This is a genomic window from Pseudomonas alliivorans, from assembly GCF_017826695.1.
In the GTDB taxonomy this organism is placed as follows: Bacteria; Pseudomonadota; Gammaproteobacteria; order Pseudomonadales; family Pseudomonadaceae; genus Aquipseudomonas; species Aquipseudomonas alliivorans.
Genome location: NZ_JAFFZW010000015.1, coordinates 1 through 82,491 on the forward strand (window position 1 = coordinate 1; position 82,491 = coordinate 82,491).

70 protein-coding genes and 2 pseudogenes are annotated in these 82,491 nt (G+C 58.8%); 42 read left to right on the forward strand and 30 right to left on the reverse strand.

Features of this window, described 5'->3' with window-relative positions:
* From JTJ32_RS25085 to JTJ32_RS25115, 7 genes are all read left to right on the forward strand, one after another.
* On the forward strand, nucleotides 1-1,640 hold a 1,640-nt coding region (locus tag JTJ32_RS25085; RefSeq protein ID WP_236059456.1), incomplete at its 5' end, for an Ig-like domain-containing protein.
* A 91-nt stretch (nucleotides 1,641-1,731) separates the two neighbouring features.
* Nucleotides 1,732-3,231: a TolC family protein gene (locus JTJ32_RS25090; protein WP_210043685.1), complete on the forward strand. Its 1,500-nt coding sequence runs from the start codon at nucleotides 1,732-1,734 to the stop codon at nucleotides 3,229-3,231.
* Nucleotides 3,232-3,648: 417 nt separating this feature from the next.
* On the forward strand, nucleotides 3,649-4,032 hold the full coding sequence (gcvH, locus tag JTJ32_RS25095; RefSeq protein WP_099226837.1) for a glycine cleavage system protein GcvH: 384 nt from the start codon (nucleotides 3,649-3,651) through the stop codon (nucleotides 4,030-4,032).
* A gap of 10 nt (nucleotides 4,033-4,042) precedes the next feature.
* Nucleotides 4,043-6,907 (forward strand): aminomethyl-transferring glycine dehydrogenase, encoded by a 2,865-nt coding sequence (gene gcvP / locus JTJ32_RS25100; protein ID WP_210043652.1) that lies wholly within the window; start codon nucleotides 4,043-4,045, stop codon nucleotides 6,905-6,907.
* A 75-nt stretch (nucleotides 6,908-6,982) separates the two neighbouring features.
* The gene (gene gcvT / locus JTJ32_RS25105; protein WP_099226999.1) at nucleotides 6,983-8,107 is read left to right on the forward strand and encodes a glycine cleavage system aminomethyltransferase GcvT; all 1,125 of its coding nucleotides are present in this window, start codon (nucleotides 6,983-6,985) and stop codon (nucleotides 8,105-8,107) included.
* Between the two features lie 394 nt (nucleotides 8,108-8,501).
* Nucleotides 8,502-8,714 carry a cold-shock protein gene (locus JTJ32_RS25110; RefSeq protein ID WP_003227496.1) on the forward strand — a complete coding sequence of 71 codons (213 nt, stop codon included), beginning with the start codon at nucleotides 8,502-8,504 and terminating at the stop codon, nucleotides 8,712-8,714.
* 84 nt (nucleotides 8,715-8,798) lie between these two features.
* Nucleotides 8,799-9,284 carry an RDD family protein gene (locus tag JTJ32_RS25115; protein WP_184318662.1) on the forward strand — a complete coding sequence of 162 codons (486 nt, stop codon included), beginning with the start codon at nucleotides 8,799-8,801 and terminating at the stop codon, nucleotides 9,282-9,284.
* A 57-nt stretch (nucleotides 9,285-9,341) separates the two neighbouring features.
* Here the strand turns inward: JTJ32_RS25115 and lptG are convergent, their stop codons facing one another.
* Nucleotides 9,342-10,403, reverse strand: a complete 1,062-nt coding sequence (lptG, locus tag JTJ32_RS25120) for an LPS export ABC transporter permease LptG (protein WP_099226840.1) — start codon at nucleotides 10,401-10,403, stop codon at nucleotides 9,342-9,344.
* Nucleotides 10,396-11,517: an LPS export ABC transporter permease LptF gene (gene lptF / locus JTJ32_RS25125; protein ID WP_099226841.1), complete on the reverse strand. Its 1,122-nt coding sequence runs from the start codon at nucleotides 11,515-11,517 to the stop codon at nucleotides 10,396-10,398. The genes lptG and lptF overlap by 8 nt, the downstream gene beginning before the upstream one ends.
* Nucleotides 11,518-11,835: 318 nt before the next feature.
* Here lptF and JTJ32_RS25130 point away from each other — a divergent pair, with 318 nt between their 5' ends.
* Genes JTJ32_RS25130 through JTJ32_RS25140 form a run of 3 tightly spaced genes read left to right on the forward strand, consistent with a single transcriptional unit; the run spans nucleotide 11,836 to nucleotide 14,266 of the window.
* Complete coding sequence (locus JTJ32_RS25130) at nucleotides 11,836-13,326, forward strand: leucyl aminopeptidase (protein ID WP_210043653.1); 1,491 nt, start codon at nucleotides 11,836-11,838, stop codon at nucleotides 13,324-13,326.
* Nucleotides 13,327-13,383: 57 nt separating this feature from the next.
* Nucleotides 13,384-13,812, forward strand: a complete 429-nt coding sequence (locus tag JTJ32_RS25135; RefSeq protein WP_099226843.1) for a DNA polymerase III subunit chi — start codon at nucleotides 13,384-13,386, stop codon at nucleotides 13,810-13,812.
* Between the two features lie 7 nt (nucleotides 13,813-13,819).
* Nucleotides 13,820-14,266, forward strand: coding sequence for a DNA polymerase III subunit chi (locus JTJ32_RS25140; protein WP_184318653.1), 447 nt, complete (start codon nucleotides 13,820-13,822; stop codon nucleotides 14,264-14,266).
* Between the two features lie 31 nt (nucleotides 14,267-14,297).
* Here JTJ32_RS25140 and JTJ32_RS25145 read toward each other — a convergent pair whose 3' ends face one another.
* Nucleotides 14,298-15,377, reverse strand: coding sequence for an RHS repeat-associated core domain-containing protein (locus tag JTJ32_RS25145; RefSeq protein ID WP_210043654.1), 1,080 nt, complete (start codon nucleotides 15,375-15,377; stop codon nucleotides 14,298-14,300).
* Nucleotides 15,378-15,558: 181 nt separating this feature from the next.
* On the opposite strand from JTJ32_RS25145, the gene JTJ32_RS25150 reads away from it, so the two are divergent.
* A complete protein-coding gene (locus tag JTJ32_RS25150; protein ID WP_210043655.1) occupies nucleotides 15,559-18,405 on the forward strand; it encodes a valine--tRNA ligase in 2,847 nt (948 codons plus the stop codon).
* 107 nt (nucleotides 18,406-18,512) lie between these two features.
* On the forward strand, nucleotides 18,513-19,523 hold the full coding sequence (rlmF, locus tag JTJ32_RS25155) for a 23S rRNA (adenine(1618)-N(6))-methyltransferase RlmF (protein ID WP_210043686.1): 1,011 nt from the start codon (nucleotides 18,513-18,515) through the stop codon (nucleotides 19,521-19,523).
* A 219-nt stretch (nucleotides 19,524-19,742) separates the two neighbouring features.
* On the opposite strand, the gene JTJ32_RS25160 is transcribed toward rlmF, so the two are convergent.
* Nucleotides 19,743-20,024 carry an HU family DNA-binding protein gene (locus tag JTJ32_RS25160; RefSeq protein WP_099226846.1) on the reverse strand — a complete coding sequence of 94 codons (282 nt, stop codon included), beginning with the start codon at nucleotides 20,022-20,024 and terminating at the stop codon, nucleotides 19,743-19,745.
* Between the two features lie 394 nt (nucleotides 20,025-20,418).
* Here JTJ32_RS25160 and yejK point away from each other — a divergent pair, with 394 nt between their 5' ends.
* Together yejK and JTJ32_RS25170 are read left to right on the forward strand one after the other, a co-directional pair.
* Nucleotides 20,419-21,420: a nucleoid-associated protein YejK gene (gene yejK, locus JTJ32_RS25165; RefSeq protein WP_210043656.1), complete on the forward strand. Its 1,002-nt coding sequence runs from the start codon at nucleotides 20,419-20,421 to the stop codon at nucleotides 21,418-21,420.
* A 5-nt stretch (nucleotides 21,421-21,425) separates the two neighbouring features.
* Nucleotides 21,426-21,776 (forward strand): glutaredoxin family protein, encoded by a 351-nt coding sequence (locus JTJ32_RS25170; RefSeq protein WP_184318644.1) that lies wholly within the window; start codon nucleotides 21,426-21,428, stop codon nucleotides 21,774-21,776.
* Between the two features lie 93 nt (nucleotides 21,777-21,869).
* On the opposite strand, the gene JTJ32_RS25175 is transcribed toward JTJ32_RS25170, so the two are convergent.
* The 8 genes from JTJ32_RS25175 to JTJ32_RS25210 all read right to left on the reverse strand — a co-directional run bounded on the left by JTJ32_RS25175 (nucleotide 21,870) and on the right by JTJ32_RS25210 (nucleotide 29,351).
* The gene (locus JTJ32_RS25175) at nucleotides 21,870-22,802 is read right to left on the reverse strand and encodes a glutathione S-transferase family protein (RefSeq protein ID WP_210043657.1); all 933 of its coding nucleotides are present in this window, start codon (nucleotides 22,800-22,802) and stop codon (nucleotides 21,870-21,872) included.
* 64 nt (nucleotides 22,803-22,866) lie between these two features.
* The gene (locus JTJ32_RS25180) at nucleotides 22,867-23,220 is read right to left on the reverse strand and encodes a GIY-YIG nuclease family protein (RefSeq protein ID WP_099226850.1); all 354 of its coding nucleotides are present in this window, start codon (nucleotides 23,218-23,220) and stop codon (nucleotides 22,867-22,869) included.
* Entirely contained in the window at nucleotides 23,213-23,704 is a 492-nt protein-coding gene (locus tag JTJ32_RS25185) for a nuclear transport factor 2 family protein (RefSeq protein ID WP_184318638.1), read from the reverse strand. Before JTJ32_RS25185 ends, JTJ32_RS25180 begins: the two co-directional genes overlap by 8 nt.
* Before the next feature lie 84 nt (nucleotides 23,705-23,788).
* Nucleotides 23,789-25,021 (reverse strand): CynX/NimT family MFS transporter, encoded by a 1,233-nt coding sequence (locus tag JTJ32_RS25190; RefSeq protein ID WP_210043658.1) that lies wholly within the window; start codon nucleotides 25,019-25,021, stop codon nucleotides 23,789-23,791.
* Nucleotides 25,022-25,187: 166 nt separating this feature from the next.
* Complete coding sequence (locus JTJ32_RS25195) at nucleotides 25,188-25,952, reverse strand: amino acid ABC transporter ATP-binding protein (protein ID WP_004886196.1); 765 nt, start codon at nucleotides 25,950-25,952, stop codon at nucleotides 25,188-25,190.
* 10 nt (nucleotides 25,953-25,962) lie between these two features.
* Complete coding sequence (locus JTJ32_RS25200) at nucleotides 25,963-27,060, reverse strand: amino acid ABC transporter permease (RefSeq protein ID WP_099226853.1); 1,098 nt, start codon at nucleotides 27,058-27,060, stop codon at nucleotides 25,963-25,965.
* 10 nt (nucleotides 27,061-27,070) lie between these two features.
* Nucleotides 27,071-28,252, reverse strand: coding sequence for an amino acid ABC transporter permease (locus tag JTJ32_RS25205; RefSeq protein ID WP_099226854.1), 1,182 nt, complete (start codon nucleotides 28,250-28,252; stop codon nucleotides 27,071-27,073).
* A gap of 70 nt (nucleotides 28,253-28,322) precedes the next feature.
* Nucleotides 28,323-29,351 carry an amino acid ABC transporter substrate-binding protein gene (locus tag JTJ32_RS25210; protein ID WP_004886204.1) on the reverse strand — a complete coding sequence of 343 codons (1,029 nt, stop codon included), beginning with the start codon at nucleotides 29,349-29,351 and terminating at the stop codon, nucleotides 28,323-28,325.
* Nucleotides 29,352-29,834: 483 nt separating this feature from the next.
* On the opposite strand from JTJ32_RS25210, the gene JTJ32_RS25215 reads away from it, so the two are divergent.
* Both JTJ32_RS25215 and rhlB read left to right on the forward strand, forming a co-directional pair.
* Nucleotides 29,835-30,494 carry an alpha/beta hydrolase gene (locus tag JTJ32_RS25215; RefSeq protein ID WP_184318629.1) on the forward strand — a complete coding sequence of 220 codons (660 nt, stop codon included), beginning with the start codon at nucleotides 29,835-29,837 and terminating at the stop codon, nucleotides 30,492-30,494.
* Between the two features lie 117 nt (nucleotides 30,495-30,611).
* Complete coding sequence (gene rhlB, locus JTJ32_RS25220) at nucleotides 30,612-32,078, forward strand: ATP-dependent RNA helicase RhlB (RefSeq protein WP_210043660.1); 1,467 nt, start codon at nucleotides 30,612-30,614, stop codon at nucleotides 32,076-32,078.
* Between the two features lie 102 nt (nucleotides 32,079-32,180).
* On the opposite strand, the gene moaE is transcribed toward rhlB, so the two are convergent.
* The 5 genes from moaE to JTJ32_RS25245 form a co-directional block, all read right to left on the reverse strand.
* Nucleotides 32,181-32,630, reverse strand: a complete 450-nt coding sequence (gene moaE / locus JTJ32_RS25225) for a molybdopterin synthase catalytic subunit MoaE (protein WP_099226857.1) — start codon at nucleotides 32,628-32,630, stop codon at nucleotides 32,181-32,183.
* Between the two features lie 2 nt (nucleotides 32,631-32,632).
* Nucleotides 32,633-32,878, reverse strand: coding sequence for a molybdopterin converting factor subunit 1 (gene moaD / locus JTJ32_RS25230; RefSeq protein WP_210043661.1), 246 nt, complete (start codon nucleotides 32,876-32,878; stop codon nucleotides 32,633-32,635).
* Entirely contained in the window at nucleotides 32,875-33,360 is a 486-nt protein-coding gene (gene moaC / locus JTJ32_RS25235) for a cyclic pyranopterin monophosphate synthase MoaC (RefSeq protein ID WP_099226859.1), read from the reverse strand. The genes moaD and moaC overlap by 4 nt, the downstream gene beginning before the upstream one ends.
* A 220-nt stretch (nucleotides 33,361-33,580) precedes the next feature.
* Nucleotides 33,581-34,975 (reverse strand): PhoH family protein, encoded by a 1,395-nt coding sequence (locus JTJ32_RS25240; protein ID WP_099226860.1) that lies wholly within the window; start codon nucleotides 34,973-34,975, stop codon nucleotides 33,581-33,583.
* Between the two features lie 295 nt (nucleotides 34,976-35,270).
* On the reverse strand, nucleotides 35,271-36,449 hold the full coding sequence (locus tag JTJ32_RS25245) for a polysaccharide deacetylase family protein (protein WP_210043662.1): 1,179 nt from the start codon (nucleotides 36,447-36,449) through the stop codon (nucleotides 35,271-35,273).
* 213 nt (nucleotides 36,450-36,662) lie between these two features.
* Between JTJ32_RS25245 and yaaA the strand changes: the two genes are divergently transcribed.
* The 16 genes from yaaA (at nucleotide 36,663) to JTJ32_RS25325 (ending at nucleotide 57,688) form a co-directional block, all read left to right on the forward strand.
* A complete protein-coding gene (gene yaaA, locus JTJ32_RS25250; RefSeq protein ID WP_099226861.1) occupies nucleotides 36,663-37,442 on the forward strand; it encodes a peroxide stress protein YaaA in 780 nt (259 codons plus the stop codon).
* 815 nt (nucleotides 37,443-38,257) lie between these two features.
* A complete protein-coding gene (locus JTJ32_RS25255) occupies nucleotides 38,258-39,574 on the forward strand; it encodes a nucleotide sugar dehydrogenase (RefSeq protein WP_099226862.1) in 1,317 nt (438 codons plus the stop codon).
* A gap of 98 nt (nucleotides 39,575-39,672) precedes the next feature.
* Nucleotides 39,673-41,154, forward strand: a complete 1,482-nt coding sequence (gene alg8, locus JTJ32_RS25260) for a mannuronan synthase (protein ID WP_221432540.1) — start codon at nucleotides 39,673-39,675, stop codon at nucleotides 41,152-41,154.
* 40 nt (nucleotides 41,155-41,194) lie between these two features.
* On the forward strand, nucleotides 41,195-42,367 hold the full coding sequence (locus JTJ32_RS25265; protein WP_099226864.1) for an alginate biosynthesis protein Alg44: 1,173 nt from the start codon (nucleotides 41,195-41,197) through the stop codon (nucleotides 42,365-42,367).
* A gap of 2 nt (nucleotides 42,368-42,369) precedes the next feature.
* On the forward strand, nucleotides 42,370-43,782 hold the full coding sequence (algK, locus tag JTJ32_RS25270) for an alginate biosynthesis TPR repeat lipoprotein AlgK (RefSeq protein ID WP_210043663.1): 1,413 nt from the start codon (nucleotides 42,370-42,372) through the stop codon (nucleotides 43,780-43,782).
* A complete protein-coding gene (locus tag JTJ32_RS25275; RefSeq protein WP_099226866.1) occupies nucleotides 43,779-45,260 on the forward strand; it encodes an alginate export family protein in 1,482 nt (493 codons plus the stop codon). Before algK ends, JTJ32_RS25275 begins: the two co-directional genes overlap by 4 nt.
* Before the next feature lie 26 nt (nucleotides 45,261-45,286).
* Nucleotides 45,287-46,897 carry a mannuronan 5-epimerase AlgG gene (algG, locus tag JTJ32_RS25280; RefSeq protein WP_099226867.1) on the forward strand — a complete coding sequence of 537 codons (1,611 nt, stop codon included), beginning with the start codon at nucleotides 45,287-45,289 and terminating at the stop codon, nucleotides 46,895-46,897.
* Between the two features lie 14 nt (nucleotides 46,898-46,911).
* Entirely contained in the window at nucleotides 46,912-48,351 is a 1,440-nt protein-coding gene (locus JTJ32_RS25285) for an alginate O-acetyltransferase AlgX-related protein (RefSeq protein ID WP_099226868.1), read from the forward strand.
* An 8-nt stretch (nucleotides 48,352-48,359) separates the two neighbouring features.
* Complete coding sequence (locus JTJ32_RS25290; RefSeq protein ID WP_004886251.1) at nucleotides 48,360-49,493, forward strand: mannuronate-specific alginate lyase; 1,134 nt, start codon at nucleotides 48,360-48,362, stop codon at nucleotides 49,491-49,493.
* Nucleotides 49,494-49,623: 130 nt separating this feature from the next.
* Nucleotides 49,624-51,180: an MBOAT family O-acyltransferase gene (locus JTJ32_RS25295; RefSeq protein ID WP_099226870.1), complete on the forward strand. Its 1,557-nt coding sequence runs from the start codon at nucleotides 49,624-49,626 to the stop codon at nucleotides 51,178-51,180.
* A 10-nt stretch (nucleotides 51,181-51,190) separates the two neighbouring features.
* Nucleotides 51,191-52,366 carry an alginate O-acetyltransferase gene (locus JTJ32_RS25300; RefSeq protein ID WP_210043664.1) on the forward strand — a complete coding sequence of 392 codons (1,176 nt, stop codon included), beginning with the start codon at nucleotides 51,191-51,193 and terminating at the stop codon, nucleotides 52,364-52,366.
* Between the two features lie 12 nt (nucleotides 52,367-52,378).
* Nucleotides 52,379-53,047 (forward strand): alginate O-acetyltransferase AlgF, encoded by a 669-nt coding sequence (locus JTJ32_RS25305; RefSeq protein WP_004886260.1) that lies wholly within the window; start codon nucleotides 52,379-52,381, stop codon nucleotides 53,045-53,047.
* A gap of 116 nt (nucleotides 53,048-53,163) precedes the next feature.
* Complete coding sequence (locus tag JTJ32_RS25310; RefSeq protein ID WP_004886262.1) at nucleotides 53,164-54,615, forward strand: mannose-1-phosphate guanylyltransferase/mannose-6-phosphate isomerase; 1,452 nt, start codon at nucleotides 53,164-53,166, stop codon at nucleotides 54,613-54,615.
* A 266-nt stretch (nucleotides 54,616-54,881) separates the two neighbouring features.
* Complete coding sequence (locus JTJ32_RS25315; RefSeq protein WP_210043665.1) at nucleotides 54,882-56,186, forward strand: PI-PLC domain-containing protein; 1,305 nt, start codon at nucleotides 54,882-54,884, stop codon at nucleotides 56,184-56,186.
* Nucleotides 56,187-56,387: 201 nt separating this feature from the next.
* Nucleotides 56,388-56,852: a multidrug transporter gene (locus JTJ32_RS25320; RefSeq protein ID WP_099226872.1), complete on the forward strand. Its 465-nt coding sequence runs from the start codon at nucleotides 56,388-56,390 to the stop codon at nucleotides 56,850-56,852.
* Nucleotides 56,853-56,869: 17 nt separating this feature from the next.
* Nucleotides 56,870-57,688, forward strand: coding sequence for an SDR family oxidoreductase (locus JTJ32_RS25325; protein WP_210043666.1), 819 nt, complete (start codon nucleotides 56,870-56,872; stop codon nucleotides 57,686-57,688).
* 17 nt (nucleotides 57,689-57,705) lie between these two features.
* Here the strand turns inward: JTJ32_RS25325 and JTJ32_RS25330 are convergent, their stop codons facing one another.
* Genes JTJ32_RS25330 through JTJ32_RS25345 form a run of 4 tightly spaced genes read right to left on the reverse strand, consistent with a single transcriptional unit; the run spans nucleotide 57,706 to nucleotide 62,451 of the window.
* The gene (locus JTJ32_RS25330; RefSeq protein ID WP_210043668.1) at nucleotides 57,706-58,560 is read right to left on the reverse strand and encodes an efflux RND transporter periplasmic adaptor subunit; all 855 of its coding nucleotides are present in this window, start codon (nucleotides 58,558-58,560) and stop codon (nucleotides 57,706-57,708) included.
* A gap of 22 nt (nucleotides 58,561-58,582) precedes the next feature.
* On the reverse strand, nucleotides 58,583-58,783 hold the full coding sequence (locus JTJ32_RS25335; protein WP_099226875.1) for a DUF1656 domain-containing protein: 201 nt from the start codon (nucleotides 58,781-58,783) through the stop codon (nucleotides 58,583-58,585).
* On the reverse strand, nucleotides 58,773-60,959 hold the full coding sequence (locus JTJ32_RS25340; protein WP_210043670.1) for an FUSC family protein: 2,187 nt from the start codon (nucleotides 60,957-60,959) through the stop codon (nucleotides 58,773-58,775). The genes JTJ32_RS25335 and JTJ32_RS25340 overlap by 11 nt, the downstream gene beginning before the upstream one ends.
* Nucleotide 60,960: 1 nt before the next feature.
* Nucleotides 60,961-62,451: an efflux transporter outer membrane subunit gene (locus JTJ32_RS25345; RefSeq protein ID WP_210043672.1), complete on the reverse strand. Its 1,491-nt coding sequence runs from the start codon at nucleotides 62,449-62,451 to the stop codon at nucleotides 60,961-60,963.
* A gap of 198 nt (nucleotides 62,452-62,649) precedes the next feature.
* On the opposite strand from JTJ32_RS25345, the gene JTJ32_RS25350 reads away from it, so the two are divergent.
* Entirely contained in the window at nucleotides 62,650-63,597 is a 948-nt protein-coding gene (locus JTJ32_RS25350; protein ID WP_099226878.1) for a LysR family transcriptional regulator, read from the forward strand.
* An 88-nt stretch (nucleotides 63,598-63,685) separates the two neighbouring features.
* Entirely contained in the window at nucleotides 63,686-64,660 is a 975-nt protein-coding gene (locus JTJ32_RS25355; protein ID WP_210043674.1) for a 2-hydroxyacid dehydrogenase, read from the forward strand.
* Nucleotides 64,661-64,830: 170 nt separating this feature from the next.
* On the opposite strand, the gene JTJ32_RS25360 is transcribed toward JTJ32_RS25355, so the two are convergent.
* Nucleotides 64,831-65,733: a DMT family transporter gene (locus tag JTJ32_RS25360; RefSeq protein WP_099226880.1), complete on the reverse strand. Its 903-nt coding sequence runs from the start codon at nucleotides 65,731-65,733 to the stop codon at nucleotides 64,831-64,833.
* A 135-nt stretch (nucleotides 65,734-65,868) separates the two neighbouring features.
* Here JTJ32_RS25360 and JTJ32_RS25365 point away from each other — a divergent pair, with 135 nt between their 5' ends.
* Nucleotides 65,869-66,747, forward strand: coding sequence for a helix-turn-helix domain-containing protein (locus JTJ32_RS25365; protein WP_210043675.1), 879 nt, complete (start codon nucleotides 65,869-65,871; stop codon nucleotides 66,745-66,747).
* On the opposite strand, the gene JTJ32_RS25370 is transcribed toward JTJ32_RS25365, so the two are convergent.
* The 3 genes from JTJ32_RS25370 to JTJ32_RS25380 are packed head-to-tail and all read right to left on the reverse strand — an operon-like array spanning nucleotide 66,744 to nucleotide 68,985.
* A complete protein-coding gene (locus JTJ32_RS25370; RefSeq protein WP_210043676.1) occupies nucleotides 66,744-67,073 on the reverse strand; it encodes a DUF3325 domain-containing protein in 330 nt (109 codons plus the stop codon). The two genes, JTJ32_RS25365 and JTJ32_RS25370, sit on opposite strands and share 4 nt — an antisense overlap.
* On the reverse strand, nucleotides 67,073-68,623 hold the full coding sequence (locus tag JTJ32_RS25375) for a PepSY-associated TM helix domain-containing protein (protein ID WP_210043687.1): 1,551 nt from the start codon (nucleotides 68,621-68,623) through the stop codon (nucleotides 67,073-67,075). The genes JTJ32_RS25370 and JTJ32_RS25375 overlap by 1 nt, the downstream gene beginning before the upstream one ends.
* 20 nt (nucleotides 68,624-68,643) lie before the next feature.
* A complete protein-coding gene (locus tag JTJ32_RS25380) occupies nucleotides 68,644-68,985 on the reverse strand; it encodes a DUF3649 domain-containing protein (RefSeq protein WP_210043677.1) in 342 nt (113 codons plus the stop codon).
* A gap of 174 nt (nucleotides 68,986-69,159) precedes the next feature.
* On the opposite strand from JTJ32_RS25380, the gene JTJ32_RS25385 reads away from it, so the two are divergent.
* The 5 genes from JTJ32_RS25385 (at nucleotide 69,160) to JTJ32_RS25405 (ending at nucleotide 75,076) form a co-directional block, all read left to right on the forward strand.
* A complete protein-coding gene (locus tag JTJ32_RS25385) occupies nucleotides 69,160-69,663 on the forward strand; it encodes a sigma-70 family RNA polymerase sigma factor (protein ID WP_099226885.1) in 504 nt (167 codons plus the stop codon).
* The gene (locus tag JTJ32_RS25390) at nucleotides 69,660-70,637 is read left to right on the forward strand and encodes a FecR domain-containing protein (protein ID WP_210043678.1); all 978 of its coding nucleotides are present in this window, start codon (nucleotides 69,660-69,662) and stop codon (nucleotides 70,635-70,637) included. Before JTJ32_RS25385 ends, JTJ32_RS25390 begins: the two co-directional genes overlap by 4 nt.
* 179 nt (nucleotides 70,638-70,816) lie before the next feature.
* Nucleotides 70,817-73,165 (forward strand): TonB-dependent Fe(3+) dicitrate receptor FecA, encoded by a 2,349-nt coding sequence (gene fecA, locus JTJ32_RS25395; protein WP_210043679.1) that lies wholly within the window; start codon nucleotides 70,817-70,819, stop codon nucleotides 73,163-73,165.
* 382 nt (nucleotides 73,166-73,547) lie between these two features.
* The gene (locus JTJ32_RS25400) at nucleotides 73,548-73,976 is read left to right on the forward strand and encodes an HPF/RaiA family ribosome-associated protein (RefSeq protein WP_099226888.1); all 429 of its coding nucleotides are present in this window, start codon (nucleotides 73,548-73,550) and stop codon (nucleotides 73,974-73,976) included.
* A 767-nt stretch (nucleotides 73,977-74,743) separates the two neighbouring features.
* On the forward strand, nucleotides 74,744-75,076 hold the full coding sequence (locus tag JTJ32_RS25405) for a DUF3509 domain-containing protein (protein WP_210043680.1): 333 nt from the start codon (nucleotides 74,744-74,746) through the stop codon (nucleotides 75,074-75,076).
* A gap of 124 nt (nucleotides 75,077-75,200) precedes the next feature.
* Here JTJ32_RS25405 and JTJ32_RS25410 read toward each other — a convergent pair whose 3' ends face one another.
* From JTJ32_RS25410 to JTJ32_RS26495, 3 genes and pseudogenes are all read right to left on the reverse strand, one after another.
* Entirely contained in the window at nucleotides 75,201-76,142 is a 942-nt protein-coding gene (locus tag JTJ32_RS25410) for a PoNe immunity protein domain-containing protein (RefSeq protein WP_210043681.1), read from the reverse strand.
* Nucleotides 76,143-76,146: 4 nt separating this feature from the next.
* Nucleotides 76,147-77,721 (reverse strand): annotated as a pseudogene (locus JTJ32_RS26910) (hypothetical protein).
* A 263-nt stretch (nucleotides 77,722-77,984) separates the two neighbouring features.
* Nucleotides 77,985-78,542, reverse strand: a pseudogene (locus tag JTJ32_RS26495) (IS66 family transposase); the annotation flags it as partial.
* Nucleotides 78,543-78,752: 210 nt separating this feature from the next.
* On the opposite strand from JTJ32_RS26495, the gene tnpB reads away from it, so the two are divergent.
* Nucleotides 78,753-79,001 carry an IS66 family insertion sequence element accessory protein TnpB gene (tnpB, locus tag JTJ32_RS25430; RefSeq protein ID WP_236059463.1) on the forward strand — a complete coding sequence of 83 codons (249 nt, stop codon included), beginning with the start codon at nucleotides 78,753-78,755 and terminating at the stop codon, nucleotides 78,999-79,001.
* Nucleotides 79,002-79,302: 301 nt separating this feature from the next.
* Complete coding sequence (locus tag JTJ32_RS25435) at nucleotides 79,303-80,283, forward strand: IS5 family transposase (RefSeq protein ID WP_210043683.1); 981 nt, start codon at nucleotides 79,303-79,305, stop codon at nucleotides 80,281-80,283.
* A gap of 265 nt (nucleotides 80,284-80,548) precedes the next feature.
* Here JTJ32_RS25435 and JTJ32_RS25440 read toward each other — a convergent pair whose 3' ends face one another.
* The gene (locus JTJ32_RS25440) at nucleotides 80,549-81,490 is read right to left on the reverse strand and encodes a PoNe immunity protein domain-containing protein (protein WP_057458282.1); all 942 of its coding nucleotides are present in this window, start codon (nucleotides 81,488-81,490) and stop codon (nucleotides 80,549-80,551) included.
* 2 nt (nucleotides 81,491-81,492) lie between these two features.
* The coding region (locus tag JTJ32_RS25445; protein WP_210043684.1) for a hypothetical protein at nucleotides 81,493-82,491 on the reverse strand (999 nt) is incomplete at its 5' end.

Here is an 82,491-nt window from a genome sequence, read left to right on the forward strand (position 1 = left end):
CAGTGACCAACGGTACCTTGAGCGCGGTCAACAGCAACGATGGCGGCGTCACCTGGACCGCGATCCTGACGCCGACCGCCAGCGTGACCGATGCCACCAACCTGATCACTCTGGACAACACCGGCTTCGCCAATGCGTCCGGCAACATCGGCAGTGGCGTCACGTCCTCGAACAACTACGCCATCGACACGCAGCGTCCGACGGCCACCGTCGTGGTCGCCGACAACGCGCTGTCCATTGGCGAAACCTCGCTGGTGACCATCACGTTCAGTGAGGCGGTCAGCGATTTCACGCTGTCCGACATGTTGACCAACAACGCCACACTCAGCGGCCTCGGCACCACTGACGGCGGCATCACCTGGACCGCAACGCTGACACCGGCGGCCAACATTACCGACACCACCAACCTGGTTCTGGTGAACAACACTCGCGTGGTCGATCTGGCCGGTAACGCGGGCAGCGGCCTGAGCAGCTCCAACAACTACGCGGTCGATACCGTTCGCCCTACAGCGTCCATCACTGTTGCCAACCCAAGCCTGGCCATTGGTCAGACGTCGCTGGTGACCTTTGCCTTCAGCGAGCCGGTCAGCGGTTTCGATCTGTCTGACATCAGCGTCGGCAACGGCACGCTGTCCGGCCTGACCAGTGCCGACAACGGCCTGACCTGGACCGCCACACTGACAGCAAACGCCAACATCACGGCACCGAACAATTTCATTGTTCTGGACAGCGGAACCGTCAACGACCTCGCGGGCAACGCAGGCACGGCGATCGCGCTTTCCAGTAATTACACCGTCGACACTCAGCGTCCTTCGGCGACCATCTCGCTCGCCAACCCGAACCTGTCCACAGGTCAGACATCGCTGGTGACCTTTGCTTTCAGCGAGCCGGTCACCAACTTCACGCTGTCGGACATCAGCGTTGCCAACGGCACCTTGTCGAACCTGGCCAGCAGCAATGGCGGTGCGACCTGGACCGCAACGCTGACGCCGACCGCCAACACCAACGATCCGAGCAATTTCATTGTGCTGGACAGTGGCACGGTGACAGATCTGGCGGGCAACGCAGGCACGGGCGTAGCCGTTTCGTCCAATTACGCAATCACGACGCTCTCCCAGGCAGGTGATCCGCAATTCAGGGTCGATACTCCGGCGCCGCTGAACACACCGCCAAACGTACCGTTGCAACCTGCCGTATTCGGCAATCCGACAGGCGCGCTGGCCGCTCCCTTGAGCTTCGCACCGCTCTTCGAGCAGCGTACGACCGGCGGCGACCTGCCGCCAGTGGGTAACATCTTTATCAACAACCGTGCCCTGGCACCGAGCTTCATTGCCCAGGTGTTCACGCCCGGCAGCGTGGGCGGTTCAGGATCGGGTTTCCTCGGGTTCAGCAGCGGAGAAGGCAACGTCTTCAGCAGCAGTACGTTGTCGACGCTGTTTTCGCGCGACACCTCGACGACCGGTGCATTCGAAGGTGCCAGCAGCCGCAGCCTGAGCGATTCGTCGCAAAACATCAGTGCAGGTTTCGGCGCGTTGACGCTAGGCCAGCAGTTGCAACAGATCACCGATATCGAACAGGAAAAATTGCGTGAACTGGCATGGGCTTTAGGGGAAGTCGGTGTGAGTGAAGCGCAGGCTTGATAACAGGTTGGGTTTTGCGCCGTGTGAAAACGGCGCTTATAAAAAGAATGCGGTAGTCAGGGGCGTCAGGAGCATGAAAAGAAGTCAGAAGTTGTTCAGCATCAGCCTGTTGGCACTGGTCGTAAGTGGCTGTGCTGTCACCAGCAAGCCGATCGACCGCAGCGTCAGCGAGCAACGCGCCAAAAGCGACTTGCAATTGATGTACAAGGATCAGGAGCCCCTCAATGGCGCGTTGACCTTGCATCAGGCCATGGCCAGGGCTGTGAAATACAACCTTGAAGCTCGCCTGAAAATCATGGAAGAAGCCCTCGCCAAACGCCAGCTGGACCTTGCCAGCTTCGACATGCTGCCACGCATGGCGCTGTCCGCCGGTTACGCCGGACGCAGCAACGTCAGCGCTTCCAGCAGCGAAAGCGTACAGACCGGCACCCAGTCCCTGGAGCCGTCGACCTCTCAGGACCGCAGCCGTCGCGTGGCCGACCTGACCATGGTCTGGAACGTACTCGACTTCGGCGTCAGTTATATAAGCGCCAAGCAACAGGGCGACCAGCGTCTGATCGTGCAGGAACGCCGCCGCAAGGTCGTCAACACCATCGTTCAGGATGTGCGCTCGGCTTACTGGCGCGCCGTGGCCGCCGAACGTCTGCTCAAGCAGATCGACAGTCTGATGACCCGTGTCGATACCGCCCAGGCCAACAGCCAGAAGATGAGCGATCAGCGCGTCGGCGATCCGGTGCAGGCACTGTCCTATCAACGCTCGCTGATTCAGGCCACCCGTCAACTCGAGGAACAGCGCAAGGCGTTGTCTCTGGCCAAAACCGAACTGGCCACGCTGATCAACCTGCCGCTGGGCAGCAACCTGACCCTGGCGACACCGGACGATTACGCCATTCCGGAATTGAAAGTCGACATGGCGAGGCTTGAAACAGAAGCCTTGGCCAGCCGCCCGGAACTGCGCGAGCAGGATTACCAGACACGCATCAGTTCGGCGGAAACCCGCAAGGCCATGCTGCGCATGTTGCCGGGGCTGGAGTTCTCGGCGGGCGGCCATTACGACAGCAACTCGTTTCTGGTCAACGACAAATGGGCCGATCTGGGCGTCAAGGTGACGTGGAACCTGTTCAACGTACTCACTGCACCTGCCGCCATCGACGTTGCCAAGGCAGGCGAGGAAGTAGCGACCGCCCGGCGTCAGGCCATGTCCATCGCGGTGTTGGCTCAGTTGTATGTGGCGAACGCCAATTACAATGAAGCCTTGCGTCAATTCAAGACCAGCCAGCAGTTGTCGAGTATCGACGGCCAGATCGCAGGCCAGCTGCGTAACCGCTACCAGGCCAACGGCATTGGTGAACTGGACCTGATTCAGGGTGAGCTCAATACCTTGCAGGCTGACCTGCGCCGCGACCTGGCTTACGCCGACCTGCGTAATGCCTACGGCCAGATCTTCGCCAGCGCCGGTCTGGACCCGCTTCCATCGGAAGTGACCTCCACCCAGGTGCAAGCCATCGCCAAAGCACTGGGGGATCGTGAATCCCAGTGGGAAGCAGGCAATATCTCCGTGGCTACGGCCACTTCCGGTCCGTCGAAGTGATACTGCTCCTGTGTCAGCCGATCCAGCCAGCGCGCCGGATCGGCTGACAAATCGGTTCCTGCATGATTTCTCGTAACCTTTTGAAAATAATAGGTTTGTGCAATATGCGCCCGAGGCAGAACGCTTGTACTGAGCCCTTGAAGCGCACATAAACCACACACACGCGTAACGATTTCATTCCTCTGTCACGATTTCATTCCATTTCAGGCTGACGCAATGCGATCAAGGCTTTGATCGGACAGGATTTTTTCCGAGGCGCGGCGGTTGTAGCGATTTCGCTACACTCGCACGCTGTGGACACAATTCTTAAATATATAACTCATTGATTTATAAAAATAAAAATAAACTGGCAACGAAATTGCTTTGCTTCCTGGATAACGTCGCGCCCAGCGTGAGAATCTGTCCCGAGGAGTTTTTATGAGCGAGTTGCGCTTCACTGTCGATCACGAATGGCTGCGTGCCGAAGCCGATGGCAGTGTCACGGTCGGTATCACGCCTTACGCGCAGGAATCGCTTGGGGATGTGGTATTCGTACAGCTCCCGGAACTGCAGGCCTACACTCAACACGCCGAAGTGTCGGTCGTGGAATCGGTAAAAGCCGCAAGCAGCATCAACATGCCGCTGGACGGCGAAGTCGTCGAAGTCAATTCGGCCCTGGACGCCACGCCGGAACTGGTCAACGAGGACGCCCTGGGCGCCGGCTGGTTCTTTCGCTTCATTCCACAAGATGCCAACGCCATCCACGGCCTGCTGAATCAGGATGCGTACGACCGCCTGATCAAAGCCAACGCCGAAGCCTGAGGAGCGAGCCATGACTGACCGTATTCAACTGAGCACTGCCAACGAATTCATCGCCCGTCACATCGGTCCGCGCGCCGACGACGAGCAGGCCATGCTGCAGACTCTGGGTTTCGATTCCATCGAAGCGCTGAGCGAAAGCGTGATCCCGGAAAGTATCAAGGGCACCAGCGTGCTGAATCTGCCTGCCGGGCAAAGCGAAGCCGACGCATTGGCCTCGATCAAAGCCATCGCCAGCAAAAACCAACTGTTCAAGACGTATATTGGTCAGGGCTACTACAACACCCACACGCCCGCGCCGATCCTGCGCAACCTGTTGGAAAACCCGGCCTGGTACACCGCCTACACGCCGTATCAGCCGGAAATCTCCCAGGGTCGTCTGGAATCGCTGCTCAACTTCCAGACCCTGATCAGCGACCTCACCGGACTGCCGATTGCCAACGCCTCGCTGCTGGACGAAGCCACCGCTGCTGCCGAAGCCATGACCTTCTGCAAACGCCTGAGCAAGAACAAAGGCAGCACACAGTTCTTCGCCTCCAGCCACTGCCATCCGCAGACCCTGGATGTGCTGCGCACCCGTGCCGAGCCGTTGGGCATCACCGTTGTCGTGGCGGATGAAGCGGAACTGGGCGATGTGAGCGATTACTTCGGAGCACTGCTGCAATACCCGGCCAGTAACGGCGACGTGTTTGACTACCGTGAACTGGTCGAGCGCTTCCACGCCGCCCACGCATTGGTCGCTGTTGCCGCTGACCTGCTGGCCCTGACCTTGCTGACGCCTCCGGGCGAGTTCGGCGCGGACGTGGCCATCGGTACTGCCCAACGCTTCGGCGTGCCGCTGGGCTTCGGCGGCCCGCACGCCGCCTACTTTTCGACCCGCGATGCCTTCAAGCGCGACATGCCGGGCCGCCTGGTCGGCGTGTCGGTTGACCGACATGGCAAGCAGGCACTGCGTCTGGCCATGCAAACTCGCGAGCAACATATCCGCCGCGAAAAAGCCACCAGCAACATCTGCACCGCGCAAGTGCTGCTGGCCAATATCGCCAGCATGTACGCCGTTTACCACGGGCCGCGCGGCCTGACGCAGATCGCCAATCGTGTGCATCATCTGACCGCCATTTTTGCCGAAGGTCTGAAGCAGTTGGGCTACACCATCGAGCAGGAATACTTCTTCGACAGCCTGACCGTGAACACCGGCAGCAAAACCGCTGCCCTGCACACCGCAGCCCGTGCCCAGCACATCAACCTGCGCGAAATCACCGACTCGCATCTGGGCCTTTCGTTCGACGAAACCACCTCGCCGGCCGCCGTTGCGACGTTGTGGGCTGTTTTCGCGGCTGACGGCCAGACTCAGCCGGACTTCGTCGAGCTGTCGGCCAATGTCCCGTCGCGCCTTCCGGCAGCGCTGACCCGCCAATCGGCGATCCTCAGCCACCCGGTGTTCAACCGTTATCACTCCGAAACCGAGCTGATGCGCTACCTGCGCAAGCTGGCCGACAAGGACCTGGCGCTGGATCGCACCATGATCCCGCTGGGCTCGTGCACCATGAAACTCAACGCCGCCAGCGAGATGATTCCGATCACCTGGGCCGAGTTCGGCAACCTGCATCCATTCGCACCTGCCGAACAGAGCGCGGGCTATCAGCAACTGACCGACGAGCTGGAAGCCATGCTCTGCGCGGCGACCGGCTACGACGCCATTTCGCTGCAGCCCAATGCCGGTTCTCAGGGCGAATACGCCGGTCTGCTGGCGATTCGCGCTTATCACCAGAGCCGCGGCGATGAACACCGCGATATTTGCCTGATCCCGTCCTCGGCCCATGGCACCAACCCGGCCACCGCCAACATGGCAGGCATGCGCGTGGTGGTAACGGCTTGCGACGCACGCGGCAACGTGGACATCGAAGACCTGCGCGCCAAAGCCCTGCAACACCGCGACCAGTTGGCAGCGTTGATGATCACCTACCCGTCTACCCACGGCGTGTTCGAGGAAGGCATTCGCGAAATCTGCAGCATCGTTCATGACAACGGCGGCCAGGTGTACATCGACGGCGCCAACATGAACGCCATGGTCGGCCTGTGCGCACCGGGCAAGTTCGGCGGCGACGTTTCGCACCTGAACCTGCACAAGACCTTCTGCATCCCGCACGGCGGCGGCGGTCCGGGGGTTGGCCCTATCGGTGTCAAATCCCACCTCGCGCCGTTCATGCCGGGCCACGCCCGTATGGAGCGCAAGGAAGGTGCGGTTTGCGCAGCCCCGTTCGGCAGCGCCAGCATCCTGCCGATCACCTGGATGTACATCCGCATGATGGGTGGTGAAGGCCTCAAGCGCGCCTCGCAACTGGCGATCCTCAACGCCAACTACATCTCCCGTCGTCTGGAAGACCAGTACCCGGTGCTCTACACCGGCAGCAACGGCCTGGTCGCGCACGAGTGCATCCTGGACCTGCGTCCTATCAAGGACAGCAGTGGCATCAGCGTCGATGACGTCGCCAAGCGCCTGATCGACTTCGGCTTTCACGCACCGACCATGTCCTTCCCGGTGGCCGGCACGCTGATGATCGAGCCGACCGAAAGCGAGTCCCGAGAAGAACTGGACCGTTTCTGCGACGCCATGATCAAGATCCGCGAAGAGATCCGCGCGGTGGAGAACGGCACGCTGGACAAGGATGACAACCCGCTGAAAAACGCTCCGCACACCGCAGCTGAAATCGTCGGTCAGTGGACGCATCCGTACAGCCGTGAACAGGCGGTGTACCCGGTTGCCTCGCTGATCGAGAACAAGTACTGGCCACCGGTCGGCCGCGTCGACAACGTGTTTGGCGACCGTAATCTGGTCTGCGCCTGCCCGTCCATCGAGAGTTATCAGGAAGCCTGATCACTCATGCCCGCAACACTGCCCGCACTGACGGGCAGTGTTGTTCCGCACGGCCCGTTCTACAAGGAATCGAACATGTCCACAGAATCCCTGCTGACTACACCGCTGCACGCTTTGCACCGTGAACTGGGCGCAAAGATGGTGCCGTTTGCCGGTTACGACATGCCTGTGCAATACCCTGCAGGCGTCATGAAGGAACACCTGCACACCCGTGCTCAGGCTGGCCTTTTCGATGTCTCGCACATGGGGCAGATTCGCCTGACCGGAGCCGATGCCGCCAAGGCGCTGGAAACTCTGGTCCCGGTGGATATCGTCGACCTGCCGGTCGGCATGCAGCGCTACGCGATGTTCACCAACGAAACCGGCGGCATACTCGACGACCTGATGGTCGCCAACCTGGGCAACGATCAGTTGATGCTGGTGGTCAACGCCGCCTGCAAGAATCAGGACCTCGCTCACCTGTGCACCCATCTGGCCGGCCATTGCAAGATCGAACCCCTGTTCGAGGAACGCGCCCTGCTCGCCCTGCAGGGTCCTGCGGCGGTGACGGTACTGGCCCGGCTGGCACCTGAAGTGGCAACCATGACGTTCATGCAGTTCGCCACGGTCACGCTGATGGATGTGACGTGCTACGTCAGTCGCTCGGGTTACACCGGCGAGGACGGTTATGAAATCTCGGTGCCGTCCGGCAAGGCCGAAGCGCTTGCCCGTCGTCTTCTTGAAGAACCCGAGGTTGCCCCCATTGGCCTCGGCGCACGTGATTCGCTGCGTCTGGAAGCCGGTCTGTGCCTCTATGGTCACGACATGAACACTGATACATCTCCCATTCAGGCCAGTCTGCTGTGGGCCATTTCCAGGGTCCGCCGTGCTGACGGCGCTCGCGCTGGCGGTTTCCCGGGCGCTGAGCAGATTTTCGCCCAGCAGCAGGCCGGAGTGGACAGAAAACGTGTCGGCCTCTTGCCGCAGGAACGCACCCCTGTGCGCGAGGGCACCCAAATTGTCGATGCAGAAGACAATGTGATTGGCACCGTTTGCAGCGGAGGTTTCGGTCCAAGTCTGGGCGGCCCGTTGGCCATGGCCTATCTCGACAGCCCATATACCGCTCTGGACACACCCGTCTGGGCAATGGTGCGCGGCAAGAAGATCCCGATGCTTGTGGCAAAAATGCCTTTTGTTGCACAGCGTTACTTCCGCGGCTGAACGCCAGCGTCAAAAAAACAGCAACTTACAAAGTAGGCGGAGTACTGTTTGCGCCCCTCCTCCGGGGGGTGCGAACGACCGTTCGGATGGCTCGAAAACGCACCGACGAAGTGCAGAAAGATGCGGTAAAACATTCGCTGCACTGATTCAGGGAAACAGTGCTCTGCACGCTTCAACCCCCTGCAAACAGGGTACGAAGCGGGGGCTTGTTTTTGTAACGAGACTTGGCGTAGAGTTTCTGAACTGTGTTTGCATAGGTCGCTGAATCGGGACCTGGGCAGTAGCTCTAGGTTTGCTACATCCCGCTCTACGTTTCTTACTTCCTGCAACCAGCCCCAGTACTCTTTCATGTGAAAGGGACTGTCATCAATTCAAGCGTCAAGGAAATAAGCAAATGTCTACACGTCAGAGCGGTACCGTCAAGTGGTTCAACGACGAAAAGGGTTTTGGTTTTATCACTCCAGAAAGCGGTCCGGATCTGTTCGTACATTTCCGCGCGATTCAGGGTAACGGCTTCAAGAGCCTGAAAGAAGGCCAGAAAGTCACCTTCGTCGCAGTGCAAGGTCAGAAAGGCATGCAGGCTGACGAAGTTCAGGCCGAAGCCTAAGCAAGACCCGAAAGCCTCTGACATCGCTGTCAGAGGCTTTTTTGCAGGTGAATCGCGACAGTCATCGTGATCGAGAGCCGCCCGATGCCCCGACACGTACTCCGGCCACAGGGCGACTTCCCCCCTGCACGCCTGCCCCGCCGTCTGGCTGCCATCAGTTACGACGCCCTGCTCATCCTCGCCCTGCAACTCATCACAGCGTTTCTCTACAAACTGCTGCAAATGGCCTTGATCGGTGAAGCACGTCTGCGCGAACTGTCCGACTCTGGCGCACTGGATGGCGATCCGCTGCTTTCGTCGCTTCTGCTGCTGGTGACCTTCGCCTTCTTCGCCAAGTTCTGGACCCACGCCGGCCAGACCCTCGGCATGCAGGTCTGGGGCCTGCGCGTACAGAACGCTGACGGCACTGCCATTTCCCTCATGCAGGCGCTGCTGCGCTTTTTCAGCGCGATTGCGTCCTGGCTGTGCGTGGGGCTCGGCTTCATCTGGAGCCTGTATGACCCGCAGCGTCTGACCTGGCACGACCACTTCTCCAACACCCGGCTGGTGCGGATCCCCAAACGCACGTAACCCCCCCGTCCACAAAAAAGCCGACATCACGTCGGCTTTTTTCGATGCTGTTGTTCGTCAACCGGCGCGACGCAGCAACCACAGACCGGCGATGGCACAGGCCGTTGCCGGAACCAGCACCGCCAGCAATGGCGGGAAGCCAAATACCAGACTGGAAGGTCCCAACAGATCCTGCACGATGCGGAACGTGAAGCCCACCAGAACGCCGGTGAACACCCGCTGACCGAGCGTTACCGAGCGCAGCGGACCGAAGATGAAAGAAATCGCCATCAGCACCAGTGCTACGGTCACGAACGGCTGCAGCACCTTGGTCCAGAACGCGAGCCAGTAACGGCCATTGCTCAAGCCCTGGTCAGCAAGGTAGTGCGAATAGCTCCACAGACCGGTGATCGACAGCGACTCGGGCGGCATGACCACCGTGCTAAGCAATTGCGGGCTCAGGGAAACGTCCCAACGCTCCACCGGCGAGTTGACGACCTCGGTCTTGCCTTCACGGAAAAACGTGGTGGCGACGTCGCTCAGCTCCCAGTAATCCGTCTTGAAGTTGGCCTGACGGGCGAAGCTCGCGGTCAGCATATGACGCTGATCGTCGAACCGGTAGCGCGTCACACCGTACATCAAGCCGTTGGGCTGGACCGTGTTGATGTGAATGAATTCATCGCCCTGACGGTGCCACAGGCCATGCTTGGCGCTCTGCGAGTCGCCGGTGCCCTGCGCCAGCGAGCGATTGGCCTGAGCCTGATTCTCGGCATAGGGCGCAACGTACTCGCCCACCAGCACACCGGCCACCATCAGAAACAGCATGGGCTTCATGACCGCCCACACGATACGGCCGATGGAAACACCGGCCGCCCGCATGATGGTCAGTTCGCTGCTGCTGGCCAGACTGCCCAGACCGATCAGACAGCCGATCAGTGCCGCCATCGGCAGCATGTCATAGACACGCCGTGGCGCGGTCAGCAACACGAAGCTGCTGGCATCCAGCAGTGTGTAGCTGTCCGAGATATCGCCCATTTCGTCGATGAAGGCGAACAGCGAAGCCAGCCCCAGAATGATCCCCAGCACTGCGAGGATCGCCATGAAGACACTTTTACCGATATACCGATCGAGCTTAACCACGAGCCACCTCCGCAACGCTACGGCGACTCGCCATTTTCAGCCGCAAGGGCTCCCAGTAGAACAGCCCCAGACCGATCAGCAGGAACAGACCGTGCACCCACCACATGCCCAGCGCCAGCGGCAGCTTGCCCTTCTCCAGCGCACCGCGAACCGCGATGAGGATGGTCAGGTACGACATGTACAACAGAATGGCGGGCAGCAACTTCAGATAACGGCCCTGACGCGGGTTGACCCGGGCCAGCGGCACGGCCATCAGCGTCACGATGAAAACCAGAATCGGCAGCGAAATACGCCATTGCAACTCGGCGACATACCGAGGCGTGTCGTTGCCGAAAAGCTCGGTGCTGGGAATCGCTTCACGGTCACTGACATCGTTGCTGATGTCCGGCTTGGGCAACTGTGCGCCATAAGTGTCGTACTTGATGGCACGGTAATCGGCCTGACCCGGATTACCGTCGTAGCGGTAGCCGTTTTCCAGAATCAGGAAGCGACTGCCGTCAGGCCGTACTTCCTGACGCCCCTTCTCGGCCACCAGAACCGTAATGCCACGGTCCTTGCTCTTGTCCGTGGACAAACGCTTTTCAGAGATGAAGACCCCGCTCAGCGTGGAGCGGTCTTCCGTCATTTCCTGGGTGTAGGTGATACGCGTACCGTCACGCAGCGCCTGAAAACGGCCCGGCACCAGCGTGTCGAACTCGGTCATGGCGTCCTGCTTGTTGATCAGCAGCGAGAACTGCGTCGCGCCCTGGGGTGCCAGGCTGAAACTCAGCCAGGCCACCAGAAGCGCCACCAGCGCAGCCGGCGCCATGGTGATGGCCAGCAGGCGCTGCTGACTCATGCCGGTGGCAGCCAGCACGGTCATCTCGCTTTCCAGATACAGGCGACCGTAGGCAAGCAGAATGCCCAGAAACAGCCCCAGGGGCAGAATCAGTTGCAGGAATCCTGGCAGGCGGAAGCCCATGATCATGAACAGCACACCCGGATCCAGCGCGCCCGAGGCGGCCTGAGCCAGGTATTTGATGAAGCGTCCGCTCATGATGATGACCAGCAGCACAGCACTGACTGCGCTCAGGGTAACCAGCACTTCTCGGGACAGATAACGAAAGACAATCAAACCAGACACTCCAGAGTTGTCAGGCTCAGGCAGCCAAACAAGGAAAATTGTGAGCCACGGCAACCGGATATTCACGCCCGCAGAAACGCAGGCCACCCAAAAATATGCGGCATTATCCTGTGATTGTACGTTTCTGTCACTGCGCACTCGGGATAGTTCGTACAGACACAGCCGACAAGCGGCGTAACGGGGTTGTCAGCAGTCATGCGCCGGGGTCAAACTGCGAGACTTGTCGCAGGCATCGTCCTTGAAAAGACCGCAGTCATGCCGCGAATCTCATTCGTATAGCGAATCTCATCGCTCAACCGGGGACCCCACATGGAATTGGTTGTTAAAAGCGTAAGCCCAGAAACCTTGAAGACCGCAACGCTGGTTGTCACCGTGAGTGAGAACGGTGTGCTGGGCAATGCCGCACAGAACATCGATACCCTCAGCGGGGGTGCCATCGCTGCCGTCCTCAAACGCGGCGATCTCGCAGGCAAGGTCGGCCAGAGTCTGCTGCTGCACAACCTGCCGAACCTCAAGGCCGAACGCGTCCTGCTGGTCGGCGTCGGTAAGGAAGCCGAACTGTCCGATCGCCAGCTCAAGAAAATCGTTGGCAGCGTGCTGTCGACACTCAAAGGCCTGGGTGGCACTGACGCGACCCTCGTGCTGGACGATCTGTCGGTAAAGAACCGCGACACCTACGGCAAGGCTCGCCTGCTGGTCGAAGCCCTGGCTGACGGCGAATACGTATTCGACCGCTTCAAGACCCAGAAGGCCGAAGTCCGCGCGCTGAAGAAAATCACCCTGCTGACCGCCAAGGTCAGTGTCGCCGATGTCGAGCGCGCCGCTACCCACGCCCAGGCAATCGCCACCGGCATGGCCCTGACCCGCGATCTGGGCAACCTGCCGCCGAACATCTGCCACCCAACCTACCTGGGCGAAGAAGCCAAGGCGCTGGGCAAGGCACACAAGAATCTTAAAGTGGAGGTCCACGACGAGAAGAAACTTGCCGAACTGGGCATGGGTTCCTTCCTGGCCGTGGCACAGGGCAGCGCCCAGCCGCCACGCCTGATCGTCATGAACTACCAGGGTGCCAAGAAGGGCGACAAGCCCTTCGTGCTGGTCGGTAAAGGCATCACCTTCGACACCGGCGGCATCAGCATCAAGCCGGCTGCCGGCATGGATGAGATGAAGTTCGACATGTGTGGTGCCGCCAGCGTATTCGGCACCCTGCGCGCCGTACTGGAATTGAAGCTGCCGATCAATCTGGTCTGCATCCTGGCCTGCGCCGAGAACATGCCGAGCGGCACCGCAACCCGTCCGGGCGACATTGTGACCACCATGAGCGGTCAGACTGTCGAAATCCTCAACACCGACGCCGAAGGCCGTCTGGTGCTGTGCGATGCCCTGACGTATGCCGAACGCTTCAAGCCTCAGGCCGTGATCGACATCGCAACCCTGACCGGCGCCTGCGTCGTTGCACTGGGCGGCCACACCACCGGCCTGCTGGGCAACAACGACGCGCTGATCAATCAACTGCTCGATGCGGGCAAACTGGCTGACGATCGCGCTTGGCAATTGCCGCTGTTCGACGAGTATCAGGAACAGCTGGACAGCCCGTTCGCCGACATCGCCAACATCGGCGGTCCGAAAGGCGGCACCATTACCGCAGCCTGCTTCCTGTCGCGCTTCACCAAGGCGTATGACTGGGCTCACCTGGACATCGCCGGTACGGCATGGCTGAGCGGTGGCAAGGAAAAAGGCGCCACCGGCCGTCCTGTTCCATTGCTGACCCAATACCTGCTCGACCGCGTCGGGGCTTAAGCCAAGCACTGTGGCGTATCGGTCAGTGATTGATACGCCACACCTTGCGGAACAGACATGACCCAAGTCGATTTTTACATCCTCCCCAGTCCGGATCCGGCAGCCCGTCTGGATTTCGCGTGCAAGCTCACCGAAAAAGCCTGGCGTCTGGGCCATAAGGTCTATCTGCACTGCAGTGATGCGGCGCAGCGCGAGGACCTCGATGCCCGTCTCTGGCGTTTCCGGGGCGAAGTCTTTCTACCCCATGGCGATGCCGAGAGCGACAGCGATGCACCCGTTGTCATGGGGCTGGGCGATGACGCTGGTACACATGAAGATCTACTGATCAACCTGGACCTGCGCATTCCATCCTTCTTCAAACGCTTCGCCCGTGTGGCGGAGGTGGTTGTGGAGGACCCGGCCATACGTCTTGCCGCACGTGAGAGTTTCCGTTCTTACCGCGAACAGGGCTATCCTCCGCAGGATCACCGACTGCAGCGTCTTTGAGGACACAATGGACACTTCAAAAAAAGCTGAATCCGCGCACTTGCTGGACGATCTCGAATCGATCCGCCAATTGCTCGGCGACGACTCCCTGCAGCCACCGCTGCTGACCGACACCGTGCACCGTGAAGGACAGATTCCACTGCTGTTCGACGTGGTCGGGAACAGAAACCCGAATACGCATGACGACGATTTCGACGAAGCGCACATCCCGACGCTGACTGAAGATACGCCCGTGATGGCAGAGCAGTCTGCCGCGCCATTGCTTCAGGCACCTGCGCCTGTCGAGGCGCTACCCAACCCGGATGCCCTGCTGCACCTGGACGCAGAACTGCGCTCCGCTGCACAGTTGATTCTGCAGGACGTGATCGATGACTTCGCCCCGCACATCGAGACCGAGATCAAGCGGCGGCTGGAAGCCAGGCTGGAGCGGCTGTTGGCGCAGCAGCAGAAGTGAGGTAAACCACTTGGCGTGTGTTTAGGCTCTCCTAACGTGAATTAAGGTCGGAGCGGATTTCTCGTGCCAATGCAGTCAATTTAGAACGCTGGTAGACCGTGCCTGACTGGGCTGACAACAATTCGTTGTAGCGGCCGTATACCGCGTCAATGTCTTCCAGCACATCGGGAGCCCCCGCGTTTGCGGCCCGACTGCGTGCGATCCACGAATTGAATTCCTGGGGACTTGCGCTCCTTCCCATGACGTGCTGAATGAACGATTGTCTTTGCGCGTCAAGACGTTGAAATTCCGTCATTATTGTTTCGTCTTGATTGATTACGGCAAGCTCAAAGCGCCTTTTATAGAAGTCGTCGCGCTTAAGCTCGGCGGGCGAAAAGCCCGTCTCCCCCTTCAGATCACTTTGAATTTTCAACAGGACTTGGGGGTCTTCGATATCAATTTTCGGGGCGTTTGAAAGCCCTGATGCGATCCGGTCCATTCTGCGAGACGTCACACTCATATTGGCCAAGTCTTTTCCAGGCAGTTTCTTGAAGATATGTTCCAGTATTTCGTCTGGGAAACGAGATAGAGAAGAGAGCAAAGGGCTATGCCCACTCGGATCCTCCCTATTAACCGGATCCCCCAGACAATAGGCATATGCATTCAAACCGCCCCGCCCAAACGGACTCAGGTTATCGGGCTGGTTGAAACGCATCAGCACCGGGTTGAACGCACGGTAACCATTACCCAGCAAATAATGCCCGGTCACGGTATCCGGGGGTTCCCCGTTAAAACCCAGGAACGTGACGGCCTGCGAGTGGTGACCATAGGGGCTGTAAGCTGGCGACTGCCGCGCCTGCGACCCCACACTGTGCAACACGCTGCGCTGCAGGTCGGTCGCCAGCAAGTCCATCCGGGCGGAAGAACCCTCTGTGTCGTGCTCGGCCAGCAGACGATCCTCACACTGAAACACCCGACGACGCCTCGAACCCTGGACCTCGACACTCAAATGGTTCAGTTGGTAGAAGCGTGATGTCGAATGCTCTGCCCCGTTCTTGACGCCAGCCAGACGATCCAGCGCGTCGTAGCGATACCGACGCAGTAGGGCTCTGGCTCCAGATGTATCGTTCACCGCGGCATCCACCCTGTGATCCGGGTTTGAAAACCGAATTATCCGCCCTCGCCCATTCACCGCACACTGGCAGATCTGCGAGGTAGGCAGTCAACTTGTGGCCCGGCGCTTATGGCTTGTCGCTTGCCCACAGGGCTATACTTGCCGGTTTCCGAATCAATGCCACAGGTTCCCGCCGCGCATGGACAAGACTTACCAGCCGCACGCCATCGAAACTTCCTGGTACCAGACCTGGGAGTCAGAGAATTATTTCGCCCCTCAAGGCGCGGGTGACTCGTACACCATCATGATTCCGCCGCCGAATGTCACCGGCAGTCTGCACATGGGCCACGGTTTCAACAACGCGATCATGGATGCCCTGATCCGTTTCCGTCGCATGCAGGGTCGCAACACGCTGTGGCAGCCAGGCACCGACCACGCGGGCATCGCCACGCAAATGCTGGTAGAGCGCCGCCTTGAAGCGCAGGGTGTGAACCGTCACGAGCTGGGTCGCGAGAAGTTTCTGGACAAAATCTGGGAATGGAAAGCCGAGTCCGGGGGCAACATCAGCCGTCAGATCCGTCGTCTGGGCTCGTCCGTCGACTGGAGCCGCGAGCGCTTCACCATGGACGACGGCCTGTCCGACGCCGTAAAAGAAGCTTTCGTGCGTCTGCACGAAGACGGCCTGATCTATCGTGGCAAGCGTCTGGTCAACTGGGACACCAAGCTGCACACGGCCATTTCCGACCTTGAAGTGGAAAACCACGACGAGAAAGGCAGTCTGTGGAACCTGCGTTATCCACTGGCCGATGACGCGAAAACCGCTGAAGGTCTGGATTACCTGATCGTCGCCACCACGCGCCCGGAAACCATGCTCGGTGACGCTGCGGTCGCGGTCAATCCGCAGGACGAGCGCTACAAGGCGCTGATCGGCAAATTCGTGGAGCTGCCTCTGGTAGGTCGTCGCATCCCGATCATTGCCGACGATTATTGCGACCCGGAATTCGGCACCGGCTGCGTGAAAATCACCCCGGCCCACGATTTCAATGACTACGAAGTCGGCAAGCGCCACAACCTGCCGCTGCTGAACATCTTCGACAAGAACGCCGCTGTGCTGCCTGCCGCTCAGGTGTTCAACCTCGATGGCACGCTGAACGACACCGTCGACGGCACCCTGCCTGCCGAGTATGCAGGCCTGGATCGCTTCGAAGCCCGCAAACGCATCGTAGCCGCCTTCGATGCCGCTGGCCTGTTGGTCAGCGTCGACGATCACGCCCTGAAAGTCCCGAAAGGTGACCGCTCCGGCACCATCATCGAGCCCTGGCTGACCGACCAGTGGTACGTCTCCACCAAGCCACTGGCCGAACCGGCCATCGCTGCCGTTGAAGACGGCCGCATTGCCTTCGTTCCCAAGCAATACGAAAACATGTACTTCTCGTGGATGCGCGACATTCAGGACTGGTGCATCAGCCGACAGCTCTGGTGGGGCCATCGCATTCCGGCCTGGTACGACGAGTCGGGCAAGGTCTATGTCGGTCGCGACGAAGCCGAAGTGCGTGCCAAGCACAATCTGGGGCCGGACGTTGCGCTGCAGCAGGACAACGACGTTCTCGACACCTGGTTCAGCTCGGGCCTGTGGACGTTCTCCACCCTCGGCTGGCCGGAAAAGACCGAAGCGCTGAAAACCTTCCACTCCACCGACGTGCTGGTCACCGGTTTCGACATCATCTTCTTCTGGGTCGCCCGGATGATCATGCTCACCATGCACCTGGTGAAGAACGAAGACGGCACGCCGCAAGTGCCGTTCAAGACGGTGTATGTACACGGTCTGGTGCGCGACGGCCAAGGCCAGAAGATGTCCAAGTCCAAAGGCAACGTACTGGACCCGCTGGACATCGTCGACGGTATCGATCTGGAAACTCTGGTGCAGAAACGCACCAGCGGTCTGATGCAGCCGCAACTGGCCAAAAAGATCGAGAAGCAGACCCGTCAGGAATTCGCCGAAGGCATCGCCAGCTACGGCACCGACGCCTTGCGCTTCACGTTCTGCTCACTGGCATCCACCGGTCGCGACATCAAGTTCGACATGGGTCGCGTCGAAGGCTATCGCAACTTCTGCAACAAGATCTGGAACGCCGCCCGCTACGTGCTCGACAAGGGCGAAGACTGCGGCCAGAACGGCGAAGCCGTCGAATTGTCCCTGGCGGATCGCTGGATCATTTCGCAGTTGCAACGCACCGAAGCCGAAGTGACCCGCCAACTCGACCAGTTCCGCTTCGACCTCGCTGCACAAGCGCTGTACGAGTTCATCTGGAACCAGTACTGCGACTGGTACCTGGAACTGTCCAAGCCAGTGCTGTGGGACGAGACCGCACCGGTCGAGCGTCAGCGTGGCACTCGTCGCACGCTGGTGCGCGTGCTGGAAGTCGCGCTGCGTCTGGCGCATCCGTTCATGCCATTCATCACAGAAGAAATCTGGCAGCGCCTTGCGCCGCTGGCAGGCGTCGAAGGCAAGACCATCATGCTGCAGGCGTGGCCGGTGGCCAATGAGGCACGCATCGATCAGGCTGCCGAAGACGACATCGAATGGCTCAAGGGGTTGATGCTGGCGGTACGTAACATTCGCGGCGAGATGAACATCGGTCCGGGCAAGCCCCTGCAGTTGTTCCTCAAGAACGTCACCGCCGAAGACCAGCGTCGCCTGAGCGAAAACGATTACCTGCTCAGGAAACTGGCCAAGCTGGAGTCCATGACCGTGCTGACCGACGGTGCCGAAGCGCCATTGTCTGCGACCGCTCTGGTCGGCGACATGGAAGTGCTGGTGCCGATGGCCGGACTGATCGACAAGGGCGCAGAGCTTGCGCGTCTGGACAAGGAAATCCAGCGCCTGCAGGGCGAAGTGCAACGCGTGGGCGGCAAGCTGTCCAACGCCGCGTTCGTCGACAAGGCGCCGCCTGAAGTCATCGCCAAGGAACGCGCCAAGCTGACCGAAGCCGAACAGGCTCTGGGCAAGCTGGCCGAGCAACACGCGCGTATCGCCAGTCTGTAAACGCAAGCCACCAGCCTCACAAGGGGCTGGTTGAGCTGAAATCTGCAGGAGCGCGCTTGCGCGCTCCTGCCGGGCTCAGCATTCGCATCCTCAGAGCAACGCCTTCCATGACCACGCCTGACAAACCCAAACCTCCCCGCAAAAAGCCCCAGCGCAACGTCAAGCCTGCGCCACCCCGCGAAAAAGCCACGCTGCACCCGCGCAACCGGCATCAGGGCCACTACGATTTTCCCAAACTGATCAAGTCCAGCCCGGAGCTGGCGAAGTTCGTGATCCTCAACCCCTATGGCAAGGAAAGCATCGATTTCGCCAACCCACAGGCCGTGCGGGTGTTCAACCGTGCACTGCTCAAGGCGTTCTACGGCATCGCCCATTGGGATATCCCGGCGGATTACCTGTGCCCGCCCATTCCGGGTCGTGCCGACTATCTGCATTTTCTGGCCGACCTGCTGGCCGAGGGCAATGGTGGCGAAATCCCGCGGGGCGCGTCCGTGAAGGCACTGGACATCGGGACCGGTGCCAACTGCATCTACCCGCTGCTGGGGCACAGTGACTACGGTTGGCATTTCGTGGGTTCGGACATCGACAGCACAGCGATTGCGGCGGCGACCACCCTCGTCAAAGCCAACAACCTGCACAAGGCCATCAGAGTGCGCCTGCAGGCTGATCGCAAGCACATCCTGTCAGGGTTGCTGGACAGCGCCGAACGCTTCGACGTGAGCCTCTGCAACCCGCCATTCCACGCTTCGCTGGATGAGGCGCAGCGTGGCAGCCAGCGCAAGTGGCGCGCCCTTGGCAAGGCCGATCCGAAACGCAAACTGCCGGTGCTCAACTTTGGCGGGCAATCTCAGGAGCTGTGGTGCGAAGGCGGCGAGATCGGCTTCGTCACCCAGCTGATTCAGGAGAGCACACTGATGCCGACTCAGGTGCTTTGGTTCAGTACTCTGGTGTCCAAAGCCTCCAACCTGCCACCGATTCAAAGCGCTCTCAAAAAAGCCGGGGCGCTGGAGGTCAGAGTGGTGGAAATGGGTCAGGGACAGAAACAGAGCCGCTTTGTGGCCTGGACCTTTCTGGACAAGGCGCAGCAGAGCGCGTGGCGGCAGACGACTGATTCGTGATGAAGAAGACGTTGCCTGCGGTTTGAAGTACGTGTGACGTCAAGAGCGGACGCAGCGCCAGTCTGCCCGGACACTGATCGTGCCCTTCGCTGCGCGTGGGCATGCAGCTCGTGATGCGCCTGCGCAGGAGCGGGAGCGATCAAACATCCACCCCATACGCCAACAAAAAAGCCGTGCCCGGTTATCCGGTGCACGGCTTTTTCAACAGCAAGCGTGGGCTTACTTGTTGATTGCGTCGGTCAGCACTTTGGCTGGTACGAACTTGACGACTTTCTTGGCAGCGATTTCGATGGCTGCGCCAGTCGAAGGGTTACGGCCAGTGCGAGCTGGACGCTCGCTTACTTTCAGCTTGCCGATGCCTGGCAGGGTGATTTCTGCGCCGTTTTCCAATTGGTCGGCAACAATTTGGCCCAATTGCTCAAGAGCATTACGCGCGGTGGTTTTTGGCGCGTCGATAGCTTCAGCGATATCGGCGATCAATTGGTCTTTAGTAAGAGCCATGGTGGTGTTCCTTCCCTATCAAATTCATTTGGATTGCAGAGCGCAACGTCGGCCAGTAGCCAGGCAATAAACCTGGCCACCCGCTAGCAGCCACGATTAATCGCGAAATGTAGATACTGAAACCGGATATTGGTTCGGCCTACGCGTACTCAAACTGCATGCTTGGCGCGCTAAGCTGCACAAGACCGCGCAAAACTAGCACAGAGCCGGGTAAATATCCGCCTCTACCTATCCTTTTGGTCAGCTTTTAACAGTAATTGTGCAGTAATTAACCAGCTACAGGGCCAGTACAGCGAAAACCAACCCCTTCAAGGCCATTGCACGCAAGCCTGCGTTACACTGATGCCCTTGCACCGAGCTGCACGCTCTTCATCTTTTTCCAGCCGAGAAGCCCATGCCGATCCGTCATTGCATCGTCCACCTGATCGACAAGAAACCCGACGGTACGCCCGCTGTTCTCCATGCACGCGACTCCGAACTCGCTGAGTCCCAGGCCATCGAGAACATGCTGGCCGACCTCAACGAGAACTACAACGCCAAGCAGGGCAAGGCCTGGGGACTGTTCCACGCCGAATCCGGGGCGCATCCCTTCAGCGACTGGCTGAAGGAATACCTGGAGGGCGGCAAGGACTTCACCGCGTTTTCCCGCGTGGCCGTCGAGCATCTGCAGAAGCTGATGGAAGAGTCCAACCTGTCGGTTGGCGGTCATGTTCTGTTCGCTCACTATCAGCAAGGCATGACCGACTACATGGCCATCGCCCTGCTGCACCACAGTGAAGGCGTGGCCGTGAATGACGAGCTGGACGTGACCCCGTCGCGTCATCTGGATCTGGGTCAGCTGCACCTCGCGGCGCGGATCAACATCTCGGAGTGGCAGAACAACAAACAGTCCAAGCAGTACATCTCCTTCATCAAGGGCAAGAACGGCAAGAAGGTTTCGGAGTATTTCCGCGATTTCATCGGCTGTCAGGAAGGCGTCGACGGGCCGGGCGAAACCCGCACCCTGCTCAAGGCTTTCAGCGATTTCGTCGAAAGCGAAGACCTGCCCGAGGATTCGGCTCGCGAGAAGACCAAGACCCTTGTCGACTACGCCAGCAGCCAGAGCAAGATGGGCGAGCCGATGGGCCTGGAGGAATTGTCCGAGTTGATCGATGAGGAGCGTCCGCGAGCGTTCTACGACCACATTCGCAACAAGGACTACGGCCTGTCGCCAGAGATCCCGGCGGATAAGCGCACGCTCAACCAGTTCCGCCGTTTCACCGGTCGTGCCGAGGGCCTGTCGATCAGTTTCGAAGCGCATCTGCTGGGCGACAAGATCGAGTACGACGAAACGGCGGGCACGCTGATCATCAAAGGCCTGCCGACCCAGCTGACCGATCAGTTGAAGCGGCGGTAACCGAAATGCTGATGCGCACGCTCAGAAAGGTCGCTCTGATCATGCTGGTGGTGGTGATCTATCAGAACCTGGGCGCGATTGAGAACTTCGTCAATCCGCCGCCTGCCAGCGTTGCGCAAAGCTACCGCCAGGCGAAGGTGGTGATGTACGCGACCGAATGGTGCGGTTACTGCAAACAGACCCGCCGCTTCCTCGACAGCAAAGGTATTCCCTATCGGGAATACGACATCGAGAAATCCGAGGAAGGCCGCAAGGCGTATGAGGCACTGGGTGGACGCGGCATCCCGTTGATCGATGTCAACGGCACCCTCATTCGCGGCTTTGCACCGGATGAGATATTGGCGGCGCTGGAATAGATTCTGATCGTGCCAACGCTCCGCGTCCGCGCTCGAACGTGACGCGGAGCGTCACGCTCCCCACGCGGAGCGATGGCTACGATCAGTTGACGCTTACCGCTTTTCGATCCTGAACCCCAGCCGCGGGAAGTGCACATGCACTACACCCGCTCGATCGTCCTCGCGGCGCAGGATCAGCTCTTCGCTTCCTGCAAACACCAGCTCACCTTCCACGGCATCAACACCGTAATCGGTCGCCGAAATGGCCACCTGATCGCCTGACTTGAAGCCATTGGGGTCAACGAACGCCTCGTCGGGCAGCGCTGCCGGCGTGGCATTTCGGGCTGTCTCGATGGCCTCGGCCGAACTCAGGTCGCTGTGCGCGCCGTGGCCAAAGCCCAGCACACGAGCCAGCCAGGCACTGACCTCGGGATAGTTATCCACAAACGGCGCCGTCACAGGGGTCTGTTTGAGGAACCATAAGGTGTGCGCCACGCTGAAATCGGCAATCGAGGGCTCACCGAACAGGAAGTCGCCATTGCGCGACAGCTGCAACTCCAGGCGTGCCATGAACGCAGGCCACTGATGCTTGGCCTGCTCGGCGCTCAGGCGCACTGCACTGCCTCCGGTGAACAGTGATGAACGATCTGCAACGAACGCCTTGGCAGCCTCGGGCGGGACCTTGGCAAAGCGCACGGCCAGCGACTCGGGCTGAAACACCAGACTGACCGCGTGCATGAACAGCACCGAATCGCCCCAGGCCGCAAGGCCGGCAACGGCGAATTCCTGCCCTTCCGGGTAGAACGTCGGCGAAACCTTTTCCTGTTCCAGACGGCGCGCCATCAAGGCGGTGTCGCAATAGATATCCGCACCGATCTGCAACACCGGCGTCCTGCGATAACCGCCAGTCAGCGCCGTCAGATCAGGTTTGGGCATGATCGAGGGAATGGTCACCGAGCGCCAGGAAAGCCCTTTGAAACCCAGCATCAGACGGGCTTTTTCGGCAAACAACGAGGTGGGGTAATGGTGGAGAATCAACTCGGACATGTTCAGCCTCTGGGCGCGTGGAAAGCAAACAGCTTACCCCGCACCTCCCTGCCAGCCTACCGCCTCAGGTGGATGGCACAACATCACGCTCATGGATCGACACCGGAATCGGCACACCTGTGTAGCTGGCCGCCAGTACTTCTTTGGCCGTTTTGCGCAGCTTCTTGATCAGCCGTTCATGGCGCAACGCCTCGCCCTTGCTGACGTGCCGTTCGACATACACCAGCGCCACGGCCGGGCTTGAACAGAAAAAGCGAGCCCCCTTGCCGCTCTGGTGGGCGGCAAAACGTCGGACCGGGTCATCACTGATGCCGCAGTACAACGATCCATTGGCAGCGCGCACCAGATAGACAAACCATGGCTTGTGGATCACCGGCTCGTTTGCCGAATCAGGGGCGACTGCACATGACTCAGGCACGGCGGCTCTCGGTAAAGGTTTTCAAACCTTTTTGCGCCTGGCCGCGAATCGCGTTCTGCACCATCGGCGTCCAGCCCAGCAGCAGGCCTTTGGCACCCAGTGCCTGACGCGACCAGCGCCACAGGTCGAAATGGTCGTGATGCTCGCAGATCAGGCCGTCGCGAAGCACGAAGCGCGCCTGAATTTCGTTGACCACCGTGCGTCCGGTCTGGCTGAACAGGTAAGTCGCCACCCAGTGAGCGCTACCGGAGCGATCATCGGCACGCACCTGATCGAACACCACCGAGAAGTCCTTGGCCCGTGAGGTCAGCATGCGCCACATGTCACCTGCCTGACGACCGCGCAACTCGCCAAACACCGGATCGCTGAACAGCACATCGTCGGTGTAGCAGGCGCTCATGGCTTCGGCGTCCAACTGCGCGAACGCCTCATAAAAGCGGGTGATCAGAGCGCTGTTGGCCTGACTGTCTTCTTCATAACTCATGCGTGCAGATCCCTTGGCAAAAGATGCGTGCACGATAAGCGGCAAACGCGTCGGGAGCTACCAACATTTAGCAAACAAATAAGGTTATTGGACCTTCTCACTGTTGACCTGCACATACAGCGAGCGACCCGCGCCCATACCCGCGATCATGGCGCCCACGCCCAGCACGGCGAAGATCCAGCCAATCGCATTCCAGTTGCCGGTCACGTCATGCACGACACCGACCGCAAACGGCCCCATCGAAGCGATGGTGTAACCAAAACCTTGCGCCATGCTCGACAGATTGGAGGCCACATGTGAATCGCGCGAGCGCAGCACGATCAGCGCCAGTGCCAGACTGAACGTACCGCCCTGCCCCAGCCCCAGCAGAATCGCCCAACCCCACAGCCCCTCCAGCGGCGCGTAAAGGCAGCCGAACAGTCCGGTGAGGGTCAGGGACATGACCAGCATGATCGCCAGCCGCTGATCCTTGCCCCGTGTCGCCAGCCAGGGCGCACTCAACGCGCTGATGACCTGCACGATGATCGAGCCCGACAGCAGCAGGCCGGCCTGGGTGGGCGTCATGCCGCGACCGATCAGGATCGACGGCAGCCAGCCGAACACGATGTAGGACAGCGAAGATTGCAGGCCCATGTACAGCGTCACTTGCCAGGCCAGCCGATCACGCAGCAAGCCTTTGACCCGGTAGACGTCGCGATGCGTGCCATGTTTTTCGCCGGCCTGGGGCAACCAGAACAGCGCGGCGATCACCGCCGGAATCAGCCAGAACCCCAGACCGATCTGCCAGCTGTCGCCGAAATAATGGCTGAGGGGCACAGTCGAACCTGCCGCAATCGCCGCACCCAGACATAGCGCCATGGTGTAGACGCCCGTCATGGCACCCGCCTGTTTCGGGAAGTCGCGCTTGACGATGCCCGGCAGCAGCACGCCGATGATGCCGATGCTTGCGCCCGCCATCAGGCTGCCCGTGAACAGCCCGAACTCACCGAAAAGACTGCGCACAGCCAGACCTGATGCGAGCATCAGCAGAATCACCAGAACGACCCGCTCGCTGCCGAAACGCCGCGCAAGAATCGGTGCCAGCGGCGCGAACAGGCCCAGGCACAGCACCGGCAAGGTGGTCAGCAGGCCTGCTTCGGCAGCCGACATGCCCAGGCTGTCGGAAACGTTATTGAGCAAGGGCGCGATGCTGGACAACGCGGGGCGCAGGTTAAGAGCCACCAGCACCAGACCCAGCAGCAACAGCCAGGGGCGCTTGAGGATCGAATGAGTCGGGGCAGTGGCAGAGTCGGGGCTGGGTTGAGCCTTGGCAGTCATCAATTTCTCGGCAATCAGGTATGTCGACCCGTTACAGGGGGCAAGTATCCTGTTGGAGAACGATCTGGAATACAAGGTTCAGGCGAGATTGCATACAAACGCAGCCATGCGCCAGAAATGAAAAAACCGGGCACAAGGCCCGGTTTTCCGTGTTGCGACTGTCGACTCAGTGAATGATCTGGCTGAGGAACAGCTTGGTACGGTCGCTTTGCGGGTTGTCGAAGAAGTCGTTCGGCGCAGCCTGTTCGACGATTTCACCCTTGTCCATGAAGATCACCCGGTTCGCCACGGTACGGGCAAAGCCCATTTCGTGGGTCACGCACAGCATGGTCATGCCTTCTTCAGCCAGGCCGACCATGGTGTCGAGTACTTCCTTGACCATTTCCGGATCGAGTGCCGAGGTCGGCTCGTCGAACAGCATGATCTTGGGCTTCATGCACAGCGCACGGGCAATTGCCACGCGCTGCTGCTGACCGCCGGAGAGTTGGCCGGGAAATTTATGCGCCTGCTCTGGAATGCGTACGCGCTCCAGGTAATGCATGGCGATTTCTTCGGCTTTCTTCTTAGGCATCTTGCGAACCCACATCGGAGCCAGCGTGCAGTTCTGCAGGATGGTCAGGTGCGGGAACAGGTTGAAGTGCTGAAACACCATGCCGACTTCACGGCGGATGGTTTCGATCTGCTTCAGGTCCGAGGTCAGCTCGGTGCCATCGACGATGATCCGGCCCTGCTGGTGCTCTTCCAGACGGTTCAGGCAGCGAATGGTGGTCGACTTGCCCGAGCCCGACGGGCCGCACAATACGATACGCTCGCCCTGACGCACATTCAGGTTGATGTCCTTGAGCACGTGGAACTGGCCGTACCACTTGTGGACGCCCTCCATGCGGATCATGCCTTCAGCGCCCAGAGGCTTGGTGATAACTTCACTCATGTCAAAACTCCTAACGCTTGTGGCCTGTGTCCAGCTTACGTTCCAAGTGCATGGAATAGCGGGACATACCGAAACAGAAGATCCAGAACACCAGGGCCGCGAAGACGTAGCCTTCGGTGGCCATACCCAGCCATGACGGGTCGGCGGTGGCTTGCTTGACGCTGTTGAGCAGGTCGAACAGGCCGATGATGATCACAAGGCTCGTGTCCTTGAACAGGGCAATGAAGGTATTCACGATGCCGGGAATGACCATCTTCAATGCCTGCGGCAGGATCACCAGACCCATGCTGCGCCAGTAGCCCAGGCCCATTGCAGCGGCGGCCTCGTACTGACCCTTTGGAATCGCCTGCATGCCACCGCGTACCACTTCGGCGACGTAGGCCGACTGGAACAGGATGACGCCGATCAGCGCCCGCAGCAGCTTGTCGAAGTTCATGCCTTCAGGCATGAACAGCGGCAGCATGACCGACGACATGAACAGCACCGTGATCAGCGGCACGCCGCGCCAGAACTCGATGAACGTCACGCATACCACGCGCACGGCCGGCATGTTGGAGCGACGTCCCAGCGCCAGCAGAATACCCAGCGGCAACGCACCGGCGATACCGACCGTGGCGATGACCAGCGTCAGCATCAGGCCGCCCCACTGGCTGGTCGGCACGGTGCTCAGACCGAACGCGCCACCGTGCAGCAGGTAGAAGGCAACGACCGGGTAGATCACCAGGTATGCGATACCGTAAATGGCCTTGCGCGGGAATTTCGAAATGAACAGCGGTGCAGCCCCCACAATGGCGAGGATGGCGGTCAGATCGACCCTCCAGCGCAATTCGGTGGGGAAGTATCCATACATGAACTGGCCGAAGCGCTGCTGAACGAAAACCCAGCAGGCGCCAGCCTTGGTGCAATCTTCCTTGGTGGTGCCGATCCAGTTCGCATCCAGCAGTGCCCAACTGATCATCGGCGGGACAATCAGGTAGATCAGGTACAGCGACAGCAGCGTGAGAATCGTGTTGATCCAGCTGGAGAACAGGTTCTGCCGCATCCACGCCATCGGGCCGAACACTTTGCCCGGCGGTGGCATATCAGGTTTGAAAGTATGGGTTGTCATGCGCGTTTCCTCACCGCTCGATCAGCGCAATGCGCTTGTTGTACCAGTTCATCAGCAGGGAAATGCTGATACTGATCGCCAGGTACACGCTCATGGTGATGGCAATGACTTCAATCGCCTGTCCGGTCTGGTTGAGCACCGTACCGGCAAACAGGGAAACCATTTCCGGATAACCGATGGCCGCCGCCAGCGAAGAGTTCTTCGCCAGGTTCAGGAACTGACTGGTCAACGGCGGGATGATCACTCGCAGAGCCTGCGGGATGATGACCTTGCGCAGCGTAGGACCCGGACGTAGCCCCAGCGAACGGGCGGCTTCGGTCTGACCATGGCTGACCGACTTGATGCCGGAACGCACGATTTCGGCGATGAACGCCGCAGTGTAGATAGTCAATGCCAGCGTCAGCGAGATCAGCTCGGGGATCAATACCCAGCCACCCGTGAAGTTGAAGCCCTTGAGCTGTGGCAATTCCCAATGCACAGGGCTGCCGAACACCAACATGCTCAGCCCGGGAATGACCAGCAGCAAGGCCAGGGCAGTCCAGAACTTGTGAAACGGCTGACCGGTGGCTTCAAAACGCTTGTTGGCCCAACGCACCATCATCACCACGGCAACGATGGCGATCAGTATGCTGACCAGAAACGCAATCATGCCTTCGGCCGGCATTGCTCGGGGCATGTTCAAGCCACGGCTGCTGACGAAGAACATGTCGAAGTAGCCATGAGCCTGACGTGGCCCGGGAAGCGTCAGGAAGACCGCCGTGTACCAGAACAGGATCTGCAGCAGTGGCGGGATATTGCGAAAGACTTCCACATACACCGTGGCCAGCTTGCTGATCATCCAGTTCGGAGACAGACGGGCAACGCCGATGATGAAGCCCAGCAAGGTCGCCAGGATGATACCGATGACCGATACCAGCAGGGTGTTGAGCAGGCCGATGACAAACACGCGGGCATAGCTGTCCGCCTCGCTGTAATCGATCAGGTGCTGGGCAATGCCGAAGCCGGCACTGCGCTCAAGAAAGCCAAAACCGGAGGTGATACCCCGGTGCTGGAGGTTGGTCTGGGTGTTGTCGAACATGAACCAGCCCAACGAGACCACCGCAATGACAGTGATGATCTGAAACAACCACGCGCGCACTTTCGGATCGCTCAGAGTGAGCTTTTGCTTGGGTGCGACGATTTGCTTTTCCATGAAATGCCCCAGGAAAAATCCAACAGAACAACGCCCGACAGGCTGGGAAGCCTGCCGGGCGCCGGGTCAATCAGCGAATAGGTGGAGCGTACTGGATGCCGCCAGCGTTCCACAGGGCATTCTGGCCACGCTTGATTTTCAGCGGGGTAGACTCGCCCAGGTTGCGTTCGAACATCTCGCCATAGTTACCGACCTGCTTGACGATCTGCACGACCCAGTCCTTCGGCAGCTTGAGGTCTGCACCGTAGGCACCGTCAGCGCCGAGCATACGGGCAACGTCCGGGTTTTTGGTCGACTTGGCTTCTGCTTCGACGTTCTTGGAGGTCACTTTGGCCTCTTCGGCGTTCAGCATGGCGAACAGGGTCCACTTGACGATGGAGAACCACTCTTCGTCGCCTTTACGTACGACAGGGCCCAGCGGCTCCTTGGAGATCACTTCCGGCAGAACGACGTAGTCGTCAGGCTTGGCCAGCTTGCTGCGCTGTGCGTACAGCTGCGACTGGTCGGAGGTCAGCACGTCGCAACGGCCGCCTTCCAGCGACTTGGCGCTTTCGTCGGAGGTGTCGAAGGTGATCGGGGTGTATTTCAGGCCGTTGGAGCGGAAGTAGTCGGAGACGTTCAGCTCGGTGGTGGTGCCTGCCTGGATACAAACGGTCGCGCCGTCCAGTTCCTTGGCACTGTTGACGCCCAGCTTCTTGTTCACCAGGAAGCCGATGCCGTCGTAGTAAGTCACACCGGCGAAGACCAGGCCCATGCCCGAATCGCGTGAGCTGGTCCAGGTGGTGTTACGCGACAGAATGTCGATTTCGCCAGATTGCAGTGCAGTGAAGCGCTCTTTGGCGTTCAACTGGCTGAACTTGACCTTGGTCGCGTCGCCAAACACGGCCGCGGCAACGGCACGGCACACGTCAGCGTCGATACCGGTGATCTTGCCGGTAGCATCCGGAACGGAAAACCCTGGCAGGCCATCGCTGACGCCGCACTGAACAAACCCTTTCTTCTGGATAGCATCGAGTGTGGCACCTGCGTTAGCAGCCCCCGCCACGCCAAGTGCTGCTACAGCTGTGACTACCGCCAGGGTGGATTTCAACATCTTCATTCAAAATCTCCAGTTTGCTCTTTGTTGTGTGGGAGTTTCAGTGGCATCGCACCCTTGTGAGGCATCAATGACCCGTGCTGGCTTTTTTTTGGGTCATGCGTGGCCGGACCTGAATCATGAAGCACCTGCAAGATCGTCTTGTCAGGGCTCGTCATCATTCGAATCGGTCCCTTGGACTGTCGCCCCGTGTTTTTCCCGAACCCGAACGGTACAGGTTGAAACGTGCCGCGAATCCTGACGCATGGACTCCGGTGCTGCTTTTCGACCGTTACCAGTAATAGCTTTATAGTGTTACCGAACGATGAGAGCACTCAGTCTCCATACGTCTTGTAGCAAAGCCCGTACCAGCATGCTGGCGATGCTGAATTAGCGACAGGTCAAGACAAAAACTTGTACCCTTGCGACATCTTCTTTCATATTTAAACAAGCTGCGCACCCTATTAATGCGCCCAAAAAGCGCCAGCGCACAAAAATGGAGCAGTCATGAGCGAACCTCTGATCCTTGAACCGTCCCGTGCCCCGGATGCGTGCGTCATCTGGCTGCACGGCCTCGGTGCCGACCGCTACGATTTTCTGCCAGTGGCCGAAGCCCTGCAGGAGTCTCTGCTGACCACGCGTTTCGTGCTCCCGCAGGCGCCGACGCGCGCGGTGACCGTCAACGGCGGCTATCAGATGCCGAGCTGGTATGACATCAAAGCCATGAGCAGCGAGGCCCGCGCCATCGATCACGACGAGATGGAAGCGTCGGCGCAGCAGGTGCTGAACCTCATCGAGCAACAACGTGACAGTGGTATCGATCCGGCGCGAATCTTTCTGGCAGGCTTTTCCCAAGGCGGCGCGGTGGTATTGCACGCCGGCTACCTGCGCTGGCAGGGCCCGCTCGGCGGCGTGCTCGCGCTTTCCACTTATGCACCGACATTCAATAATCAGATGACGCTTTCCGCAAGCCAGCAGCGCATCCCGGCCCTCTGCCTGCACGGTCAACATGACGAAGTGGTGCACAACGTCATGGGCCGGACCGCCTACGAGCATTTGAAGGCTCAAGGTGTCACCGCTCAATGGCAGGAGTACCCAATGGGACACCAAGTGTTACCGGAGGAAATTCAGGATATCGGCGTGTGGCTGGCTGAAAAACTGCGCTGAAATCGGTATTGCAGCGCGCCGGACCGAGCGGTTCTGTAGCGCAACACGGATGACACTACGCCGAGCACGGTTCTTGCTTTACACTGCTCGGCGTACATTCCTTAACCAATTGACGAGATGACCGTGCTCAAAGCACTCAAAAAGATGTTCGGTAAAAGCGAGGCCGAACCGCTCGCGCCTGCTCCGGCAGCACCTGCCCCCGCACCTGTCATGCCCGTTCAGGAGCAGAATCAGGGCCAGAATCATGACCGCCACGTTCAGGCGGCCGACAAGCCTGTCGAGCCTGCCAGGGCCAGAGCACCGCGCTCCGACAAGCCCCGGAGCGAGCGCCCGCGTCGCGAACGTGTGGAGAAACCTCCTGCCCCAGCCTGGAAACTTGAAGATTTCGTCGTTGAACCGCAGGAAGGCAAGACCCGTTTTCACGACTTCAACCTTGCACCTGAGCTGATGCACGCCATTCAGGACCTGGGCTTCCCTTACTGCACGCCGATCCAGGCGGGCGTTCTAGGCTTCACCCTCAAAGGCAAGGACGCGATCGGCCGTGCGCAGACCGGCACTGGCAAGACCGCAGCCTTCCTGATCTCGATCATCGAGCAACTGACCCAGACCCCGCCACCCGCAGAACGCTATATGGGCGAACCGCGCGCCTTGATCATCGCGCCGACCCGGGAACTGGTGGTGCAGATCGCCAAGGACGCCGCCGACCTGACCAAGTACACCAACCTGAACGTCATGACGTTCGTCGGTGGCATGGACTTCGACAAGCAGCTCAAGCAACTGGAAGCGCGTCACTGCGACATTCTGGTTGCCACGCCGGGTCGCCTGCTGGACTTCAACCAGCGCGGAGAGGTGCATCTGGACATGGTTGAAGTGATGGTGCTGGACGAAGCCGACCGCATGCTGGACATGGGCTTCATTCCGCAGGTGCGTCAGATCATTCGTCAGACACCGCACAAGGGTGAACGCCAGACCCTGTTGTTCTCGGCCACCTTCACTGAAGATGTCATGAACCTGGCCAAGCAATGGACCACGGATCCGTCCATCGTCGAGATCGAATCGCTGAACGTTGCCAGTGACAACGTCGAGCAGCACATCTACGCGGTGGCCGGTGCCGACAAATACAAGCTGTTGTACAACCTGGTCAACGACAACGGCTGGGAACGTGTGATGGTCTTTGCCAACCGCAAGGACGAAGTGCGCCGCATCGAAGAACGACTGGTGCGCGACGGCGTCAACGCGGCGCAACTGTCAGGCGATGTGCCTCAGCACAAGCGGATCAAGACGCTGGAAGGCTTCCGCGAAGGCAAGATTCGCGTGCTGGTCGCCACCGATGTCGCCGGTCGCGGCATTCACATCGACGGCATCAGCCATGTGATCAACTTCACCCTGCCCGAAGTGCCGGACGACTACGTGCACCGCATCGGCCGTACTGGTCGTGCTGGCGCTGACGGCGTATCGATCAGCTTCGCAGGCGAAGACGACTCGTATCAGCTGCCTGCCATCGAAGAAAAGCTGGGCCGCAAGATCAGCTGCGAAACCCCGCCGACCGAACTGCTGCGTGCCGTGGTGCGTCGCACGACTTAAGCGTTTTCTGACCTGAAAGATGATCGTGCCCATGCTCCGCGTGGGCATGCCGCCCGTGACGCTTCGCGTCTCGGTGGCACGTACGGCAGACTCCGAGCCCCGTCACTTCCAGCGATCTGCCGCCGCGTGATCACTGTCACGGCCTTCTACCCAACGCTCGCCTTCAGACGTGTTCTCACGCTTCCAGAACGGCGCGCGGGTCTTGAGATAATCCATGACGAAGTCACAGGCCTCGAACGCGGCCTGACGATGGGCACTGGCAACGCCAACGAACACAATGGGTTCGCCCGGCTCCAGCACTCCGACCCGGTGCAACACGTCCAGCCGCAACAAAGGCCAGCGCTGTTCGGCTTCGACTACAATCTTCGCCAATGCCTTTTCGGTCATGCCTGGATAGTGTTCCAGAAACATGCCGGAAACTTCGCGGCCGTCGTTGAAGTCGCGCACGTAACCGACAAAACTCACCACCGCACCGATGCCGACATTGGCAGCATGCAGTGCATTGACCTCCGTGCCCGGATCGAACGCTGCCGATTGCACACGAATCGCCATGATCAGCCTCCGGTCACGGTAGGAAAGAACGCCACTTCATCGCCATCCTGCAAGGGCTCGTCCAGCGCGCAGAGTTCCTGATTGCGGGCGCACATTACGTTCCGCTCGCCGAGTACCTGCCAGGCCTCGCCGCGTTGCAACAAGTGCTGACGCACTGCGTCCACCGTGGCGAAATCCCCCTCGACCCGCTCGCTGTCCAGCCCTAGTGCTTCGCGATAGCGGGCGAAATACTGAACCTGCAGTTTCATTTCCCCGCCTCCACATCGTCAGCGACGAAGTGCCCGCTCTTGCCGCCGAGCTTCTCCAGCAGGCGAACCGATTCGATGACCATGCCGCGATCCACCGCCTTGCACATGTCATAGATCGTCAGCGCAGCGACACTGGCGGCCGTCAGCGCTTCCATTTCCACGCCGGTCTGCCCGGCCAGCTTGCAGCGCGCCATGATCAACACCGCGTCGTCGCCCTCGGCGCTGAGTTCGACCTTGACGCTGGTCAGCATCAGCGGATGGCAGAGCGGTATCAGATCGCTGGTCTTCTTCGCCGCCTGTATGCCCGCGATACGGGCCACAGCGAAGACATCACCTTTGGGGTGGCCCCCGCTGACAATCATTTGCAGAGTGGTCGGCAGCATGCGCACACGCGCACAGGCCACGGCTTCACGGGACGTCACCGCTTTATCGGTCACATCGACCATGTTGGCACGGCCTTGAGAATCGAGATGGGTCAGCACAGTTCTACTCCTGAACAGGAGCGGGGATTGTAAACCTAAAAGCGCGGCAGGGGGCTGACGGAGCACGGACAGCGCGTGGGGGTGGGCCTGCACTCGCAAGCGCTGCTACAGACGCCCTGCTTCGGGGGCCTGCGCAATCCTCTTCATGAGCAAGCCCGCTGCCGCGGGCTTGCATGTTTCCATCGATAAGGGTGGACCACGCCTGGCGCCGGGCGCGAAGTTACAAATGGCTCTCCGCATATTCGGCCAGTATCGAGCGAGGCACACCCTGCAGGGTGATGTGCACGCCGTTGGGGAAGTCCTTGAAGCGCTCCGTCAGGTAGGTCAGCCCGGAACTGGTGGCTGACAGATAGGGGGTGTCGATCTGCGCCAGGTTGCCCAGGCAGACCACCTTTGAACCGGCACCGGCACGGGTGATGATGGTTTTCATCTGGTGCGGCGTCAGGTTCTGGCACTCGTCGATCAGGATCAGACTCTGTTGAAAACTGCGGCCTCGAATGTAGTTGAGGGATTTGAACTGCAGCGGCACTTTGCTGAGGATGTAATCGACGCTGCCATGGGTGCTTTCGTCATCCATGTGCAAGGCTTCAAGGTTGTCGGTGATTGCGCCGAGCCACGGCTCCATTTTTTCCGCTTCGGTGCCGGGCAGGAAACCGATTTCCTGATCAAGCCCCTGCACGCTACGGGTTGCGATGATGCGGCGATAACGTTTGGTGACCATGGTCTGCTCGATGGCAGCGGCCAGGGCCAGAATGGTTTTACCCGAACCGGCAGCACCGGACAGGTTGACCAGATGGATATCCGGATCCAGCAAGGCAAACAGTGCAAGCCCCTGATAAATGTCCCGCGGCTTGAGGCCCCAGGCTTCCTGGTGCAGCAACGGCTCCTGATGCATGTCCAGAATCAGCAGCTCGTCATTCTTGACGCCCTTGATCCAGCCGACGAAGCCCTGCTCGTCGACAATGAACTCGTTGATGTGGACTGCAGGCAGGGTTTCATTCAATTGCACACGGTGCCAGGTACGCCCCCGCTCCTGCCGGGTGTCGACCTTGTTGACCCGATCCCAGAACGAACCGGTCATGTCGTGGTAGCCACGGGACAACAGCGAGACGTCGTCCACCAGCTGGTCGGTGCTGTAATCCTCGGCCTCGATGCCACAGGCGCGGGCCTTGAGGCGCATGTTGATGTCTTTGGTCACCAGCACAACGCTCAAGTCCTTGTTGCGCGCGTGCAGGTCGATCAATTGATTGATGATGATGTTGTCGTTCAGATGCTCGGGAAGAAGGCTGTTGGGTTCTTCGCGCTTGCTCATCAAAATCGACAGGAAGCCTTTGAAAACGCCGGTGCCGCGATTGATCGGTACACCCTTCTCGACTTCTTCGGGTGATGCTTCGCCCAGTGTCTTGTCAATCAGGCGGATCGCCTGCCGGCATTCGGCGGCTACTGAATGTTTACCTGCCTTGAGTTTGTCCAATTCCTCCAGAACGGTCATGGGGATGGCGACGTGGTGTTCTTCGAAATTCAGCAGTGCGTTTGGATCATGGATCAATACATTGGTATCGAGCACGTAAAGGATTGGCTGGTTAGTGGAGGGGGTGCGTCCGTGGTCATCCATACTCGCTCACCTTTGTAGTAGCCAGGCGACGCAGAACCACAACAGCACTGCGCCACGAAAAGGCCGCCGGTTTTCTTCCCTTCAGGCAGGGTAGAAGTGTTGCTCAAGGTGGGTCTTGGAAGACGCCACCTGTGTTGCAGGTTTCGGCGGTCTGTATTCGTAATACAGCAAAAGGGATGACAGAAAAAAGCTCTTTGACAGTTTTTTGAAGTTTATTTCACAGGATGACGAATAGCGCTTGGCGGACGTTCCCGGCGCGTTTACAGTCGGAAGTCAGCTACAGCCGATTTACCCATTATTCCCCCTCCGACGTGTCTTCGTCAGTCTTTTCCAGCCCTTGTTCCACGGGCGTTTCATACAGATTCCGGCAGTCATCCCAGATCAGTTCGCTTTGTGCGGTGTTGGCCATCAACAGCGGCAGTGCCGACTGCGCCCTGTTGGCCGAGTCATGGAACACCACCGTGCCCCGTCGCCAGAGCAGCATGAGCGTCAATACACGATCGCTCACCTGATCGGCAGTCAGCCGACCGGTTGCATCCTGAGCGTCGATATTCCACAGCGACACCCTCAGGTGTTGCGAGCGGAAGTAATCACCGCTGTCGGCACGACGATGCCCATAAGGCGGACGGAACAGCGGCACGAAGTTATCCGGAAGGATCTGCTGCACCAATGCCGAACTGCGTTGAATCGAATCCTGCCAGTCCAGCCACTGGCTGTGCGACCGGTATTCCCAGCCCTGAATCCCCACGCATTGCTGGCGGTACAACGCCTGCAGGCCGACAACGGATGTACTGTCGAGGCGATCCTGCAGGCTCTTGCCCAACACATGAAAAGTCGCTGTCATCTTCTGCTGGCGCATGAAATCAGCCAGCCAGTCCGTCGCGCCATCGGCTGCGCTGGGACCACTGTCGAAGTTGAGCTTGAAGGTGCGGTCCGGCATCTCGTCGCCGATCATCTCATCGGAGTTATAACGCTCGATCTCGCTGCTGGTCTGGGGAAACAGCGCGGCCAGAAACAGCAGTTCGTTGAGGTAGCGCTGATGGAAGATGGCACTGGGTCTTGCCCAGGCGGCATAAAAGGAATCATCGGCAACCTGATATTCCTCGGCGCGCTGACGCAACTGGTCCATGTCTTCGACCAGCACACAGAAGTTGGCGTCGTCGACGCAGCTTTTCTGAGCGGCCTGATAGTTTTCCAGCAGGCGCGACCACAGACGATGGCGAACCACGTTCAGCGAGGACACATTGACGTAACGCAGGCCGAGGCGCTGCTTGAGCCCTTCCTCGTCCAGCTTTTCGCTCAGATACAGCTGATGGGCGAACGCCAGGATCTCGGCGCGTGACGCGACATCGAACAACGCAGGCGTTTCCAGGCGCTCGGGCCAGACACTGCGATCCATGGTGGCAATGACCGGAGCGGCTGCCTGGGCCTGACCCCACAACAGACACGCGCAAACTGCTAAAACGATACGCAAACCCAATGTCCCCTATGTCGACTGTCGCGTCATGACCAGCGCGCCACTATAGCTGATATACGCCTGCCCCCTTATGTCGAGGCACATACAAAACCGATGCGTGAACCGCCATTGCCCCGTGGGCGGATGCCAAACCTGTCTCTATCGCCACCATAGCTGGAGTCGTACGCCATCACCCCCTAGAATCCCCCGACGATCAAAGGAGACGACTTCATGCTGATGGTGATTTCCCCAGCGAAAACCCTCGATTTCGAAACACCGCCCACCACCGAGCGTTTTACCCAGCCGCAGTATCTGGACCATTCTCAGGAACTGATCAGCCAGCTTCGCGAACTCGCGCCTGCCCGGATCGCCGAACTGATGCACCTGTCCGACAAACTGGCCGGGCTCAACGCCGCGCGCTTCGGCAGCTGGACGCCCGCCTTCACACCCGAGAATGCCAAGCAGGCGCTGCTCGCGTTCAAAGGCGACGTGTACACAGGTCTTCAGGCAGAAACCCTCAGCGAGGATCAGCTCGACTATGCGCAGAAGCACTTGCGCATGCTTTCCGGCCTTTACGGCCTGCTGCGTCCGCTCGACCTGATGCAGCCCTATCGCCTGGAAATGGGCACGCGGCTGGCCAACGCCCGCGGCAAGGACCTCTATGCATTCTGGGGCACGCGCATCAGCGAATGGTTGAATGAAGCACTCGCCGATCAGGGCGACGACCTGCTGCTCAACCTGGCCTCGACCGAATACTTTTCAGCGGTCAAGCGCTCTGCGCTCAAGGCTCGAATCATCGACACCGAGTTCAAGGATTTGAAAAACGGGCAGTACAAGATCATCAGCTTCTACGCCAAGAAAGCCCGCGGCATGATGAGCCGGTTTGTGATTGAAGAAAGAATCGAAAGCCCTGAAGCGCTCAGAGCGTTTGATGCGCAGGGCTATCGTTATGAATCAGAACTTTCTACTCCCTCCAAGTTGGTCTTTCTGCGCGACACTCCAGAAGACTAATGGCGTCAAAGTTGTGCAGCGCTACGCCGCTGTACAACTTGTTACGTCCATCTCACCCGCCGCGCGACGACTTTATGACGCCAGTTAAACGTCAACTAGCGTCCCGCTTGTCCGACAAGAAAATTTTCTCAAAAAATAAACAAAATTTTTAGGTAGTAGCACTTTAGCCTTTCGCAATAATGGCACTATTATATCAAGCAACGTCAACCCCCCGGCCACAAGGGACTTCGCCCTACTGCGCCATCAGTATGCAACTAGCAATGTCACAAAATTGATACGTCAAAATCTCCGAAACAGGACGAGCGGCCCGGAACTAAATGGGAAACCTTACGCTCCTACATCCCGTAACAATTCTCGGCCATCCTGTAGGAGATCACCTACAGCGAAGCGAGGACAAAGGGAAGTTACCCGCAGGCAGTCCTTTTCCCCTGGAAGAGGCTGCAGGTACCGAAATTAAAACTCATATCACTAGTTGAAGTAGGTAGACAGGCGAAGCACCGGAATGGTGTGGCGCGCAGGACTCGACAATGACCGCCAAGGCTCTGGCCAAAGGCTTTCAGCTCCTGATCCGCCGTCGATCGCTATACATGGAGTGGTTTACTGCATCCAAGAGAGCAGGGCCCCGCCCGGAAGGACAGGTCACCTGCCGCTTGTACTTAGTGTCATTTGGGTTCGCCTCGCTTGTTTGGGCACTCACTCTTAAATATGCCTGCGTTAGTTAGATGGCCTTACACGCTGTCACGACTCGCGTGTGACATCTGCTGGCCAAAATTAATATCCAGCCAACTTATGGCGTGAAAATCGAGGAGAGTACGATGCGTATCAGCATCTTTGGTTTGGGTTATGTCGGTGCAGTCTGTGCCGGTTGCCTTTCTGCACGGGGTCATGAAGTTGTTGGTGTGGATATCTCCAGCACCAAGATCGACCTGATCAATAACGGCAAATCGCCCATCGTTGAACCGGGTCTGGAAGACCTGCTGGCGCAAGGTATTCGTACGGGCAAACTGCGTGGCACTACGGACTTCTCCGAAGCTATTCGCGCCACCGATCTGTCGATGATCTGCGTAGGTACACCGAGCAAGAAAAACGGCGATCTGGAACTCGATTTCATCGAATCCGTCTGCCGCGAAATCGGTTACGTGCTGCGTGAAAAGACATCCCGTCACACCATCGTGGTCCGCAGCACCGTACTGCCAGGCACCGTTGCCAATGTTGTCATCCCGATTCTGGAAGACTGCTCCGGCAAGAAAGCGGGCGTGGACTTCGGCGTTGCAGTGAACCCTGAGTTCCTGCGTGAAAGCACCGCGATCAAGGACTACGACCTGCCACCGATGACCGTCATCGGCGAGTTCGACAAGGCATCGGGCGACGTTCTGCAATCGCTGTACGAAGAACTGGACGCACCGATCATCCGCAAGGACATCGCCGTTGCCGAAATGATCAAGTACACCTGCAACGTGTGGCACGCCACCAAAGTCACCTTCGCCAACGAAATCGGCAACATTGCCAAGGCCGTCGGCGTCGATGGCCGTGAAGTGATGGACGTGGTCTGCCAGGACAAGGCACTGAACCTGTCTCAGTACTACATGCGCCCAGGCTTCGCATTCGGCGGTTCCTGCCTGCCGAAGGACGTTCGCGCCCTGACCTACCGTGCCAGCACGCTGGACGTTGAAGCGCCGCTGCTCAACTCCCTGATGCGCAGCAACGTTTCTCAGGTGCAGAACGCTTTCGACATGGTTGCCAGCTACGACAGCCGCAAGGTTGCACTGCTGGGTCTGAGCTTCAAGGCCGGCACCGACGACCTGCGCGAAAGCCCGCTCGTAGAGCTGGCCGAAATGCTGATCGGCAAGGGCTTCGACCTGAGCATCTTCGACAGCAACGTTGAATACGCACGTGTTCACGGCGCGAACAAAGACTACATCGAATCGAAAATCCCGCACGTTTCCTCGCTGCTGAATTCCGACTTCGACCAGGTCATCAACGACTCTGACGTAATCATCCTGGGCAACCGCGACGAGCGCTTCCGCACACTCGCCGACAAGACCCCTGAAGGCAAGCGCGTCATCGACCTGGTGGGCTTCATGTCCAAGGCCACCAGTGAAGATGGCCGTGCCGAAGGTATCTGCTGGTAAATCAGCCGCAAGCCACAAGCGCCAAGCTCCAGGCCACTCGTTCAAGCACTGCTTGGGCCTGGGGCTTGAGGCTTGCAACTGACTTAGGGATACAGATTATGCAGAGGCTAAAACACGGCCTTTTACAGGCCGCCGGTTGGCTGTTTTATCTAAGTTTATTAATGGGTATTGCCACGGCATTGCCCACCAGTATCTTCGACTCGCAGTCGAAGAACTTTATCTTTCTGATTGGCGCCGTGGGTATCTGGCGTTATTCAATGGGTATTACGCACTTTGTGCGCGGGATGATCTTTCTGTACATCGTTTATCCGCACTTGCGCCGCAAGGTTCAAAAGTTGGGTAAGGCAGCAGATCCGTCCCATGTGTTTCTGATGGTCACCAGCTTTCGTATCGACGCGCTGACCACCGCTCAGGTGTACAGCTCGGTCATTCGTGAAGCGATCAATTGCGGTCTGCCGACCACCATCGTCTGCTCGCTGGTGGAAATGTCCGATGAGCTGCTGGTCAAGGCGATGTGGGCCCGTCTCAACCCGCCGGACCGCGTGAAGCTGGACTTCGTGCGCATCCCTGGCACCGGCAAGCGTGACGGTCTGGCCTACGGTTTCCGTGCCATATCCCGCCACCTTCCGGACGAGCGCGCGGTCGTCGCGGTAATCGACGGTGACACCGTTCTGAACGAAGGCGTCGTGGCCAAGACCGTGCCGTGGTTCCAGCTGTTCGAAAACGTCGGCGGCCTGACCACCAACGAGTTCTGTGAAGTGCGCGGCGGTTACATCATGAGCGAGTGGCACAAGCTGCGTTTCGCTCAGCGTCACATCAACATGTGCTCGATGGCCCTGTCCAAGCGCGTGCTGACCATGACCGGCCGCATGTCGGTATTCCGCGCCACAGTGGTCACCGACCCCGAGTTCATCGCCGACGTGGAAAGCGACTCGCTCAACCACTGGCGTCTGGGCACGTTCCGGTTCCTGACCGGCGACGACAAATCCAGCTGGTTCAGCCTGATGCGCCTTGGATACGACACCTTCTACGTGCCGGATGCCGCGATCAACACGGTCGAGCACCCGCCCGAGAAGAGCTTCCTCAAGGCCAGCCGCAAGCTGATGTACCGCTGGTACGGCAACAACCTGCGTCAAAACTCGCGTGCGCTGGGTCTGGGTATTCGTCGCCTTGGCCTGTTCACCAGTGTGGTGCTGTTCGACCAGCGTGTATCGATGTGGACTTCCATCCTCGGTCTGACGGTCGCCATCATCGCCAGCTTCAAGTACGGCGGAGCCTTTCTGCTGATGTACCTGCTGTGGATCGGCATGACCCGCCTGATCCTCACGCTGCTGCTGTCCTTCTCGGGACACAGGATCGGCCCTGCCTACCCCCTGATTCTCTATTACAACCAGATCGTCGGCGCCCTCATGAAGATCTACGTCTTCTTCCGACTGGACCGCCAGTCCTGGACGCGCCAGGACACCAAACTCAGCCGCGACATGGCCAGCTTTCAGGGTTGGTTCAACACGTGGTCTTCCCGAACCATGACTTTCTCGGCTGGCACCATCTTCGTCGCCGTGCTGTTGACGATGGTTTGACCGGGCCAACGGATTAATCGCTTAAGTAGGAAAATTAGCCATGAATACAGCCGTGAATGCGAACGTCGTACATGAATCCGAAGCCCAGCGTCAGCACGCCCGGGTCAAGATCCCTGCCAAACTGCGCCTGCTGAACGATCAGCCGAACGCCCCGCTGGTGCGCATCGAAGACCTGTCGGCCGGCGGCCTGAGCTTCATCGCCCCGCAAGGTCAGCGCTATACCGCAGGAGAGGTCATCAAGGGCCGCCTGCAGTTCCTGATCGACAACCTCGGTCTGGCCATGGACGTGGAAATGCAGGTCCGCTCGGTGGACAACGCCAGCGGCCGTGTCGGTTGCCAGTTCCAGAATCTGGAAGCCCAGGACATTGCCACGCTGCGTCACCTGATCACTTCGCACCTGTCCGGCGACATCGTCAGCCTGGGCGAAGTGCTGGCAACCCTGCAGCGCGACAACTTCACCAAGGCGCGCAAGGTCAAGGGCAGCGACGGCGGCATGAGCGCCATGGGTCGCCTGCGCGCAGTCACCTTCAGCCTCGGCATCTTCATCGTCGGTCTGGCAGCATTCGGCTTCATCTTCAAGACCATTTACGGCCTCTACTTCGTGAGCCACGCCTCGGCCGGTCTGGTCTCGATCCCGAGCATGGACATCACCATGCCGCGCGAAGGCACTGTGCAGAGCCTGGTTCAGCCGAACGGCGAAACCACCAAAGGCGCACCACTGGCGAGCTTCAACACCAGCATGCTGGAAATGCTCAAAGGCAGCCTGACCGGTGAAGACCTGCAGCCAGCAAAAATCGAAGAGCTGTATGGCAAGCAGATGAGCGGCACCCTGACCAGCCCGTGTGACTGTGTCGTGGCTCGCCAGCTGGTTGCCGATGGTCAGTACGCCAGCAAAGGTCAGGTGATCTTCCAACTGGTGCCACGCAATGCGCCAGCCACGGTTGAAGCACGCTTCACCTATCGCCAGTTCAACGACGTCAAGCCGGGCACCCGTGTCAGCTTCCAGGTCGCGGGCGAGGACAAACTGCGCACTGGCGAGATCGTCAGCAGCACCAACCTGAGCGACACCGACCTGTCCACCGACATCCGTGTGCAGATCAAGCCTGACGAAAGCCTGAGCAGCTCGCTTGCCGGCCGTCCTGTCGAAGTGGTCAGTGATCGCGGTCCTTCCGTGAACTGGCTGATCGACAAAGCCGTGGCCGCGGGTCTGTAATCATGAGCAGCCCATTACGACGCCTGTCGACCCCCACGCTATTGAGCCTCGCCGTCGCGCTCGGCCTGAGCGGCTGTGCCGGCCTGCCTGACCAACGTCTTGCCAATGAAGCCCTGAAAAACGGCGACACTGCATTGGCGGAGCAGAACTATCGGCAGCTGGCGGACCTGGGCTACAGCGATGCACAGGTTGGCCTGGCAGATATTCAGGTCAACACCCGCGACCCTGCCCTGCTCAAGCAGGCGGAAGCGACCTACCGTGCGGCCGCCGAGACCTCGCCACGGGCGCAATCGCGTCTGGGCCGTCTGCTGGCCGCCAAGCCGGACGCAACCGATGCCGAACGTCACGAAGCCGAAGCGCTGCTGAAGAAAGCCTTCGCCAATGGTGAATCCGGCACGCTGGTCCCGCTGGCCATGCTCTATCTGCAATACCCGCACACCTTCCCGGACGTGAATGCGCAGCAGAAGATCAGCCAGTGGCGCGCCGCCGGTTATCCGGAAGCGGGTCTGGCCCAGGTGCTGCTGTATCGCACCCAGGGCACCTACGCCGAGCATCTGGATGAAGTGGAAAGCATCTGCAAGCAGGCGCTGGACACGACTGACATCTGCTACGTCGAACTGGCCACCGTTTACCAGACGCGTGGTCAGGCCGAGCCGCAGGCAGCCTTGCTCGAACGCCTGAAAAGCGAATACGCCGCTGGCCGCATCGGCGCTCAGCGCGTGGACAGTGTGGCGCGTGTACTGGGCGACTCGACCATCGGTACGCCGGACGAAAAGACCGCCCAGCAATTGCTGGAAAACATCGCGCCGGGTTACCCAGCCTCTTGGGTGACCCTCGCCAAGCTGCTTTACGACTTCCCCGAACTGGGCGACGTCAACAAGATGATGGAATACCTGGACAACGGCCGCGCGGCTGACCAGCCACGTGCCGAACTGCTGCTGGGTCGCCTGTACTACGAAGGCAAATGGGTCACGCCCGATGCTTTCAAGGCCGAAGCCCACCTGAAAAAAGCCGCAGCGACGGAAATCTCTGCCCACTACTACCTGGGTCAGATCTACCGCCGCGGCTACCTCGGCCAGGTCTATCCGCAGAAAGCCGTGGATGAGTTGCTGACCGCCGCACGTGGTGGCCAGAACAGCGCCGACTTCGCCCTCGCGCAACTGTTCTCACAAGGCAAAGGCACCAAGCCTGATCCGGTCAACGCCTGGGTATTTGCCCAACTGGCTCTGACCAGCGAAACCCCGCAGGCCACTGAACTGGCCCAGCAACTGAGCACCACACTGCCGCCTGAAAAGCTCGCCGGCGCCAAGGATCTATTGGCACGTGAGCAAAAAGTCCGGGGCGCAGCCGCCAACCAGAGCGTGATGGCGATGCAGGCCCTGCAAGAAGAAAAAGACGGTGAGGAAGCACTATGAAGTTGAATCCCCTGATGGCCGCCGGCGTGGGCCTTGGCTTCAGCCTGCTGTGGGCCTGCCCGACACTGGCAGCCCTGACCGAAGAACAGAATTTCGGTCTGGAAGTGAAAGCTACCGGCCAACTGGAAGACGACCGTGATCTGGGCACCCGTTCGGGCGGTGACGTCAGCGGTCTGGGCCTGGACCTGCGTCCATGGGTCTACGGCGAGCGCGGCAACTGGAGCGGTTACGCCATGGGCCAGGTGGTCACTGCCACAGACACCATTCAGACCGACCCGCTGGAACAGTCCACCGGCGCAGGCGACGGCCAGACTCAAGTATCGCGTGGCACCGCCAGCGAGCGCGAAGTCGACAAATCCTACGCGGCACTGCGCGAATTCTGGATCGGCTACAGCGGCTTCACGCCCTACCCCGGCGAGATCCTGAAAGTCGGTCGTCAGCGTCTGCGCAACGACGACGGTCAGTGGCACGACACCAACATCGAAGCCATCAACTGGACCTTCGATACCACGCTGCTGCGTGCCGAACTGGGCGCTGCACAGCGTTTCAGCGAATACCGCACCGACCTGACCGAACTGGCCCCCGACGACGAAGATCGCAAGCACCTGTTCGGTTCGGCCAGCTACCAGTGGACTCCGGGTCACTGGGCAGGCGTGCGTGCGCACTACAGCCACGACAACGGCAAGCTCAAGGACCAGGGTCAGGAACTCGACGACCTGGACAAGACGTCCAATGGCAACCTGACCTGGCTGGGTCTGCAGGCTGACAGCGATGCTTACAACTACCGCAACACCAATCAGCTCAACTACTGGGGCAGCCTGACCTGGCTCAACGGCGACCGTGACGAGATCGGTGTCAACGGCGTGAATGACCAGTACTTTGCGGGCGAAAAGAACAGCCGTGACATGAACGGCTGGGCCACCGACCTGGGCCTGCGCCTGCGTCTGGATCCTCAGTGGCAAGTCGGTGCGGCCTACTCGCGCGCCAGCAAGGATTACGTTCAGAACGGCCTGGAAAGCAACCGTTCGAACTGGACCGGCACCCGCTCGCGTATTCACCGCTTCGGTGAAGCCTTCCAGGGCGAAATGGCCAACGTGGAAACCGGCTCGTTGTTCGCTTCCTGGCAGATGAACGAGCAATACGACGCCTCGCTGATCTACCACAAGTTCCGCCGTGTCGACGGCAACACCGGTATCGGTGGCTCGGGGATCAACGCTGTTCGCGAGAACGGCGACAGCAATACCTTCAGCTCGCTGCCGCTGGAAGACGGTCGCAAGGATCTGGGTCAGGAAATGGACCTGGTCGTGACCAAGTACTTCAAACAGGGCCTGCTGCCAGCCTCGTTGAGCCAGTCCTTCGACGAACCGTCGGCTCTGGTGCGCTTGCGTGCCGGCGTCTTCAAGCCCGGCGACGCGTACCACAACGGCGTGGATGAATACATGCACCGCGCCATTGTCGACGTCATCTGGCGCTTCTGATGCGAACCGCCAAAGGAGTGCCACAGATGAACAGTCAAGCAAGCAACGGACGTAGCCGCACCTGGCCACACGCCCTGCTGGAAAGCGCCGTGCTGAGCAGCGCGCTGCTGATGGCCAGCGGTGCCGCACTGGCCAACGCGCCTGTCACCCCCGAGGCGCCGAAGGCGGTGGTCAAGGAGCTGCAACAGGCCAAGACCTACACCATCACCAGCCCGCCAACCGCGCCGCTGGAGATGGCCAAGCCGGTACTGCCCGACCTCAGCGGCTACACCGCAGAAGCGGCACTGAAAAAGATTGTGCGCAACAAGCCGGGCAAGGTCACCGTTGCCCGGATGATGGAAGAAACCGGCCTGAAGGAATTCATCGGCGGCGACAACAAGATGGCTGAATGGGTCGTCCGTCAGAAGGGTATCCCACAAGCGATCATGATCTCCGACGGTTATGTGAATCTTCAGGACCTGGTCAAGAAGGTGCCCAAGCAGTTTCTGAATGAAGTGTCGCCGGGCGTCTACGTGGCGCGCCTGCCGATTCTGGTCAAGGAAACCGGTATCTTCGAGATCGACAGCAAGACCAGGGAATTGCGTCTGTCCCAGGAGAAAGGTTCGTTCATCGTCAGCGAAGGCAAGATGTTGATCACCCATACTCAGGTCAACGCCTGGAGTGAGACCCGCAACAGCCTGGCGACGTATCGCAAGCCTGACGAGTTTCGCCCGTTCGTGCTGACCTGGGGCGGTTCGCAAACCTGGATCGCCAACACCAAAATGGCAAGCATGGGTTACGACCAGAGCAAGTCCTACGGTGTCAGTATTTCGCAATACACGCCGAACACCGCGAAGATCCTCAAGCGTGCCGAGCCGACCGGCTGGATCATTGATTCCGAGTTCTCGGACATGTGGTACGGCTTCTACTGCTACGAGACGCGTGACTTCGTGGTCAAGGGCAACACCTACCGCGACAACATCGTCTACGGCATTGACCCGCACGACCGTTCCCACGGTCTGATCATTGCCGAGAACGACGTCTACGGGACCAAGAAGAAGCACGGGATCATTATTTCCCGAGAAGTCGACAACAGCTTCATCTTCCGCAACAAGAGCCATGACAACAAGTTGTCCGGCGTGGTCCTGGACCGTAACAGCGTCGGCAACATCGTCGCCTACAACGAGATCTACCAGAACCACACCGACGGCATCACCCTGTACGAAAGCGGCAACAACCTGCTGTGGGGCAACCGTGTGATTGCCAATCGCCGCCACGGTATCCGCGTACGTAACAGTGTGAACATCAAGCTGTACGAAAACATCGCCACCGGTAACGGGCTGATGGGCGTCTACGGCCACATCAAGGACCTCAGCGATACCGACCGCGACATCGAGCTCGATCCGTTCGACGCTCAGGTGTCGCTGATCATGGTCGGCGGCGAACTGGCCAGCAACGGCTCCGGCCCGCTGTCCATCGACTCGCCCTTGAGTGTCGAGCTGTATCGCGTCTCGATGCTGGCCCCGACCAAGGAAGTCGGCATCAGCCTCAACGGCATTCTGGGCGAGCGCCAGAACGAGATCCTCGACCTGCTGGTACGCCAGAAGAAAGCCGTATTGATCGACCCCGTCGAAAGCCAGACCGAGCTGCGGGAATGAGGAAGGGTATTGTTATGCACGCACATTTGATCAAGCTGTTGAGCCTGTCCAGCCTCACCGCCGCGCTGATGGCCGCCGCCGGTGTCGCTCGGGCAGACGACTCGAAAGCGCCGACCTTTACCGCCGAGCCCTGCTGCAGCCTGTGCCCGGCTGCGCACGACGCGAAAAACTACACCACGCGCTATCAGCAAAACTTCACCACGCTGGTACAGGCCCAAGGCGACTGGCTGTTCCGTACCCAGGAAGACCTGCGTACTGAATTCGACACCACGCCTGCCGGCTACCGCCGCATGAAAGAACTGCATGATGCATTCAAGAGCAAGGGCGTCGAGCTGGTGGTGGTCTATCAGCCGACTCGCGGCCTGGTGGATCGCAACAAGCTGTTCCCGGCCGAACGCGACAAGTACGACTACGACAAGGCGCTGAAAAACTATCAGGCCATGCTCGGTCGCTTCAGCAAGATGGGCTACTGGGTGCCCGACCTGTCACCGCTCACCAACGAACAGCAGGCGCACGACTTCTACTTCCGAGGCGACCAGCACTGGACGCCTTACGGCGCACAACGCACGGCGAAGATCGTGGCCGAGACCGTGAAGAAAGTCCCAGGCTACGCGGACATTCCCAAGCGTGAATTCGAAAGCCACATTTCCGGGCGCATGGGCAAGACCGGCACACTGCACAACATGGCCGGCCAGTTGTGCGGCACCAGTTATGCCATCCAGTACATGGACCAGTTCAGCACCGAGCCGAAAGGCGAGGCCGGTGACGGCGATCTGTTCGGCGATTCCGGCAACCCGGAAATCACCCTGGTCGGCACCAGCCACAGCGGCAAGAACTACAACTTCGGTGGCTTCCTGCAGGAATACCTCAGCGCCGACGTGCTGAACGTGGCGTTCCCCGGCGGTGGCCTGGAAGGTTCGATGCTTCAGTATCTGGGCAGCGAAGACTTCCAGAAGCGTCCACCGAAGATTCTCATCTGGGAATTCTCGCCGCTGTATCGCCTGGATCAAGAAACCATCTATCGCCAGATGATGGCGCTGCTGGACAACGGTTGCGAAGGCAAGCCGGCGGTCATGAGCGCCAGCACCACCCTGAAGCCGGGCAACAACGAAGTGCTGGTCAACGGCAAGAACGGCATCAAGGACATTCGCAACAGCAACAACCAGATCGATATCCGTTTCGACGACACCTCCGTGAAAGTCCTTCAGGCCAGGCTCTGGTACATGAACGGTCGTCACGAAGACCTGAAAATCGAAAAACCGGAAACCTCTGACACCGATGGACGTTTCGCCTTTGAATTGCGCGAAGACGAGGACTGGGCTGATCAGCAGTTGCTGGCCCTCGAGATCCAGGGACCGGAAGCAGGAGCAGAACCACAGAAAGTCGAAGCGAAAGTATGCAAACGCAACGTGTTCCCGAGCGCTGCGAAACACACCGCTCAAGCCGGACTATGAGGTGACATATGCAGACTCCGAAACTGATACGCCCTACCCTGCTGTCGATGGCAATCCTGTCATCGATGGCCTGGGCGATGGGTGCATCCGCAGCCGCGACACTGGTTCCACCCAAGGGTTATGACGCGCCGATCGAAAAAATGAAGACCGGTGATCACAACTTCACCTGTGATGCCATTCCCAAGCCATACACCGACAAACTGGTGTTTCGCAGCAAGTACGAAGGCTCCGACAAGGCTCGCGCCACGCTGAACCTGAAGTCCGAAGAAGCCTTTCGCGATGCGACCAAGGACATCACCACCCTTGAACGTGGCGTCAGCAAAGTCGTGATGCAGTACATGCGCGACGGTCGTCCCGAACAGCTCGACTGTGCGCTGAACATGATGACCACCTGGGCCAAGGCCGATGCGCTGGAGTCCCGCGAGTTCAACCACACCGGCAAGTCGATGCGCAAATGGGCGCTGGGCAGCATGTCGTCGGCGTACCTGCGTTTGAAGTTCTCCGAGTCCAAACCGCTGGCCAACCGTCAGCAGGACGCGCAGATCATCGAAGCCTGGTTCAGCAAACTGGCCGATCAGGTGGTCAGCGACTGGAGCAATCTGCCGCTGGAAAAAATCAACAACCACTCGTACTGGGCCGCCTGGTCGGTGATGGCAACGGCTGTCGCCACCAATCGTCAGGACCTGTTCGACTGGGCAGTGAAGGAATTCAAGGTCGCGGCCAATCAGGTGGACAAGGACGGCTTCCTGCCTAACGAAATGAAGCGCCGTCAACGCGCCCTGTCGTACCACAACTATGCCCTGCCGCCACTGGCCATGATCGCCAGCTTTGCCCAGGCCAACGGTGTGGATCTGCGTCCGGAAAACAACGGTGCCTTGAAGCGACTGGCCGATCGCGTGCTGGCCGGGGTGAAAGATCCTTCGATGTTCGCTGAGCACAACGGCGAAAAACAGGACATGACGGACCTGAAGAAGGACCCGAAATTCGCCTGGCTTGAACCGTTCTGCGCGCTCTACACCTGCAACGCCGAAACGCTTGAAGAGAAACACGAAAAGCAGCCGTTCAAGACGTTCCGTCTGGGCGGCGACCTGACCAAGGTCTACGACCCGTCTCATGAAAAAGGTGACAAGGATGGTTCCTGATTCGGTGACGTGATGCCTTGAGTGGCGGGAGCCGATCCATCGGCTCGCGCAGTGATTCACCCCCCTGTTTTCGATGGGGGGTTTGGGGGGGCTTTGGGCCCTTGAATGTTGGACAAACGGAGAGATAAGGATGGTTTTCTCATCCAACGTGTTCCTGTTCCTGTTCTTGCCGATCTTCCTCGGCTTGTACTACCTGAGCGGGCAACGCTATCGCAATCTGCTGCTGCTGATCGCCAGCTATATCTTCTACGCCTGGTGGCGTGTGGACTTCCTGGCACTGTTCATAGGCGTCACCGTCTGGAACTACTGGATCGGCCTCAGGGTGGGCGCAGCAGGCGTGCGGACCAAACCGGCACAGCGCTGGCTGCTGCTCGGCGTGGTGGTGGACCTGGGTATTCTGGGCTACTTCAAATACGCGAACTTCGGCGTGGACAGCATCAACGCGGCCATGACCTCCATGGGTCTGGAACCGTTCATCCTGACGCACGTGCTGTTGCCGATCGGTATCTCGTTCTACGTGTTCGAGTCCATCAGCTACATCATCGATGTGTATCGCGGCGATACCCCGGCGACCCGCAACCTGATCGACTTTGCAGCGTTCGTGGCGATTTTCCCGCACCTGATCGCAGGCCCTGTGTTGCGCTTCCGCGACCTGGCCGATCAGTTCAACAACCGCACGCACACGCTGGACAAGTTCTCCGAAGGTGCCACCCGCTTCATGCAGGGCTTCATCAAGAAAGTGTTCATCGCCGACACCCTCGCGGTGGTGGCGGACCACTGCTTCGCCCTGCAAAACCCGACCACTGGCGATGCCTGGCTCGGCGCGCTGGCGTACACCGCACAGCTGTATTTCGACTTCTCCGGTTACAGCGACATGGCCATCGGTCTGGGTCTGATGATGGGTTTCCGCTTCATGGAAAACTTCAAACAGCCTTATATCAGCCAGTCGATCACCGAGTTCTGGCGTCGCTGGCACATCAGCCTCTCGACCTGGCTGCGTGACTACCTCTACATCACGCTGGGCGGCAACCGGGGCGGCAAGGTCGCGACCTACCGCAACCTGTTCCTGACCATGCTGCTGGGCGGTCTCTGGCACGGCGCCAATGTCACCTACATCATCTGGGGTGCCTGGCACGGCATGTGGCTGGCGATCGAAAAAGCGCTGGGCATCAACACCAAGCCTTACAGCTTCAACGTGATTCGCTGGGCACTGACCTTCCTGCTGGTGGTGATTGGCTGGGTGATCTTCCGCGCAGAAAACCTGCACGTCGCGGGCCGTATGTACGGCGCGATGTTCAGCTTCGGCGAGTGGGAACTGTCCGAACTCAACCGTGCAAGCCTCACTGGTCTGCAGGTGGCGACGCTGGTTCTGGCCTACGCGACCCTGGCGTTCTTCGGTCTGCGTGACTTCTACCAGAACCGTCAGGCCGACGATGGCAAGAGCGCCAAGGCCGACGGCCCTGCCACTGCACAACCGGGCACCATCAAGGCTGTTCCTGGCGACGCACCCGGCAGCCTGCATCTGCCTGGCTATACCGTAGGCAGCGAAGCGCAGGTTCAACCGGCCTACTGGGTTGCCGACTGGCCCCGCTACGCCATGCGCGCGCTGATCCTGATGCTGTTCGTTGCTTCGATTCTCAAACTTTCGGCGCAGAGCTTCTCGCCGTTCCTTTACTTCCAGTTCTGAGGAGCCTGACATGACCCGTTCATTACGAATCCTCTACATCGCCATCTTCCTGGGTCTGCTGCTGATCCTGGGCGCCTGGTCGCTGCGCAGCTTCAGCACGTTCTCGACTTCGGCCGAGACCACCGTGCTCAACGGCAAGTGGACCAAGGCGGCGGAAACCCATTACGACGATGAGTTTCCGATCAAGCGCCTGGGCACCAACCTCTGGGCGGCGCTGGACTACAAGCTGTTCAACGAAGGCCGTCCGGGCGTGGTGCTCGGCAAGGACCAGTGGCTGTACACCGATGAAGAGTTCGATGCCGTTGCCAACGGCGAGCAGAACGAAGCGGACAACCTGGCGTTGATCCAGGGCGTACGTGACGCGCTGGAAAAACAGGGCACCAAACTGGTTCTGGCCATCGTTCCGGCCAAAACCCGTCTGTACCCGGAACACATCGGTGACAACAAGCCGGCCAGCCTGCACACCGATCTGTATCAACAGTTCCACGCGCAGGTCGCCAAGGCCGGGATCTTCGCACCGGATCTGTTGGCACCGTTGCAGGCTGCCAAGCAGAAAGGCCAAGTCTTCCTGCGCACCGATACGCACTGGACGCCGATGGGTGCCGAAGTGGCCGCACAGCAATTGGGTGTAGCCATCGCCCAGAAGACGCCACTGGAAGGCGAGCCCGAGCAGTTCGTCACCCAGGCCAAGGGCAGCGAGCAGTACAAGGGCGACCTGACCACGTTCCTGCCGCTGGATCCGCTGTTCAGCAACATGCTGCCCAAGCCTGACGAGCTGCAACAGCGCAGCACCGATCCGGTTCAGGGCGAACCGGCCGGCGACGACGCCTTGTTCGCAGACAGCGACATCCCGGTCGGTCTGGTTGGCACCAGCTACAGCGCCAACCCGAACTGGAACTTCGTGGGTGCGCTGAAAGAAGCCCTGCGCAGCGACGTCGTCAACTACGCCGAAGACGGCCATGGCCCGATTCTGCCGATGCTCAAGTACCTGCAGACCGACGCCTTCAAGAACACTCCGCCGCAAGTGGTCATCTGGGAATTTCCCGAGCGCTACCTGCCGGCTCACAACGACCTTGGCGAGTTCGATCAGCAGTGGATCGCCGAGCTGAAAAAATCGCGAAATACCCAAGATAACGTGGCGTTGAACGCCAACCCATCCGAGTCGCCCAACCGGGCGCAAAACTGAGAGGACTGACTCATGACCCAACACACGACTGCAAACCGTTCGAACAAGAATCGTTTCTTCAAAACCTGCGCACTGGCCGCAGGCCTGGGCCTGATGTCCCTGCAAGCCTTCGCAGGTGACTCCGCCCTGTACGGCCCGACCGCGCCGAAAGGCTCGACCTTCGTGCGTGTCTACAACGCCAGCAACGCTGAAATCAGCGCCAGCGTCGGCAACACCAACATGAATGAAGTCGCGCCACTGGGCAGCACCGCGTTCAGCTTCATGCCACAGGGCGACTACACCGCCAAGCTGGGCAGCCAGAGCGTGCCGGTGAAACTGGCAGGCGATCACTATTACACCCTGGTCAACAACGCCAGCGGCAAACCGCAACTGATCGAAGAACCACCGTTCAAGAACAAGCAGAAATCCCTGGTTCGCGTGCAGAACCTCAGCGACAAGGCACTGACTCTGAAAACCGCCGACGGCAAGACCGATGTGGTCAAGGCTGTGGCAGCCAAAGGCACCGGCGAGCGTGAAATCAACCCGGTCAAAGTCAGTCTGGCGCTGTACGACGGCGACAAGAAAGTCACCGATGTGAAACCTGTGGCCCTGGAGCGTGGCGAAGCCGCTGTTCTGTACATCACCGGCAGTGGCAGCAGCCTCTCGCCAGTGTGGGTCAAGCCACCGGTAGCAACCCGCTAAAGGATAAAGCTGGCCGGTTCATGGCGCAGTCCTGAACCGGCCGGTGCGGAACAAGAAAAAGACAGAAACGACAGACAGCACGTACAGCCCATATTGAATGCTATTGGAGAAATAAAATGATTCCAGTGATCTTGTCAGGTGGTAGCGGTTCACGACTCTGGCCGCTTTCGCGCAAGCAGTTCCCCAAACAGTTCCTGGCACTGACCGGCGACCAGACCCTGTTCCAGCAAACGCTGCAACGTCTGGTGTTCGACGGCATGCAGGAGCCGATCGTGGTCTGCAACAAGGAACACCGTTTCATCGTCAGCGAGCAACTCGCAGCCTTGAAACTGGAAACCCAGGCGATTCTCATGGAACCGTTCGGTCGCAACACTGCGCCGGCCGTGGCCCTGACCGCCATGAAACTGGTCAACGAAGGTAACGACGGTCTGATGCTGGTGCTGCCGGCCGACCACGTGATCGAAGACCAGAAAGCGCTGCAACGCGCTTTGGCACTGGCAACCGTAGCCGCCGAGCGTGGCGAAATGGTGCTGTTCGGCGTACCGGCCAACAAACCGGAAACCGGTTACGGCTACATCAAATCCACCGCTGACGCACTGCTGCCGGAAGGCGTGAGCCGCGTGTCGCAGTTCGTCGAAAAGCCTGACGAAAAACGCGCCAACGAGTTTGTCGAAGCCGGCGGTTACTACTGGAACAGCGGCATGTTCCTGTTCCGCGCCAGCCGCTTCCTGGAAGAGCTGAAAAAGCACGATCCGGACATCTACGACACCTGCCTGCTGACCCTTGAGCGCAGCGTTCACGATGGCGACGCCGTTGAAATCGACGCCTCCACCTTCGCTTGCTGCCCGGACAACTCCATCGACTACGCCGTCATGGAAAAAACCCAGCGCGCCTGCGTCGTGCCGCTGTCGGCAGGCTGGAGCGATGTCGGCTGCTGGTCGTCGCTGTGGGAAGTGAATGCCAAGGATGCCAACGGCAACGTCACCAAAGGCGATGTCGTGATCCAGGACAGCCGCAACTGCATGATCCACGGCAACGGCAAGCTGGTGTCGGTGATCGGTCTGGACAACATCGTGGTCGTCGAAACCAAGGACGCCATGATGATTGCCCACAAGGACAAGGTTCAGGGCGTCAAGCAGATGGTCAACACCCTGAACGAACAGGGCCGCACCGAAACCCAGAACCACCTCGAAGTGTATCGTCCGTGGGGTTCGTATGACTCCGTGGACATGGGCGGCCGCTTCCAGGTCAAGCGCATCTCGGTCAAGCCGGGCGCGTGCCTGTCGCTGCAGATGCACCACCACCGCGCCGAGCACTGGATCGTGGTATCCGGCACTGCGCAGGTGACCTGTGACGAGAACGTATTCCTGCTCACTGAAAACCAGTCCACCTACATCCCGATCGCTTCGGTCCATCGCCTGAAAAACCCGGGCAAGATTCCATTGGAAATCATCGAAGTGCAATCGGGCAGCTACCTGGGCGAAGACGACATCGAGCGCTTCGAAGACGTCTACGGCCGCTCGGGCGCACTGGAAGCCGGTGTGAAGACGCAGACGATTGCGCGTTGATGAACGGCTAGCAAAAAAACGGTAGTACACCGGCCTCTGACAACGTTCTGCGACCCCCATCCGCAGAACGTTGTCGGGGGCTTTTTTACGCGCGGTCCCGCCACTGAACGCGTCATCCATCGCGGTCACCCTGTAAAGCGGACACTTCGTTTCAACACGCCACTCGTCAACGTGCCTCTCCAGTCCCTATTGTTTTTGACAGTAGCGGTGCGTTTCCTCTTTTTGCTCTCCTAGTACCCCCTTACCGGATCAAGGAAGATGCAGCCATGAGCACGAAAGATGGAAAACACAGCGATGTGGACGACACGGCGTCGACAAAAGCGCCGATAGATCCTGCTAATGCAGGCGATGTCGAAGCGGGCGGCTCTCGACACGGCGGTTCTATTCAAAGCGGCTGCCCGTCTGGAAGTGTCTCCGGTGGTGTTTGCTCACCCCCCACTAACGAGCATCGGTCCACCTGGCAAACGACTTATATCGGGGGACGCACGTTGCGAATCATGGACTGTATTCTGCCCGGCACCCATGACTCCGGCATGGACAAGGCTGCGCCCTATCAAAACAGTTATGAGACCTGCCAGGACATTTCTCCGTTTCACCAACTTATCAATGGCATTCGAGTACTGGACCTGCGGGTTGAATTCAAACCCAATGCGACGGACGACCATCGCTTCTCCATTTTCCATAGCCTGAATTCAGGCCGAACCATTGGCTACGACATCCTTGACGGCATCAGGATGTTCCGCGACCACAAAGCCCCTACCGGTAATCCCAAAAAAGAAATCATCATTCTCGACTTTCACCAGTTCAAGAACTTCGACGACGCGGCTCACTCGGAACTTCAGTCGCTCGTCAAATCACGCCTGGGCGCCAGTTTGATTCCGAGATGGATGAGTGACCTGACCATTGAACAAATCTGGAACTATGGCGACAAGGGTGTCGTGGTCGCCTACGAAGACGATCGGCGCATCCCGGATTTCTGGGGCGGCGTCAAACAAAAATGGATAGGCAGCAACACACCTTCCACCGATGAACTGAAGCGTTTCATGGACGGGATAGGGAACCAGACCAAACCCCGGAATGAGCTATGGTCCATCCAGTGTGCCAAATACAACAAGTTCCCGTTGTATACCCCCGATGATTTTTCCGACAAGATTCGGGAGTGGTTCTTCTCGGGAGACCAGGCCTCTTACATTCAGAAGTTTTATATCATCAATACCGACTGGTCGCTGAGGCAGCGCCTCGTGGACAACTGTATCCATGCCAATCGAATCAGAGCGGAAAGTATGGTTTGGGGTGGCACCATTGATATCCCTCAATCAGAGGATTACACGCTGGCTTTTGCCGCTCGTTACCTGATTGCAAGGCTCAGCAACGGGCACTGGGCACGAATTCTCAGATTGCCTCCCTCAGCCGCAGAACACGCAACGTTCCAGATAATCAGCACGGCGACCTACTCAACGGAACTGATGCTTCAGTACACCGATAATCCGGCGCAATCCATGACTATCAGGACGGGGGACGTCGTGACCTTTACCTTCGTGAATAAAAAGTGGCGAATGATCGGCCCCTGAGGTCACCGCACCCTCAACACTTGAAATCAAGGAGCAAGATAGGCATCCCCGGCCTTTTCCTCCTGTTTCCTGCAGCAGGCAACAGGAGGATCGCTTCAAGCCTTGCCAGACATAACGGGAAAAGACACGGCGACGCATTGGCAAACCTCTATCGGCTTTCTGTACGATGTCCGGCAATGCCTCACGCTGGAGACCCGCTGCATGCTGATCGGCATCCTCTTAATTCTGACCTGGCTCATCCTGCTGCTGCGCTATCCGGCCAAGGCCCTGCCTGTTTCCCTCGCCGCAGCGGTAGGTCTGGGGATAGTGGCTGCCATCGTAATCTGGCAGGACAGCCGCGAGACACGTCAGCTGGAGCAACTCGATATCCGGCTGGTGTATGCACCGCAGCAATGCCCCACGGATCGTCCGTTGCACGTCTCGATCACCAACCGCAACAAAGCGTCGCTGCTGGAACTGCGCTGGCGGATTGCAGCCTATGCACCTGGCGACACCGTCAATCTGGCGGACAACACCTACACGTCGGCACGCTACCGCGGCCCCGGCGAGTTGCAGGCCGACGGCAACTGGCAGGATTGCGTGCCGGTGCCCGTTCTGCGTAACGGCTATCGCCCGCAAACCCTGGAGTTTCGTGCAGAACATCTGCAAGGCAGTTTCTCGGACTGATCCCTAAGGACATCGACATGCCCATCGCTCTCATCACCGGCTGCTCAAGCGGAATAGGTCGCGCACTCGCCGACGCCTTCAAGGCGGAGGGTTACGAAGTCTGGGCCACGGCGCGCAAGCAGGAAGACGTCGCAACGCTCAGCGCGGCCGGTTTCATTGCCGTGCAACTGGATGTCAATGACAGCATCGCGCTGGCACAACTCGCCGCTGGGCTGGAACACAGCGGGCTCGATGTGCTGGTCAACAACGCAGGCTACGGCGCGATGGGGCCGCTGCTGGACGGCGGCGTCGAGGCGCTGCAACGACAATTCGAAACCAACGTGTTCTCGGTGATTGGCGTTACGAAAGCGCTGTTCCCGGCATTGCGCCGCAACAAGGGGCTGGTGGTCAACATCGGCAGTGTTTCCGGTGTACTGGTGACGCCGTTCGCGGGGGCCTACTGCGCCTCGAAAGCGGCCGTGCATGCACTCAGCGATGCGCTGCGTCTGGAACTGGCGCCATTTGGCGTGCAGGTGATGGAGGTTCAGCCAGGCGCAATTGCATCGAGCTTTGCGAAGAATGCCGGCCATGAGGCCGAGCAGTTGATCAGCGAGCAATCGCCCTGGTGGCCGATCCGTGAAGGCATCCGTGCCCGCGCCAGGGCCTCGCAGGACAACCCCACCCCCGCCACCGATTTCGCCCGCGATCTGCTCAAGGCCGTCCAGCAAGCCAGTCCGCCGCGCCTGCTGCGTCTGGGTAACGGCTCGCGGCTCTTGCCTCTGATGTCATGGCTGCTGCCCAAGGGACTGCTCGAAAACGGGCTGCGCAAGCGGTTCGGGTTGAACACGCCGTTGTGATCGCGATGCGGGCTTGATCAGCTCGGCGTCACAATCACCGTGCACGTCATCCCCGCTGAGAGCGACACCCCGTCAGGCACGCGATCCAGATGGATGCGCACCGGTACGCGCTGCGCCAGGCGAACCCAGTTGAAGGTCGGGTTGACGTCGGCGACCAGTTCGCGGCTTTGGGGGTTGTCGCGGTCATAGATGCCGCGAGCGATGCTTTCGACATGCCCCTGGATTACCTCGCCGCTCATCAATTGCATGTCCGCCGGATCACCCACGTTCAAATGCGGCAATTTGGTTTCTTCGAAGAAGCCATAAACCCAGAACGAATTCATATCAACCACCGCCATCTTCGCCTCGCCGATTCGCGCGTAGTCGCCCCGGTGCACGTTCAGGTTGGTCACATAGCCGTCCACCGAAGCCAGTACGCGAGTACGCGACAGGTTCAGTTCCGCCGCCTCCAGCTGTGCCTGAGCCAACTGGTAGTCCGCCAGCGCCGAGGTCGCGATGGTGCTCGCGTCGTCGCGGTTTTCTGCCGAGATCACCAGCTCGTCCATGTCCGCACGGCGTTTGGCGTTGAGCTTGCGCATCTCCCAAGTGGCCTTGCGTGAGGCCAACAACGCCTGGGCCTGTCTCAAAGCAATCCGGTAGTGCTCCGGATCGATCTGCATCAGCAGGTCGCCGCGTTTGACCTGCTGGTTGTCGTGCACCGGCACATCCACCACGGTGCCGGACACGTCCGCCGCCACGTTGATGATGTCGGCCCGCACACGGCCGTCGCGGGTCCAGGGCGTGTCCATGTACTGGACCCATAAAGTGCGTCCGATCCACAGGGCCAGCGCCAGAAACAGCAACGTGGCAATCACGCTGAAAAACTTTTTCATCCAGAGATTTCCGAACCAGATATCAACGATAAAGAGGCAGCGCCAGGGCGCCGAACAGACAGGTGAACAGGCTCAGACGCAGCAACGCCGGGTGCCAGAAGTGGCGATACAGGTCCAGCCCTGCCAACAGGCGATCCAGCCCCCAGGCCAGTGCCATTGCAAGCAGAAACATCAGGCTCATGGTCGGCATGTACAGACCATGAAAAGCAATTTCACGCGGCATGGACCCCTCCAGAAAGGCGAGGTGCACGACCTTCGTCAGCCAAAGGCGATCGAGGGTCCAGCAAGGAAGAGCGGATGAAGTGCAGGTAGCTTTTCACCCGGCGCAGCACCGAGGTATCGAAATGCGGAGCAAACGGCTCGTCCGCTTCCCGAACCCGATCAAGCGCCTGATCGACCGCCAGCAGACAGCGCTGCAGGTTGCTCTCGTCAGGCTGAATGAACAGACGAACCAATGCCCGCCCCATCACCCGTAGCGACAGGCGCCAGGGTTGATACTCGGCGTAGCCTGGATGAATCGGCAGCACCGCCTGCTCACGACGCAGTTCGATGATCGCGTGGCCGATTTCCAGCACCACGAACATCCAGCGCAACAATTCACGCTGCACCTCGGGTCTGCCGATGGCCAGGCCATATGCCTGATGCATGAGGTCACGGGTCTGACTCTCGAAACGCGAACCCAGCCGTTGCAGGGGCGCGCTGATCGCGAACACCACCTGGTCACGCAATGCCTGCTCCAGTCGCTGCCACATCCAGCGGCTGTTGGGCGGCAGAATGATTGCGCCTGCAGCGGCACAGAACAGCATGCCGATCACCATGGCGATGTAATCGTTGATAAATGTGTAAGGGTCATAGACCGTCAGGTTGTCCGGCACCGAACCGATGCTGAAAAAGATCAGCAGGCCCAGCCCGTACCCGGTCCATTGCGGCCGGGACCCGAGAAAGGCACCCAGCACGAAAACCGGTGCCAGCAAAGCGCACAGCAAAGGAAAGCCATCGACCTGCGGGAACAGAAAAAACGTTTCGACAAACCCGAGCAGCGCGCCGAGCAGCGTGCCGCAGGCCATCTGAAACGACATGCGTCTGGGGTTGTGCGTGGTGGAAGACAACGCGACGGTTGCGGCCGAGGCCAGCGTCATGACTGCCCCGCTGGGCCACGCGGTCACCACCCAGTAAGCGCTCAAGAGCGCAACCACGCAGGTCGCACGAACACCAGCAGCCGCTGCGGTCATCCAGTGCGTGCGGGGCACGAAAGGCTCGTTCCACTGTTCACGCACATGTTGATGATCGGCGAGCGATGCGTGGGTCTGGGCGTAACTGAGCAGCTCGTTCAGAAGGCGATACAGCAGCTCGAATGCCGTATGGAAATCCAGCCACTGAGCATCGTCTGGAGCCGTTCGTTCAAAAGCGGCACGCAGACGTCTGACCGTATCCGGCCACTGCGCCTTGAGCGCTTCCAGATGCGTGACCAGTCGCGCAGCGTCGGGACTGGTCAGCGCCCTGTCAGCAAACGCATCGAGCAGTGCGCTCAACGGATCGAGGCCGGGTTCGACATGATTCAGCACCGCAGTCGAACGCTCGGCACGTAGCCGCTCAAGCAACTGATGCAGCGCATTGAAGCGCGTGGTGACGGCCATGAACTCGCTGTTCAGGCGGTTGAGCCGTCCGTTGCGTCGGCGCATGTGCGGGTCTTCAAACACCGTGACGCTGCGCAGCCCTTCCAGGCCGATGGCCTCTGCAACGAACCGCACATTGCCCGTCTCGAACGCGGCTTGCGTCTGGCTTGCGCGCAGGCCGTCAATCACGAAGCGGGCAAAAACACCAAACCGCTGATAGAGCGCGTTGCGTATCGCCGCGCTGGCACTCTGCGGCAGTATCACTGCGCTGACGGCTGTGGCACAGAGAATGCCCAGCGAGATTTCCAGCACTCGCCATACCGCGGCCATGAACGCGCCCTCCGGGTGCGCCAGCGCAGGCAGTCCGATCATGGCTGCGGTGTAACCGGCCAGCACGAAACCATACGCGCGAAAGTTGCGATAGCGCGCCGCGCCAGCCGAACAGAACCCGACCCACAGCGCCAGACAGCCGAGGAACGGCAGCGGATTCTGGGCGAACAGCGCCATCAGCAGCACCATCATGGCCGAGCCCGCCAGCGTGCCCAGCAGCCGATAGAAGCTTTTGGCAAACACCTGTCCGCTCTGCGGCTGCATCACGATGAACACCGTAATGATCGCCGTGCGTGGCTGCGGCAACTCCAGACGCAGCGCCAGCCAATACGTCAGGAATGCGGCGATCAGCACCTTGCCGATGTAGATCCAGGTCACGCCGTCGCTGCGTGCCCAGCTATTTAATTCGCGACGCCAAGGCAAGGCGATGACGCGATGAGCAAGGGTAATCATGTCAGTGACCACCCTGCCTGCCCGTGTCAACAAAAGCCGCAGGCACATCGTTTCCCGCCGACAACCCGCCACCCAGCGCCACCACCAGCCCGGCATAGGCGGTGAGGCGCGCAGCCTCGACCTGCTGCTGAATCTGTCGCTGACGAAACAGCAGGGTCTGGGCGTTGAGCACATTCAGGTAATCGGTCAGACCGCGCTGGTAAGCAATCAGGGCGATGTCATAGGTCTTGCGCGCCGACGCCACCGATTCGGCCGCGTACACCTGCTGCTTGTCGAGCGAGGCGCGACGAATCAACTGATCCGACACACCCTGCAGCGCCGTGACCAGCGTCTGGTTGTAATGCGCGACCGCCAGATCGTAACCGGCCGACGCGTGTCCCAGCTCAGCGCGCAGACGCCCGCCATCGAAGATCGGCAGCGTGAGCGCAGGGCCCGCCCTGTAGCTGAACTTGCTGCCGGTCAGAAACTCCAGCATGCCGCCCCCCGTGGCCATGTAACCCAGGCTGGCGACCAGATCGACGTTGGGATAGAAATTGGCATGGGCCACATCCATGCCCCGCGCCTGCGCGGCGACACGCCACTGACTGGCAACCACGTCAGGTCGCTGGCCCAGCAGTTGCGCAGGCAATGCCGACGGCAGTTTCAGTTCAGCATTCAATGCCAGGCGGGGACGCTGCAAGGTCGAGCCCTCGCCCGGCCCCTTGCCTGCCAGCGCCGCCAACTGGTTGCGCCCCAGCGCAATGGCTTCTTCGAGTTCATCGATCTGCCGATGGATCTCCGGCAACGGCGCCTCGGCCTGACTGACGTCGAAGTGGGTGCCGAGGCCGCCCTTGAGCCGACGTTGCGCCAGCTCCAGCATCTGCTGTTGCTGGGCCAGCGTCGCTTCGGCGATCTCCAGACGAGCAAAGTTCAGGGAGAACCGGATATAGGCGCGCACGATGTTTTCCTGCAGTTCAAGCTGCGCCTGCCGCTGCTCGGCGGCACTCATGTGGGCTAGGTCAAGTGCCTGTTCACTGGCGTTACGCTCGCGTCCCCACAGGTCCAGCGCATAACTCAGACCAAGCGAGGCATTGTTGTCCCAGGTGTGACTATCGGCGAGCGCACCGGGGCCATAAAACTGATCGCTTGGCCAGTCATGACGCGCCAGACTGGTCGTGCCCTGAACCTGCAGCGATTCGGCGGATTCGGCCATCCCGGCCATCGCTCTGGCATCCCTGACCCGTGCTGCTGCCATGGCCAGGCTCGGGCTGCCGAGGATCGCCAGTTCGATCCAGCGATTGAGTTGCGGATCGTTATAGACGCGCCACCATTGCCCGGTCGGCCAGCGTGCGCTGAGTTCGGCGTTCTGGATGGCATGGTCGGTGGCCAGGCTGTCTGCGCCTAACAGACTGTCCCTGGGTCCGATTCCACCGCTTCCAATGCAGCCGCTGATAACGAACGATAAAGCCATGAGACCGAGGGGCTTGAGCCCTCTGATGATGCGACGCGGCACAGCTGCGAGTTCCCGACCGGTAATGAAACGCCTTGAATGGCGGCGATTCTAGGGGCCGCTCGACATGGCGATAAGCGGGGAGATGTGTGATTCTTTATTACCGAAACGGTGATAATCCGTTGGTATGGATGACATGCTGTTGTTACTTCATGTCACAATTTGCCGTCTATTGAAGCTGTTCCATTTCAGAGAAGAACCATGGACACCCTGCAAAACATGCGTGCCTTCAGTTGCGTGGCGCAAGCGGGCAGCTTTACCGCCGCAGCGGCGTTGCTCGACACCACCACCGCCAACGTGTCGCGTGCCGTCTCCAACCTGGAGGCGCACTTGCAGACGCGCCTGCTCAACCGCACCACGCGCCGTATCGCGCTGACTGAAGCCGGCAAGCGCTACCTGCTGCGTTGTGAGCAGATCCTGATGTCTGTCGAAGAGGCCGAAGCCGAGGCCAGCGACGCTCATGCGCGTCCGGCCGGACAGCTCAAGATGCATTCGATGCCGGGGGTCGGTCAGCATTATGTGGTCGACGCCATTGCCCGTTATCGGCGCAGTCACCCGGACGTGTCGTTCGACCTGACGCTGACCAGTCGTGTGCCTGATCTGCTGGAGGACGGTTACGACGTGTCGATCGTGCTGGCCAGCGAACTGCCGGACTCGGGCTTCGTGTCTCAGCGTCTGGGCATCACTTACAGCATCGTCTGTGCATCGCCGGAGTACATCAAGACGTTCGGCACTGCGCACAAGCCTGCGGACCTGCTGAATCACGCCTGCCTGCGTCTGGTGAGCCCGGTGTTTCCGCTGGAGAAATGGCTGTTCGACGGCCCGGAAGGCCAGGAGATGGTCACCATCACCACGTCACCGCTGCTGGTCAATTCGGCGGACGCCATGAAAACCGCGATCTCCAGCGGCATGGGCGTCGGTATCCTGCCGATCTATTCGGCCATCGAAGGACTGCGCAACGGTACGCTGGTGCGCATCATGTCCGACTACCGCTCCCAGGAACTGAACCTGTACGCCATCTACCCTTCGCGCCAGTACCTGGATGCCAAGATCAAGACCTGGGTCGAGTACCTGCGCGGCTCGCTGCCGGAGATTCTGGCGGCCGACGAGGCAGATCTGCACGTGCAGGCCCTGAAGAGCATGTCCTGACGTCGTACAACTGTAAAAAGCGGCTGCAATCAAGCGGGCAGGAATGTTAGCGTGCTACTCATTCAACCCGCTCAAGAGTGACTGCCCAATGAAAAAAACCGTACTCGCCTTCAGCCGTGTGTCCCCCGAAATGGCCGAGCGCCTGTCGCAAGACTTCAACGTGATCGTGCCCGACCCAAAACGCGGTGACCTCAATGCCCAGTTCGAAGAAGCCCTGCCCGAGTCCCACGGGATGATCGGTGCCGGCCGCAAACTGGGCCGAGAGCAGTTGGCGAACGCCAGCCGTCTCGAGGTGATATCAAGCATTTCGGTGGGTTACGACAACTACGACGTCGGCTACCTGAGCGAGCGCGGCATCATGTTGACCAACACGCCGGACGTGCTGACTGAGAGCACCGCCGACCTGGGTTTTTCGCTGATCATGAGCAGCGCACGCCGCGTGGCTGAACTGGATACCTGGACCAAGGCAGGCCAGTGGACACGCAGCATCGAAGCGCCGCATTTCGGCACCGATGTGCATGGCAAGACGCTGGGTATCGTGGGCATGGGCAACATCGGCGCAGCCATTGCGCGTCGTGGCCGACTGGGCTTCAACATGCCGATCCTGTACAGCGGCAACAGCCGCAAGACCGAGCTGGAGCAGGAGCTGGGTGCGCAGTTCCGCAGCCTCGACCAGTTGCTGGCCGAATCCGATTTCGTGTGCCTGGTGGTGCCGTTGAGCGACAAGACTCGCCACCTGATCTCGCGCCGCGAGCTGAGCCTGATGAAGCCGAGCGCGATTCTGGTCAACATCGCACGCGGTCCGATCGTCGACGAACCGGCGTTGATCGAAGCCCTGCAGAACGGCACCATCCGTGGCGCGGGTCTTGATGTCTACGAAAAGGAACCACTGAGCGAATCGCCGCTGTTCCAGCTCAAGAACGCCGTCACCCTGCCCCACATCGGCTCGGCTACCACCGAAACCCGCCAGGCGATGGCCGACCGTGCCTACCACAACCTGCGCAACGCACTGCTGGGTGAACGTCCGAAGGATCTGGTCAATCCGCAGGTGTGGAAGGGTTGAGATAAATCAGTCAGGCCCGCAGCTCAAAGAAGCACTGTGTTCGAACGAGGGGCGGCTTGCCGGCCGATGCGGCGTCAGGCGACTTGTCAGTGACAGGTCTTGCACTGTCGCCGGCAACCCGCCTCCACAGTTTTCATAGGCGACAGGGTCGCGCTGTATCCGCGTTGGCCTCAAGCCAGTTTCCCGCTCACTGGCACAATTACTGGCTTCACCTTCCTGAACACCAGCACATTGCCCGCCATTACCAGTACCAGCCCGATCAGCGCAGCCGAGGTCCACTGATACCCCTCGACCCATGCCGAGATGTTCAGCGCCACCACCGGGAACAGCACGGTGCAATACGCCGCACGCTCAGGCCCCATGCGGCCAACCAGTGTCAGGTACGCGGTGAAGCCTATGACCGAGCCCGGAATGACCAGATACAACAGGGACCCCACATAACGGGTATTCCATTCAAACGTGAATGGCGTGCCGCTCAACAGGCAGTACATGCCAAGAATCGTCGCGCCATAGAACATGCCCCAGGCATTGGTGGTCAGCGGACGCAGCCCGGCTTTCTGCTGCATGCTCGACAGCAGGTTCCCCGCCGAAAAACACAGCGTGCCGAGCAGTGCCAACCCCAGACCGATCAGGGTCTGATGACTGGCACCATGCCCGGACAGTTCAGGCCAGAACAGGCACCCCAACCCCAGCAAACCCAAGGCGCCGCCGGTCAGTACATTGCTGGCGATCTTCTGGCGGAAAAATACCCGCGCATTCAGTGCATTCCACAAGGTTGCGGTCGAGAACACGACAGCGATCAAGCCACTGGGGATCCACTGGCTGGCAGTCAGAAAACACATGAAGTTGACGCAGAACAGACAGATACCCTGCGCCAGACAGATCAACTGACCTCGTCGATTGACCGGTTGCAGCCGCCGGGTGATCAGCAGAATCGCGAACAGCACCAGTGCAGCCAGCGCGAAGCGATAGACGATCGAGACAGGAATGGCGACCTCGCCGAGCTGGAGCTTGAGCGCAATCCAGGTCGTGCCCCAGATCAGTACGGTCAGCAGATAAAGCGAAATGTTCATGACGCAGACTCCTTGATGAGCCATCAGTCTGCTGCGCGCATCGCCATGCGCGCTTGCACAATCTTGCGCATTTGATCGACGGGGTGCTGGCAGCGAGACCTATCGCAGGTAGGATGGCGTCGTAGAGGAATCGCCATGCCATCCATAGAATCCATTCAGGTCTTCCAGGCCTTGAACAGCTCGCCCCACTCCTGCCTCGAGCAGAGCGCGACGCTGGGCGATGGTCTGGTGGCAGCACTGTGGAACAACCGACATGACGCTCAGGAATACCACGCGCCCACCCACCACACGCTCTCCTGCTATATCGAAGACGGTACCGGCACCTTCCGGCGTGACAGGCCGGACCAGAAAGGCTCACCGGGAAAACTCTGCATTCTGCCTGCCGGACATGAATCTGCATGGATCGTGAACGGTAAAATCCGTCTGGCGCATTTGTATTTCAGCCCGGAGCAGTTCGCACTCAGTTGCGTCACGCTGCTGGATCGCGAGCCGCGCGAGATGCAGCTGCAAGAGAACACTTTTCTCGACGATCCCTCACAGACGCAGCGCTTCCAGCACTTGATCCGCCTGAACTGGGCCGAGCCGGGTGAGCGATTACTGACCAGCAGTCTGGCGCACGAGATGATCGGTCATGCACTGCTGAGCCAGACCGGGCAGCGTGAAGGCCTGCGTTTGAAGGGCGGACTTGCGCCACACGTGCGAAGACAACTGGCGGACTTCATCGAGACGCATCTGGCGGATCCGCTGAGCCTGGGCCAATTGGCAGGTTTATGTGCGTTGTCGGAATATCACTTCGCCCGCATGTTTCGCGAAAGCTTCGGGCTGCCGCCTCATCAATACCTGTTGGCGCGTCGCCTGGAACAGGCTCGTCGGTTGTTGCGTACCACCGGCAAACCGCTGGGCGATATTGCGCTGGCCTGCGGATTTTCCAGCGCCAGCCACTTCAGCAACCGGTTCCGTCAGACCATGGGCGCGACACCCGGCGAATACCGCGTAGCCCTCACGGCGATTTAGAACATCTGATCGAGCGCGGCCAGCGGGCTGAGCAGCAGCGCGAAACCGAACAACATCAATACCCAGCGCGGCCGAAAGGGCATCAGCGAAACCAGCAGCACAGCGCTGGCCATCAACACCGCAAACCACTGCACCAGGCCGATTGCCCAGCCGTCGGCGTTCACCGCAGACCAGGGCGAAACCAGCAGCGCCCCCCAGCCGATGAGTTTGAAGTTCAGCCGACGACGCCCGGTAAGCGGCCCCTTGCACAGCTCAACGTAATGACGCGGCATGGACAGGCAGAGCGCCACAAAGCCCAGATAGCACAACAAAGCCGCGAACAGCATCAGTTCGCCTCCTGCGGGCCGGCCTGCAGCGGAGTGCTGTCGGGACGCAGTGCCTTGCTGGCGGGTGATGACGTGAATTTCGTCGCCGTCCAGCCCAGAAACAGACCGGTCGCAAGCACCGTCAGGTCAAAGGCTGCGAGCACCCAGTGACCTGACGCAAGCGAATCCATCAGATAGCGCCCGCTGGTCAGCAGATCCAGCAGCGGCAGTGCGGTAAACAGAAATGCACCCAACCACAACTGCTCACGCCATGCGCTGCGCCCTCGACGTACCAACGCATGCAGCACGGACACGCCCCAGACACTGAAAAACACACTGACTTCCCAATCCGCACGCCCGGCCAATCCTGCCGGTATCACGCGGTTGGCCCAGAAAAATGCAGCCACAGCGATAAGCAGGCCGGACATGCTGGCGATGTTCAACACGTCCACCAGCCTCAGTTCCAGCGGCAACACGCCGCTTCTGGCGTGCTTGAGTTGACGCTTGCCCAGCCACATCACCAGTCCCGTGCCGATCATGGCAGTGCCTGCGATGCCGAAAATGAAGTACAGCCAGCGCAACAGTGGCTCGGCAAAATGGCCGACATGCAGCCCGTACATCGCGCCGGAAACCTGCAGCGCCATTGGCCGTTCCGGCACTTCGTCCTGCAACTCGCCGCTGACGCCGTTGAAGGTCAACGCACCACCACGCTCCAGGACGATGCTGCCCTTGTCATCGCGGGTCAGCAGAACCGACGCTGCCGCATCGCCCGGGTTATTCACGATCACCCGCCCGACATGGCCGCTTTCCCAGCGCTCGGTCGCCGTCTTGACCAGAGGCGCCAGCGCAATCAAAGGCGCGGGGTTGCCTTCGGCCTTGACGGCCCGAGAAGCGGGAAACGCTTCGCTATAAAACGCCTGAACATTGCCGTAGGCGGTCAGGATGCTGGCCGGCATGACCATCGACATGAAGATCACCAGACTGCTGTAGGTGATCATCAGATGAAACGGCAGCACCAGTATGCCCAGTGCGTTATGCCCATCGAGCCAGGAGCGCTGGCCCTTCCGGGGGCGGAAGGTGAAGAATTCCTTGAAGACTTTCTTGTGAATGATGATGCCGGTGATCAGCGCGACGAACATCACCATCGCGGCGATGGTCGCCAGCCAGCGGCCCCATGGATAGGGCATCTGTAGCTGATAGTGGAAGCGGTAGAAGAAGTCTCCGCCACGCGTCTCACGCGCCTGCACCTCGACACCGGTCTGCGGGTCGAGCAGCTTGCGCACTAAATTGTTGCGCTGACCCGCCTTGCCCTCGGGCAGCCAGCCCACCGACAGCGCCGGCGTGCGCTCATCAGGCAGGCTGATGAACCAGCGCGTTGCACCGGCGGCGTAGGTTTGCAGATAGTTCTGGGCCATCTGCACGCTGGCGCTGGCATCAAGGGCGCGGGCGGGAATCTCCGGCTGCATCCACTGGGTGATCTCGTCCTTGAAATACGAAAGCGTGCCGGTCAGGAAAATCGCGAACAACAACCAGCCGAACAGCAGGCCGATCCAGGTGTGCAGCCAGGCCATCGCCTGGCGGAAACCCTCTTTCATGACAACCACCCGCCGCAGGCGTAAGCCACACCGAGCAGTGCGCAGGGCGCCAACACCCCGACCCAGGCCTGCAACGCTGTCCGGCAGGCGAAACACCAGAGTACAGCGACCAGATAGACGAGGAAGGACAGCATCATTGCCGTCACCACCGCTTCGGCACGGGGAAGCGGCAACCATTGCGCAATGCAGATGCTGGTGATCGACGCCAGCAGGTAACCGGCAAAGATGGCAGCGAGCGCCCGCGAGGTCACGGCCAGTCGATAGGCGATGGTCACGCCTTGGGTCTTGGGGGTTCGCTTCTTGACCACAGGAGTGGTTTCGGCAGATGAGCCATCCATTGGAGCGTCTTCGTTCGGTACATTAAACGGCGGGAAGCGGGTCATGACGCCAGCCGGGTCTTGATTCGCCGTCAAACCGACGAATGAAGCGCAATATTAATGATAAATATTCTCATACGCAAAAGAGTCTGACAGAATCCACGCCACCCATGAATCCTCTGGATTGCTTTCGTGATGCACAGCGCCCACCCTGCTATCACTCACACCGTCGACGGCCTGTTTCGGGCGCATAACGCCTGGCTGACGGGCTGGTTGCGGCGCAGGCTCGGCTGTCCCCACAGCGCGGCGGATCTGGCGCAGGACACATTCATCAAGGTACTGGGCGCGCGCGACACGCAACAGATCGTCGAGCCGCGCGCCTTCCTGACCACCATCGCCCGACGCGTGCTGTGTAATCACTACCGACGTCAGGATCTGGAACGCGCCTATTATCAGGCGCTGACCGAACTGCCCGAGAGCGTGGCGCCGTCGGAAGAAGAGCGGGCGATCATTCTCGAAACGCTGGTGGAACTGGATCAATTGCTGGATGGCCTTCCTGGCCCGGTGAAGAGCGCATTCCTGATGTCGCAGGTGGACGGCCTGAGCCATGGCGAAATCGCCAGCGCGCTGAACATTTCCATCGCAACGGTCAAACGCCACCTGAACAAGGCCGCCCTGCGCTGCTACTTCGCCCTATGAACCTGAACAGCGAATCCTTGAACAAGTCCGACATTTCGCCTGCGGTCGCGCAACAGGCGGTCGGCTGGCTGCTGGAAATGCAGGAAGGTTCGCTGACTGCAGGTCGCCAGAAGGCCTGGCAGCTGTGGCTTAACGGCAACGTCGAGCATCAACGCGCATGGGCGCACATCCAGCGGGTCAATCAACGCCTGGGCGGCCTGTCATCGCCACTCGCACACGCGGCGCTGGGTGCACCGAAGTCCGGCAGCCGACGTCATGCCCTCAAATTGCTGTTGCTGCTGGGCGCGGGTTCAGTCGCGGGCTGGAGCCTGCGTGATCAGATCGCGCTGCAACCCTTGCTGGCCGACTACAACAGCGGCGTGGGTGAACAGCGCAAGGTGGCCTTGAGCGACGGCAGCCAGATTCAACTGAACACCGCCAGCGCCGTGGATGTGAAGTTCGATGCACGGCAGCGACTGATTCGGCTGTTGTCGGGAGAAATGCTGATGACTGCCTCAGCCGATACCCGGCCGCTGAACCTGCTGACCGCAGAGGGCTCCGTGAAGGTAGTGACCGGCGACAGTCGTTTCAACCTTCGTCAGCTCAATGGGCGCACGCAACTGGCGGTGTTCGCCGGAGCGGTCGAACTGACGCCCGATGAGCACGCAGGTTCGGGGTTGACCTTGCAGGCGCAGCAGCAGATAACGTTCAGCCGCAACGCCTGGGACAGTGTCCGACCTGTGGATGCCACCAGCGGCGCCTGGGCGGACGGCATGCTGGTCGCATCACGCATGAAGCTGACCGATTTTCTTGATGAGCTGGGGCGTTACCGTCGCGGCCGTCTGAACTGCGATGCGAAAGTGGCCAACCTGTTGATCTCCGGCAGCTACCCGCTGGCTGACAGCGAACGCATCCTCGACATGCTGGAGCTCGCCCTGCCCGTGCGCGTGCAACGCTTCACCCGGTACTGGATAAACGTGCAGGCGCGGGTTTGAATCCCTGAGCGCATGATCAGCCCATACCCATCGTTCCCACGCTTCAGCGCGCTCATCGTTCTGCACCAGTGCGCCTCGACACCGATGCGCCCTAAAAATATTTAAAAATACGTGAGCCGTTTCCGGGTCCTCGCGTGACATACAGGGAAAGCATTCAATCTCCGGTCGAGGACTCCCGCATGTCAGCCCGCCCTACCCAACTCTCTCCGTTGGTGCGCACGTTGCGCCATGTCATTTTCGGCGCCAGCCTTTCGGTGGGCGGCCTGTCGATGGCCTACGCAGCAGAGGCAGCACCCAAGGTTTACCACATCGCACCTAGCGAGCTGGAAACGGCGTTGAGCCAATTTGGTCGGGAATCAGGCGTGCTGATTTCCTATGGTTCGCAGATCACCAGCGGTCTGAAAAGCCGTGGCCTCGAAGGTCAATACACGCCCGAGCAAGGTCTTGCAGCACTGCTCGAAGGCACAGGCCTGCAAGCCGTGGCCGATGGCAATAACGGCTTTACCGTGCAATCGGCCAGTGTCGCTGGCGCCCCCATCGAACTGGGTGTTTCAACGGTCGTCGGTGACTGGCTGGGCGAGGCGCAGCAGACCAACGTGTTCGAACACCCTGGCGCACGCGACGTGATTCGCCGCGAAGAATTCGAGCGTGTCGGCGCGACCTCCGCGCGTGATGTGCTGAACCGTATCCCCGGCGTGAATGCCCCGGACAACAACGGTACTGGCAGCCACGACATGGCGCTGAACTTCGGCATTCGCGGCCTGAACCCGCGTCTGGCGTCGCGCTCTACCGTGTTGATGGATGGCATCCCGGTGCCGTTCGCACCTTATGGTCAACCGCAGCTGTCGTTTGCCCCCATCAGCATGGGCAACATGGACGCCGTGGACGTGGTGCGTGGCGGCGGCGCAGTGCGTTATGGCCCACAGAACGTTGGCGGTATCGTCAACTTCGTGACCCGCGCCATCCCCGACGAGCCGACACTCAAAGGCGGTATCCAGACCGAAACCAGCCCGTCTTCCAGCCATGACGGCTTCAAGACCACCGGCAACCTGCTCGCAGGCGGCACCGCTGACAATGGCTTGGGCGGCGCGATTCTGTATTCCGGCGTGCGTGGCGGCGACTGGCGCGAGCACAGTGACACGCAGATCGATGACCTGATCCTCAAGGGCAAATACCAGATCGACGACGCCAACAGCCTCAACGCCATGGCCCAGTACTACGACGGCGAAGCCGAAATGCCCGGTGGCCTGAGCGTCGCGGACTACGATGCCGATCCATACCAGTCGACTCGTCTGAAGGACAAGTTCTGGGGCCGTCGCACCCTGTTCAATTTCGGCTATCGCTACGAGCAGGACGCCCGCGTCTTCACCGCCAACACCTTCTTCACCAAAACCCTGCGCAGCGGTTACCTGGACCAGGGCAGTTTCGTGTCCCTGTCGCCGCGCGAATACTGGGTACGCGGTCTGGAAACGCGTTTCTCACAAGGTTTTGCCTTGGGTGAAACCTGGCACGAAGTGGGCGTCGGGTATCGCTACGTGAACGAAGCCGGCCATGAACTGCGCTACCGCGAGCCGGTGACCGGCCAACTGCCAACTACCGCCAGCCGCAACGACCGCGATACCCGTGGATCGACCGAGGCTCATGCGTTCTACATCGATGACCGGATCGACATCGGCAAGTGGACCATCACGCCTGGCATTCGCTACGAGATGATCGACACTGCGCAAAACAACAACCTGAGCAACGTCAAATACCAGGGCGACTACAACACTGCGCTGCCTGCGTTGAACGTGCTTTATCACCTGACTGATACCTGGAACCTGTACGCCAACACCGAAGGCTCGTTTGGCAGTGTGCAGTACAGCCAGATGCCCAACCGTGTGACCGGTGGCGAAGTGAAGCCGGAGAAGGCCCGGACCTGGGAGCTGGGCACGCGCTACGACAATGGCAATCTGCGCGCCGAGATTGGGGCGTTTCTGATCAATTTCGACAACCAGTACGACAGCAACCAGACCAACGACACCGTCATAGCCCGCGGCGAGACACGCCATCAGGGCATCGAGACCAGCATCAACTATGCGCTGGAAGGTCTGAGCCCGGCACTGGCGGGTTACGACGTATACGCGACCTATGCGTTCGTTGACGCCACAATCCGCGAGGACGGCCCGAACAAAGGCAACCGTGTGCCGTTCTCCTCGAAACACAAAGGCACGATGGGCGTCAGCTACACCGAAGGCCCGTGGAAGCTGAACCTGGACAGCTCGTTCCAGAGTGACCAGTTCGCCGACAACGCCAACACCTCGGCCGAAAGCGCCGACGGCAGCACCGGACGCATTCCCGGCTACATGCTGTTCAGCACCCGCGCCGGCTACGACTTCGGCCCTCAGTTGTCCGACCTGAACGTGGCAGTCGGTGTGAAGAACATTTTCAACCGCCAGTACTACACACGCTCCTTCGACGACAACAACCGCGGCAAATACGTGGGTGAGCCGCGCACGCTGTACGTGCAGACCTCGGTTGCCTTTTGATGCAATTTTTCTGATGTGATTGCTCACTGACCGATCGTGCCCATGCTCTGCGTGGGCATGCATCCCGTGACGCTCTGCGTCACATTCGAGAGCCTCCTGAGCGGCGTTACCACGCCGGATCGTGGGAACGATCATCCCATTCGATCACCGGTCAGTATCCCGACTTCATTCCCGTTACAGACAAGCCGGTAGGAAATCCAGAGCATCCCTGTGCGGAATTTTCGTTCAAACAATTCCTGTTTTTTTCTACTGCGAAATATTTCTTCCATATTGGGGTTGAATTGTTGGGCCATTGCCGCCAACACTGTGAATGAGCGCAAACGAAACCGCGAGTCATCGCGCAGTCCAGGCTCACACGAGCAAGCCCTAATAAGGATTAACTATGCAAATCCAGGTCAATAGCGATAATCACATCGAAAGCAGTATCCGACTGGAGGAGTGGGTTCGTACCACCGTTGAAAGCACGCTCGAACACTACGACGAATACCTGACTCGCGTGGAAGTCCATATCCGCGATGAAAACGGCGACAAGCCAGGCCCGCACGACATCAAATGCCAGATGGAAGCCCGGCCAAAAGGACACCAACCTATTTCTGTTTCCCACAAGGCCGATACGGTAGATCAGGCTGTGGATGGCGCGGCGGTAAAACTCGATCACGCCCTTGAGCATTTGTTCGGAAAACTGCGCGGCAAGCGCGGCGCAGCGCCCGTCCTGACCGAGCAGGATGAGGATTCGATCAGTCCGGACGCGTTGCTTGAAGAGGAATTTCTGGAGAAAGAGCAGGAGAAAGAAGCCGCTCGTTTGAGCTGATTCCGATTCGCTGCATGAACAGGTTTCACGATAGATAAAAAGGGCGAACCTGCGAGGGTTCGCCCTTTTTCGTGATGCTCACGCAGGTCGGTCAAAAGCGTTGAAAAGTGATTCACCCTGCGACTGATCGGTGCGCACCACAAATGCCCGGCGCACAGCTTTGTATCACCCGGAACACAGTTCGCGACGCTGAACCTCGACGTCTCGATGCCGTCCATCGAATTTAACATCCAGTGACAAACCAATATCGAGCGCCTTTTCCGTTTCTTCTGTGAGCAAAAACGGAGGCCGTTGACCTGCCTTCCGACATCGGAGGCTCACTCGAACAGCCCGCATCGCCCCCTCCTCCACCGACCGTACAAGACACCTGACATCGTGATTTTCGGAACACCTCCAAACGAGGTTTTTATCCCGCAAATGCGAATGCCTGACCGGAAAAGGAAAGCGTCTGAATGTCTGACAATCCGTAGAATCTGTCCTATGTAAATCACCCGCCGGTCAGTGGGCGAGGCAGGCCTGAAGCCGTCGCTCGTGAGCTTTGCGCCACGGCCATCGACAAACTGTTCACGTACCCACTCCCTGCGAAATACAGCGCTGGCGGCGACTGATCCTGTGCGCTTCAAAAGGCCACTCCTGAAAAATGGCCCGAACCGTGCAACGCACTGATGGCGACACCCAAGCCACGGCCAAGCCACTGATCGGCCGCTGAGAACCAAAAGGACTTAAACCCGGTCAACTTATGCAGAACCATTGAGCAGGTAAATGATATGGACAATCCTTTTCAGATGATCACGGACACTTTCCATCCGGACTATCGGGTGAATCTGAGCATTCAAGGACTGGACGGCAGCATCATGCTGACGCTCTCCAACGAACGTGGCGTCGTCGCCAAGCGCCTGATCAGCGCCGCTCAACGTAACGACCCGGAACGCCTGCGCCGGCTGATAGAAAGCGTGCAGTTCGGCATCGCCATCGAACGTGGCGACAGCGCAATCAAGATTCTGGCTGCAATGACAGATGACGCTGCCCTTCGGCAGCCAGGTGCGCCATCCAATGACGAGTGGCAGCGAAAGCGGCCGAATCTGGCGGCGGGGGTTTGATGGGCTATCCGGTTTTAAAACGACCATGAACCCTGATTCAACCTTGCTACGCCGTATCCCGTCGGCGGAACTTTTATGACAAAGCGTTCAACACTTACTTCCGTTGAACGCTTCATTGAAGACTTCACTCTTCTCCCGACCAGTACCAAAGCGTATCGCCCCATGCCGAATCACTGATACTCGGCATAATTTCGCCTTGCTTGAAGTGACGCCTCGAATTTGCTTGTGCTGGAGTAAACCAGTAACCGGTCTTGGTGCAAGGATTGCCGGCGACGACTCTATTGATCTGAGTGTCATTCGTACCTTGGTAATTTCTTGCGTACTCGACCAGATCCTTGGGATAGACCATGTGATCTATATTGCTGTCATCTATATTATATAGGAAAGCGATGGCTCCAGCTTCTATAGCCCAATAGCCTACGTAGATCCCATCCTCCCCTTGAAGATGAGTATCGTGCCATGGAGCGCTCTTAAAAGCTGGATACCATTCTTGACAATATTTATTCAATAAATCGGATGAATCTTTTTTATCATCGGAATAAATTGCCTGGATAAGGGATGTGTAGACGTCGTGATACCACTGATCCACATCGTGCCGACCGGGCAAAACCTTATTAAGCAAAGATTCATAAAGAGTATCCTCGCCCGCATAGCCTGCTTCGTCTATCAAAACAGCAAAACGAGATGCCAGATCGTTACGGTGCAACAAAACACAAAAGCTTATTATCTGAACAGCCTCCTCATATTGATTAGGCCAGTCATCTATCGCTAATGGCGAAATTTTTGGAGCACCTTGATATTCAGCCAAGCTCCTTTGGCGCAACTCATATTTCTCAATCAAATTCTCAAGAATAGGAACAAGAGACTCTATACTTTCTCCAGATGTGTAAGTCGCCAGCAATTTATCCAAGGCAAGTGTTTGAAAGTATCTTGCCCGCTGGGAAGCCTCTTCCAACGCAGTATCAGACTTAAACTTATTTACCTTGAAGAAATCGACTAATTCGTCATATTCTTTTAGAAAGTTTTCGTAGTGCTTCCTGCTATAAAACTTTTGCCTCACATTCATAACCTTATACCTCGACCTTAAGAGTGCTCAGAGCACCATATTTCTTGGCTAAAGACCGTTTTCGCTTATTTACAAAGCTCTTGACCTCCGCCTCGTTATAGTGAAAAGCATTATGAATTCGATGTTTTTTTCATCCAAGCCACTTAGTCGAGCTTCAGCATGGTCCTTGGGGCTAGAACTAGGGTAATACAATGGAGCGTAAAATAAATGTCGACTATAAGAAACTTCCACTTGGGCAGCGAGCATTCGATTGCCAACAGCCTTTTGAAGATTAGCAAGAACCCACTCTACACTCATCTGCACAAGTACCTCTTTGACTTTTGCCTCACCCGCCTTGCGTTTTTTATGGAGTGAATTTTTTGACCTACCGCTTTTCATCGATTTCTGGCCCTCTTGAACGGAGCTATCCTTGCCGTCCTCAACAGGCTCTATCAACTCGCTAGGGTCGGTTATTCCTGATACCCCAAGCTTGGAACCAACACCCGGTTTACGCGTATTGTTCAACTTTCGCATAAACTTAGGCGCATCTTCATCCTTACTCGCCTTGGCTTCGACAATCGCAAATTTCTTACCTCCATTGTTAGCAGGATCTGCCCGCCAAACCGCATCAATGCCCGTTCCATTCGCACCATCGGTCAACTTGTAAAGCACATGCTTCGCCTTCGGACTACCACCCGCCGACAGCTTCCCCATCTTGCTCGCACTCGGCACACCCTCAAGCCACTTCCCATCCGCGCCTTTGTCGTGTCCGTCCCAGTCTTTGCCCCAGCCAAACTCCACGGCGCAGATGTAATCGGCGATATGTTCACCGCTGACACCCAGGCCTTCGTTCATAATACTTGAAGGGGCTTGAAGGCCGACTTTTGAGGCTTCTACCTGATTGGAATGGGTCCTGCTCGCGTTCTCCTTACCTTGTGCTGCAACGGCTGCATCTTTGTTGGCCGGTTTTTCGGCTCTTTTCGGGTGGTTTGAACCCGAGGACGCCGCAGAGCTGTTGCGCTGCATGCCTTTCCATTTCACCAGTCGCTTCTCAACGATGCCGACTGCCGACTATCGCTGGCATGTTGTCGCGGGAGGCGGCGAGGACAGTGACTACGGATGTTTTGGCCCAATTGGGCAGGCTCTGGAAGGTCGAGGAGCCTTTCACCCCTGTGATGATTTCGTCGAGTTCAGCCGTCAGTTTTCCCGCGTCGAATACCTGTTTGAGCAGTTCTTCAGGACTGGTCTTGATGCCGCATTCCTGCAGCACGAAGCGCAGCAGGTCAAAGAGGACCGGGGCATAGCGTTCGGGGTCCTTGTTGACGATGCGCATGCTTTTCTTCAGCCCGTCACCCGGTCCTGGAATCCAGCCAATGATGGCCATCAACAGGTCAAACTGCGCGTCTTCCTTGCCTGCTGTCGACTCTGAGTTGTAGAGGACGATAGAGGATTCGATGGTGTCGTAAGCATCGATGGCCTGGCCGAGAAAAGGTACCGCGCCCAGCGCGATGCCTTTTGCCAGTTCGACTGCGGCTTCTTGATAGGTGGCGTTACGGTCTTCGCCGCCTTCGTTTGCGCTCTCAGCTACTGCGTCGCTCATGTCAGCCTCCCTGCGGCTTTCTCCACCAATGCTTGTAAATCAATCTGGTCCGGGTCCAGGCCGAGCTTGCGCAAGTCTTCATTAACCTTTTCGTCGGAGTTCTGCACGATCGTCACACTTTCGCGGCTGAACGGCCTTGGGTCTTCGCCGTAATACACTTTTGCGGGGCCTTTCGGCACGTCTTCCAACCGGGCAAACCCGTCATCATCCAGCACCCCTTCACGCGTCGAGCCGTCCCCGAAGTCAACGCGGTACGAGGCGCCCGGCACTGGTTCAAGGTTGTCGTAGTGCAGGTTCAGTTCGAGCCAGGTCGGGCTGGCCATGCTTTTCTCAATCACCTGAGCCGGCTTGTCCGCAATGATCGGTGCAGTCTCGCAGCCGCGGCAACCGTAGACTTTACGAACGTGTTTGATCACTCGTATCTGCATCGGGACGATTTCAAGTTGCTCGCTGACTTCTTCGCCAATGGCGTGTTTGCGGCAGCCGCAGACTCAGGTCAGTTTGTGCTCGGGTAGTTCGTGGATGACTTCAATGCGCGGCAGATCCGCAGGCAGTTGCTTGCGCTTGCCACGGCGCTTGGCGGGTGCGACGACCTCTTCTTGCGTGTCTTCGTCGGCAACGTCGGCGATGCTCTCTGCTTCATTGAAAAGGGCTCGCTGAGGCGTAGCAGGATCAGCTGTCTGCTCGGACTTACGTCCGAACAAGCGCTGACGCAGCAACGCATTTTCCTGTTCAAGAAAACCGACTCGCGAATGCATCTTCGCAAGCATCTGTTTGAGAAGTTGAAGGTCATCATGGAGGTTTTCGGGCACAGAATTCATGTCCGGGATTATAAAGAATCAGGCCACGAATCGCGGCGTCAAAACCTGATGAGGACGGTTACGCCAGAGGTCAAAACCGTCGAGCATCCAGTTGAGTTCCTGGACAGTCAGGACAATCGCTTCGTCCGTATCCGCTCCACAAACCCCACATTCCAAGGCAATAGCTGACGCCTGATGCTGTGTTCCCGTCTTTTTCCTGGAGCCAGCACCATGATGCGACCCGACGCCAAAGTCGAAAAAGTGTACCTCTACCCCAAGCCTGTGGACTTCCGAAAATCCATTGACGGTTTGGCCGCCTTGGTCGAACTGGATATTAAAGTCGCCGTGTTTGACCCCGTGCTTTTTGTCTTTTTGAATCGCCAGCGTAATCGAGTGAAAATCCTCTACCGGGAGCGCAACGGCTTCTGCCTTTGGCTCAAGCGTCTGGAGTCCGAAAGATTCAAAAATATCACCCGATGAAGTCGATGACGCTATCGTGTTGACGGTTCAGGAGCTGAACTGGTTACTGGATGGATTTGATCTCTGGCGTAACTGTCCGCACAAGGTTTTGACGCCACGATTTGTTGCCTGACGGATATAATCCAGGGCATGAAATTGATGCCCGAGGACCTCCCTGACGACCCTGTACTGCTCAAGCAGATGCTGCTTGATGCGCAGTAAGTCAAAGAAGCCTACGCCACTCACATCGTTGATCTAAGGATTCTCCGAACAAGTCCCCCAATGTGATGAAATACGCCTGACCACCTGATCCGACCCGCCCATGAGCCAGATGAGCTTTTCCGATTTCGAATACGCCGGCAAGCGCAAGCAGACACGCCGCGAACGCTTCCTCGCCGAGATGGATCAGGTCGTGCCCTGGGCAGGTCTGCTGGGCCCGATCGAACCGTTCTACCCCAAGGCCGGCGGTGGCAGAAAACCCTATGCTCTCGAAACTATGCTGCGCATTCATCTGCTGCAGAACGGGTTCTCCCTGAGCGACCCGGCCATGGAAGAAGCGCTCTACGAAATCACGCCCATGCGCCAGTTTGCACGCCTGACCTTGAGCGCCCCGATACCTGAAGACACCACGATCATGAACTTCCGGCATCTGCTGGAAAAGCATCAACTGGCCCCTGCGATCCTCGCGGTCATCAATGGTTATCTGCAAGACAAAGGTCTGTCCCTGCGCCAGGGCACCATCGTCGATGCCACCATCATTCATGCCCCTTGCTCGACCAAGAACGAGGAAGGAAAGCGTGATCCCGAGATGCATCAGACGAAAAAAGGTAACCAATACTTCTTCGGGATGAAGGCGCATATCGGCGCCGATGCCGAGTCGGGACTGGTTCATCATGTTCATGGCACTGCCGCCAATGTGGCCGACATCACGCAGGTCGCCGAGCTGTTGCATGGCGAAGAAAACGCGGTGTATGCAGACGCTGGATACACCGGTGTCGAGAAGCGTGAAGAGCATGAAAGTCGTGAGGTCATCTGGCAAATCGCGGCGCGGCGCAGCACGTATTCCAAACTCAATAAACGCAGCGTGCTCTACAAGGCCAAGCGCAAGATCGAGTACTGCAAAGCTCAGACACGGGCCAAGGTCGAGCATCCGTTTCGGGTGATCAAGCGGCAGTTTGGCTACGTGAAAGTGCGCTTTCGTGGGCTGATGAAAAACACAGCTCAGCTGACCACGCTGTTCGCCCTGTCAAACCTGTGGATGGCTCGAAACCAGCTGATGGGTATGGGTGAGTTGCGCTCTTAACTCGGGAGAGCGGGCGAAAACGCCCTCCCTGTATGAGGTATCGTTCGATTTTCAGCGGATAACGCTGTTTGCCGGGTGAATTTTCGACTTTCCGCTGGCTTGCGGCAACTTGATCGGAGAATCCCTAGAGACAGCCTTGCCTAAATTCTCCTCAATCCACTCACTACTCATTCGGCGAACTGGTCGTCATGACTTGGGAACCCGCCGAATTGGGAGGATTGTTTTAGATAATAGGTCCAAAGGGAGTAGCACCAGCATCATCGTGCTATTCCTCCCCAGACCAATACCAAAGCGTATCGCCCCATTTCGAGTCGCTGATACTCGGCATGATTTCGCCTTGCTGGAAGTGGCGCCTCGAATTTGCTTGTGCTGGAGTAAACCAGTAACCGGTCTTGGTACAGGGATCGCCAGCGACCACTCGATTGATCTGTGTGCCGTTGGCACTTTGGTAATTTCTTGCGTACTCGACCAGATCCTTTGGATAGACCATATGATCTATTTTGCTGTCGTCTATGTTATATAGGAACGCGATTGCACCAGCTTCGAAAGCCCAATAACCCACATAGTTCCCACCGTCCCCCTGGTGGTGAGTGTCGTGCCACGGGGCTTGTTTAAATGCTGGATACCATTGCTGGCAATATTTTTTTAGCAACTTCGGTGCTTCTGTTTTATCGACAACATAGATAGCTTGAATAAGGGGTGTATATACGTCGTGATACCACTGATCAACATCATGCCTGTTAGGTAAAACTTTTCTTAACAAATCTTCGTAAAGAGTATCATCACCAGCATAGCCCGCTTCATCCATAAGTTTCACGAAACGTGCCAGCAGGTCAATGCGATGCATCAAGATGCATAAGCTAATGACTTGAACTGCTTCTTCGTATTGATCTAGCCAGTCATCTAAAGCCAAGGGAGAAATATTTGGTGCACCTTCATAAATAGCGAGAGTTTTTTGACGAACCTCATATTTATCAATCAAATCGTCAAGCAGATGGATAAGAGATTCAATCGTCTCTCCGGCTGTATAGGCAATAAAAATCCTCTTGAGCGCCAAATTTTGAAAAAAGGCACCCCTAAGAGAAAGCTCTTCTTCAGGCGAATCAGACTGAAAATCATTGGTCTTGAAAAATTCAACTACCTCATCGTGTTCTGCAAGATAAATCTCGTAATGCTTTTCACTGAAAAATTTTTGCCGTTTACTCATAATTACACCTCAACCTTAAGTGTCTCTAAAGCACCGTATTTTCTGGCCAAAGACTTTTTACGCTTATTTACGAAACGCTTGACTTCCATTTCACCATAGTGAAAAGCATTATGATTTCGGTGATCAACTTCATCTAATCCTTTTAGCCTAGCCTCAGCATGCTCTTTAGGGCTCAAGCTTGGATGATACAGTGGAGAGTAAAAAAGATGCCTGCTATTTGACGCCAGTATCTGTGCAACGAGAGCGTTCCCCTTGACTGCCTTATCAAGGTTTCTACGTATCCACTCGATGCTCATCTGAACCAATATTTGTTTACTTTTAGCGGGTGATTTTTTAGAAGCTGGCTTAGCTTGAGTGCTTGCTTTTCCAGTATTAAGAGTTTTTTTCTTTTTACCGTCAGCAATATCTGGATCATTCTCAATAGGCTCGATTAATTCGCTAGGATCACCTAAGCCAGACACACCCAGTTTGGACGCAACGCCCGGTTTACGCGTATTGTTCAACTTTCGCATAAACTTAGGCGCATCCTCATCCTTACTCGCCTTGGCTTCGACAATCGCAAATTTTTTTCCGTCGTTAGTCGTTGGGTTCGCGCGCCATACAGCATCAATCCCCGTTCCATTCGCACCATCTGTCAACTTGTAAAGCACATGCTTCGCCTTCGGACTACCACCCGCCGACAGCTTCCCCATCTTGCTCGCACTCGGCACACCCTCAAGCCACTTCCCATCCGCCCCTTTGTCGTGTCCGTCCCAGTCTTTACCCCAGCCAAACTCCACTGCGCAGATGTAATCGGCAATGTGTTCGCCGCTGACACCCAGGCCTTCATTCAGAATACTTGAAGGGGATTGAAGGCCTATTTTTGAGGCTTCTACCTGATTGGAATGGGTACTGCTAGCGCCTTCTTTGCCCTGTGCTGCAACAGCTGCATCTTTGTTGGCCGGTTTTTCGGCTCTTTTCGGGTGGTTTGAACCCGAGGACGCCGCAGAGCTGTTGCGCTG

Excerpts from the sequence above, each read along its gene's own strand:
- JTJ32_RS25320 (WP_099226872.1), top strand. The coding sequence starts at position 56,388 with ATGCTGATCGGCATCCTCTTAATTCTGACCTGGCTCATCCTGCTGCTG.
- JTJ32_RS25400 (WP_099226888.1), top strand. The coding sequence starts at position 73,548 with ATGCAAATCCAGGTCAATAGCGATAATCACATCGAAAGCAGTATCCGA.
- alg8 (WP_221432540.1), top strand. The coding sequence starts at position 39,673 with ATGCAGAGGCTAAAACACGGCCTTTTACAGGCCGCCGGTTGGCTGTTT.
- algG (WP_099226867.1), top strand. The coding sequence starts at position 45,287 with ATGAACAGTCAAGCAAGCAACGGACGTAGCCGCACCTGGCCACACGCC.
- JTJ32_RS25435 (WP_210043683.1), top strand. The coding sequence starts at position 79,303 with ATGAGCCAGATGAGCTTTTCCGATTTCGAATACGCCGGCAAGCGCAAG.
- JTJ32_RS25305 (WP_004886260.1), top strand. The coding sequence starts at position 52,379 with ATGACCCAACACACGACTGCAAACCGTTCGAACAAGAATCGTTTCTTC.
- JTJ32_RS25210 (WP_004886204.1), bottom strand. The coding sequence starts at position 29,351 with ATGAAGATGTTGAAATCCACCCTGGCGGTAGTCACAGCTGTAGCAGCA.
- JTJ32_RS25215 (WP_184318629.1), top strand. The coding sequence starts at position 29,835 with ATGAGCGAACCTCTGATCCTTGAACCGTCCCGTGCCCCGGATGCGTGC.
- rlmF (WP_210043686.1), top strand. The coding sequence starts at position 18,513 with ATGACCACGCCTGACAAACCCAAACCTCCCCGCAAAAAGCCCCAGCGC.
- JTJ32_RS25160 (WP_099226846.1), bottom strand. The coding sequence starts at position 20,024 with ATGGCTCTTACTAAAGACCAATTGATCGCCGATATCGCTGAAGCTATC.
- JTJ32_RS25440 (WP_057458282.1), bottom strand. The coding sequence starts at position 81,490 with ATGAGTAAACGGCAAAAATTTTTCAGTGAAAAGCATTACGAGATTTAT.
- JTJ32_RS25185 (WP_184318638.1), bottom strand. The coding sequence starts at position 23,704 with ATGAGTTATGAAGAAGACAGTCAGGCCAACAGCGCTCTGATCACCCGC.
- fecA (WP_210043679.1), top strand. The coding sequence starts at position 70,817 with ATGTCAGCCCGCCCTACCCAACTCTCTCCGTTGGTGCGCACGTTGCGC.
- JTJ32_RS25350 (WP_099226878.1), top strand. The coding sequence starts at position 62,650 with ATGGACACCCTGCAAAACATGCGTGCCTTCAGTTGCGTGGCGCAAGCG.
- JTJ32_RS25110 (WP_003227496.1), top strand. The coding sequence starts at position 8,502 with ATGTCTACACGTCAGAGCGGTACCGTCAAGTGGTTCAACGACGAAAAG.
- JTJ32_RS25410 (WP_210043681.1), bottom strand. The coding sequence starts at position 76,142 with ATGAATGTGAGGCAAAAGTTTTATAGCAGGAAGCACTACGAAAACTTT.
- moaD (WP_210043661.1), bottom strand. The coding sequence starts at position 32,878 with ATGAAACTGCAGGTTCAGTATTTCGCCCGCTATCGCGAAGCACTAGGG.
- JTJ32_RS25140 (WP_184318653.1), top strand. The coding sequence starts at position 13,820 with ATGGACACTTCAAAAAAAGCTGAATCCGCGCACTTGCTGGACGATCTC.
- algK (WP_210043663.1), top strand. The coding sequence starts at position 42,370 with ATGAGCAGCCCATTACGACGCCTGTCGACCCCCACGCTATTGAGCCTC.
- JTJ32_RS25285 (WP_099226868.1), top strand. The coding sequence starts at position 46,912 with ATGCACGCACATTTGATCAAGCTGTTGAGCCTGTCCAGCCTCACCGCC.
- JTJ32_RS25170 (WP_184318644.1), top strand. The coding sequence starts at position 21,426 with ATGCTGATGCGCACGCTCAGAAAGGTCGCTCTGATCATGCTGGTGGTG.
- JTJ32_RS25175 (WP_210043657.1), bottom strand. The coding sequence starts at position 22,802 with ATGTCCGAGTTGATTCTCCACCATTACCCCACCTCGTTGTTTGCCGAA.
- gcvP (WP_210043652.1), top strand. The coding sequence starts at position 4,043 with ATGACTGACCGTATTCAACTGAGCACTGCCAACGAATTCATCGCCCGT.
- JTJ32_RS25135 (WP_099226843.1), top strand. The coding sequence starts at position 13,384 with ATGACCCAAGTCGATTTTTACATCCTCCCCAGTCCGGATCCGGCAGCC.
- moaE (WP_099226857.1), bottom strand. The coding sequence starts at position 32,630 with ATGGCGATTCGTGTGCAATCGGCAGCGTTCGATCCGGGCACGGAGGTC.
- gcvT (WP_099226999.1), top strand. The coding sequence starts at position 6,983 with ATGTCCACAGAATCCCTGCTGACTACACCGCTGCACGCTTTGCACCGT.
- JTJ32_RS25335 (WP_099226875.1), bottom strand. The coding sequence starts at position 58,783 with ATGCCGCGTGAAATTGCTTTTCATGGTCTGTACATGCCGACCATGAGC.
- JTJ32_RS25310 (WP_004886262.1), top strand. The coding sequence starts at position 53,164 with ATGATTCCAGTGATCTTGTCAGGTGGTAGCGGTTCACGACTCTGGCCG.
- JTJ32_RS25360 (WP_099226880.1), bottom strand. The coding sequence starts at position 65,733 with ATGAACATTTCGCTTTATCTGCTGACCGTACTGATCTGGGGCACGACC.
- JTJ32_RS25275 (WP_099226866.1), top strand. The coding sequence starts at position 43,779 with ATGAAGTTGAATCCCCTGATGGCCGCCGGCGTGGGCCTTGGCTTCAGC.
- yaaA (WP_099226861.1), top strand. The coding sequence starts at position 36,663 with ATGCTGATGGTGATTTCCCCAGCGAAAACCCTCGATTTCGAAACACCG.
- JTJ32_RS25255 (WP_099226862.1), top strand. The coding sequence starts at position 38,258 with ATGCGTATCAGCATCTTTGGTTTGGGTTATGTCGGTGCAGTCTGTGCC.
- gcvH (WP_099226837.1), top strand. The coding sequence starts at position 3,649 with ATGAGCGAGTTGCGCTTCACTGTCGATCACGAATGGCTGCGTGCCGAA.
- JTJ32_RS25240 (WP_099226860.1), bottom strand. The coding sequence starts at position 34,975 with ATGGATGACCACGGACGCACCCCCTCCACTAACCAGCCAATCCTTTAC.
- JTJ32_RS25340 (WP_210043670.1), bottom strand. The coding sequence starts at position 60,959 with ATGATTACCCTTGCTCATCGCGTCATCGCCTTGCCTTGGCGTCGCGAA.
- JTJ32_RS25295 (WP_099226870.1), top strand. The coding sequence starts at position 49,624 with ATGGTTTTCTCATCCAACGTGTTCCTGTTCCTGTTCTTGCCGATCTTC.
- JTJ32_RS25205 (WP_099226854.1), bottom strand. The coding sequence starts at position 28,252 with ATGGAAAAGCAAATCGTCGCACCCAAGCAAAAGCTCACTCTGAGCGAT.
- JTJ32_RS25290 (WP_004886251.1), top strand. The coding sequence starts at position 48,360 with ATGCAGACTCCGAAACTGATACGCCCTACCCTGCTGTCGATGGCAATC.
- JTJ32_RS25115 (WP_184318662.1), top strand. The coding sequence starts at position 8,799 with ATGCCCCGACACGTACTCCGGCCACAGGGCGACTTCCCCCCTGCACGC.
- JTJ32_RS25355 (WP_210043674.1), top strand. The coding sequence starts at position 63,686 with ATGAAAAAAACCGTACTCGCCTTCAGCCGTGTGTCCCCCGAAATGGCC.
- JTJ32_RS25390 (WP_210043678.1), top strand. The coding sequence starts at position 69,660 with ATGAACCTGAACAGCGAATCCTTGAACAAGTCCGACATTTCGCCTGCG.
- JTJ32_RS25405 (WP_210043680.1), top strand. The coding sequence starts at position 74,744 with ATGGACAATCCTTTTCAGATGATCACGGACACTTTCCATCCGGACTAT.
- JTJ32_RS25380 (WP_210043677.1), bottom strand. The coding sequence starts at position 68,985 with ATGGATGGCTCATCTGCCGAAACCACTCCTGTGGTCAAGAAGCGAACC.
- tnpB (WP_236059463.1), top strand. The coding sequence starts at position 78,753 with ATGATGCGACCCGACGCCAAAGTCGAAAAAGTGTACCTCTACCCCAAG.
- JTJ32_RS25370 (WP_210043676.1), bottom strand. The coding sequence starts at position 67,073 with ATGCTGTTCGCGGCTTTGTTGTGCTATCTGGGCTTTGTGGCGCTCTGC.
- JTJ32_RS25375 (WP_210043687.1), bottom strand. The coding sequence starts at position 68,623 with ATGGCCTGGCTGCACACCTGGATCGGCCTGCTGTTCGGCTGGTTGTTG.
- JTJ32_RS25150 (WP_210043655.1), top strand. The coding sequence starts at position 15,559 with ATGGACAAGACTTACCAGCCGCACGCCATCGAAACTTCCTGGTACCAG.
- JTJ32_RS25190 (WP_210043658.1), bottom strand. The coding sequence starts at position 25,021 with ATGACTGCCAAGGCTCAACCCAGCCCCGACTCTGCCACTGCCCCGACT.
- JTJ32_RS25330 (WP_210043668.1), bottom strand. The coding sequence starts at position 58,560 with ATGAAAAAGTTTTTCAGCGTGATTGCCACGTTGCTGTTTCTGGCGCTG.
- JTJ32_RS25265 (WP_099226864.1), top strand. The coding sequence starts at position 41,195 with ATGAATACAGCCGTGAATGCGAACGTCGTACATGAATCCGAAGCCCAG.
- JTJ32_RS25300 (WP_210043664.1), top strand. The coding sequence starts at position 51,191 with ATGACCCGTTCATTACGAATCCTCTACATCGCCATCTTCCTGGGTCTG.
- JTJ32_RS25365 (WP_210043675.1), top strand. The coding sequence starts at position 65,869 with ATGCCATCCATAGAATCCATTCAGGTCTTCCAGGCCTTGAACAGCTCG.
- JTJ32_RS25325 (WP_210043666.1), top strand. The coding sequence starts at position 56,870 with ATGCCCATCGCTCTCATCACCGGCTGCTCAAGCGGAATAGGTCGCGCA.
- JTJ32_RS25200 (WP_099226853.1), bottom strand. The coding sequence starts at position 27,060 with ATGACAACCCATACTTTCAAACCTGATATGCCACCGCCGGGCAAAGTG.
- JTJ32_RS25130 (WP_210043653.1), top strand. The coding sequence starts at position 11,836 with ATGGAATTGGTTGTTAAAAGCGTAAGCCCAGAAACCTTGAAGACCGCA.
- yejK (WP_210043656.1), top strand. The coding sequence starts at position 20,419 with ATGCCGATCCGTCATTGCATCGTCCACCTGATCGACAAGAAACCCGAC.
- rhlB (WP_210043660.1), top strand. The coding sequence starts at position 30,612 with ATGACCGTGCTCAAAGCACTCAAAAAGATGTTCGGTAAAAGCGAGGCC.
- JTJ32_RS25195 (WP_004886196.1), bottom strand. The coding sequence starts at position 25,952 with ATGAGTGAAGTTATCACCAAGCCTCTGGGCGCTGAAGGCATGATCCGC.
- JTJ32_RS25385 (WP_099226885.1), top strand. The coding sequence starts at position 69,160 with ATGCACAGCGCCCACCCTGCTATCACTCACACCGTCGACGGCCTGTTT.
- JTJ32_RS25315 (WP_210043665.1), top strand. The coding sequence starts at position 54,882 with ATGAGCACGAAAGATGGAAAACACAGCGATGTGGACGACACGGCGTCG.